This is a genomic window from Nocardia sp. NPDC058114 (genome assembly GCF_042884695.1).
Lineage (GTDB): Bacteria > Actinomycetota > Actinomycetes > Mycobacteriales > Mycobacteriaceae > Nocardia.
The window spans coordinates 1,482,659-1,579,099 of record NZ_JBHVTK010000001.1; the positions used below are offsets into that span (position 1 = coordinate 1,482,659).

At 65.3% G+C, this 96,441-nt stretch carries 90 protein-coding genes and 7 pseudogenes; 52 read left to right on the forward strand and 45 right to left on the reverse strand.

Translation table 11 applies throughout. The features are described 5' to 3' along the window. Positions 1 to 91: 91 nt before the first annotated feature. From ACFVVI_RS06840 to ACFVVI_RS06850, 3 genes are all read right to left on the reverse strand, one after another. Complete coding sequence (locus ACFVVI_RS06840) at positions 92 to 955, reverse strand: Acg family FMN-binding oxidoreductase (RefSeq protein WP_387443814.1); 864 nt, start codon at positions 953 to 955, stop codon at positions 92 to 94. A gap of 73 nt (positions 956 to 1,028) precedes the next feature. Beyond that, positions 1,029 to 1,949 (reverse strand): universal stress protein, encoded by a 921-nt coding sequence (locus ACFVVI_RS06845; RefSeq protein WP_378987226.1) that lies wholly within the window; start codon positions 1,947 to 1,949, stop codon positions 1,029 to 1,031. Positions 1,950 to 2,069: 120 nt separating this feature from the next. Beyond that, on the reverse strand, positions 2,070 to 2,420 hold the full coding sequence (locus tag ACFVVI_RS06850) for an SDR family NAD(P)-dependent oxidoreductase (RefSeq protein WP_387443817.1): 351 nt from the start codon (positions 2,418 to 2,420) through the stop codon (positions 2,070 to 2,072). Between the two features lie 192 nt (positions 2,421 to 2,612). Between ACFVVI_RS06850 and ACFVVI_RS06855 the strand changes: the two genes are divergently transcribed. Both ACFVVI_RS06855 and ACFVVI_RS06860 read left to right on the forward strand, forming a co-directional pair. Continuing rightward, complete coding sequence (locus ACFVVI_RS06855; protein ID WP_387443819.1) at positions 2,613 to 3,611, forward strand: Acg family FMN-binding oxidoreductase; 999 nt, start codon at positions 2,613 to 2,615, stop codon at positions 3,609 to 3,611. Then, a complete protein-coding gene (locus tag ACFVVI_RS06860; RefSeq protein ID WP_387443821.1) occupies positions 3,589 to 4,596 on the forward strand; it encodes an Acg family FMN-binding oxidoreductase in 1,008 nt (335 codons plus the stop codon). Before ACFVVI_RS06855 ends, ACFVVI_RS06860 begins: the two co-directional genes overlap by 23 nt. 48 nt (positions 4,597 to 4,644) lie before the next feature. On the opposite strand, the gene ACFVVI_RS06865 is transcribed toward ACFVVI_RS06860, so the two are convergent. Then, positions 4,645 to 5,244 (reverse strand): helix-turn-helix domain-containing protein, encoded by a 600-nt coding sequence (locus tag ACFVVI_RS06865; protein WP_387444485.1) that lies wholly within the window; start codon positions 5,242 to 5,244, stop codon positions 4,645 to 4,647. Here ACFVVI_RS06865 and ACFVVI_RS06870 point away from each other — a divergent pair. The 3 genes from ACFVVI_RS06870 (at position 5,195) to ACFVVI_RS06880 (ending at position 7,440) form a co-directional block, all read left to right on the forward strand. Then, positions 5,195 to 5,323 (forward strand): hypothetical protein, encoded by a 129-nt coding sequence (locus tag ACFVVI_RS06870; RefSeq protein WP_387444499.1) that lies wholly within the window; start codon positions 5,195 to 5,197, stop codon positions 5,321 to 5,323. The two genes, ACFVVI_RS06865 and ACFVVI_RS06870, sit on opposite strands and share 50 nt — an antisense overlap. A 210-nt stretch (positions 5,324 to 5,533) precedes the next feature. Continuing rightward, positions 5,534 to 6,856 carry a wax ester/triacylglycerol synthase family O-acyltransferase gene (locus ACFVVI_RS06875; RefSeq protein ID WP_387443823.1) on the forward strand — a complete coding sequence of 441 codons (1,323 nt, stop codon included), beginning with the start codon at positions 5,534 to 5,536 and terminating at the stop codon, positions 6,854 to 6,856. Between the two features lie 5 nt (positions 6,857 to 6,861). Further along, positions 6,862 to 7,440 carry a hypothetical protein gene (locus tag ACFVVI_RS06880; protein ID WP_378987211.1) on the forward strand — a complete coding sequence of 193 codons (579 nt, stop codon included), beginning with the start codon at positions 6,862 to 6,864 and terminating at the stop codon, positions 7,438 to 7,440. 207 nt (positions 7,441 to 7,647) lie between these two features. On the opposite strand, the gene ACFVVI_RS06885 is transcribed toward ACFVVI_RS06880, so the two are convergent. Beyond that, on the reverse strand, positions 7,648 to 7,983 hold the full coding sequence (locus tag ACFVVI_RS06885) for a hypothetical protein (RefSeq protein WP_387443826.1): 336 nt from the start codon (positions 7,981 to 7,983) through the stop codon (positions 7,648 to 7,650). A 732-nt stretch (positions 7,984 to 8,715) separates the two neighbouring features. Next, the gene (locus ACFVVI_RS06890) at positions 8,716 to 9,405 is read right to left on the reverse strand and encodes a TetR/AcrR family transcriptional regulator (protein WP_378987205.1); all 690 of its coding nucleotides are present in this window, start codon (positions 9,403 to 9,405) and stop codon (positions 8,716 to 8,718) included. 99 nt (positions 9,406 to 9,504) lie between these two features. Here ACFVVI_RS06890 and ACFVVI_RS06895 point away from each other — a divergent pair, with 99 nt between their 5' ends. Both ACFVVI_RS06895 and ACFVVI_RS06900 read left to right on the forward strand, forming a co-directional pair. Beyond that, positions 9,505 to 10,419 carry an SDR family oxidoreductase gene (locus ACFVVI_RS06895; RefSeq protein ID WP_387443829.1) on the forward strand — a complete coding sequence of 305 codons (915 nt, stop codon included), beginning with the start codon at positions 9,505 to 9,507 and terminating at the stop codon, positions 10,417 to 10,419. Positions 10,420 to 10,458: 39 nt separating this feature from the next. Then, entirely contained in the window at positions 10,459 to 11,121 is a 663-nt protein-coding gene (locus ACFVVI_RS06900; protein ID WP_387443831.1) for an epimerase, read from the forward strand. 202 nt (positions 11,122 to 11,323) lie between these two features. Here the strand turns inward: ACFVVI_RS06900 and ACFVVI_RS06905 are convergent, their stop codons facing one another. Next, on the reverse strand, positions 11,324 to 11,566 hold the full coding sequence (locus ACFVVI_RS06905) for a nuclear transport factor 2 family protein (RefSeq protein WP_387443834.1): 243 nt from the start codon (positions 11,564 to 11,566) through the stop codon (positions 11,324 to 11,326). A gap of 288 nt (positions 11,567 to 11,854) precedes the next feature. On the opposite strand from ACFVVI_RS06905, the gene ACFVVI_RS06910 reads away from it, so the two are divergent. Continuing rightward, on the forward strand, positions 11,855 to 12,130 hold the full coding sequence (locus ACFVVI_RS06910) for a GlsB/YeaQ/YmgE family stress response membrane protein (RefSeq protein WP_378988442.1): 276 nt from the start codon (positions 11,855 to 11,857) through the stop codon (positions 12,128 to 12,130). Between the two features lie 180 nt (positions 12,131 to 12,310). On the opposite strand, the gene ACFVVI_RS06915 is transcribed toward ACFVVI_RS06910, so the two are convergent. Then, positions 12,311 to 12,883, reverse strand: coding sequence for a TetR/AcrR family transcriptional regulator (locus ACFVVI_RS06915; protein ID WP_387443837.1), 573 nt, complete (start codon positions 12,881 to 12,883; stop codon positions 12,311 to 12,313). 89 nt (positions 12,884 to 12,972) lie between these two features. On the opposite strand from ACFVVI_RS06915, the gene ACFVVI_RS06920 reads away from it, so the two are divergent. Next, positions 12,973 to 13,806, forward strand: a complete 834-nt coding sequence (locus ACFVVI_RS06920) for an oxidoreductase (RefSeq protein ID WP_387443840.1) — start codon at positions 12,973 to 12,975, stop codon at positions 13,804 to 13,806. 68 nt (positions 13,807 to 13,874) lie between these two features. On the opposite strand, the gene ACFVVI_RS06925 is transcribed toward ACFVVI_RS06920, so the two are convergent. After that, positions 13,875 to 14,264 carry a hypothetical protein gene (locus ACFVVI_RS06925; protein WP_387443842.1) on the reverse strand — a complete coding sequence of 130 codons (390 nt, stop codon included), beginning with the start codon at positions 14,262 to 14,264 and terminating at the stop codon, positions 13,875 to 13,877. 284 nt (positions 14,265 to 14,548) lie between these two features. Next, complete coding sequence (locus tag ACFVVI_RS06930; protein WP_387443844.1) at positions 14,549 to 14,722, reverse strand: hypothetical protein; 174 nt, start codon at positions 14,720 to 14,722, stop codon at positions 14,549 to 14,551. A gap of 220 nt (positions 14,723 to 14,942) precedes the next feature. Here ACFVVI_RS06930 and ACFVVI_RS06935 point away from each other — a divergent pair, with 220 nt between their 5' ends. Next, the gene (locus ACFVVI_RS06935) at positions 14,943 to 15,800 is read left to right on the forward strand and encodes a GNAT family N-acetyltransferase (protein WP_387443846.1); all 858 of its coding nucleotides are present in this window, start codon (positions 14,943 to 14,945) and stop codon (positions 15,798 to 15,800) included. 190 nt (positions 15,801 to 15,990) lie between these two features. Beyond that, positions 15,991 to 16,362, forward strand: a pseudogene (locus ACFVVI_RS06940) (short-chain dehydrogenase); the annotation flags it as partial. A gap of 1,292 nt (positions 16,363 to 17,654) precedes the next feature. On the opposite strand, the gene ACFVVI_RS06945 reads toward ACFVVI_RS06940, so the two are convergent. Next, complete coding sequence (locus ACFVVI_RS06945; RefSeq protein ID WP_387443848.1) at positions 17,655 to 18,578, reverse strand: LysR substrate-binding domain-containing protein; 924 nt, start codon at positions 18,576 to 18,578, stop codon at positions 17,655 to 17,657. 173 nt (positions 18,579 to 18,751) lie between these two features. Between ACFVVI_RS06945 and ACFVVI_RS06950 the strand changes: the two genes are divergently transcribed. The 15 genes from ACFVVI_RS06950 (at position 18,752) to ACFVVI_RS07020 (ending at position 32,610) form a co-directional block, all read left to right on the forward strand. Beyond that, a complete protein-coding gene (locus ACFVVI_RS06950) occupies positions 18,752 to 19,660 on the forward strand; it encodes a DMT family transporter (RefSeq protein WP_387443851.1) in 909 nt (302 codons plus the stop codon). Then, entirely contained in the window at positions 19,638 to 20,018 is a 381-nt protein-coding gene (locus tag ACFVVI_RS06955) for an ectoine synthase (RefSeq protein ID WP_387443854.1), read from the forward strand. The genes ACFVVI_RS06950 and ACFVVI_RS06955 overlap by 23 nt, the downstream gene beginning before the upstream one ends. A 272-nt stretch (positions 20,019 to 20,290) precedes the next feature. Next, positions 20,291 to 21,160 carry a hypothetical protein gene (locus ACFVVI_RS06960; RefSeq protein WP_387443857.1) on the forward strand — a complete coding sequence of 290 codons (870 nt, stop codon included), beginning with the start codon at positions 20,291 to 20,293 and terminating at the stop codon, positions 21,158 to 21,160. After that, positions 21,157 to 22,899: an AMP-binding protein gene (locus ACFVVI_RS06965; RefSeq protein ID WP_387443860.1), complete on the forward strand. Its 1,743-nt coding sequence runs from the start codon at positions 21,157 to 21,159 to the stop codon at positions 22,897 to 22,899. Before ACFVVI_RS06960 ends, ACFVVI_RS06965 begins: the two co-directional genes overlap by 4 nt. A 16-nt stretch (positions 22,900 to 22,915) precedes the next feature. After that, positions 22,916 to 24,337: a class I adenylate-forming enzyme family protein gene (locus ACFVVI_RS06970; RefSeq protein WP_387444488.1), complete on the forward strand. Its 1,422-nt coding sequence runs from the start codon at positions 22,916 to 22,918 to the stop codon at positions 24,335 to 24,337. Continuing rightward, positions 24,334 to 25,512: a hypothetical protein gene (locus ACFVVI_RS06975; RefSeq protein ID WP_387443863.1), complete on the forward strand. Its 1,179-nt coding sequence runs from the start codon at positions 24,334 to 24,336 to the stop codon at positions 25,510 to 25,512. The genes ACFVVI_RS06970 and ACFVVI_RS06975 overlap by 4 nt, the downstream gene beginning before the upstream one ends. After that, positions 25,509 to 25,787, forward strand: a complete 279-nt coding sequence (locus ACFVVI_RS06980; protein ID WP_387443865.1) for an acyl carrier protein — start codon at positions 25,509 to 25,511, stop codon at positions 25,785 to 25,787. Before ACFVVI_RS06975 ends, ACFVVI_RS06980 begins: the two co-directional genes overlap by 4 nt. Then, complete coding sequence (locus tag ACFVVI_RS06985) at positions 25,774 to 26,922, forward strand: acyl-CoA dehydrogenase family protein (protein WP_387443868.1); 1,149 nt, start codon at positions 25,774 to 25,776, stop codon at positions 26,920 to 26,922. The genes ACFVVI_RS06980 and ACFVVI_RS06985 overlap by 14 nt, the downstream gene beginning before the upstream one ends. Before the next feature lie 513 nt (positions 26,923 to 27,435). Beyond that, complete coding sequence (locus ACFVVI_RS06990; RefSeq protein ID WP_387443871.1) at positions 27,436 to 28,212, forward strand: enoyl-CoA hydratase/isomerase family protein; 777 nt, start codon at positions 27,436 to 27,438, stop codon at positions 28,210 to 28,212. Beyond that, complete coding sequence (locus ACFVVI_RS06995) at positions 28,209 to 28,694, forward strand: GNAT family N-acetyltransferase (RefSeq protein WP_387443874.1); 486 nt, start codon at positions 28,209 to 28,211, stop codon at positions 28,692 to 28,694. Before ACFVVI_RS06990 ends, ACFVVI_RS06995 begins: the two co-directional genes overlap by 4 nt. 97 nt (positions 28,695 to 28,791) lie before the next feature. Then, a complete protein-coding gene (locus tag ACFVVI_RS07000; RefSeq protein ID WP_387443876.1) occupies positions 28,792 to 29,295 on the forward strand; it encodes a flavin reductase family protein in 504 nt (167 codons plus the stop codon). Positions 29,296 to 29,538: 243 nt separating this feature from the next. After that, positions 29,539 to 30,234 carry a glycosyltransferase gene (locus ACFVVI_RS07005; protein WP_387443879.1) on the forward strand — a complete coding sequence of 232 codons (696 nt, stop codon included), beginning with the start codon at positions 29,539 to 29,541 and terminating at the stop codon, positions 30,232 to 30,234. A 62-nt stretch (positions 30,235 to 30,296) separates the two neighbouring features. Beyond that, the gene (locus ACFVVI_RS07010; RefSeq protein WP_387444491.1) at positions 30,297 to 31,265 is read left to right on the forward strand and encodes an acyl-CoA dehydrogenase; all 969 of its coding nucleotides are present in this window, start codon (positions 30,297 to 30,299) and stop codon (positions 31,263 to 31,265) included. Beyond that, a complete protein-coding gene (locus ACFVVI_RS07015; protein ID WP_387443882.1) occupies positions 31,247 to 31,999 on the forward strand; it encodes a PIG-L deacetylase family protein in 753 nt (250 codons plus the stop codon). Before ACFVVI_RS07010 ends, ACFVVI_RS07015 begins: the two co-directional genes overlap by 19 nt. Further along, positions 31,996 to 32,610 (forward strand): class I SAM-dependent DNA methyltransferase, encoded by a 615-nt coding sequence (locus tag ACFVVI_RS07020; protein ID WP_387443884.1) that lies wholly within the window; start codon positions 31,996 to 31,998, stop codon positions 32,608 to 32,610. Before ACFVVI_RS07015 ends, ACFVVI_RS07020 begins: the two co-directional genes overlap by 4 nt. 227 nt (positions 32,611 to 32,837) lie before the next feature. On the opposite strand, the gene ACFVVI_RS07025 is transcribed toward ACFVVI_RS07020, so the two are convergent. The 3 genes and pseudogenes from ACFVVI_RS07025 to ACFVVI_RS07035 all read right to left on the reverse strand — a co-directional run. After that, complete coding sequence (locus tag ACFVVI_RS07025) at positions 32,838 to 33,074, reverse strand: hypothetical protein (RefSeq protein WP_387443886.1); 237 nt, start codon at positions 33,072 to 33,074, stop codon at positions 32,838 to 32,840. A gap of 411 nt (positions 33,075 to 33,485) precedes the next feature. After that, positions 33,486 to 33,740, reverse strand: coding sequence for a hypothetical protein (locus ACFVVI_RS07030; RefSeq protein ID WP_387443888.1), 255 nt, complete (start codon positions 33,738 to 33,740; stop codon positions 33,486 to 33,488). A 78-nt stretch (positions 33,741 to 33,818) separates the two neighbouring features. Beyond that, positions 33,819 to 34,202, reverse strand: a pseudogene (locus ACFVVI_RS07035) (flavin monoamine oxidase family protein); the annotation flags it as partial. A 150-nt stretch (positions 34,203 to 34,352) separates the two neighbouring features. Here ACFVVI_RS07035 and ACFVVI_RS07040 point away from each other — a divergent pair. After that, on the forward strand, positions 34,353 to 34,778 hold the full coding sequence (locus ACFVVI_RS07040; RefSeq protein WP_387443891.1) for a hypothetical protein: 426 nt from the start codon (positions 34,353 to 34,355) through the stop codon (positions 34,776 to 34,778). Between the two features lie 632 nt (positions 34,779 to 35,410). Here ACFVVI_RS07040 and ACFVVI_RS07045 read toward each other — a convergent pair. Further along, complete coding sequence (locus ACFVVI_RS07045; RefSeq protein ID WP_387443893.1) at positions 35,411 to 35,875, reverse strand: hypothetical protein; 465 nt, start codon at positions 35,873 to 35,875, stop codon at positions 35,411 to 35,413. A 240-nt stretch (positions 35,876 to 36,115) separates the two neighbouring features. Beyond that, complete coding sequence (locus tag ACFVVI_RS07050) at positions 36,116 to 36,658, reverse strand: hypothetical protein (RefSeq protein ID WP_387443896.1); 543 nt, start codon at positions 36,656 to 36,658, stop codon at positions 36,116 to 36,118. Between the two features lie 329 nt (positions 36,659 to 36,987). On the opposite strand from ACFVVI_RS07050, the gene ACFVVI_RS07055 reads away from it, so the two are divergent. Beyond that, positions 36,988 to 37,341: a dihydrofolate reductase family protein gene (locus ACFVVI_RS07055; protein WP_387443900.1), complete on the forward strand. Its 354-nt coding sequence runs from the start codon at positions 36,988 to 36,990 to the stop codon at positions 37,339 to 37,341. Between the two features lie 1,236 nt (positions 37,342 to 38,577). Here the strand turns inward: ACFVVI_RS07055 and ACFVVI_RS07060 are convergent. From ACFVVI_RS07060 to ACFVVI_RS07075, 4 genes are all read right to left on the reverse strand, one after another. Next, positions 38,578 to 39,381, reverse strand: coding sequence for a SigB/SigF/SigG family RNA polymerase sigma factor (locus tag ACFVVI_RS07060; RefSeq protein ID WP_387443903.1), 804 nt, complete (start codon positions 39,379 to 39,381; stop codon positions 38,578 to 38,580). A 47-nt stretch (positions 39,382 to 39,428) separates the two neighbouring features. Further along, the gene (locus ACFVVI_RS07065; protein ID WP_387443905.1) at positions 39,429 to 39,629 is read right to left on the reverse strand and encodes a hypothetical protein; all 201 of its coding nucleotides are present in this window, start codon (positions 39,627 to 39,629) and stop codon (positions 39,429 to 39,431) included. 409 nt (positions 39,630 to 40,038) lie between these two features. Further along, complete coding sequence (locus ACFVVI_RS07070) at positions 40,039 to 40,170, reverse strand: hypothetical protein (RefSeq protein ID WP_387443908.1); 132 nt, start codon at positions 40,168 to 40,170, stop codon at positions 40,039 to 40,041. Positions 40,171 to 40,338: 168 nt separating this feature from the next. Next, complete coding sequence (locus ACFVVI_RS07075; RefSeq protein WP_387443911.1) at positions 40,339 to 40,710, reverse strand: cold-shock protein; 372 nt, start codon at positions 40,708 to 40,710, stop codon at positions 40,339 to 40,341. Between the two features lie 16 nt (positions 40,711 to 40,726). Here ACFVVI_RS07075 and ACFVVI_RS07080 point away from each other — a divergent pair, with 16 nt between their 5' ends. Further along, a complete protein-coding gene (locus tag ACFVVI_RS07080; protein WP_387443913.1) occupies positions 40,727 to 40,879 on the forward strand; it encodes a hypothetical protein in 153 nt (50 codons plus the stop codon). A gap of 479 nt (positions 40,880 to 41,358) precedes the next feature. Here the strand turns inward: ACFVVI_RS07080 and ACFVVI_RS07085 are convergent, their stop codons facing one another. After that, positions 41,359 to 41,805 (reverse strand): Hsp20/alpha crystallin family protein, encoded by a 447-nt coding sequence (locus ACFVVI_RS07085; RefSeq protein WP_387443915.1) that lies wholly within the window; start codon positions 41,803 to 41,805, stop codon positions 41,359 to 41,361. Between the two features lie 112 nt (positions 41,806 to 41,917). On the opposite strand from ACFVVI_RS07085, the gene ACFVVI_RS07090 reads away from it, so the two are divergent. The 5 genes from ACFVVI_RS07090 to phoU all read left to right on the forward strand — a co-directional run bounded on the left by ACFVVI_RS07090 (position 41,918) and on the right by phoU (position 45,572). Beyond that, positions 41,918 to 42,265, forward strand: a complete 348-nt coding sequence (locus ACFVVI_RS07090; protein ID WP_387443918.1) for a MerR family transcriptional regulator — start codon at positions 41,918 to 41,920, stop codon at positions 42,263 to 42,265. A 341-nt stretch (positions 42,266 to 42,606) separates the two neighbouring features. After that, a complete protein-coding gene (locus ACFVVI_RS07095) occupies positions 42,607 to 43,056 on the forward strand; it encodes an STAS domain-containing protein (protein ID WP_387443921.1) in 450 nt (149 codons plus the stop codon). Between the two features lie 101 nt (positions 43,057 to 43,157). After that, on the forward strand, positions 43,158 to 43,292 hold the full coding sequence (locus ACFVVI_RS07100; RefSeq protein WP_387443924.1) for a hypothetical protein: 135 nt from the start codon (positions 43,158 to 43,160) through the stop codon (positions 43,290 to 43,292). A gap of 298 nt (positions 43,293 to 43,590) precedes the next feature. Then, positions 43,591 to 44,787, forward strand: coding sequence for a zinc-dependent alcohol dehydrogenase (locus ACFVVI_RS07105; protein ID WP_387443926.1), 1,197 nt, complete (start codon positions 43,591 to 43,593; stop codon positions 44,785 to 44,787). Positions 44,788 to 44,897: 110 nt separating this feature from the next. Further along, positions 44,898 to 45,572 carry a phosphate signaling complex protein PhoU gene (gene phoU / locus ACFVVI_RS07110; RefSeq protein ID WP_387443929.1) on the forward strand — a complete coding sequence of 225 codons (675 nt, stop codon included), beginning with the start codon at positions 44,898 to 44,900 and terminating at the stop codon, positions 45,570 to 45,572. 250 nt (positions 45,573 to 45,822) lie between these two features. Here phoU and ACFVVI_RS07115 read toward each other — a convergent pair whose 3' ends face one another. Next, positions 45,823 to 46,155 (reverse strand): hypothetical protein, encoded by a 333-nt coding sequence (locus ACFVVI_RS07115; RefSeq protein WP_387443932.1) that lies wholly within the window; start codon positions 46,153 to 46,155, stop codon positions 45,823 to 45,825. Positions 46,156 to 46,462: 307 nt separating this feature from the next. Between ACFVVI_RS07115 and ACFVVI_RS07120 the strand changes: the two genes are divergently transcribed. Continuing rightward, the gene (locus ACFVVI_RS07120; protein ID WP_387443935.1) at positions 46,463 to 46,738 is read left to right on the forward strand and encodes a GlsB/YeaQ/YmgE family stress response membrane protein; all 276 of its coding nucleotides are present in this window, start codon (positions 46,463 to 46,465) and stop codon (positions 46,736 to 46,738) included. A gap of 318 nt (positions 46,739 to 47,056) precedes the next feature. On the opposite strand, the gene ACFVVI_RS07125 is transcribed toward ACFVVI_RS07120, so the two are convergent. The 5 genes and pseudogenes from ACFVVI_RS07125 to ACFVVI_RS07145 form a co-directional block, all read right to left on the reverse strand. Beyond that, positions 47,057 to 48,409, reverse strand: a complete 1,353-nt coding sequence (locus ACFVVI_RS07125) for an APC family permease (RefSeq protein ID WP_387443938.1) — start codon at positions 48,407 to 48,409, stop codon at positions 47,057 to 47,059. A 67-nt stretch (positions 48,410 to 48,476) separates the two neighbouring features. Then, positions 48,477 to 50,269: pseudogene (locus ACFVVI_RS07130) on the reverse strand (thiamine pyrophosphate-requiring protein). Between the two features lie 51 nt (positions 50,270 to 50,320). Beyond that, the gene (locus ACFVVI_RS07135) at positions 50,321 to 50,470 is read right to left on the reverse strand and encodes a hypothetical protein (RefSeq protein ID WP_387443941.1); all 150 of its coding nucleotides are present in this window, start codon (positions 50,468 to 50,470) and stop codon (positions 50,321 to 50,323) included. A 103-nt stretch (positions 50,471 to 50,573) separates the two neighbouring features. Continuing rightward, entirely contained in the window at positions 50,574 to 50,753 is a 180-nt protein-coding gene (locus ACFVVI_RS07140) for a hypothetical protein (protein ID WP_301906298.1), read from the reverse strand. Positions 50,754 to 51,231: 478 nt separating this feature from the next. Further along, positions 51,232 to 51,480, reverse strand: a pseudogene (locus ACFVVI_RS07145) (Rieske 2Fe-2S domain-containing protein); the annotation flags it as partial. 5 nt (positions 51,481 to 51,485) lie between these two features. Between ACFVVI_RS07145 and ACFVVI_RS07150 the strand changes: the two are divergent. Then, complete coding sequence (locus ACFVVI_RS07150; RefSeq protein ID WP_387443943.1) at positions 51,486 to 51,626, forward strand: hypothetical protein; 141 nt, start codon at positions 51,486 to 51,488, stop codon at positions 51,624 to 51,626. Positions 51,627 to 51,723: 97 nt separating this feature from the next. Here the strand turns inward: ACFVVI_RS07150 and ACFVVI_RS07155 are convergent, their stop codons facing one another. Beyond that, positions 51,724 to 52,437, reverse strand: coding sequence for a PAS and ANTAR domain-containing protein (locus tag ACFVVI_RS07155; RefSeq protein ID WP_387443946.1), 714 nt, complete (start codon positions 52,435 to 52,437; stop codon positions 51,724 to 51,726). Positions 52,438 to 52,645: 208 nt separating this feature from the next. Here ACFVVI_RS07155 and ACFVVI_RS07160 point away from each other — a divergent pair, with 208 nt between their 5' ends. The 3 genes from ACFVVI_RS07160 to ACFVVI_RS07170 all read left to right on the forward strand — a co-directional run bounded on the left by ACFVVI_RS07160 (position 52,646) and on the right by ACFVVI_RS07170 (position 54,738). Continuing rightward, the gene (locus ACFVVI_RS07160) at positions 52,646 to 53,485 is read left to right on the forward strand and encodes an SDR family oxidoreductase (RefSeq protein WP_387443949.1); all 840 of its coding nucleotides are present in this window, start codon (positions 52,646 to 52,648) and stop codon (positions 53,483 to 53,485) included. 142 nt (positions 53,486 to 53,627) lie between these two features. Continuing rightward, on the forward strand, positions 53,628 to 54,104 hold the full coding sequence (locus ACFVVI_RS07165) for a CinA family protein (protein WP_387443952.1): 477 nt from the start codon (positions 53,628 to 53,630) through the stop codon (positions 54,102 to 54,104). Positions 54,105 to 54,582: 478 nt separating this feature from the next. Beyond that, positions 54,583 to 54,738, forward strand: coding sequence for a DUF6131 family protein (locus ACFVVI_RS07170; RefSeq protein WP_387443955.1), 156 nt, complete (start codon positions 54,583 to 54,585; stop codon positions 54,736 to 54,738). A 243-nt stretch (positions 54,739 to 54,981) separates the two neighbouring features. Here ACFVVI_RS07170 and ACFVVI_RS07175 read toward each other — a convergent pair whose 3' ends face one another. Then, the gene (locus tag ACFVVI_RS07175; protein ID WP_387443958.1) at positions 54,982 to 55,347 is read right to left on the reverse strand and encodes a VOC family protein; all 366 of its coding nucleotides are present in this window, start codon (positions 55,345 to 55,347) and stop codon (positions 54,982 to 54,984) included. Positions 55,348 to 55,655: 308 nt separating this feature from the next. Here ACFVVI_RS07175 and ACFVVI_RS07180 point away from each other — a divergent pair, with 308 nt between their 5' ends. Both ACFVVI_RS07180 and ACFVVI_RS07185 read left to right on the forward strand, forming a co-directional pair. Further along, positions 55,656 to 57,119, forward strand: coding sequence for an aminotransferase class I/II-fold pyridoxal phosphate-dependent enzyme (locus ACFVVI_RS07180; protein ID WP_387443961.1), 1,464 nt, complete (start codon positions 55,656 to 55,658; stop codon positions 57,117 to 57,119). A gap of 292 nt (positions 57,120 to 57,411) precedes the next feature. Next, on the forward strand, positions 57,412 to 57,741 hold the full coding sequence (locus tag ACFVVI_RS07185) for a hypothetical protein (RefSeq protein WP_387443963.1): 330 nt from the start codon (positions 57,412 to 57,414) through the stop codon (positions 57,739 to 57,741). Between the two features lie 504 nt (positions 57,742 to 58,245). On the opposite strand, the gene ACFVVI_RS07190 is transcribed toward ACFVVI_RS07185, so the two are convergent. Beyond that, positions 58,246 to 58,422 carry a hypothetical protein gene (locus ACFVVI_RS07190; protein WP_387443966.1) on the reverse strand — a complete coding sequence of 59 codons (177 nt, stop codon included), beginning with the start codon at positions 58,420 to 58,422 and terminating at the stop codon, positions 58,246 to 58,248. Between the two features lie 700 nt (positions 58,423 to 59,122). Next, the gene (locus ACFVVI_RS07195) at positions 59,123 to 59,725 is read right to left on the reverse strand and encodes a TetR/AcrR family transcriptional regulator (protein ID WP_378987169.1); all 603 of its coding nucleotides are present in this window, start codon (positions 59,723 to 59,725) and stop codon (positions 59,123 to 59,125) included. A 61-nt stretch (positions 59,726 to 59,786) separates the two neighbouring features. On the opposite strand from ACFVVI_RS07195, the gene ACFVVI_RS07200 reads away from it, so the two are divergent. Both ACFVVI_RS07200 and ACFVVI_RS07205 read left to right on the forward strand, forming a co-directional pair. Beyond that, entirely contained in the window at positions 59,787 to 61,133 is a 1,347-nt protein-coding gene (locus tag ACFVVI_RS07200; protein ID WP_378987166.1) for a flavin monoamine oxidase family protein, read from the forward strand. Between the two features lie 132 nt (positions 61,134 to 61,265). After that, a complete protein-coding gene (locus tag ACFVVI_RS07205; protein WP_387443969.1) occupies positions 61,266 to 62,624 on the forward strand; it encodes a flavin monoamine oxidase family protein in 1,359 nt (452 codons plus the stop codon). Positions 62,625 to 62,970: 346 nt separating this feature from the next. Here ACFVVI_RS07205 and ACFVVI_RS07210 read toward each other — a convergent pair whose 3' ends face one another. From ACFVVI_RS07210 to ACFVVI_RS07230, 5 genes are all read right to left on the reverse strand, one after another. Beyond that, positions 62,971 to 63,228, reverse strand: coding sequence for a hypothetical protein (locus tag ACFVVI_RS07210; RefSeq protein WP_378987163.1), 258 nt, complete (start codon positions 63,226 to 63,228; stop codon positions 62,971 to 62,973). 185 nt (positions 63,229 to 63,413) lie between these two features. Then, a complete protein-coding gene (locus ACFVVI_RS07215) occupies positions 63,414 to 64,205 on the reverse strand; it encodes an ABC transporter permease (RefSeq protein WP_387443972.1) in 792 nt (263 codons plus the stop codon). Next, entirely contained in the window at positions 64,202 to 65,014 is an 813-nt protein-coding gene (locus tag ACFVVI_RS07220; protein WP_378987156.1) for an ABC transporter permease, read from the reverse strand. Before ACFVVI_RS07220 ends, ACFVVI_RS07215 begins: the two co-directional genes overlap by 4 nt. After that, a complete protein-coding gene (locus tag ACFVVI_RS07225) occupies positions 65,011 to 65,961 on the reverse strand; it encodes an ATP-binding cassette domain-containing protein (RefSeq protein ID WP_378987153.1) in 951 nt (316 codons plus the stop codon). Before ACFVVI_RS07225 ends, ACFVVI_RS07220 begins: the two co-directional genes overlap by 4 nt. Before the next feature lie 86 nt (positions 65,962 to 66,047). Continuing rightward, positions 66,048 to 66,725 (reverse strand): TetR/AcrR family transcriptional regulator, encoded by a 678-nt coding sequence (locus ACFVVI_RS07230; protein WP_387443975.1) that lies wholly within the window; start codon positions 66,723 to 66,725, stop codon positions 66,048 to 66,050. Between ACFVVI_RS07230 and ACFVVI_RS07235 the strand changes: the two genes are divergently transcribed. After that, on the forward strand, positions 66,718 to 68,439 hold the full coding sequence (locus ACFVVI_RS07235; protein ID WP_387443977.1) for an ABC transporter ATP-binding protein: 1,722 nt from the start codon (positions 66,718 to 66,720) through the stop codon (positions 68,437 to 68,439). The genes ACFVVI_RS07230 and ACFVVI_RS07235 overlap by 8 nt on opposite strands. 313 nt (positions 68,440 to 68,752) lie before the next feature. Here ACFVVI_RS07235 and ACFVVI_RS07240 read toward each other — a convergent pair. Both ACFVVI_RS07240 and ACFVVI_RS07245 read right to left on the reverse strand, forming a co-directional pair. After that, positions 68,753 to 74,404, reverse strand: a pseudogene (locus tag ACFVVI_RS07240) (amino acid adenylation domain-containing protein); the annotation flags it as partial. Between the two features lie 74 nt (positions 74,405 to 74,478). Then, positions 74,479 to 75,420, reverse strand: coding sequence for a methionyl-tRNA formyltransferase (locus ACFVVI_RS07245; protein WP_387443978.1), 942 nt, complete (start codon positions 75,418 to 75,420; stop codon positions 74,479 to 74,481). A gap of 182 nt (positions 75,421 to 75,602) precedes the next feature. Here ACFVVI_RS07245 and ACFVVI_RS07250 point away from each other — a divergent pair. Beyond that, positions 75,603 to 75,782 (forward strand): annotated as a pseudogene (locus ACFVVI_RS07250) (methylenetetrahydrofolate reductase); the annotation flags it as partial. Positions 75,783 to 76,077: 295 nt separating this feature from the next. On the opposite strand, the gene ACFVVI_RS07255 reads toward ACFVVI_RS07250, so the two are convergent. The 3 genes from ACFVVI_RS07255 to ACFVVI_RS07265 form a co-directional block, all read right to left on the reverse strand. Further along, positions 76,078 to 78,366 (reverse strand): S8 family serine peptidase, encoded by a 2,289-nt coding sequence (locus ACFVVI_RS07255; protein ID WP_387443980.1) that lies wholly within the window; start codon positions 78,364 to 78,366, stop codon positions 76,078 to 76,080. 479 nt (positions 78,367 to 78,845) lie between these two features. Next, a complete protein-coding gene (locus ACFVVI_RS07260) occupies positions 78,846 to 80,900 on the reverse strand; it encodes a DNA/RNA non-specific endonuclease (RefSeq protein ID WP_387443982.1) in 2,055 nt (684 codons plus the stop codon). Between the two features lie 836 nt (positions 80,901 to 81,736). After that, positions 81,737 to 81,898, reverse strand: coding sequence for a hypothetical protein (locus ACFVVI_RS07265; protein WP_387443984.1), 162 nt, complete (start codon positions 81,896 to 81,898; stop codon positions 81,737 to 81,739). A 289-nt stretch (positions 81,899 to 82,187) separates the two neighbouring features. Here ACFVVI_RS07265 and ACFVVI_RS07270 point away from each other — a divergent pair, with 289 nt between their 5' ends. Further along, positions 82,188 to 83,222: a trypsin-like peptidase domain-containing protein gene (locus ACFVVI_RS07270; protein ID WP_387443986.1), complete on the forward strand. Its 1,035-nt coding sequence runs from the start codon at positions 82,188 to 82,190 to the stop codon at positions 83,220 to 83,222. 14 nt (positions 83,223 to 83,236) lie between these two features. Here the strand turns inward: ACFVVI_RS07270 and ACFVVI_RS07275 are convergent, their stop codons facing one another. Further along, a complete protein-coding gene (locus tag ACFVVI_RS07275; protein ID WP_387443988.1) occupies positions 83,237 to 86,779 on the reverse strand; it encodes a hypothetical protein in 3,543 nt (1,180 codons plus the stop codon). Positions 86,780 to 87,154: 375 nt separating this feature from the next. Between ACFVVI_RS07275 and ACFVVI_RS07280 the strand changes: the two genes are divergently transcribed. Further along, a complete protein-coding gene (locus ACFVVI_RS07280; RefSeq protein ID WP_387443990.1) occupies positions 87,155 to 88,720 on the forward strand; it encodes a DUF6777 domain-containing protein in 1,566 nt (521 codons plus the stop codon). A 91-nt stretch (positions 88,721 to 88,811) separates the two neighbouring features. Here ACFVVI_RS07280 and ACFVVI_RS07285 read toward each other — a convergent pair whose 3' ends face one another. Continuing rightward, a complete protein-coding gene (locus tag ACFVVI_RS07285; protein WP_387443992.1) occupies positions 88,812 to 89,372 on the reverse strand; it encodes a hypothetical protein in 561 nt (186 codons plus the stop codon). 77 nt (positions 89,373 to 89,449) lie between these two features. On the opposite strand from ACFVVI_RS07285, the gene ACFVVI_RS07290 reads away from it, so the two are divergent. From ACFVVI_RS07290 to ACFVVI_RS07300, 3 genes are read left to right on the forward strand one after another with little or no spacing between them, the layout of a single operon-like run. After that, positions 89,450 to 89,770 carry a hypothetical protein gene (locus tag ACFVVI_RS07290; RefSeq protein WP_387443994.1) on the forward strand — a complete coding sequence of 107 codons (321 nt, stop codon included), beginning with the start codon at positions 89,450 to 89,452 and terminating at the stop codon, positions 89,768 to 89,770. Positions 89,771 to 89,782: 12 nt separating this feature from the next. After that, a complete protein-coding gene (locus tag ACFVVI_RS07295) occupies positions 89,783 to 91,036 on the forward strand; it encodes an effector-associated domain EAD1-containing protein (protein WP_387443995.1) in 1,254 nt (417 codons plus the stop codon). Positions 91,037 to 91,062: 26 nt separating this feature from the next. Next, positions 91,063 to 92,907 (forward strand): FG-GAP repeat domain-containing protein, encoded by a 1,845-nt coding sequence (locus ACFVVI_RS07300; protein WP_387443998.1) that lies wholly within the window; start codon positions 91,063 to 91,065, stop codon positions 92,905 to 92,907. A 275-nt stretch (positions 92,908 to 93,182) separates the two neighbouring features. Here the strand turns inward: ACFVVI_RS07300 and ACFVVI_RS07305 are convergent, their stop codons facing one another. Beyond that, positions 93,183 to 93,464 carry a tetratricopeptide repeat protein gene (locus tag ACFVVI_RS07305; protein WP_387443999.1) on the reverse strand — a complete coding sequence of 94 codons (282 nt, stop codon included), beginning with the start codon at positions 93,462 to 93,464 and terminating at the stop codon, positions 93,183 to 93,185. A gap of 305 nt (positions 93,465 to 93,769) precedes the next feature. Between ACFVVI_RS07305 and ACFVVI_RS07310 the strand changes: the two genes are divergently transcribed. Next, positions 93,770 to 93,976 carry a hypothetical protein gene (locus ACFVVI_RS07310; protein ID WP_387444001.1) on the forward strand — a complete coding sequence of 69 codons (207 nt, stop codon included), beginning with the start codon at positions 93,770 to 93,772 and terminating at the stop codon, positions 93,974 to 93,976. 126 nt (positions 93,977 to 94,102) lie between these two features. Here ACFVVI_RS07310 and ACFVVI_RS07315 read toward each other — a convergent pair whose 3' ends face one another. Next, positions 94,103 to 94,666 carry a heme-binding protein gene (locus ACFVVI_RS07315; RefSeq protein ID WP_387444003.1) on the reverse strand — a complete coding sequence of 188 codons (564 nt, stop codon included), beginning with the start codon at positions 94,664 to 94,666 and terminating at the stop codon, positions 94,103 to 94,105. A 409-nt stretch (positions 94,667 to 95,075) separates the two neighbouring features. Between ACFVVI_RS07315 and ACFVVI_RS07320 the strand changes: the two are divergent. Next, a pseudogene (locus tag ACFVVI_RS07320) lies at positions 95,076 to 96,064 on the forward strand (IS481 family transposase); the annotation flags it as partial. Positions 96,065 to 96,441 lie beyond the last annotated feature (377 nt).

The following is a 96,441-nucleotide window of genomic DNA, read 5'->3' on the forward strand; positions in this document are numbered from 1 at the left end:
CTCCGCGGAGTGGGCGGTGGTTGCTGGTCGTCGGGAGCGGTCCCGATCCGTATGACGACCTGCGGAATGCCGGGATGGCCGATCAGGCTGCTCAGTAGCCGCCGTCCCGCGGTGAGCTCGGTGATGTGGGTGAGCGCGCAGCTCGACATCCCCGACGCGGTGCATTCGAGCAGCACCGCCGACGCGCCTCCCCGGTGTGCAGCCACGTCGGCGGTGTCTCCTCCGTCGCTGTCAGCACGACCAGGCGGGCGTGATCGCGCAGTTCGCCGCGTCTGGCCGAGGGGCCCGGCTTCGGAAAGGCCCGGGCGACACCCACTCTGGCCTGCTCGGAGGCCGAGACCAGCGCCGAGGGCGGCACCCCCTCCGGTGTGCTGGGATGACCCGACCACCAGTGGAGTTCGCCCTGATAATCCATGTCGTAGCGGCGCAGGGCCGCGGACTGCTCGGAGGCGACCGACAGGCGCTCGCGGGCGTCCTCGTCGAGGACATCGAGGGTGACCTCGTGCGGCGAGACCAGATCGTCGAGGGCCAGCCGGACCGATCCCCACCCGATGGGTTCGGCCATCGGCAGCCGGTCGGTGTAGCGGCGGGTGATCGCGTCGGCGCGGCGGAAGACGCCCATCGGCGGGTCCGGCCACGGCTGGAACTCGAGGGTTGCCAGCAGCTTCGGCCGGGTCGGGTCGGGCAGCCGCAGGGTGTCGGTGCGCCAGCCCTTCGCGGCGAACGCGGTCCGCACGTGGTGCAGTGCCGCACCGCAGCTGATCACCGCTTGACGCGCATGCGGATCGGCGGCGGTGAGCTGACGGTCGTGGTCACGGAACAGGTGCAGCCGGGTGCCGTCGAACACCCACCGCCACGGCTGGGTGTTGTGGACCGACGGTGCGCGGCACCCGAGGCGGATCGCCGCTCGGATCATGGGATGGTCGGGGACTGCGGTGGCTCGTTCATCGCTCATACCAGCAAGTCTCGTCCTTGCCAGGTATTTGCCGAGACGGTCTTTGCGCCCGTTCGATGGGGACCTAATGCCCTCATCGCCCGGGTCGGTCGTGGTGCACGACCATGACGGGGCACTCGGCGTGCTGCACCAGCCAGTTGCTGGTCGAACCGAGCAGCAGACCACGGAACCCGCCCCGCCCTCGGCTGCCGACGACCAGGAGCTGCGCGGTTCGCGACCATTCGGCCAGCCGTTCGCGCGGTCCGTACACCTCGACCTCACGGCGCACGACGACATCGGGGAATCGCTCGGTCCAACCGGCGAGCCGTTCGGCCAGCAGTGCCGCTTCGGCGGTCTCGAAGTCGGCGATCGGCACCGATAGGTAACTGGCACCACCGAATTCGCCGCCCGAGAGATCACTCCAGCCGTGCACGGCGACCAGTTCGGCTCCGCGCAGCGACGCTTCGGCGAACGCGGCGCCGATGGCGGGCTCGCCGACATGACTGCCGTCGACACCGACCACAACCGGTCCGGTCCGGCTGTCCGGGTCGGGGCCGCGCACGATGACGACCGCGCCCTGCGCGTGGGAAGTCACCGCGAGCAGCGTCGACCCCAGGTGGGCGATCGAGCCCGCCCACGGCGCGACCCCGAGGACGACCAGATGCGCGTGCGCCGACGCCGCGATGAGCGTCCGGGCCGGATTGCCGTTGGCGAGCTCGGTGGTGACGGTGATCGCCGGGGCGATGGCGTGCGCCTGCTCGCGAGCCTCGGTCAGTACGCGTTCGGCGGCGAGCCGGATGTCTTGCATCGTGGCGTAGATGAACGCGTCGTAGGCGCTGCGCGGGGTGCGGTCGGCGATCGGCGCGGTGCAGTGGACGATGTGCAGCGCGCGTTCGCGGGCGGCGGCAGTGCGGGCTGCCCAGCGCACGGCGGCGGCGGATCCGTCCGATCCGTCGATTCCGACGACCACCGCGGCGGACGACACCAGGTGCGGGTTCTCGCTGTACTGAGTCATGGTCGGCCTTTCTGGCTGGTGGGCTGATCGCAGGCCGACGCTACGGACTCGGCGCGTGCGCCCGCGGTGTCCACGCCGGTGCGGTGTGCTGAAATCGACCGGGAAAACCGGGTGCGCCGGTCAGGCGGGCAGCACGAGTGCGGCCCGGTGCGTACCGAGCCAGGCGCCGGCGAGGTTCACGTCGAGGACGTGGCGGAACTGTGCCGGTGATTCCGACTCCACACCGCCGAAGTCGAGAATGCCCGCGTTGTTCACCAGCACCGCCAACGGCCCGAACGTCGCTTCGGCGTCGTCGAGCACGCGCCGCCACTGGTTCTCATCGGTGACGTCGAGATGGCGGAACACCGCCTGGGAGCCGAGTTCGGCCGCGGTGGAGCTGCCGTCCCGGTCGAGTATGTCGGCGACGACGACCCCGGCGCCGGACTTGACGAGGGTGTGCGCGACGACGCTGCGTCCATGCAGATCGAACACGATGATCGAACCTTCCTGTGGGGGTACGGCTCCTTCTCAGCCTGCTCGCCGCGGCCACGCCCAGGAAGTGCTGCATGGCAGGCCGAGGGGTGACCTGAAGTCCTTCCGAACGGGGTCGTCGTGCCCTTATCCGTGCCTCGCGCTGCTGCGATCGTGGGGAGGACGGATCGTTTCGACGAAGGACGGACACCCATGGAACGCGGACTGCCTGACGACAACACCGTGAAGGCGGCGCTGGTGCTGTCCGGGCGCGCCCCGTCCGTGCACAATGTGCAGCCCTGGCGCTGGCGCGTCGCCGACCACAGCATTCACCTCTATCTCGACACCGGCCGCGCGCTGCCCGCGACCGATCCCGACTACCGCGACATCGTGATCAGCTGCGGTGCGGCCCTGCATCACCTGTCGGTGGCGCTGACGGCGATGGGTTGGGCACCGGTGATCCGCCGGATCCCCGACCCCGCCGCACCGGATCACCTGGCGGCCTTGACCCTGGTACCGCACCGGCCCACCGCGCTCGACATCGAGCTGAGCAAGGCCATCACCGTCCGGCGGACCGATCGGCGCCATTACACCTCGTGGCCGGTCCCGCCCGGCTACCTCGGTTTGTTCACCGAGCGGGCCGCAGTCCTGGGTGCGGTGGTGCGCCGGATCGGCGACCGGGAACGGGTGAAGGCCGCTGCCCGGCAGGCGGACAGAATTCACGCCGCCGACGAGTCCTATCGGTTCGAACTCGCGATGTGGTCGGGCAGGCACAGCAGCGCCGACGGCGTCCCCGCCCGCAATGTGCCGCCCGGCGGGCCTGCCGATGACTTCCCGCCCCGGGCGTACGCCGCCGCCGAATTCACCGATCCGGCAGGCGGACCCGATCACGCCGAGTTGCTGGTGATCGGGACCGGTGCCGACGATCGGTTGTCGCGGTTGCGCGCGGGGGAGGCGATCAGCAGCGTGTTGCTGACGGCGACCGGAATCGGACTCGCTACCTGCCTGCTCACCGAACCGCTCGAGGTCGCCGCCGAGCGCGCGGAGATCCGCAACGACCTGCTGTCCGACACCATCTATCCGCAGGCGTTCCTGCGCGTCGGATGGGCGCCGGACAGCGCCGACCTCCCTCCCGAAACGCCACGGCGACGGATCGAGGACCTGATGATCGGAGAGGATGAGGTATCCGATGACCAGCAGCTCCAGCCCTGACATCGACACTGTCCGTACCGTTTTCGGCCACGCCTCGCGCGCGCCGTCGCTGCACAACAGTCAACCGTGGCGCTGGCGGTGGGACGGCACCACCGCGGCGCTGTCCGTCGACCCCGAGCGGCTGCTCCCCGCGACCGACATGTTCAACCGCGAAGGCGTGCTCGGGGCCGGGGTGATGCTGAATCACGCCGAAGTCGCGTGGGGTGCGGCGGGGTGGCAGACCCGGGTGACCACGTTCCCTGACCCGGCCGTCCGCAGCCACCTCGCCTCGCTCGAACCCGTGTGCCCGCACGACCCCACCGAACCGGAACAACTACTCGGCGACGCGATCGAACGGCGCTATAGCGACCGGATGCCGATGTCGGAGCCGTCGGGTTGGCAGACCACGTCCCAGATTCTGGAGTTCATCGCCGGCCGATCCAGCACGACCACAACCTTTCTCGACCCGGCCGCGTCGGCCGCACTGCACCAGATCTCGGCGATGACCGCCGGATTCCGTCGCTACGACCCCAAGTACCAAGCAGAGCTGAGCTGGTGGACCGCGGGCCCCGACGCGGGCCGAGCCGGCCTGCCCGCCGCCGTGCTGCCGACCACCCTCGACCGATCCCGCATACCGATCGGGCGCGAATTCCCGGCCGGGACAGCGGGTCCGGCCGGAGACGGCGATGATGAGGCGATGGTCGCGGTGCTGTCCACCACCGGAGATGCGGCGACCGACCTGCTCGACTGTGGACGCGCGCTCTCGGCCGTGCTGCTCGAGTGCACGGCACAGGGCCTCTCGACCTGCGCCATCTCCCACGTCGTGGAAATTCCATCGGCCAGAGCCAAGGTGGCCGAACTTGTCGGACAGCGCTACCCACAGGTGCTGGTGCGAATCGGCCGTGCGCGCACGGAACCGCCACCGCGTACCCCTCGCCGGCCCCTCGACAGTTTTCTCGAAATCAGCCTCGCCGACGACCCCTCAGACGCCCGCCGGCCAGGCTGACCAGTTCCGATGACGGGAATAGGGCCTGATTCGAAGGGACTTTATCCTCTATTTGCCCGTCGATTGCGGATGGTGGGATCGGGGCCCGTGAAACGCTCTGCCCCAAGGATGTGAGGTTCTCAGGTGACAACTGAAGTTCTCCGATATCGCCCCCGAACTCTCATGGCGACGAGCGAGCTGTATGTCATCGCCCGGCTCGACTTCGGTGACGCCGCGGCCGATCTCTACAGCAGCGAGGTCTATTGCGACCACGCCGACGACGGCGCGATCTCCGCCCGCACCACCGCGAGCTGGTCGCGGTCCCTGCCCCTCGCGCCGAACATGCCGACCGACCTGGATGGACTCGACCGAACGCTGGCCACGGCCGGCTACTACCGCACCGGCGACTGGCGCGTGCGGGTCACGGCCAGCGGCGCCGTGCGCTACTTCGCCGACGCCACCTCCCGACATCGAGGAGCAGATGACCGGCATCTTGATCATCACCCGCAGCCGCGGCTCGATTTCGGCAGGCCGCTGCGGTAGAACTGCACGCCCGTGATCAGCGCTCGCACCAGCCCGGCATCGCGAGCGGTCGCTGAAGTAGCGGTACACCGTGCCGATGCTGACCCCGGCCGCCACCGCGATCCGGTTGGTCGAGGTCTCGGCGATCCCGCGCTCCCCGAACAGCTCCGGCGCGGCGTCGAGAATCTGGTTCCCGGTCGCCTTGGCTCGATCCTGCGTGGGCTGACGGCGAGGACGAGGAGGCACGCGGTACTCCTTACCGTTCACGACACTCCAGCCGCAGCACAGCGTATGTGACGGGCCGCAGGGCAGAGCCGTTCGGCAGTCGGTGATGGACCATCTGCTCTTACCGTCCCCGACCGCCCGGCGTGAGGATTGATGTAGGTCCCCGCCGCGGTGACCGGCCCACCCAATCGTCTACTTCGAGGTCGATCTGATGACTGAGCTGCATCCTCTGGATTCGGGGTTCATGGAGTTGGAGGACACCGACCGGCACATCAGCCTCGGCATCGGTGCCGTCGCGATTATGGCGGGACCGGTGCCGACCCGCGCGGAGTTCGACGCCATCCTCACCGACGCGCTCGACCGCAACGAACGTCTCCGGCAGCGAGTCCGCACTTCGCCGCTGGAGCTGAAGGCCGCGGTGTGGGAGGACGACCCCGATTTCGCACTGGCTCACCACCGCCGGTGGACGGCCCTGCCTCAACCGTGTGACGAAGCGATGCTGCGCGAGCTCGTCGCCACCGAACTGGCGGAGCGGTTCGACCGCGATCATCCGCTGTGGCAATGCGTGGTCATCGAGCATGTGGCCGGCGGACACTGGGCCTTGCTGCTCAAAGCCCACCACAGCATGGTCGACGGCGTTTCGGGGATCGCGTTGTTCGAACGGCTCTGTGATCCGGCGCCGGGTGGTGACCGGAAACCTGTGACGGCACAGCGCAGTTCGCGAACCGGCCGCGTGGCCGGCACTCTCCGGTTGCCGTTGACGGTGCCTCGGCTCGCCTTCTCGATGGTGCGCGGTCTGGTCCCGGTCGTCACCGCGGCGCTCACCCCGACGGCATCGTCGTCGCTGAACGGTCCCATCGGCAGGCAGCGGCGATTCGCGGTCGCCAGGGCGTCGCTGACCGAAGCTCGCGAGATCGGCGGGGTCTTCGGCGTCACAGTCAACGATGTGGTGCTGGCCGCTATCGCGTCGGCCTATCGGGCGGTGCTGTCCCTGCGCGGTGAGGAGCCGACAGCCGGAAAGTTGCGGGTGCTGGTTCCGGTGTCCGTCCGGCCGCCCGGCGCCGAAGACATCGCCGACAACCGTGTCTCGGTGATGATCCCCTTCCTGCCGATCGAGCTCACCGATCCCGTCGAACGGCTCGCCACCGTGCACGAACGCGTCGCTCGGCACCGCGCGAAAGGCGAGGCCGAGGCGGAGAAATCGGTGCTGGCGATGGCTGAATGGCTACCCCACGCGGTCGTGGCACGAGCTTTCCAGCTGGCCGGGCACTTCCCGCAGCGCAGCGTCGCCGCCCTGGCGACCAATGTCGTCGGCCCGCGCCGGGTGCTGTCATTGCGGGGACGCGAGGTGCTGGAAATCCTGCCCTGCATCCCCATCGCGATGCGCCTGCGCACAACGATCGCCATCCTCAGCTATCACGATCAGCTCGTCTTCGGGATCACCGGCGACTACGACACCACCCCCGATATCGACGCGATCAGCGCGGGCATCGAGCAGGGGATAGCCGAATTGCTGGCCCGGGCAAGGGCGTGATCGCGATGACGTCGTCGACATTCCGGACCGACGCGGTGTTCTCGCGCGTGGCGCGCTGGTGGCGGTGCCGCCCGTGGAACACCAACTCGCTGATGCGATGGCCGGATCGGCTGGGCGCCGCGGTGCGGTTGCTCGCAGTCGTCGTCGTGCTGGCCGCGGTGCCGGTGGCCGGTGCGGTCGGCAGCGTCGCCTACTCCGACGACGCCGCGCGGATCCGCGTCGAGCACGCGCAAACGACTGCCGTCGAGGCACTGGTGCTGGACCGGCCCGAATACACTTCACTACATATCCGGCAGGCCGAGGTGACCTGGACCGGTGCCTCAGGGCCGGTCGTGGCCACCGTGCCGGTCAGTCGCACGGTCGACAAGGGTGATCGAATCTCGGTGTGGCTGAACCGATCCGGCGACCCGGTGGACGCACCGAGGCCACCGATCGCCGCGGTCATGAACGCGATCGGTGTCACCGTGCTGATCATGGCCGGTGCCGGGCTGGCTGCGTGGTGCTCGATCACCTGCGCGGAATGGTTCGCGACCCGGCGTCATTTCGCGGCTTTGGACCGCCAGATGCCGCAACTGGACCGGTGAACGAGCACCCTTGCGGCACAGTCGATCCCAGAGCTCAGCGGGCGCTTCAACCTGCGTGCGAACGCACCGCCACGCTCGGCGAGCGCCCAGGGATTCCCGGACTCGACCACCGGCCTTCGCTCAGGGCGACGACGTGGTCAGCGGCCATGATCGTGTGCAGACGATGCGTCGCGACGATAACGGTCCGCTGACCCGGCATATGTTCGATCATGGCGGCGGCTTGTTGTTGAACTTCCACGAACCGTAGCTCGACAAGCAGAGGGTGGTCTCCTTGCGGGTGTTGAGGTAGGACGTTGTGTGGCGCGGGCAGCTGTCGTCACTGTGGTAGCCGGGGTTGATCTGAAGGACTCTGTCGACCAAGTCGTCATCCGGCTGCGAATCGCACGGCACAACCTTGTAACTCTCCTCGTAGGCACCGGATTCGAGGAAGACGCAGTCCCCGACTTTCGCGTTCTCGATGGCGTCAGCAGGATAGCTGGTGGGAGCGCAGGCCACGGTCATCACTGTCAGTGCGATCCCCATGACACCCCAGAGCCGTGTCATCAATGTGTGAATTCCCCTCATCACTCGGCAAGGATGGAATCGTATGTCGCGCATCGCCAGCCTGGTCCACGATCGGATCGACCAGCGCACGAACAAGCGCACTGCGGCGAACCCGAAGGCCCACTGACTGTTCCCGGGCCCGCGCGCAGGCCAACCGCTCCGGCCCGGAACGTTCGGCCGGCAATCTTCCATCGGCCGGCGTCCCTGCCATCCCGGCCGCGTCTCGGCCCTGCGGCAATTCCTCCTGCAAGCACCGGCACCGGGCGTCGCCGACACTCTCGGACTCCACTACACCACCCCGCTCACCGCCACCGCGAACACGCCGTCGACTCCTGGAAGGCGCCACGGACCGAACACCGATGGAAAGCGCTGGTGGACTCGAGCTATGCGCTGCGCGCTGTGGGTGCGTCGAGCTAGCCGTTCAGCTCGAGACGAGCGTCCTGCCCTACCTGGATCGAGCGCGCAGACCGGGCCACCGCGAAGGCCTCGTGGCGACGGTGTAGGCCAAACAGGTCGTACGCGGGCTTATCGCAGACCTCGGTGGGATCGAGACTGCCCGGGCCGCCCGTCTGGTCATCACCACGGGTAAGCAGAAGGGCCGCCACCCCTCACCGGCCACGGTTCTGCGGATCCCGCGAGACCGCGACCAGAAGGCCGCGGTGGCCGCCGGATCCGAGGCGGGCGGCGCGGGCTGACTGCCGCGATCCTGGGTGAGCCGCCGGCCGGTCGACGCTACGGGCGAAACAGGTCGGTGGGCCGATCGTGCTGCCGGACGATCAGACCGGAGATCGCGACTGCGGCGGTTCGGCGCACGACATCGATGAAGTTCACCCGCATCGCCGCCAGCGCGGGATCGGAAGCGTAAGCGGCGGTCATCGCGTCGGAAGGGTGACTGCACGGCCAGGCGGCCATGGCCATCAGCAGAGTCGTCTCGATCAGCGTGCCCGCCCCGGTATCGCCAAGCTCGGGCACCTGCCTGCAGATCAGGGCTCGGAGCGCGCTCAGCGATCGCTGGGCGGCATGTTTGTGGCCGATGGCCAGGTCGGTGGAGATGTTGCGTTCGAGAACGGCGCCCTGGGCGCTGAGCAGATCGCACAGCACCGGCCGGGCGGCCAGCGACGTGGCGAGCAGCGTGGCGAGCTCGTCGCCACGCTCGGTCACCGACCCGGTACCCGAACCCACCGTGCGATCGAGTTCGCCGATCCACTCCTGTAATTCGGTGTCGAGCAGTTCGAGCAGGATGGCTTCGCGGGACTCGAAGTAGCGCAGCACGTTGACCTTGGCCAGGCAGGTGCGGCGGCTCAGTTCGTTGAGGCTGAGCTTGGCCACCGGTGTCTCGCGCAGCATCGCGGCCGCGGTGTCCAGGATCTGGCGCCGGCGCTGGGTGCGCTGTTCGTCGGTGCGGGCTCGCTGGAAAGTCACCACCCAAGACTAAAGTACCGCCGGTTCGTTGACAACAAACCGGTGGTACTTTACCGTGGGCCCCACACAAGATACCGGCAGTACTTAAAGGAGTTCACGATGTATCAGGTCCCCGACCAGCACGGAAAGCTCGCCGTCGTCACCGGCGCGAACAGCGGCACCGGCAAAGAAGCCGCCAAACGTCTCGCCGGAGCCGGTGCCGAGGTCATCCTGGCGGTACGCACTCCCGCCAAGGGCCATCAGGCCGCCGCCGAGATCCGGGCCGCTCACCCCGATGCCCAAGTCCAGGTTCACCGGCTGGACCTGGCCGACCTGTCGTCGGTGCGGTCGTTCACCGCCGCGCTGAGCGCCGACGGCCGCCCCCTGGATCTGCTGCTCAACAACGCCGGGGTGATGAACGTGCCCCAGCGTACCGAAACCGCGGACGGCTTCGAGCTCCAGCTGGGCAGCAACTTCCTCGGTCCGTTCGCCGTGACCACCGGCCTGCTGCCGCTGCTGCTCGACGCACCCGCACCCCGGGTCGCCACGATGAGCAGCGGAACCGCCAACCGCGCGAAGATCGATTTCGAGGACTTGCAGTCGGTGCGCGCCTACAGCCCGACCCGCGCCTATGCCCAGTCCAAGCTGGCGGACATGCTGATGATGGTGCACCTGGCCGAACTCGCCGAACAACGCGGCTGGAACCTGGTCTCGGCCGGCGCGCACCCCGGCTACACCCGCACCAACCTGATGACCTCCGGTCCCACCCTCAACGGCGGCCGCCCCGGCCTGCTCGAGACGATCGCCTACAAGATCGTGCCCTCCCAGGCCCCGGAACAGGGCGCCGAGCCGCTGCTCTACGCCGCGACGAGCCCCGACGCGGTCTCCGGCGGCTACTACGGACCCCGATGGGCGATGGTCGGCCCGACCAAGCCCGTCGCGCTGCCGCGACCCGGCCGCGACCGAACGACCGCTGCCCGGCTGTGGGCCCAAGCCGAAAACCTCACCGGTGCGGCGATTCCCGGCCCTCGCTGACATCCACGCACGATCCCGACACACTCGAGGAGTCAGAACATGAAAGTGGCGATCTTCGGCGCGAGCGGCCTGATCGGCGACGGGTTCCTCCAGGAAAGCCTGCGCGCCCACGACGTCACCGAGGTCCTCACGATCGGGCGCACCCCATCGGGGCTCACACACCCGAAACTGCGCCACCTCACCCACAGCGACTTCACCGGCCTCGGCAACGAACTCGCCGACATCGACGCCTGCTTCTGGGCCCTGGGCGTCTCCGCGAGCCTGGTCGACGCCGCAGAGTACGAACGAATCACCTACGGCTACACCAGCATCGCAGCCCAGTACATCGCTGCCACCCGCCCCGAGGCCACCTTCGTCTACGTCTCCGGCGGTGGGACCGACAGCACAGAACAGGGCCGGAGCCGGTGGGCCCGGGTCAAAGGCCGCACCGAGAACCTGATCATCACGACCTTCCCCAAGGGATACGCCCTACGGCCAGGATTCGTCCTGCCCGCACACCACAAGCGTTCCAACACCACGGCCTACCGCTGGGGCGCGACCGCCATCACCCCGCTGATCCCGTTGCTACGGCGACTCGGGCCGGCACCGGCCCTGATCACCGACACCGGACAGCTCGGCCGAACCGCGCTCCACCTCGCCCGCCACGGCTGGCCCGACCACGTCCTGGAAAACCGGGCCATCACCGCAGCACCACACCCATGACCGGACCGTTCAGCACCTGCTCACCGAAGGAATCCGGGACAGCTGAACACGACTTCGAGCACCACTGAAAACGACTTCGAACATCGACAGTCGACGCCACTTATCGCTGCGAGTCACACCGCCAGGCGTCGTTCAGAACACAGTCCTGTCTAGCAGCCCTGCCACGCCGTGATTTGTCGGGCGTCCGGCGAGCAGCGGCGAATCAGTCGGCGCGTTCACGCCTGCCGACCTCGAATCGGCTGATCAGGCCGTCCTGGGTGGTGAAGCGCCAGGCAGTGCGCATCGCTCCCCAGCGGTCGTTGGTGTAGTCGGCGACGAATTCGGCCGGGCTGGCGACCGATTCGACCTGCATCCGGCCGTTGGTGGAGAAGACCTCCGAATCCGTCCACTGGGTGAGGTCCCGGTCGTTGCCGTCGTCGCTCATCGTTGCGTCGGCGGTCAACATCCCGAAGCAGGCGTACGAGTGTCGGCGCTTTCGAACTGAGAGGCATGACACAACCTCGAATTCCCTTTTCCGGCAGCATCAAATAGGCGAGTGGTCCGCTCGACTCCACGGTCGGCGAGGCCGTGGAGCTACCAGGCGCAAAACGGCCATGCCAGTTGCCACGGCGTTTCCGGCCAACGACTCGCGGGACTGCCGCTTCGGCTGATTGGCTGCGCTATGCCGGGGTATGCCGCGATCGGACGAGCGCACCGGATGCTCGTCAGCACATTCAGACGATGGGAGCAGGCCATGCTCGGTCTAGGTATTCTCGGATGGATCATCATCGGCGGACTCGCCGGATGGATCGCCAGCAAAATCATGAAAACCGATGCCCAGCAAGGAATCCTGCTCAACATCGTTGTCGGTGTCATCGGCGGTCTGCTCGGGGGATTCCTGCTCGAACTGCTCGGGGTGGACGTCGAAGGTGGCGGACTGTGGTTCAGCTTCTTCACCTGCATCGCCGGCGCGGTCGTTCTGTTGTTCCTCGTCAAGCTGGTCACCGGCCGCCGTGGAGCCTCGCGATAGCCTTGCCCGGCTCCGATATCGGACGCGCGGCCCGAAGCCTTTGGCTTCGGGCCGTTTTCGGATGTCGTGGGGCGCGCATTCGACCTGAACGATCGGCGTCGCGGTCTCGAGGCGCACGCGGTGGCGGGAGGGTCAGTGACTAGAACGCGCCCAGCCCAGGGTCGCGACACTCCGGGCTGATCAACCAACCGTTCGGGTGTGGGCACTCAGGCCGGGTAAGACCAGCATGAGCCAGCGTTCGCGCGCGGCGGGGGACCGGTCGATCGGAGCAGTGGAGAACAGCAGGTAGATGTCGGCGACGGTGACATCGGGGTGGACATTGCCGTCGGCTTGCCCGGCGCGGATGAGCGTGGCCAGTGCGGCGCCGGCGCGCTGTTCGTCGGTCTGTACCCGGAGATCGGCGCCGAGGGTCTGTGCCGCTGCTTTGGCAGCGTGATTGATGGCCGAGACCTCCACGACCCGTCGCAAGAACGCCGTGATCTCGTGCGTGGCGTCCGCGCCGCCCGCGACACGATCGCACGCCGCTTCGGCGTCATCGGCGACCTGGGCCACATATTCGGCCACGATGGCGGTGACCAGGTCTGCCTTGGTCGGGAAATGACGGTAGAGGGTGCCGACGGCAACCCCGGCCGCAGTCGCGATCTCGTTCATCCCCACGTCGGGTCCGTGCGTGGTGATCTGTTCACGGGCGGCGGACACGATCTTGCCGCGGTTGCGGATCGCGTCGGCGCGCTGCGGTCTGGCCTCGGTCATGAACTTCTCCCACAGGGTCCTTGCGTGAAGATGAATACTCGTTCACGATAGAACATGAATTGTTGTTCACCTTACCGACAGGAGACGACATGACCGACAAGATCGCCCTCGTCACCGGAGCCTCCTCCGGTATCGGCGAAGCTACTGCCCGCAAACTCGCCACCCTCGGCTACACCGTCTACGGCGCCGCCCGCCGCACCGACCGGTTACAGAAACTGGCCGCCGACGGGATCCGCCCGCTGGCCATGGACGTCACCGACGACGCCTCTGTGCGCGCCGGTATCGAACTCGTCGTGGCCGAGACCGGGCGCATCGACGTGCTGGTCAACAACGCCGGATACGGCTCCTACGGTGCGGTCGAGGACGTGCCACTCGACGAGGCCCGCTACCAGTTCGAGGTCAACGTCTTCGGCGCCGCGCGCCTGGCCCAGTTGGCCCTGCCGTACATGCGTGAACAGCGCAGCGGCACCATCGTCAACATCACCTCCATGGGTGGCAAGATCTACACCCCGCTCGGCGGCTGGTACCACGGCACCAAATTCGCTCTCGAAGGGCTCAGCGACTGCCTGCGGCTCGAGGCCAAGCCCTTCGGCGTCGACGTGGTCGTCATCGAACCCGGCGGTATCCGTACCGAGTGGGGCGGCATCGCCGCCGACCACTTGCGCAAGGTCTCGGGTGACGGCCCCTACTCGGCCCAGGCTGAAGCGGTGGCCGCCTCATTGGGCCCGCAGGCCACCGTCGCCCGCCTTGGTTCCCCGCCGGAGGTGATCGCGGACGCGATCGGCAAGGCCGTCACCGCCCGACGACCCAAGACCCGCTACCAGGTCGGGTTCGGTTCCCGACCACTGATCTTCCTGAAATGGTTGCTGCCCGACCGTGCCTTCGACGCACTTATCAAGCGCGCCACCGGTATCCGACACTGAATGCGAGCCGTCGCCGAGATCGTGGCCGGTGACAGCGCCACTTGGTACGGTCAGGAACCGGTCCTTCTTCACTTTCCTCCGCTGGCAGATTGATCGTCGAACTGTTCCACAGCCTTCGACAATTCGGCGCGAAGACGGTCTGCTGTCGCTTCGTCCCCAGCATCGCTGGCGGTGGTGATGTCCTGAGGCGAGCTTGGAAACGCCCCACAGAAACCCCACACTTTGACCGGAATCAACGCGAATTCATGCGAAACGCTGAGAAGTGCCGTTTCGCGAAAGCTCCTGGTACTGAGCACTATCGGGCAGTCGGGGACCTGGACTGTGTCGATGATCTGCGTGATCTGCTGGCGTGCGTTCTCTCCGTCCATGACCCGGCGCGTCTGGATGCGGTCGCTACCCAGCTCAACGGGCGACCACGTAAAACGCTCGGCTGGTAAACCCCAGCCGAGCGGTTGCAACTACTCGCGGCCTGAACAACTGACCACGTGTTGCGACGACCCCTAGAAATCGCCGATCGACCTGCGGTCGAATTGGGGCAACCTGGCAGATCGGGGCTGGGATGGCGCAAACCCGTCGCCGTTCTGCTGCTCGAACACCGAGGTTGCGGCAGCGTCACCCGCTACACCACCTAGTGCTCCGCTGTCGCGGCAGTGAGCGCGCCGTTGGGCGATATCGACCATGATGGGCTGACAGCTCAAGGGATCTGCCCGCAGGCTTCGGACCGCGGGCACTCCGTACGCCATTAGGTGAACAGAAAATCCGTCACCGGATGGGCGGTGCCCGCCACACGCCGCTCGCGATACTGCCCGATCAACCCGTCGAGCCGCTCCAGGTGCGCACGCGTTGCGGCCTGCCGCTTTACCGTAGGTAGTACCCGTAGTTGAAGGGAGTGGTCGAGGTCGTTGTGCAGGCTCACCTGCCATGCTCCCGCACCGGCTTGCGGTGGCTGGTTCGCCCTGAACCCGGGTCCGAAACGGCGACTTGGATGTAGCTTCTCGATCGGGAAGCCACGTTCCCGATGTCGCTCGGGGATGCCTCGAAAGTGAATACAGAATCCATGATGTTGCCTGTCGGGAGCGCCTCCGATGGTGGCGCTCGCGCCAATATGTGGCGAGCTCGCAGCTACCGTGGAGGCTATGCCAACTGCTGTGCACCCCGCAGATCTCGTCATCACCCGGGCCACGCCGGACGAGTGGGCCACCGTCGTCGAGTGGGCCGCGGCCGAAGGATGGAATCCGGGGGAGGCTGATCGCGGCGCGTTCTTCGCCCAGGATCCGCACGGATTCTTCCTCGGGCGGGTCGACGGGGAGCCCGCCACGGCGATCTCGGTGGTGAACTACGGCGACACCTATGCCTTCCTCGGCTTCTACCTGGTCCGACCCGATCTGCGCGGACGTGGCTTCGGGATTGCCACGTGGCGAAAGGGGCTCGCCCACGCGGGTGCCCGTGTGGTCGGGCTCGACGGGGTCGTGGACCAGCAGAACAACTATCGCCGCAGCGGATTCGAACTCGCCTATCGTAGTGCGCGTTTCGGCGGTGTCGCGACCATGCCCGCACCGGACGGGACCGTTCGCGTCCTGCTGCCCGATGAGGTGGGTGATGTGCTCGCCTACGATGCGCGTTGCGTTCCCGCGGCCCGGCCCATGTTTCTGGCGCGTTGGCTGACCGAGCCGACACACCGCACCTTCCTGCGGATCGTCGACGCGACCCTCACTGGATTCTGTACTGTCCGCCCCGCCCGCGACGGTTGGCGGGTCGGCCCGCTGTTCGCCGACACGGTCGACGACGCGCGCCAATTGCTCGCTGCGTGCGCGCGAGCCTCGAACGGCGCGTCACTGGCGGTTGATGTGCCACTGGGTAACGAACCGGCGGTGCTACTGGCCGAGACGGCAGGCCTCACACCCACGTTCGAGACCGCGCGCATGTACACCGGTGGCGTCCGAAACCATCTCCAGGACAGGGTTTTCGGTGTCACTTCCCTCGAACTCGGGTGAGGCCACAGGAAACATCCTGATCTACGCGAGGCCGTCCGCGCGCCTGTGTGGCGCGCCGCAACGGCGATTTCTAGGGGTCGTCGCAACACGTAGTCAGTTGTTCAGGCCGCGAGTAGTTTATGCAAACGCTCGGCTGGGGTTTCCCAGCCGAGCGTTTTGCATGGTCGCCCGCTGAGCTGGCGCCTCCAAGCACGCGGTCATCGGGTTGACCGAATCGGTGCGTGACGAACTCACGGGCACCGGTGTGACCGTGACTGCGGTCCTGCCGTCGGTCGTGCGCACCGATCTGGTCGCCGGTGTGCAGCTCGGCGGGGTGCTGCCAACCGTTAAGCCCGAACGCATCGCCGAAGCCATGGTCGCGTCTTGTCGCCACGGGCGCACCCTGGTCGCGGTGCCGGGTTGGATGCGCGTCTACGAATTGGCCGCCGCGGTCTTGCCCGACCGGGTTGCGGCGGTCGTGCGCGGTCACCTCACCCGCGACCGGGTGCTGCACAGCCTCGGCACCGGCGCCCGTGCCGACTACGACGCCCGCGTACGCCGCGACGTCGACACTGCTCTCTGACCTGACAAGGAAGTCAGCAATGACGCTGCGACACACACTCATCGGCGCGCTGAGCACCGCCCTGCTCGTCTGCCCCGGCCTGCTCACCGTGCTCCCCGCGCGAGCGGGGATGAGCCCGTCGACCGGACGTTCAGCGGCTGCCTCCACAGAAACCCCACAGGTTTTGACCGGAATTAATGGGAATTCATGCGATTCGTTGAGAAGAGTCGTTTCTCGGAAACCCTTGGTACTGAGTACTATTCGGAACTGATGAGTAGGTTCTGGACAACTGGAACCCGCCCCAGGTGGTCGCAGGTTCAAATCCTGTGAGTCTGGTAGGCCAGCACTTCTGTCTGGGTCCGGGCTGTTGTCCAGTTCTGCAACGCTGTTGAGCGTCACCAGTTCGAACCTGCTGGTGTGAGGTCGGCGACGCCTCGCGCGGGTGGGCGACGAAGATCTGTGCGGTTGCGGGCAGTGCGTCGGCGCCCGGAAGCGAGGACTCGTCGGCTGCGGCCCGAGCGGTCCGGTCGTTGTCGGCGGTCAGCTGGTCGGGCGTCTCGCACAACCGAGATCCGGGCGGCCTCTCGCCGATGCATTTTGCAGACGAAGAAGGCCCCGATCAAATGATCGAGGCCTTCTTTGCGTGTCCGGAGGGCGATTCGACCACTACGCACACCAACTAACCCAGCAGACGTCGTTGGTGGTGGGCTGACGCATGCGGTGGGGGAGGCCTTAGACGGTTGGTTCCCATGACGGTGGCCGTGCCGATACGCTGTGAACGCCAACCATTAGCTTGTATCAAGCCTGTGCGCGGCCGATTACCCAATCACGAACGCTCCGAGCTGGTTACTGGCGAGCTCGGGGCGTTCGGCGCTGTGCGGCCGGAATAGGCCGGTACATGGAGCAGGTCGGCGGATCGAATGCAGGGGCCAGTCGACGGGGCCAGACGGCCGATAAGTACTCCTTACTGGCGGTCAGGTCGGCGCAGTCATGGGGCGACAGCACTTGCGCCAGGGCAGGGTTTGTTCTTGCATCGGCAATCATGTTCGGAACTTTGTGGTCGCCCTCTGCCGCACTGATCGCCGACGTGGTCAATGGCGCGGGCGGATCGCTGGGGGCGCTGGCCTTCCCTGTCGCTGCCGAGCTAGTTGCACTGGCGTGCGCTTGGCGTTCCGGCCGAAGAGCGTGAACATCGCCATCGGCCAGGTCCGGTTTCCGGCGAAGATCGCCGGGAGGTGGCGATCGCGCCGTCGGTGGTGGGACAGCCCGAGCGGCTCGCGCCAACTCGTCGGCCGGCTGTTTCCCGGCTCATGTCAGCTTTCATGCTGGTTCGAGGAGATGTGCAGAGCGTGGGGTGACCGTTGCTCGAGCAGGCGGAGCGCGTGTGCCACGGGCGGCTGGTTTTCGCTACCGGCTCGTACGCACGCGAGTACCCAGCGAAGAGCAGTCGACGGGTTTGCCAGCGCAACTCGCGTCACACCGGTGGTGTTCATCGGTGCCATCCTGGGATACAGGCACACGCCCATGCCCGCTTGCACGAGTGCGAGCACGGCATTCCAGTCATCGGCCCGATGCCGGAATCGAGGGGCGAATCCGCGGAGTGCGCAGGATGCTTCGATCAGGTCACGGTGGTCGCCATGGGGCTCGATCCAGGTTTCTCGGCTGAAATCTTCGAGTGGGATGGGTTGTTTTTGAGCCAGGTGATGGCCTGCGGGGATGATCAGATCCTGGGGATCGTTCAGCAGCACGGTCTGCTGGAATCGAGGGTCGTCGCGGGCGGGATTCTGAGGGGCGACGATGATCGCGACGTCAGCGCTGTGGTGAAGAAGGCGTTCGAGGCTCTCGGTGGTATCGGCTTCGGCGACGGTAACCGTCAGGGCTGGGTGATCGGCGGTCAGGGCCGCGGCGACCGGTGCGGCCAGTGCCGGTATCGCGGTCGCGAAGCTGCACAGGCCGAGTTCTCCGGTGAGTTCGGTTTCGGATGAGCTCAGTTCTGCCTTGGTCCTTTCCCATTCGGTAGTCACGCGGTGAGCGAACCCGAGAAGGGTTCGGGCAGCGGCGGTCAGGCGCACGGTTCGGCCATCGCGCTCGAGAAGGGGCGAACCGATGTCGGTGGCGAGGATTTTGATCTGCTGGGAGACCGCAGACGGAGTGAGGTGCATCACACGCGCAGCCTCGGAGACTGATCCATGGAGTTCGACAGCGCGAAGTACCTGTAAGCGGCTGGGATCGATCATGTAGTTGATTCTTCAACACTGTTGAAGGAAATGCTCGCTTGACCGTGGCTCCGCGAGCGTGGACGAATGGAGTAGTGACTTCACCGCAGCAATTCGGAGCCGACACGGCCGGGCAGTCCGGCGTGGTGGCTTCGCTGCGGCGAATACCACCTACGGTTTTGGTGCTCTGCAGCGTGGCGAGCGTCCAGTTCGGTCAGGCGTTGGGCAAGGGTCTGTTCGGCACTGTTTCGCCGGAGGGTGTTGTCACTCTGCGGTTGGCGATTTCGGCAGTTCTGGTGTGGGCGTTCGTTCGTCCGACGCTGCCGCGGTCAAGGCGTGAGATCGCCTTGACCGTGTCGTTCGGTACGGCCATCGCGGGGATGAACGTGGTCTACCTCGCGCTGGAACATCTGCCTGTCGGCGTGGCGGCCACGATTCAACTGTGCGGTCCGCTGGGGGTGGCGTTGTTGTTGTCGCGGCGCGCCATCGATGCCGGCTGGTCGATTCTGGCGGGTTTGGGGCTGGCTCTGTTCGCGGTCCCGACGCTGCTGGGAGGCGAGGCGCTGTCGTTGCCGGGTCTGCTGCTCGCTGTGGTCTCCGCGGTATCGATGGGCATCTACGTCCTGCTCAGCAAGAAGGCGGGTTCGGCGTCGATGGACGGCCGGTTCCTTGCACTGGCGCTGGTGTGGGCGTCGGCGATGTGGGCGCCCTTCGGGATCGCTGCCGACGGCGGGTCGCTGCTCACGCCGTCGATACTCGCCGTGGGTGCGATCGTGGCGGTGCTGTCCGCTGCGGTTCCGTATTCGCTGGAACTTGTCGCTTTGCGGCGGATGAGTCCGCGGGTGGTGGGCACGTTGCAGAGCTTGGAACCGGCGGTAGGGGCTTGCGCCGGGCTCATCGTGTTGGGTGAGTGGCTGACGATCACCCAGCTCATCGCTATCGCATGTGTCACTGCCGCTTCGATTGCCTCGGTCACCACCGCCGCTCGCCGACGACCAGCAGAACGCAAGTTACCCGAGTCACCTGACCGAGTGGATTTCGGGTCGTGTGAGAGTTCGAATTCTAGGAGGGGAAACAAGTATGTTGGTCAAAAACCTCGATGAGATCATCGGTACGGAAGCCGATGTCAACGGCGAGGCTTGGGAAAGTCGTCGACTTCTGCTCGCCGACGACGGTCTGGGCTACTCCTTCTCTGACACTGTCATGAAGGAGGGGGCTCATCTGACCATGCACTACAAGAATCACGTCGAGACCGTTTATTGCATCTCAGGCGAGGCTCAGGTGACAAACGAGGAAACCGGCCAGACCTACCGTATCAAGCCAGGGATGATGTACGTCGTGAACGAAAACGAACGTCACACATTCACGGCAATTACCGAATTCCGGGACATCTGCATCTTCACTCCGCCCCTGACGGGCAACGAAACCCACGATTCCGATGGGTCGTATCCGGCCACCTAGGGCCGTTCCTGTGCCTGCGATTCGAGCGTCAGCATCGATGCCGATGCTCTCGCGGGACCAATGCTCCGCTATTCGAGCACGGTGAGCGCGAAGAGTTCAATGGGGCCGGTATCGCCTAGTTCGAAACTCTGGATAAATCTGCTCGACCATTGCGTATTTCATTCGGCAGGGAAACCGTAGCTGCTTTCTTTGCTGGTGCAATTTTACTGGCGTGGGGACGAATTGTTTTCGCGCGCCGTCTAGAAATGCCAATCGCTATCCTGGGGGTGGTTATGACCGTCTTTGCTGATCGATTTCCGAGTTTGAATACGTCGGCAGATGAGATCGTGAACGAATTGCTCACCGTGGCGCCGTACGACTACGACTGTGTGGTCGGCAACGTCGCCGCCCTGCTCGGCCTGCATCGTTATGACCCCGATCGGGTTCTCGGCAGCGCGTTCTGTGCCGGGCCGGCCCCTGACGCGCAGGGGGTGCCTTCCTTCGGTCACCTCGGCGCTCGCCAGCTCGAACGAGCGGTCCACACAGGGTCTCTGCGTTATCGAGAGTTCGACGCTGATGGGGATCTCGTGCCGTCCATCCCTTACATGGCCATCGGGGACGCGTTCGATATGGCGTGGACCCCCTATCGCGGCCGCAAACACATCGAGCACGGGTTCCTTGTACTCGGTGCAGATCTGGCTTTCGACGCCTACCGCACCATCACCGAATTCGGTGAGGCGGTTCCCACGGCAATCACCGGCCGCGATCTACGGGCCGTCTCGGTGCAGCGGCGGATGAACCTTCTAATCGGTGACGTCGCAGCCGATTTCATCGCTGACCCGGTCGCTTACCGCGATCATGACGCCGCCTCCCGATACAGTCGGCTGCTGCACAAGCAGATGCTGTCGCTAGAGCAGCTGGCGCTCGACACCTGGCTGGTGGCCCGTGCGCGTCGGGTCAATGCGCGCTACCGCAATTCTTACGACGGCCGACTCGGAGAGGAGCTGTCTTCCTCTGGGGAGGCATGGACCAGAGCGTCCGAACTGGTGTATATGGCGCTGCGGCGATCTCGTCGCGGGCGGCCTGTTCCCCTCACCTACGTCGATGCGATCGACGCCGCGCTGGCCATCGATACCGACGTTGCCGGGCGGTGGTCGCAATGACGACGGCAATCGACGAGCTGCTGGCCGGGCTCGCGTCCTTTGATACGCGACCAGCGATCGAGTCGCCGGACCGGTTGATCGACTACGCCGAGCTCATTGATGAGGTCGACGCGCTTGCTGATCGGCTCCGCCTCGAAGCCGGTGCTGTTGCCGGGAGCCGGGTATTGATTTCCACCCACCATTCGGCGGGCACGGTGATCGCGATGTTGGCCTGCGCGCGTGCACATTTGACCTATGTTCCGGTCCCGTCCGAGATACCGGCGGCGAGACTGGCCCATATCCGCGATGTCGTTCAACCGGTCGCACACCTTGAAGACAGCGCGCACGCTCTGGTGGTCGAGAAGCTGGAGCGGTCGGGCAGTTACGGGATCCCGCGCAATGCGCGGATGCCGGCGGTGGTGCCGTTGGCGGTTCTGCACACCTCGGGGTCGACGGGTACCCCGAAGTCGGTGCTGATCGCCCACGAGAATCTCGACCACTTCCTGCGGTGGTGCCAGGCCGCGTTGCCTCTCGACGGCGGCGACCGGGTAGCGCTGTTGTCGCCGCTGCATTTCGATCTGTGCACCCACGACATCTTCCACGGCCTCGGATCGGGCGCGACGCTGGTCCTTCCGTCGGATTTCACCCGGACCAGCCCGCAGGCGGCGAGTGCGTTCATCGATTCAACAGCCACCACCAGCGCGTATATGGTCCCGACCTTTTTGGAACGGGTGGCGCAGTCGGCCCTGCGGAGCGGAACGGATGCGCGGAGCATTCGCAGAGTCATGTTCGCCGGGGAAAGGCTGACCAATCGGGGGCGGCGCCTGGTGGAAAAGGCATATCCGGATGCGGAGCTGCACAACCTGTACGGCCCAATCGAGACCAATGTCATCACAGCCGTGAGACTCGATCGCGACCATAGACACAACAGCTCCGAGGTGGGGTCCGCCCTGCCCGGCGTGACCTTGCGGGTACGGCCTCCCGGAGGAACGCTCGCCGAAAGCGGACGCGGCGAGTTGGTGGCCGCCGGAACGGCGGTGACGCCTGGATACCTCGACTCCCACCAGAATGCTCAGCGACTTTTCGACGCCGAGGGTCAGCGGTGGTACCGCACCGGAGACGAGGCGACCCTGTCCGGGGGATCAGTGTATCTGCACGGGCGTATGGACAACATGGTGAAGATCCGTGGCCAACGCGTCGAATTGGAGGAAATCGAGACGACCATCGACGGACTGCACACGGTCGAGAAGGCCGCAGTGATCGTGGGAACGTCCGGTGACAGCGTCGACGCCTACATCGAGGTCGCTACCTCAGCGAGCGCAGCCGAACCCGGGCAGATCCAGGTTCAGATCGTGGAATACTGCAGGAAGCTGCTGCCGTCGGTAGCGGTCCCCGGTTCGGTCCGCGTCCTGCCGGAGATGCCGGTGACCGCGACAGGAAAAGTCGATCGGCAAGCGTTGAAGGCGCTACGGGCACAATCGACGCCGCACCTGCCAGAAGGTTCCGCGCGGCCGTCGCGGACGACGAGTCCCGCGCAGTTGATCGCCCACCATCTGGCACAACACCTCGGCAGCGCACCGGCGGAGCTCAAAGCCCTTCGTGCGTTACGCGATCATCCCCGCTTCAACTCGATGGTCGCTGCCCAATGCATCGAGGCCGTGGAAGACCACCTCGGTCGGGCCGCCGACTACGACAAATTCACCGATAAGTCCTTGGAGACAATCGCATCGATGGGAGAGCTCTTTGCCCACCACGACTGACACACAGCCGTTCGGGGTGTTCAGCAACCTGCTGCGTCGTGCACCGGCGACGTTCGGAATCCGCGACGAGCAGGGGCGGTGGAGCGCACAGGACATCGACCGCCGGGCCGGTGTGGTCGAAGCCGCGCTGACCGAGGCCGCGGTCGGACCGGGCGACCGAGTGATCGCCGTTATTGGACGCACGGCGCGAGATGTCGCGACTCTGATCGGGATCCAGCGCAGAGGAGCGATTGTCGTCCCCGCTGACGAGGCTATGCCGCTTCGCCGCCGCCAAGCCATTGCCCAGGACTGTGGCGCACGATTCGAGGTCTCCGCCCGCGAAGCTGATCTCGAGATCACGACGCTGCCCGTGGCCTCTCCGGACGAAGGCGGTACACATACCGATTTCGCCGGCAGCCTACTGATCTACACCTCCGGCAGCTCCGGGACACCCAAAGGCATTCTGTGCCCGACGGACTCGATCGCGTTTGCGGTGCACGCGATCTCGGCTTGTCTGCAGTACCGGCCCCGCGATGTCATCGCGCAACCGCTGCCGCTGACCTTCGACTACGGCCTCTATCAGGTGTGGCTGGCGATGACAGCGGGCGCAACAGTGCGGCTCTACCCAGAGGGCGCGGCCGGGCCTTCGCTGATCGGGCGATTAGAACGCGATGATGTGACAGTCCTACCGAGCATGCCGGTGTTGTCGGAATCCCTGGTCCGGGTCGCCGATCGCCGCGGACGTCACCTGGCGGGACTGCGGCTGATCACCTCGACCGGTGGGGCCTGCTCACCTGCTCAGGTCGCCGGGCTACGACGACTGGCCCCGCATGCGCACGTCGTGCCCATGTACGGGCTCACCGAGTGCAAACGTGCGACCATCTCGAGTCTGGATCCCAACCAGGTCGATGACACATCGAGTGGTGTTGCACTGCCGGGCACCGACATTCGCATACATGCCGCTGGCGAAGATCTCCCGCCGGACAGGGTAGGGGAGATTCACGTCGGCGGCCCGCACGTCATGGCGGGCTACTGGCCCCTTACCGATCCGGTGCTCAACGAGCGATTCTACCGAGATGCGCTCGGTACCGCCTGGGTAGCAACAGGCGACTCGGGATTCCTCGACCAAGCAGGCAACCTACACGTCGAGGGCCGACTCGACGACGGCTTCAAGGCCAACGGGTACCGCACCAGCGCTACGGAGGTCGAAACCGCGCTACGTGCGATCGACGGCGTCGATGAAGGGTGTGTTCTTCCCCCGAAAGGCGATACGCCCTATACGGCAGCCTATGCCGGTGCCTTGCCGGAGAACGAGGTTCGTGCGCGGCTCGTCGACCTGCTCGAGATAGCCAAGCACCCCACAGTCTTGGTCGCCTTGCCGGAGATACCACTCAACGCCAACGGAAAAATCGACAAGCGGGCGGTCGCCCTACTGCTGGAAGGCGGGCAACATCGGTGAACACCGACGCGAGCAAGTACGTCTACGAGTTGGCCGTCGTCTCCGACGCGATCGCCGCGCTACGCGATCAGCTACCGGGTGGATCGATGCTGTTGTACTCGATGAAAGCCAACCCGCACCCACGCATCGTCGAGCATGCCGCACGAGAGCAAACCGGGCTGGAAGTGAGTTCCGAAGGCGAGCTCGCCATCGCCGTCGCCACCCGCCGCCGTCGTGAACACGATGTCGAGATCGTTTGCACGGGACCGGGAAAGTCCACCGCGTATCTTGAGGCGGCCGCCTCGGCACGGGCGATCATCAGCATCGAAACCGCCACCGAGATCCAGCGGATGCGCGAACTCGGAATCCGCGGCCAAAACATCCTCGTGCGCATCAACGCCAGCTCGGCCGGCCAGCGCGCTGGGCTGCAGATGACCGGAACACCTTCACAGTTCGGCATCGACGAGGAGCAGGCCGAAACGGTCGTACGGGAGGTCATCGACGCCGGGCACAACTTCCGCGGCGTGCACCTGTACATGGGCAGCAACATTGTCAGTGAGGACGATCTAGTCGGCCAATTCAAAATCTCCACCCGCATCGCCGAGAAATTCGCGGACTTCGCCTCCGGGGAGTTCCTCGCCGATCTCGGGGGCGGGTTCGGGCATCCGTTCGCGGTTGCGGGGGAGCGCCCCCGATGGCCGGGGCTACGCTCTCGGCTCGAAGCGATGACCGAGACGCTGCGTGCCCGATCGGCCAAGGTGACCTTCGAATCCGGTCGCTACATCGCCGGCGGATGCGGCCAGTTGAACGCGGTCGTGCTCGACGTCAAGCGGTCGAAGGGCCAGAAATTCGTGGTCCTGTCCTCCGGCGTCAATCATCTCGGCGGACTCTCCGGCCTGCGCCGACTGCCGCAGGCGCACATCGACATCGCCACGGACGGGTTGGCCGAAGTCCCCGAGCCCGAGCGAATCGTCGGCCCGCTGTGCACCCCGGTCGACATCCTCAACAAGCAATCGCCGACCGAACTATCCGTGGGCGACACCGTCACCATCCCCAACGTCGGGGCATACGGGCTGAGCGCCTCGCTCGCGAATTTTCTCGGTCACCCGTATCCGGCCGAAGAGGTCCGGCTCGACGGACGACTCATCACCACCACCTACTCCCAGGTGGTCCACAAGGAGGTAGCACCCGCATGAGCCCGACCAACGACACCATGCCCAGCACCGACAGCATCGCTCCCGTAGTCATCGACGCTGTCCGCGCGGAGGTGCCCTCCCTTCCGGTCGACGTATCACCCGACGCCCAGCTGGCCACCTACGGGCTCAACTCGATGAAGGTCGTCGAGGTTCTGTTCGCCCTCGAGGACGCCTTCGGTATCGCCATCGATGAGGACGACATCGGCGAGGAAACCTTCGAGTCGGTCGGGTCGATCGTGAGCTTTCTGACCGAGGAGAAGCATGTTGCTCAGTGACGAATGCCGCGACATCCTGATCGACGCCGTCGACCAGGCCGAACACGAGGCACGATTCCCGAGCAAAGCGCTCGCGATCGCCCGCGAAACCGGACTGCTCTCCGTCCGCCTCGACACCGACGACCCAGACCACAACCCCCGCGACATTCGCCCCCTCGTCGAGTCGGTGTACGAAGCCGGCCGTGTCTCTGCTGCGCTCGGAACGATCGTGAGCATGCACCTGCAGCAAGCACACGTGATCGCACTGCACGGCACTGACAAGCTCAAAGCAACCCTGAGATCAGCGCTGGCGAGCGGTGAGCACTACATCGGATCGGTCACCACTGAGCGCAATTCCGGTGGCGCGCTACGGGAGTCCGATTCGGTGATCACCCGCCGAGGTGATCTGGTGGATCTGGACCGTGATGCCCCGATTGTCACTGGTGGCGAGGTGTGCGACTCGTTCCTGGTGAAGGTATCCGAGCCCGACGGGCGACCGTCGCTGGTCCACGTTCCCCGAGAAGACGCTCGGGTCGACATCGGCGGCTCGTCATGGGATCCGATGGGGATGCGCGAAAGCGCGTCGGTGGCGCTCCGTCTGCGCAGCACCGTCCCCGACTGGCGGGTGGTGGGACGTGCGGGAGAATTCGACCGAATCGTCAGTGACTCCTTCGGCGTTTTCGCCCACATCGGCTGGGCTGCTGCATGGCTCGGCACGGCCACCGAATGTGGAAACCGTCTGGTCCGCGCGATCAGGGAAACCCCGCGACTGCGCGGCAAGATCACCGACAGCGATGTCATGCTCACTCGGCTATCGTCCGTCCACAGCGCCCTCGATGTGGTCCGCCGGGCGCTGGAGGCGCTCGTCGCCGACTACGCGAATGAACGATCCGGCAACGAGTTCGCGATTCGTACCAACGAACTCAAACTGATCGCCTCGACCCACTGCTTCGACGCCGTCGACACGATGGTCGAAATCGGTGGCCTGCCACTGGGCTACATGCGTAACCCGCAGACCAGGATCGAGCGGGCCTTCCGCGACCTGCGCAGCGCGAGCCTGAACTTTTCGAATGATCGGCTCTCGGTAAGTAACGGCAAGCTGATCTTGCGGGCGGGCTTCGGCCGATCCCCTTTCGGCGAGTCGCAGCGGCAGTGACGCCCACAGTCGTACGGGTCACGGTGGCACAACGCCGTGCAGCCGACAGTGAGTCGAGCGCCGCGGTCCGGCGAATATTGCGCCGACATGCCGAGTTTCACGGGATCTCAGATCGTGACGAGGTGCTCAATCAAACGAGCGGAGCCCCGTACTGCACCTTGTCTGGGGCGCACGTTTCGCTCTCTCACGACGAAGATTGGTTGGCAGCGGCGACCAGTACTGCACCGATCGGTGTCGATGTTCAGCGGGCCATCGATGTCTCACCGCGCTTCATCCGCCGCCTCGGCTGCGTCTCGACAACCGACGCCGCCGCGTCATGGTGCGTCCGCGAGGCCATCGCGAAGGTGCGAGGCAAAGGACTCGCGGACGCGCCGTGGCGGTACGACCTGCACACCAACCAACGACACGGCCGGTTCCACGAAGTGTTCTGGCTGTGCATACCGCTTCGCAACACCACGTTCCTGGCCGCGGCGAGTACTCGACCGTGTGCCCTGTTGCTTCAGGAGGTGCCTCATGACGACATCCGCTCCGGCGGCACGCATATCCCCGGACCTGATCACCAGCGAGATCCGCGACCGTATTGCCTGGATCCTCTTTGACGGGACACGCGCCTTCGACGGTGCGTTCTGGTCTGGATTGTCGGCCGAACTCCACAAGGTCGGCGTCCTCGACATCGATTGCATGGCCCTATACGGCGGCACCAACTTCGCGGTCGGCAACAACCTGGCCTGGCTGTCGGCAGCAGTCGGTCGTGCGGCCCGCCGCAGTGGCCCCGATGCTGCGCTTGTCGAGGCGAGCGGATCGATGCGCGAGGCGGCACGGACGCTGAACAACTACCCGGTAGTGACCGTCGCAGTACTGGCCGGCGATGTCATCGGAGCAGGTGCCGAACTTGCCGCACTCACCGATCTGAGGGCGGCGACCGGCCCGCTGGTTCTGGCGCTGCCCGAACCGCAGCTCGGTGTGGTCCCCGACATCGCTCCGCCGGCTCTGCTGGAGACCGTGCTGGGCGCGAGTCTGACCCGGCGACTACTAGTCAGCGGAGAATCGGTGCCTCTCGATTCCACGGAAGCCGACGCATTCATCGACCACTGGTGTGACGGTGTTCAAGCAGTCCAAATCGAACTCTGCGAGCGCTCCTCCTGCTTCCCACGGGATGCCGTTCTGCGCGCACTGCGCCGCGCGGCGTGGCGCAACGACCAGTTGGCCTCGGCTGCGGCAATGAACGCGGAGCTGATCGGTCCAGCTGGCTTCCGGGCCTCGCTCGAGCGCTACGCGGAGTCGAAGTGAGCGCGGACCTGGTGGTGCGCCACCCCCTTATGTCCGACGCGCTCGACATGTACCGCCTCATTTATCAAAGCCCGGGCTTGGACGCCAACTCGTCGTATCTTTACGCCCTGCTGTGCAGGGATTTCGCCCGCACTTCCGCAGTAGCTACCGAAGGCGACACCCTCGTCGGGGTGCTGACCGGCTACATCCGACCAGGCAGTCCAAATACCTACTTCGCGTGGCAGACCGCTATCGCCCCAGAAGCAACTCGCGCCGACATTGCGGTGCGGATGTATGACCTCGTACTGGCCGACGCCGTCGACGGGGCGATCGAAGCACTCGAGATGTCGGTCGATGCGAGCAACCGCGCGATCAAACTGCTGATTTCCCGCCTCGCCAAACGCTACGACGCGACTCGGTCATCCGAACCGTTGTTCTCCTCAGAGGACCTCGGCGGTGGGCACTATCCCGAAATCTTGCATGTACTCAACCTGCGCCATTGACGTTTCCAGAGAACCACACCCTCGGTCTATTCGGAAAGGTCTGGACGTATGAAGGGCAATGACGATCTCCGGGCACCTACTCAAGGAGAATTTCTGAATGATCAACCTGGATGAACTGATTTCCGATCCAGCGCAGTTGCGCCAGGCCTTTCAGTGCTTCCCGTCCGGAGTAGCGGCGATATGCGCAACAGTAGATGGAGAACCGGCCGGTATGGCCGCTAGCACTTTCACCGCAGTATCGATAAGACCGCCTCTGGTATCGGTGTGTATCCAGGACTCCTCGTCCACATGGCCACGACTGCGACAGTGCCCGCGATTGGGTCTGAGCATCCTGGCCGAAGGACACGATGGGGCCTGCCTGAGCTTGTCTCGCAAGAATGAGGACCGATTCAGGGGAGTGGAATGGGAGTCGTGTCCAGATGGCAGTGTTTTCATTCACGATTCGGCCCTGTGGCTCGATTGTGAATTCTACGAGGAGGTCCCAGCAGGAGACCACGCGATCGTTCTGCTGAGAATTCAGAGGCTACGCCCCAACCCGGGCGTCGCACCCTTGGTGTACCACGGCAGTCGTTTTCGGCGGCTCGATCTTGTGGCGTCGTGACTACCACGCGGCGCCTGCACGAGCCGAACAGCGTCGGTGTTGACTCCCGCCTGCGGGTCAGGTGGTGGAGGAGAGGCCAAGGTCGGTCACCTTGTAGGAGACGGTGACGGGGACGGTTGGCGTCACGGTGCAGGCAGGCGCCTTTCGACGCAGGTTGAGACGCCTCGTGGCTGTTTGCCCTCTGTAAAGGCGGGTAGGCGTACCTCATGAATCAGTCGTTGGTGACGATGTGCCGTGCAGGTCATGATCGGTGAGATCGACAGGGTCGTCGTGGTGGTTCCGGCCCGGAACGAGGAACGGCTGCTTCCTCGATGTCTTGCGGCTATGGACCGTGCCGTGAGTCGCTTGGATGTTCCGGTTCGTGTCCAGCTCGTGCTCGATGCCTGCACCGATGGCTCAGCGAAGGTCGTTTCGACAGTCGAGGTACTGACGGTCAGCGAGCGCAACGTCGGGGCCGCGCGGCGGCGAGGCTTCGAGCACGCGGGTGCGGAGTGTGATGCCAGAACCTGGTTTGCGACCACCGACGCCGACTCCGAGGTCGAAGAATCCTGGTTGTCCGCCCAGCTCGAATACGCGCGAAGGGGTTTCGAGGTGGTGGCGGGCATGGTGGCGGTGCGACAATGGGACGGGCACTCGGCGCAGACGCGACGGATGTACGAGCGTCAGTACCGCAGCCACGGGCCGGACGGTCACGGTCATCTCCATGGCGCCGCGCTCGGTTTCCGGGCCGACGCGTACTGGGGAATCGGCGGTTTCCGCGCGCTGCGCACCGGCGAGGACGTGGATCTGGTCGTTCGGATGCTGGCCGGCGGGGCCCGGATCGCTTGGGCAGAGGACGTGCGAGTGACCACCTCTGCCCGGCGAAGAGGTCGGGCCCCACACGGATTCGCCGAGCATCTACGCACGCTGGGACGTGACGAGCCGCAGGAGGTCTCGTGACCTCCGTGGACGGTCCAGTCGTCAACGCACACGTGGCAGCCGCGCCGCGGATCACGGCGGCGATGAATTCGCTCGCGAGCTCGGGACGGTTGGATCTCCCGTTGCCGGGCTCGGGACGAACTCTCGAGCGATGGTGTGCCATGGCCGAAATAGCCTATGAGGACACAGTTCTCGGCCGACTGGCGGAGGCTCACGCCGACGCCGTAGCGATCATCGCTGAGCTCGGTGATGGTCGCGTGGATGCCACGGGCAGTCCGGTGGCAGCGCCCGGCGAGATCTGGGGCGTATGGGCCGCGGAAGCGCCTTCCGCTGTGCTGCGAGCGCGCGAGGTCTCCGGTGGTTGGCTGCTGGACGGGCGCAAGCTGTGGTGCTCAGGGGCGAGCATATGCACGCACGCGCTGGTCACGGCCCTCGCGGGCGAGCAGAGAGCCTTGTTCGCGGTGCCGCTCGACCGTGCAGTCGCCCACCCGGTTCCCGGAACCTGGTCTGCGGTCGGGATGAGCGAATCCGACTCCGGTGCTGTGGATTTCGACAACGCCCCAGCGAGGATGCTCGGAATCCCGGGCGAGTACCTGAGCCGTCCCGGATTCTGGCACGGTGCCATCGGCGTCGCCGCATGCTGGTACGGGAGCGCGTGCGCGGTCGCCGAAGCGCTGCATCGGTACGCGGCCGCCGGACATGCAGACGATCACGCGCTTGCCCACCTCGGCGCGGTCACCGCGGCGTTGTCCGCCGGTCGCGCCAGCCTCTCTGTCGCCGCCCATACGGTCGATGCCGATCCACGTGATGCTGCCGGGATGGGTCGAGTCCGCGCCCGCAGCGTGCGTGCGGTGATCGAACAGGCTGCGACCGAGACCTTGGACAGGGTCGGGCGCGCGCTCGGCGCGGGGCCGCTGTGCGGCGACAGCGTCCATGCTCGCCGTGTCGCCGACCTGACCGTGTACCTGCGCCAGAGCCATGCTGAACGTGATCTGGCCGCCCTCGGCCGTGACCAGGCGGAAAAGGAGTTCTCATGGTTGCCCAGCCGCTGATCGACACGGGATGTCCCGGAGCAAGCGAGGGTGTCTGGGCGAGGTGGCGGGCGAGCCGGCCCGAACTTCGGATCGACGACTGGCGGCACCTCGTCGTCGTCGCGCCGCATCCCGACGACGAGGTACTCGGAGCGGGCGGGCTCATCGCGCGGCTGCGGTCTGCCGACATCCCGGTCACGCTGATCGCGGTCACCGATGGTGAAGCCTCGCATCCGGGCTCACCCACCCATACCCCTGGTGAGCTGGCAGCGCTGCGAATCCAGGAATCGCACAACGCAGCCTACGAACTCGCCATCGGAGCGCCGATGCGGCTCGGTATGTCCGATGGCGGTATCGCGGAGCAGGAGGCGGAGCTCACCGATCTGCTCACCTACGTCCTGGCCCGCCTCGGTGGGCCAGGAGTGCGGTGCGCGGCCACCTGGCGCCACGACGGTCACCCCGACCACGAAGCGGTCGGCCGCGCGGCCGCCGCTGCCTGTGCGAACACCGTCACCGCGCTGGTCGAGTACCCGGTGTGGATGTGGCACTGGGGCAATCCGGAGCATCCGAGAGTGAGCCCGGAGAGCGCCTTCGCGTTGCCGCTGTTGCCGTCGGCGGTCGCGGCCAAGGCACGGGCGATGGCGCAACATCGCACCCAGATCCGCCCGCTGTCGGGTCATCCGGCTGACCGTCCTGTCCTGCCCGCGCATGTCCTTCAGCGGTTCACCACACCGGACGAGGTCTTCTTCCAGTGAACGAAAAGCCCATGCCGCCGGGCTATTTCGATCGGATGTATGCCCACGACGAGGACCCATGGCGCTTCACCACCCGCTGGTACGAGCGGCGCAAACGCGCGTTGACGACCGCTATGTTGCCGCGGGCGCACTACCGAAGGGGGTTCGAACCCGGATGCTCCATCGGTGTGCTCACCGAGGAGCTCGCCGAGCGCTGCGATCACCTGGTAAGTACCGATATCGCAGAGCGCGCCCTCGTCGCCGCGCGGTCGCGCCTCGTCGGCGCACCGGTGGAGTTCCGGCTGTGGGGCCTGGGTCAGCCTTGGCAGACAGAGATTTTCGACCTCATTGTGTTGAGCGAAGTCTGCTACTACCTCGATACAACGGGTCTGCGGGACGTCTTCGAGCAAGTCGTGGCGCACCTCGAGCCAGGGGGCACACTGCTGTGCGTGCACTGGCGCCACGTCGTGGAGGACTACCCGCTGACCGGCGACGAAGTCCACGCACTTGCCCAGCAGACCGTAGGCCTGTCGGCCTCGGCTCATTACCACGACGAAGACTTGCTCATCGACGTGTTCGCGGCGTCGATGCGAGTTCCCCCTTCGGTGGCCGAGGTCGAGGGCCTCGTCTGAGGTTCTGAGGGGCACTGCAGCGCAGATGAGCTCCGCCGTACACGGATTCGCCCACGGCGCTCTCGGGGCAATGGACGCAGTCGGTGGTTGGCCACCCTCATTGCCATTCGATCCGACAGTGAGCTTTCCCCAGCTGTCCGATGGCGGTGGTGACGAATGAACAGCTGTCGTCACGTCGGCGCCGTACGCGGATGGACGGGGGAGCAAGAACGCCGATGGGGCGGACACTATGCGCGCAGTTCGCTGACGACCTCGGTGTCGCGCAACGCCTCGGCGACCACCTCCAACCGCCACTGTGCTTGCAAGGACAGCCCAGCAGCGCAGGTGCACAGCCGACGTAGCCCGGGATCCTGCAAGCGAACAACGAGGCGGTTGTCCGGCGAAATATTCGCGACACCGGATTCGGTGTCGCTGGCTTTCGTGGTCTGCTGGCTGGGTTGCTGCGGTGGGGTCGAAAACTGCACGGCGGCTCCTGGTGTGTGCATCCTCACGGCGCGTCGCAGCGCCGCCCGAGAGGCAGCGTACGAGTGTCGGCGCTGCCGATTTGAGAGTCACGGCATGACCCAGCCTCGAATTCCCCTTTCCCGCAGTATCAAACAGGTGAGCACGCTGTTCGGTTCCTCTTCCTGCGGAGCTGCGCCCGGCGGGGCGGACAGGCCCAGGACGGCCATACCGGTTTCGCGATTGCTGTTAGGGCGGCGACTCGAGGCGGGCTGCAGTTCTCGCAGGAACTGAATCGTCTCGAACAAGTGCCTCGTCCTTCGACCCGATCACGGCCTCGACGGTTGTGCGGTCGACCAAGTATATGGCGGCATCCTAAAGCGCCCGGCCGACAAGGGGATTGGATACCACTTCAGGGTGCTGCTGCAGCCGAATCACGGGTGGCCCCCCGGCTGCGGATCGATGGGATCCCAGTCGGGGAGCGGAGTGGCACCGGCGTCGTGCCGAGCCTGCAGGACAGCGCCGCCCAGCTCGTCGTATTCAGCGGCTCGATCATCGAGGTTGTCGCGACCGAGGAAGCCATCGTCAATTCGATGGTCGCGGCCACGACCGTGGTGGTGTGCGACGGCGTCACCGCCCACGCCCTGGACCACCAGCTGCTGTGGCCGCGCTCGCGGGCTGAAGCGCACCGACCAGGAACGCCCCTGTCGGTCGAATATGCCACCGGTAGGGGCTGTAGAGGCGCAGACCTCGATTTCGCAACCAGCTCAGGCGAGTTCGGCAAGAACTTCCGTGGCCGCGCGGACACCGGACCGGATCGCACCGTCCATGTAGCCATTCCAGATTTCGGACGTCTCCGCACCCGCCCAGTGGATCCGGCCGATCGGGGCGGCCAGTGCGGCGCCGTACTGGGTCCAGACACCGGCGCCCAGGCGGCCGCCGTAACAACCACGAGTGAACTCCTCGGCCGACCAGTCCTGCTCCACGAGGTCGAACGGGTGCGCGGCCTGCGGACCGAAGTAGCGCACCAGCGCGGAGACGACCAGGTCGCGGCGCTCGGCGGCGGTTAGCAGGATAGCTTTGCGGGCATGTTTGCCTTCGAAGAAGCCGACCAGTACGCCGCAGGATCCGTCGGCCGGTAACCTCGGCAGTTTGGGAAAGCGGTTCTTAGACATCGCAATCCACCTGCGTCCGAGAACTGCCTCCACGACACGCGGGATATTGCCTCTTTGGCGACGTCTCGATTCGCGGCCGACCCGACTGGCCGACAACTCAACATTCAGGATTGAGGAGTGTCTTCAATGGCGAACGACGAAACCTTCGAGGCCGGATCCGTCGCTCCGGTCGGTGCCGAACGCTCCGCGGGTGTTGTGCGGATCGTTCGGGGAATCGCTGGTCTCAGGGTTCTGTTGGGTCTGGTTCTACTCATCTTTCTCATCGGTGGGTTCTCGCCCGGCACGGGAGCCGCGACGGCGATCCTGGTCGTCTTGGGTGTCGCGTTCGTGGTGCACGGTGCTATCAGCTGGATCCTGGCGAAGTCGGCTAGCGATTCGATCGCGATCATTTCGATCTGTGTCGACTCGTTCGTCGTCGTCGCGGGTCTGACCGCACTATTGCTGGCCTGGGAGAAACTGAGTCTCGCGGGCGCAATGGTTCTGCTCGGCGGCATCGTATTCGCGGCTCTCGACGCTCTCGTCCTCGCGGTGGTCCGCACCTGGCCCAATTAACCATCTCTGTAGTGTGGGGATCGCGCGCCGTGAGCGGCATTGGCATCCCGTCGTCGGGGCGAGGGGCGGTGGCGTCTGCCTCGGCTAGCTAGCACCACATACTGCGGTTGCGGGCTCCGTGGATCCACCGGTAGGTCGGTAGAGGGCGCAGTCGCCGATTCCGTAGCTGTTTTGAGGCGGACTTTGGGAGGGCGTCACTTCCGCGAGTTCCGCATGGTGGCACCAACCTTGATTCTGTACAGATGTCGCTGCGACGCCGATTCGAAGCAGCCCTACCCGATCGCGATGTTCTCAACGAACAAACTTGCGGCCATGAGCGAGGGCTCCACTGCGCGTTCGCGCCATCGGTCAGGCCCCGAGGCTGTCCGAACGGTCGTTCCCGTAGTCGGCCCGAACTTGCTCATTGCGCTGCAGCTCTTTCGGCAGCGCGCGCCCGGCCTATACGGATCGGGCACAAGTCTATCGGTAGGTCTCATGGGCCGGGAAGAAGGGGCACCCGCGCTGAACCCGCAGCGGCCTACTAATCGTCGTGAAGAACGTCATTCACCGGTACCGGCAGCCACAACACCGTGCGACTACGCGCCATAGGTACACGGCGACGGCGTAACGCTTCTCGAGTCGGTCTAGCGGTACTAAATGACGCTGGTCAGGCCATCCGACCCGCTGAGTGTGATGGCAGATATCGGCTGCTGGTCGACCTTGAATCTCACCTTCCCGCCCTTGGATGTCCCGATACCATCTCCGACAGGTTTGGCGTCCAGGCCCTGTGAAGCTGATTCCCCGACTACGCAACCGGCCTGTGTGACCGCGACGAAATTGTCGGCTCCTCGCCGGAACTCACCCTCAGCGTTGGTGACCAGAATGTAGACCTCAACATAGGTGCCCTTTGGCGTGTCCGCAACGGCAACCGGGGTGATCTCATCGAATACCCTTATGTCGGCCCTGCCAGCGCCATCGACGACATCGTTGGACATCCTCCCGAGCTGCACGACCTGGGGCTCTGTCGGATCGCTGAATCGGGTCCCGCCATCGGAGCACCCCGAGATTGCAACAATAGCGACAGCGGCAAGGCTGGCAGCCAATAGTAACTTGATCACTTCACGGCCTCCGGCAGCGTGCGGTTCTTGAGCCCTGATCCATCAGACACCTGATGGTACGGGTTCAATCCCGCAGATATCGGCCGCGAACAGTCAGCCTGACCGGCCACCACGGATTCTCGCCTGAGTCACTCGCGATCCTTACCAGGATCGCAGAATGGCTGCGCTGGAACGAGTTTGATTTCGGACCGCAGTCGTGATCGATGCGGCACAGGGACAACGTGCGCTGAGAGGGCAGCGTTAGCGGGGCCCGGAGGACATCGCGGTGATCAGGCGAGCCAGAGCGACAGCGGATTCGCCCGCAGTACTGATCGAGGCCCACGAGGTCGGCCTCGCAGCGACGGTGCGGGCGACGCGATGTAAATCGCGTGCCAGCGGGCGGAGCTGGGCTTCGATACCTGGGATATTGGGGCCCAGTCGTGGCAGTGCCGGGTCCGGCGCTAGGGCGAGCGGATCGGGTATCACGGCAGGGTGGTGAGTTGGCACCGACTCGGCAATCGCCTCGGCGAGATCAGCGGACAGCATCTGGCAGCGTGCGGCCAGGACTGGGTATGCCGGCGGTACATGTAGCGCGTGATCGGTGATGGCTCGAGCCGCGGTCGCGATCGCGATGACCGCGTCGCGGCAATACATCAGAGTCACGACCGGCGAGGCGGTTTCGGCGACCGTAGCCAGGTGCTCGCGAGTACGGCATAGCGCGGCAACGACTCCGCCTGGATCGAAGCAGCCCAGATCGGGCAGCGGCTGGGTCTCGGGAGTCGGATTCGAAGAATCGCAGCGCATGTCGGCGAGAGTAAACCGCGTGACAGGTCGCCAGATGCCGACATGCCGCTCTAAGTTGCGCGAGAGGTGGCCCTGGGTGCGCCGGTCGCTGACGGCATATCGACCGCCGAGATCAACAGGTTCTTGTCGATGAGCGAGGTTCCATGGGTGGCGACCAAGAGTTCGCGCCGAGGTCGGTATTGCCCTAACCGATTCGCAGGACGCTGACTGCCGGGCCAACCGCGTTCGGAACGCCTTCGCACTGACTGTGGGCGCAGACGCGCTACTGCTGGGTCGGTTGAACTACGAAGGAATGGCCGCGGCCTGGCCGAATATGGGTGGTAATCCCTATGCCGACCACGTCAATGCCATCACCAAATTACGTCGTCGCGTCCGAACCTGTGGATACCACCGCATGCGGTCCCGCCGTGATTATCGGTCGCGACGAGTTGATCGGCGCCGTCACCGACCTCAAGAGCCAGGACGATAAGAACATCCTCATCTGGGGCGCCGGCCAACTCACCGACGTCCTCAGTGCGGCGGGGCTGCTCGACGAATATCAGATCTCGATCGTCCCGGTCATCAAGGGTGACGGAGAATCGCTGTTCCGGCAGGCGAGCGCCGCCACCTTGGAACTGACCGACTCGAAGACCTTCGGTATCGGCGCGGTCCTGCTGACATACCGCCCTGTTCATCAGAACTGACAAATCGCTATCCGATCATCCGGAGGAAACCATGAACAACGAAGTCGCGCAATACATCAACAACGCGCTGCCGTGGCAAGTCGGCGTATGTGAACAGCTGCGAACCGTGATCCATATCGAGGTGGCGCGATGGCTGTCTGCTCGTTCGCTCCGATGGCTACCGTGCCCAATGGGATGGGCGCAAGCATTGGCCTGCTGTGCGTGGTCTCAGTGGTATTGCGGAAGCCGCGGTGCTGTCGCCACGACCGTCGGAACGGCGGAGAGCGGGTCCCATCGGTCAGTGGCGGCTGGGACGCTGCGGCCATGTAGGTGAGCGGGCGCGGACAAGCGCCCCACAGAAACCCCACACTTCTGACCGGAATCAATGGGAACTGATACGAATCGATGAGAACGGTCGGTTCGCGAAAATACTTGGTGCTGAGCACTATTGGGTGCTTATGGGTAGCGTCCGGACAACTGGAACGCGCGCCAGGTGGTCGCAGGTTCGAATCCTGTCATGCCTGAAGGGGCAACCCATTTGAGATGGGTCAGCGCTGTTGTCGACCAGCATGCTGAACGGGAGCGCTCCTGATCGTCCCGCCCGAAGCTGTGTAAGCGCTCGGGTTGTTCGTCGCGGCGGCGTGTGGAGGCGGTATGAGGTTTCATCCTCTGTCCACGCCGTGGGATCGACATCTGTTGTTGCGGGGTTCGGCTATGGCGGCCTGTTCGCGAGGTTGGTGAGGAGATGCAGCAATGCGCGAGCCGCGGCGGGTGTGAGGTCGGGCGGATTTGTCGAAAGGATGACTTCGAGCTCTGCCGGTTGAGTGCTGGCGTCCCGGCGGGTGGCGTGCGTCGGTGGAGAGTTCTGGGGCCGGTCCGGTTTCTGCATTGGGTCCACCTTCGGAAGTGTCCTCGCGGACAGACGTCAGGAGCACGAGCAGGGCAGAGTCAGCCCCCTTCGGCCTTTCCTAGCGAAGTCGATCCACCATGCGCCCGATCACAGCCCATCCATATCTACGGCGACCACCACAGCAGGCTCGGGCGCTGGCCGCCCCCGACCAGCATTTGAGCCTGCCTTTTCGCTGAAGGGCCGTCGCAGGGTTGTGAGCGCTACGGAAACCGGTCCTTCACCCAGGATTCGACGGCCCGACCTGTGCGGATGGCCTCGCCCGGTCGGTCGGGCCAAGCGGCAATCCGAGGAGCGGTTGAAGGTAGCCGGGCTGCGAAGAGCGCAGACAGGCAGGCGAAGGTGAGAATTCAGGCCGCGACCACAGCGCGGTCATCGGTGGTCTGCGCGCGCAGATCACCCAGCAGTCTGCTGAGCATGCGAGACACGCTCATCTGGGAGACACCGAGGCGTTCGGCGATCTCACCTTGGGTGAGTGTGTCGTAGAACCGCCAGATCAACAGTTGCTGATCCTCGGCCGACAACTGCGCCAGCAAGGGTGCGACGGTGATCGTGTCCTCGGTCAGTTCGAAGCGGAGGTCTTCGTCGCCGAAGGTCTCGGCGATCGTCATGCCGGGATCGCCGTCGGTCTCCCGGGCGGGGGTGTCGAGGCTGCGCGTCTGGAACGCGTTGGCCGCCACCAGGGTCCGGGTGATATCGGTGACCGGGACGTCGAGTTCGGTGGCGAGTTCTTGGGCGGTGGGGGAGCGTTGGAGTCGACGGGTCAACTCGTCGGTCGTCACCCGGACTTTGCCCTGTAGCTCCTTTTCGCGACGCGGTACGTGTAACGGCCAGATGTGGTCGCGGAAGTGTCTGCGCACTTCACCCATGATGGTGGGGACCGCGAAACCCAGGAACGGCGATCCGGTGGTCAAGTCGTAGCGGTCGACTGCCATGACCACGCCCAGCCGCGCGGTCTGGAGCAGATCCTCGAACACTTCACCGCGACCGGCGTATTTGCGAGCGATGTGCTCGGCGAGCGGGAGACAGACCTCGATGATCTGATCGCGCAGCGCAGCGTGATCGGGGCTGTGGGGGTCGGTCAGCGCCAGGTGCGCGAACAAGGGTTCGGCGTTTTCGTAGGTAGGGAGGGCGGCGGTGGTGGTGGTGGGCATGGGAGATCAGCTCCTGGCGTTCGTAAAGCTCAACGGGGGGAGGTGAGTTAGATACCGTCGAGGCCCAGCATTTTGGAGGACATCGTCATCGCCGCACCGAGGCTGAGGGCGCCGGCGAAGGCGACGGTCAGCGTCCCGGTCAGGGCGGTCAGATTCAGCAGAAAGAACACACAGGTCGCCAACACGAGAGTGGTGCTGGTCAGATCCATGCTCGGCGTACTCGGAACCCGATTACGTGAGTTGGTCATGAGAGAAGGGTTCACCGTCGAGCAGGCGAATAAACCGGAAGCGGTCGCCGATGTTGGATACGCGGCAGTTTCAGCCTTCGGGGTTGAGACGCCTACCTCAGAGGAAGATGGTTCACATCTGACCCGAGACGATGGCGTACTACCTCGTTTCGAGAGGGTGAAGATGGGCCGGTGCGAAGAGCCAAAGCTGCGCGGATAACGCGTTTGCCAGCGCGATTAGGCCAGCCCGGTCAGGGGCCGGGGCAGCGCGCCGCGCGTTCACAGGCGGTCGTTATTCGAAGGGCGAGCGCGCTCTCGTTGGAGCAGGGGTCAGGCTGTTCGCTGTGATGGCCGCAGGGACGTAGCGGCGGGCATGACTGGTGCGGGCTGGTCGGCGGACTACGGCGGTGGCGCAGTTCCCACCAGTAGCTCAGCGCCACTGTGCCCAGGCCGCTGTGACCACGGCGCACGACAGCCCGGTCACGCCCTCGATGACGGCCAGTGCGGTGCTCATGCCCGCCTCCGGTATGAGGACGGTGTGGGCATGGGTGCGGGTCTTCACCGGGGGTCTTGCGGGTCCGCGGTGGGACGCCATCCGTGATTTCGGTCCACCAGGCATCGAGGGGGCTGGGCTCGGGCCAGCAGATGGCGACAGAATCGGTGGAGTCCACGGTGGGGGCGATGTGTTGGGACATGGGGTGCCCCTGGCAGGGCATGGCCGGGGTTTGGTTCAGGCTGCGTGGCGGTGGCATCGGATCCGTGACCGCGGTCGGAAACATGCTTTCGTGTCGGGGGTCGTCCGGTCGTAGGTCAGTACTCGGGTGGCTTCGGGGCCGCGGCCGGTGTCGGTATTGGTGAACACGACCCGTTGGCCGGGGTGCAGGATTTTGTAGCCGGGGGTTTCGATGGCGGTGTAGTCGCAGAACACCGGCTGACCGGCGTCGTCGGGGTACAGGAACCCGAGGCCCTTCTGTGTGTCGAACCAGTCGACCTGCCCCGGTGCCCATGCCGGGGCCGGGCCACCACGATGGATCGTGTCGGGGGTGGAGTCGGTGGTGAGTGGGTCAGTAGGCCAGCAGTGAGGGGTCGTCATCGTCGGCATAGGGGGTGCTCCATGCTTGCTCGAAACGGTCGGCTGGGTCAGCGGAGTCGAGTCCGGCCGGCCCGGGTGCATCTGGCTGCACGGCGTCAAAGTCTGGGCCCAGGTCGAGGTCGGCATCGTCGGCGAAGGTGTCCTGCTCGACGCGGTCGGCCTCGGACGCAGTCGGTAATACGGTCTTGCCGGTCCTCCTCGAAACAGGCTGGTGTGGGATGGAATCGGTGGCCGGGCAGCTGCCCGGCCACCGGGACCGAAGGGAAACTTGTCAGCTCACTGGAAGAGTCGATGTCAGGAATCTGTCGATTGCGCATCACCTCGCTTCGCGAACCTGGGATCGGTACAGGGGTAGCGCAGCCGCGCCGTCGCCACGGAGGGCTGCGCTGAGTCGGTGCCCACCACGGCGCCATCGGCCGGGTGGGCAGCGGGTAGGCCCGCGTTCGTATTCGCCGTAGCGCCCGGTACCGGTCGGGCTTGTCACCGTCGGGGCGGGCAGGCGGTCGCGGTGGTGGGGTGATCCCGGCGAAGACGGCCTCGATCTCGGCGATCGGGTCGGCGTAGTCGGGATCCAGCGCCGCCAGCTCGGCGTCGTCGCACCAGCGAGCTGTCGTGGTGTCGGTGATCGAGGCAGGCATCGTCGACCTCCCGCCGCGCTCAGGCGTCGATGGCTTGGCGTTCTTGGTCGTGGCGGGCGATGTCGATCTTGCGGGGCTTGGCCTTCTCTGCCACCGGGATGACCAGGCGCAGCACCCCGTCGCGGTAGTCGGCGCGGATGGCATCGGTGTCGAGGTTCTCGCCTAAAAACAGTTGCCGACTGAATACGCCACGAATGCGTTCGGCCGCGATCATCGACCTACTCGACTCGAGATCCGGTCGTGACGCGCGCACGGTCACCACGTTGCGCTCGACATCCAAATCCAGCGATTTCGCGTCGATGCCCGGAAGGTCGAGTTCGACGAAGAACTCGTCACCGTCGCGCCAGGCGTCCATCGGCATCGCCGCCGGCCGGGCCGGTGTTCCGAACATCTGCTGGGTCAGACGATCCAGATCCCGGATCGGATCGGTACGCATCAGCATGGTCGACACCTCCACCACTCCCATCTTGGTAGATTCTCAGCCAGATAACTTGTGTCATCTGACATAGATATTGTTTAGCACTCAAATCAGGAGAGTGCAAGTGGTTGCTATCAGATAATCTGGGTGCAGACACGGAATGCGAGGTGAGGAACAGTTGGATCCACAACACGAGCCCCTGCCGGCGGCCGGGCGGGGGGTGTACGCGATCTCGGTGGCCGCGGAGCTGGCCGGGATCGGCGTTCAGACCTTGCGCCTGTATGAACAGCACGGCCTGCTTACGCCTGTTCGCAGTGCCGGAGGCACTCGTCGCTACAGCGGTGCCGACCTCACCCGCCTGGCGCGCATCAGTGCCCTCACCGGCGAGGGTGTCAACCTGGCCGCGGTGGCTCGCATCCTCGAACTCGAAGACACCGTCGCACGGCTGCGCGAACAACTCGACACCGCCTTGCAGGCACCGCATCCATCAATTGCCGAGCGGGCCTGACGGGCCGTTTCCGGGCGCAACCAAAGGCATTGGTACACCAGCGCGGTCGGCGACCGGCTCACCGATTTCGGTGGTACGTGGGTCGGCACGATCGACTCCTGGGCCGGGATCTGCGAGGCCGCCGACGGTGAGGTCGAGATCGCGACCTCACCGTCCCTGCTGGTGTTCGGCAGACGGTCGTTTTCGAACGGGCCAGTGCTCGGCGATGGCACCGACTGCGTCACGGAGGTGGCGGAAACCGCGGTGCCGTGCTGAGATGGGTTATCGGCTGGTGTTGAACTGCCAGGATCGGCTGTGCAATGTCGAAGCGTGCTGATGCTTCGAAGATGCGAGGGCTTTCGATGCAGCCTCCCCATTACCGCGGTGACCTGTTCCCTCCCGTCGCCGGTGAACCCGCAGACCTCTGCGAACGACTACACGCCAACCTCGTCCTGCGCGCCGACGCCGCGATACTGCACGTCTACGGCGAAGCCGACGCCTACACCCAGCCTCGATGGCGCCGCATACTCGACATCGCCATCACCGAAGCCGCCGACAGCGGCCACCTCGTCATCAACCTGAGCTCGACCCGGTTCATCGGCTGCCGACCGATCCTGGACCTGGCCGACCGTGCCCAGCAGGGTCTGACTCGCGGCGTACAGGTCAGCGTGTTCAACCCGTTCCCCAACGTCGTCGACCGCGTCGTCACGGTCGCGGGGCTGACCGAGTGGCTACCCGTTCACACCACGCTGGACCAAGCCCTGTCGGCCGCACCCGCCCGCGTGGTCGTGTCGGTGCTCGGTTCGCGTTGACGCTCCTCGAACGTGCCGCTGAATCCTGCAGGAATTCAACGCATTCGAGGTAGCAGCTCATGTATCACGATCTCGACCCCCGACTCAGCGAACCCCGGGAAATGGACACTTCACCGGCGCGCTGGCCCGACCCGAGCCCGCTGCAAGCCTGGTGGAAGGACATCATGGCCGGCGGACTGCCCGTACAGCCTACTCGAATCCCCGGGCAGCAGGCACGACGGCTGCGCACGGCCTGAACACACCCGCCGAATGGGGACGGGACCGCAACCGCAGGTTTGCCGGGGGTTAGCCTGATCTTGTGGGTCTGGTGGTGCCAGCACCGATGCTGGCCAAACCCGGACGGCCCCCGCGGCCGCCAGACGGCTGGTACGTGGAAAGCACCAACTGACTGAAATTTCCCGCATACCCCACCGGGCATCACTCAATCCGGGCGAACCGGGTCGTGGGTCCTGATTGGTCTCGCGAAGACCGGGTAGGCGCCACCTATCGAAGGTTTCGACATCGAGCGTTCGCAGACGACCAGGAGAGGCAGTAATGAAGGCCGTCACTTGGCAAGGCAAACGGAAAGTCGCCGTGGACACGGTGCCCGATCCCGAAATCGAGGCCCCCACCGACGCCATCATCCGCGTCACCTCCACCGCGATCTGCGGCTCGGATCTGCATCTGTACGAGGTACTGGGCGCCTACATGAGCGAAGGCGACATACTCGGACACGAACCGATCGGCATCGTCGAGGAAGTCGGGTCGGCGATCACCGATCTCGCTGTCGGCGATCGCATCGTGGTCCCGTTTCAGATCAGTTGTGGTCGCTGTTATATGTGTGACCACGGTCTGATGACTCAGTGCGAGACAACTCAAGTGCGCGACCAAGGCAGCGGTGCGGCACTGTTCGGCTACTCCAAGCTCTACGGTCAGGTCCCGGGCGGTCAGGCAGAATACCTGCGAATACCGCACGCGGACTTCACCCACATCAAAGTCCCCTCGGGGTCCGACGACACCCGATTTCTCTACCTGTCCGACGTGCTGCCCACCGCATGGCAGGCCGTCGAGTACGCCCAGGTGACCGAGGGCGGCTCGCTCACTGTGCTGGGTCTGGGCCCGATCGGCGATATGGCCTGCCGGATCGCCGCGCAGCGCGGCCTGAAGATCTTCGGTGTCGACCGAGTGCCCGAACGGCTCGCTCGCGCAGCAAGTTTCGGAGTCGAGACCATCGATCTGGATGCTGCCGACGGTAAGGTCGCCGACATCATCCGCGACGCCACACAGGGGCGCGGCACTGACGCGGTGATCGATGCGGTCGGTATGGAAGCCCACGGTTCCCCGATTGCGGCCACCGCGCAATGGTCGGCGTCGCTCTTACCGGACGCATTGGCGGAAAAGCTGATGAACACCGCGGGTGTGGACCGGTTGGCGGCGCTGCAGCTGGCTGTCGACATCGTCCGGCGGGGTGGCACGATATCGCTGGTCGGTGTCTATGGCGGCATGCTCGATCCACTACCGATGCGAGTCCTGTTCGACAAACAGATCCAGCTCCGTATGGGTCAGGCCAATGTCAAGCGATGGGCAGACCAGATCATGCCGCTGCTGACCAAAGACGACCCGCTCGGGGTGGAAAGTTTCGCCACCCACCGGCTTCCGCTCGCGTCCGCGCCCGAGGCGTACGAGATGTTCCAGCACAAGACCGACGGGGCCGTCAAAATAGTCCTCGACCCCGCCGCTCAGCTGAGCTGAGTGGAGGAGTTTTTGCGCCATACACCGGTGTCGTCAGCTAATGGCGCGGTCGTTGAACGGCTGCGGACAAGATCTGGGTGCCACGCGAGCTGAAGGGCAATAATGAGGTCATGCGGACGCGCTTCCATGAGGACCTCGAGCAGCTCGCACACCAGCTACACACGATGTGTCTGCATGATCGTGCGGCTATCGCGGCCGCGACAGGCGGATTGCTTCACGCCGATCTGGAACAGTGCGAGCGGGCCATCGAGATCTGTCAGGAACTCGACATTCTGCGTGATCAATGCGAACACACCACCATGGCGCTATTGGCATTGCAGTCTCCGGTGGCCGGCGAGCTCCGCAAAGTCGTCACCGCGATCCAGCTGGTCACCAACCTGCACAGAATGGGCGCCCTGACCGAGCACATCGCCGACATCGCGCGCCGTCGCCATCCCGAGCACGCGGTCCCCGCATCCATGGTCCCGATCATGGCTCGCATGGGCGCGGCGGCAGTAGCGATGGCGACGGCGGCCGCCGCGGTCCTGGCCTCCGGCGATCCCGACGACGCCGCCCAAATCGAAGCACAGGACGACACGATGGACCGGTTGCACCGCGAACTGCTGGCCGCGGTACTCGACGGCGATGAGCACGCCAGCAAGGCGATGGTTGTAGACGTGACATTGCTGGGCCGCTACTACGAGCGATTCGCCGACCACACCGTGGAAGTCGGCCGCCGAACGATCTTCATGGCCACCGGCTCGACGCCCGAGGAGTGGGCCGCTGCCCAACCCCACGGCCGGTAAGACCGCTGATCGGACCGGGCAGAACTAGGCGCGATCGAAGCTTCGGCCGGGACCCACCGCATTCAGCAGAGCGTCGATGCGGTTCGAGTCGGACAGCGGTCACGCTCGTCGACCTGAAACGGACGCAGGACAAGCCTTAACCGGCGTCGTTGCACCAGGCCCGTGGCGCGATCGAGATCGAGCCGCTCGATGATGGCTGCGGCGATCGCTGCGTCGAACGCATCCTCGCGGTCATGAGGAGGCGGTGGGATCAATGCCCGCGAGGATCTGTCAGCGCCAGTCCTTCCTTGGCTTTGATCCGCCGATGCTCGAGCAACAGCCACGCGATCCCGGCTCCAGCCAGCGTCACTGCGGCGATGGCGCCGATGGTGGCCCAGCCGGAGAAGCCATAGCCGGTCGCGGTCAGGCACAGTCCCAGCGCGATGATTCCCATCGCGCACAGGATGATACCGGGGAAGTTATAGCCGTCTTCGAGGCCCTCGCCAGCGTGACTGCGGGTGGTGCGAGCATGGTCGGGAAACTCACCACCGGACACTTCGGAGCGCTTTTCTACGGGGCCATGGCGCTGATTCGAAGACGTCATCACTGTTCCCTCCGGTTAGTCGAATTGGTCTGGCGATACCCGATGCGCCGAGACTCAATCTGCGGCCGGACGGGCTTCGGTGTGTTGGCCGGTTTCTCAGACCGTTCGGTTCCTCCGTCGGCTGTAGGAGCGCCCTGTGTGACGCCTAGACACAGGGACGGCCATGGCAGTTTCGACTGTGCTTGCTCGGGCGACGACACGGAGGTGACTGCCGCTTCGTCTGATTGGCTGTGCGAAGCCGGGGTATGTCGCGATGGGATGAGCACGCCGGGTGCTCGTCAACACATTGAGATGATGGGAGAAGGCCATGCTCGGTCTCGGTATTCTCGGATGGATCATCATCGGCGGACTCGCCGGATGGATCGCCAGCAAGATCATGAAAACCGATGCCCAGCAAGGGATCCTGCTCAACATCGTCGTCGGCGTCGTCGGCGGCCTGCTCGGTGGATTCCTGCTCAAACTGCTCGGGGTGGATGTCGAAGGCGGTGGACTGTGGTTCAGCTTCTTCACCTGCATCGCCGGCGCGGTCATTCTGTTGTTCCTCGTCAATTTGGTCAGCGGCCGCCGTGGAGTATCGCGATAGCCTCGCCCCCACCCCGATATCGGACGCGCGGCCCGAAGCCTCTGAGCTTCGGGCCGTTTTCGCACGTCGTTCGGCGCATCCCGCCCAACGATCGGCAACGCAATCTGCAGCAGCGCGCGAGCTTGACAGAGGGCGGTGAAGGTTGTCGCGCCTGCCCCGAAGAACGACAGGCAGACAGGTCAGTCAGGTGGTTCCTGCGGGTCTTCTGGCTCGCTCACCTCTGGGGCTACTTCACGTGTTGCCATCCCACCCTGGCGACCCTGATCGGTAGGGCCGGGTCTCCCACCTTTCGGCTCGTCGGCTTCGTCATCGGTGTCGTCAGTTCTCGGCATGAGAATCCTCCTTGGTCGTGGTTTCGCCGTATCCGTTTCGGTCTGCCTCGATCACATCGTTTCGGCGGGCCCGGATCGCGTTCACCAGGGCGAGTACGGCTCCGAAGGCGAGCACGAGTCCGCGCACCCACACCTCACCGTCGATCCGGGTGAACAGAAATAGGCACGAGGCCAAGCCCAGCCACGGAAAAATGACCGGAATTCGGAAGTGGTCGGATTCGCCGGTGTCTCGCCGCAAGACCAGCACTGCCGCGTTGACGCCGACGAAGACGAACAACAGCAACAGCACCAATGTGGCGGCCAACGAGTCGACTTCCCCGGTCGACGCCAGGATCAGCGACACCGCCGACGTCGCGAGAATCGCTACCCACGGTGTGCGCCTGCTCGCCAAGATACGGCCCAAAACCGGCGGCAGCAGCCCGTCGTTGGACATCCCATAGGCCAGCCGTGACGACATGATGCCGGTGAGCAGCGCGCCGTTGGCGACGGCGACCAAGGCGATCACGCTGAACAGCCAGTCGGGGATGTCACCGGCGGCGCGAACCACCTCGAGCAGCGGACCACTGGACTGGGCCAACTGATCGGTGGGTACGCAAGCACTGGCGACCACACCGACCAGCACGTACACCACCCCCGCGGTGAACAATGCCCCGAACAGCGCGGTGGGGTAGGACCGCCGCGGATTTTTGACCTCCTCGGCCAAGTTCACGGAGGTCTCGAACCCGACGAACGAGTAGAACGCCAGCACCGAACCCGCCAGCACCGCACCGATGGCACCGTGGTCGGCGGTGCCCACCTGGGTGAGCCTGCTTAGATCCGCATCACCGCGCAGCATCAGCCAGGCACCCAAGGCAATGATCAGCAGCAGACCGCCGACTTCCACCAGAGTGGCCACCACATTCGCACCGAGAGACTCCTTGATGCCGCGGATATTGAGTGCGGCGAGCAGCGCCAGGAAGACGACTACGACTGTGAGGGTCGGCAACGAGATCAATGATTGCAAGTAGTCTCCGGCGAACGCCCTGGCCAGCGCGCCCACCGAGACGATCCCCGCGGCGAGCATGCAGAAACCGACGAACGAACCAGCTGCGGGACCGAACGCGATGGTGACGTAGTGGGCCGATCCGCCGGCTCGCGGGTACTTGGTGGCCAGCTCGGCGTAGGAGCCCGCGGTGAGCGCGGCCAGCACCAGTGCAGTCAACAGCGGCAGCCAGACCGCGCCACCGGACTCACGCGCGACCGATCCGACCAACACATAGACGCCTGCGCCGAGCACGTCGCCGAGGATGAAGAAGTACAGCAGCGGGGTGGTGACCGCCCGCTTCAGCGAGTCAGGCATAGCAGGGCCATACCCTGTTGTTCCTAACCCAAGCAGGTGGATGAAACGGTGGCGTGCGAGCTGTTGGTCAAGGCCGGAATTCCTGAGCTTTGCTTTTCACGCCCTGGACCAGCAGGTGCCATGCGCCCGGATCGCCCGCGAGTACGGCGCGACCCATGTCCTTGATCTGCTCGGTGGTGGCGTGGGGCGGGATGGGCGGCACCTCGGGATCGCAGCGGATGTCGAGCAGTATCGGGCGGTCCGCGGCCAGCGCGCGATCCCAGGCTGGCCCGATGTTCTCGGAGTTGTCGACGGTGATCGCCTCGATGCCCGTGCACCGAGCGATATCGGCGTAGGAGACATCCGGAAGTGTCTGCGACTCTTCGAATTTCGGTGCGCCGCCCATGCCGCGCAACTCCCAGGTGACCTGGTTGAGGTCATTGTTGTGGAAGACGCAGACAATCAGTCGTCGATCGGCCCACAGGTGCTGGTAGCGGTGGATCGTGATCAGCTCGTTGAGGCCGTTCATCTGCATCTCATCTGCATCGCGCCGTCGCCGACCAGCGCGATCACCGGGCGGTCGGGGTGCGCGAACTTAGCGCCGATGGCATAGGGCACCGCGGCGCCCATGCTGGCCAGCGTGCCCGACAACGAGCCGCGCATGGTGGCGCGCATACGTAGGCAGCGGGCGTACCAATTGGTGGACGAGCCCGAATCCGCGGTGATGACCGCGTTGTCGGGAACGCGCTGCGACAGTTCCCACACCACCCGCATCGGGTTGGCCGGGTCCGCGCCGAGCATGCTTTGGCGTTCCAGCGTCTGCCACCAGTGCCGCACGTTCTGTTCAACGGTGTCGCGCCAGGAGCGGTCGTCTTGGCGCTTCAGCAGCGGGAGCATCACGCGCAGTGTGGCTTTCGCTTCACCGACGAGGTTCACCTCGGTGGGGTAGCGCATGCCGATCGATGCGCCGTCCACGTCGATCTGCACGGCTCGGGCTTGGTCCAGTTCGGGTAGGAACTGGCTGTAGGGGAAGTTCGAGCCGACGATCAGCGGGGTGTCGCAGTCGCGCATCAGCTCATAGCTCGCGCGGGTGCCGAGCAGGCCGATCGAGCCGGTAACGAAGGGTAGGTCATCGGCGAGCATGTCCTTGCCCAGCAGTGCCTTGGCGATGCCCGCACCGGTCAGCTCGGCGACCTCAAGCACCTCCTCGGCCGCACCGCGTGCGCCTTGGCCGATGAGCACGGCGAGCTTGGTTCCGGCGTTGATCACCTCTGCCGCTCGCTCTATCTCCGAGAGCGCCGGGAGCGAGGTGGTCGATGAAATGCTCGGTGGGCTCGACGGCACCTCTTTGAAGGCATGCGTGGGCGGCTCGTAGGGCTCTTCTTGCAGGTCGGCCGGAATGATCACCGCGGTCGGCGCGCGGCACGTCAGGGCGGTGCGGATGGCACGATCGAGCGCGTTGGGTAGTTGGTTGGCGACATTGACTTCGACAAGGTAGTCCGAAGCCACGTCCTTGAACAGTGACTGCAGGTCGACCTCTTGCTGGTAGCTGCCGCCCATCGCGCTGCGGGCGGTCTGGCCGACGATGGCGACTACCGGTACATGATCGAGCTTGGCGTCGTAGAGGCCGTTGAGGAGGTGAATCGCGCCTGGCCCCGAGGTGGCCATGCACACGCCGACGGTGCCGCTGAATTTCGCGTAGCCGGTGGCCTGGAAGGCCGACATCTCCTCGTGTCTGCTCTGCACGAACCGCGGCGAGTTCTCGGCTCGTCCGAAGGCGGCGACCAGGCCGTTGATGCCGTCACCGGGGTAGGCGAAGACCTGCCCGACACCCCATTCCCGCAGCCGCGCAAGGACGTAATCCGCTACCTGCATCGACATGGTTTTCCCTTCCGGGCCGAGCTGGTCGGTGGGCCAGGTGCCGGTCCTTCTTCACTTCCCGCTGTCGGCAGATCGATCGTCGGAATGCTGCAAAGCCTTCGACAGTTCGGTGCGAAGCCGGTCTGCGGTTGCTTCGTCTCCTGCGTCGCTGGCGGTGGTGATGTCCTGTCGCAATTGGGCGATGATGTCCTGAGAGACCATGGATCCTCCTCCTTCGCCATGAAAAAATCTTGGTGGCCGTGGTCGGGCCGCCACTGTGGTCCTACCGCGCAAATCAGTTCTCAAACAGCGCGTGCTCGCGGAATCAGAATCCGATGAGCCCTGAGGCGAGGTCCATGGTGTCGATGATCTGTGTGACCTGCTGGCGTGCGTTGGGGCATTGGTCGCGGGTGACTGTGTCGATCGCGTCGCGGTGGTCGGCGACTGCGATGTTGATCGCGCCGTTGCGTAGTGCCCAGGTGTGGACGACACCGTTGAACCTCACGCGAGCAATCGCACTGCCCTGCTGGCGCCAGCTAGCGAGATCGGCCCACATCGTCTCGCACAACCGTGCACCGGCGACTGGATCGATGACCGGTGCCCCGGTAGAGGCGGAAACCCCAGTGAAGCCTTGCGACTCGGTAGTCGTTACGCAGGCGATAACACCCGCCGATACGACAGCGCCCAGCAACGCGACGCGGCCCATGTGGTGGACGCGGCGGCGCGTTCGTCTCATGAACACTGGGCTCTCTTTCGATCGGGAACGTGGCGGGTTTCATTGTTCGAATGCCCGCGTTTTCGGGTTCGAATCAAGACATCGGCTGAAAACAATTGCCGTGACCGCGATTACAGGGCAGTCGCTCCGCAGGCGTTGACGAAGCCGCCGAACGATGGTTGCGCGTGGATTTGTCGGCGTCTATCGGAATCGGGATCAGCGGGAATGACGGCGACCCACCTCTCACGAGGCTTGTTTCGAGAGCGAATCAGCGGGGGAGCGGCGCGGTCGCGGGGCCCTCGAGCACCGTGCCATCTGGTGTGAAGCGGGAGCCGTGGAGCGGGCAGTCCCAGGTCTTTTCGGCATCGTTCCAGTTCAGGATGCCTCGCAGGTGGGTGCACACCGCCGACACGGCGTGGGTCTCACCGCCGACGGTGCACCGCGCTGGTGGCCGGGCCAGTGGTTGCGGCACTGTCGAACGAAGACCGCCAGTTGTTGGTGAGGCGGTTCTACGACCAGTTGATGCAAACCGAGATCGGTCGAATACTCGGCCTCTCGCAGATGAGCGTTTCCCGGATGCTCAGCAGGTTGCTCGAGGAGCTGTACCGACAGGTCAACGGCCTACCGGCCGGTCCGGCAGCCGATGAACTACAGCCCCGGTGACGCCCATCGCGTCGACATCGTGCAGATACCCGTCGCGGCCGTTCGAAACGAATCGCCATGCTGCACGACCGACGGCAACCTCAGGCGGGCTGCGTGCTCAGGTATCGCTGTTCGGGTCGATGCGTTCGTGGCCGGTCAACAGTAGGTGGTCGAAGGTTGTGATCGTTGCCGGTGGGGGAGACGGAAGTAGCGTCAGATCCGCGATGGCCTGGGCGGCGATGTCGCGCAGTTTGAGGTTGCTTTCCTGCGAGCGCCAGACCAGTACTTTGAACGCTTGGGTTGCATCGATGCTGTACACGTACATCAGCACGCCTTTGGCCTGTTCTATCACTGCTCGCGTGGCAACGATATCGGTCACTCTTTCGGTCACCTCGGCGGTGGCGCCGGCGAGTGCGGCGGCATCGACGGTATCGGTCAGATCCAGGTAGTAGCCGGTGGTGCCGACGGTTTCGCCGTCGTTGTTGAGGACTCGGTCGGCCAGCACCATCACCGCGTGGATGTTTCCGCTGGTGTCGATGAAGCGGTGGCGGCTCGAAAACGGTTCGCCTTCGGCGATAGTGCGTGTGATCAGTCCGGCGACGACATCGCGGTCTTCGGGATGTTTGTGTGAGAGCAGCAGTTCGGTGGTCGGCACGATCTCGCCGGGAGCATAGCCGTGCATGCGGTACACCTCGGGCGACCACTCCCACCGTTGGGTGGTGAACCAGAAGGTGAAGGTGCCGACACCTGCGGGTCGGTACGCGCGGGCGAACCGCTCGACGTCGTCGTCCTGCTGGCTCGCGCGCTCGGGGTCCAGGTCAGGTTCGGTCACCGACTGATCATTTCACCTCGATGGCTCGACAACCAGGAGCTCACACGTGGTGTGCGGTGATGTCGGTATTGAACGAATCGACAGTGGATCCCATCGGCGTCTCGACTGTGCCTGCCTGCGACGGCAGAGCTGAGCTGATCGTTGTTTGCACCGCGAATATCGCGGTAGTCAGCAGAGACAGCTGGTCGCCGAGCGAAAGGATTCGATCATGGGCTTTCCCGAACAGCAGCAAGACGTGCCCGGTATTCAGGCACGGATGTCGCCTGTCCCCGATTGTGGGGAGAAGACCTACCGCGGCTCGGGGAAGCTGACGGGCAAGGCGGCGGTGGTCACCGGCGCCGACAGCGGGATCGGCAGAGCTGTGGCGATCGCGTTCGCCCGTGAGGGCGCTGACGTGTTGATCTCGTATCTGGACGAGGATCAAGATGCCCAGGAGGTCGCCGACTTGGTGATCGAGGCGGGTCGGCGGGCAGTCCTGGTTCCCGGTGATCTTTCGGACCCGGCGCACTGTCGTGCGGTCATCGAAAGAGCTGTCTTTGAATTCGGCGCGATCGATGTCTTGGTGAGCAACGCGGCGTATCAGATGACGCACACGGATCTGGCTGAAATCACTGATGAGGAATTCGCCTATACCTTCGCGTTGAATGTGGGCGCGTACTTCCATCTGGTCCAGGCCGCGGTGCCGCACATGGGCCCCGGCTCCTCGATCATCGGCAGTTCGTCGGTGAACTCCGATATGCCCAATCCAACCTTGGCGCCGTATGCGGCGACCAAGGCGGCGATCTCGAATCTTTCGGCCAGCTTGGCGCAACTGCTGGGCGGCAAGGGCATCCGGGTGAACAGCGTGGCGCCCGGCCCGATCTGGACGCCTTTGATTCCCTCCACCATGCCACCGGAAAAGGTCGGCAAGTTCGGCGACGACACACCTTTGGGCCGGGCGGGCCAGCCTGCCGAACTCGCAGCGGCTTATGTCCTGCTCGCGGGCGACGACGGTAGCTACATCTCCGGTGCCAGGCTAGCGGTGACGGGGGGTAGACCGATTCTGTGAGGTTATCCCGCCAGGCATGGACCGAAGCGCGGGATCGCGCAAGCACAAACCAGCTCACCGACACCGCGCTGAAGATTGCTCGGCGTTCAGTGGTCGGGCAAACGTCGTCGAAGCACGGTCGATCGACGCGGGAGAAGAGCGAATGACGAACGAAATCAAGGCGGCAGCAGATCAGCTCGCTGAGGTTGCCAAACGAGGTGGAGTGACAATCGCTACCGCCGAATCGTTGACCGCAGGCAACGTCGCTACCGCGCTGGGCGCCGCAGCCGATGCTGCGGTGTGGTATCGCGGTGGGGTCGTCGCCTATGCCGCAGATGTCAAACGGTGTGTGCTCGGGGTTCCCGATGTGCCGGTGGTGTCCAAGGCTGCGGCGAGAGCGATGGCCGAGGGTGTGCGGTCGCTGATGGACGCCGATATCGCAGTCGCCACCACCGGTGTCGGCGGCCCTGATCCGCAGGACGGCGAGGCTGCCGGTTCAGTGTGGTTCTGTGTGGTCTCGCGCAGCGATGCGCGGGCGAGTCACCGGCAGTACGACTGTGATCCGGCGCAAGTTGTCGCTCGTTCGGTGCAGTATGCGATCGAGATGCTGCTGTCGATGGCGAAAGTCGTTCACTCATGAGGCGCTCACACTGAACCACCTTCGAAAAAGGTGTCGCGAGCCGGAGCTGCGCCGTCAGCGGTGCGAGGAAGGTGTCATGGCGCTCGGGAGTCGTTCTAGATCTCAGATGGTGACGGAGTGCGCGAGCCTTCGGGTGCAACAACAGCACCGTCACGATCGATGACAGCGGGGCGATGTGTGTTGAGATGGAAGGCAACGGTTGTTCTCGACTATGCAGCACCAGCTGCGCGATTCGAGCCTGCGCCTTCGCCCCGAGAATGCGACGTTTCTGTTGGCCTGCGACCTTATTCGTGTCAACTATCGGTGTCCGAACTGCCCGGTGGTGTTTCTCCACCCAATACGAGCTCGAAGCAGTTCACCGACCACCGTGCGGTGTCCGTCGGCTACCAGGCATCGTCTTCCGAATGTTGGGGTATGCGTGTTTAATGGAGTTACCTGACAGCGTTCTTGCTCAGGTTATGTGAAATGAGGTACGACCATGATCGTGCTCGGGTTGATATTGTTGTTAATTGGCTTCCTGACCGGGATCTCGATCCTCTGGACGATCGGAATCGTCCTTATCGTTATCGGAGCGATCCTCTTCCTGCTCGGTACAACGGGGCGCGCGGTCGGCGGCCGGAAGTATTGGTACTAGTTCGAGACCAACACCAACTCAGCGGTGTGTGCGGGCACTCGGCGATTGTGCCGCGAGTCCGCGATGTCGTATGCGGCAACAATCGCCGACACGTGCCTTGTGTGACGCTGTCGTCCCGGCTGGCCAGCCGTCGCCGACCCAGGTTTCCTGATCAAGATCACGTCGCATATCCATGCGCTCGCCGCAACGGCACGGGGATGTCCCTATGGGATTCGTCAAACCGTGCAGTGACCGGTCGGAGCCTCAACGGAAGTATTGGACCAGGCAGAATTCGTGCTCCTCGGGATCGCGCATGATCATGACGACTCCTTCGTCGTAGTCGTGCCGCTCGCCGGACCAGCGGCCGCCCAAGTTCTGAACCTGACGGCAACCGGCTTCGATATCGGCAACTTCGATGTCGAGGTGGATGCGGACCTTTCCGATCTTGGGCTCGGCCACTCGTTGGAAGGTCAATCGCGGTCTGCTGTCGAAGCGGGAACCGACGGTTGCCCATCCCGGATCATCGCCGTGTTCGGCTGTGGCGGGGATGCTCAGGATCGCGCTCCAAAACGATGCCAGTCGTGTGGGGTTCGCGCAGTCGATCGTGATCCCGACCCATCGATTTTCCATGCCTACCAGCATGAACGAATCGGGTTCTCAGTGCGCGTCAAGCCGGAATCGGTGCGGGAGATCGGTAGGGCTACTCGATTTTGAGCATCGCGTAGAGCACCAGCGTCGGCCGATCGGTTTTGGCCGTCAGAACCACCCCTTGTCGGCGACCGCGGCTGAGCCTGCCGTGCTCGTTTCGAGTGGGTCGGTACGGGCACTGCCGGAGCATGGTGGTCAGTCGGCCCGATGTCCGGGCCGACTATGGGCACTGTTGGCGATGGTGCGGTCACTGCCCGAACCGTCGGAAGCGTGGATAGGAGGCCGATCTGATGGACCACACCACCGCCCCGCTGCTCGCCGCGGTCGCCGAGTACCACAATCTCGGTCGCTACGGGTTCACCCCGCCCGGACATCGCCAGGGCCGCGGCATCGACAGTCGTGTGTTGAGCGCGCTGGGTGCCGACGCTTTCCGCAGTGACATCCTCGCCTCGCCCGGGCTCGACGACCGGCTCGCACGGGGAGGGGTTCTGGCTGAGGCCGAGGAACTCATGGCCGATGCGGTGGGTGCCGATAGCGCCTTCTTCTCGACCTGCGGCAGTTCCCTGTCGGTGAAGGCAGCGATGATGGCCGTCGCTGGTGGCGACGACGGTGGGCTGCTGGTGGCCAGAGATTCGCACAAATCGATCGTGGCCGGGTTGATCTTCTCCGGTGTGCGCCCGCATTGGATCACCCCTCGCTGGGATGCCGAACGGCACTTCTCCCATCCGCCGTCGCCGGCACAGGTAGAACAGGCGTGGCGCGAAAACCCCGACGCTGCGGGAGTTTTGATCGTGAGCCCCAGCCCCTACGGCACCTGTGCCGACATTCGGGGCATCGCGCAGGTGTGTCACGCGCGTGGCAAGCCGCTGATCGTCGACGAGGCGTGGGGCGCACACCTGCCTTTCCATCCCGACCTTCCGACCTGGGCGATGGACGTCGGTGCCGATATCTGTGTGGTGAGCGTGCACAAGATGGGCATGGGCTTCGAACAAGGTTCGGTGTTTCATCTGCAGGGCGATCTGGTCGATCCGGTGCGCCTGCGCGGTTGCGCCGATCTGCTGATGACTACCAGCCCCAACGTGTTGATCTATGCCGCGCTCGACGGATGGCGCAGGCAGATGGTCGAATTCGGCCACGACTTACTCGGCGAGGCACTGGCCTCGGCGCGCAGAGTGCGCGCCGAACTCGCTGAGATCGCCGGGATCGTTGTGATGCACGACGAACTCCTCGGTGTCGAGGCCTCCCACGACCTCGATCTGCTCCAGGTTCTCGTCGATGTCGCGGCCACAGGCACCACCGGCTACGCCGCGGCGGACTGGCTGCGCGAGCACCGCCACCTCGACGTGGGCCTGAGCGATCACCGGCGGGTGCTGGCAACCATTTCTCCGGCCGATGACACATCCACTATTGACGCGCTCGTCGACGGTCTCGCCCTGTGGCGAGCCGGGCTCGACCATCCCGGTCCAGTACAGGTCCGGTTGCCCTCACCAGAGCAGCTGCAACTGGAGACGGTGATGCTGCCGCGTGACGCGTTCTTCGCACCCGCCGAGGCAGTTCCCGCGGATTGCGCGGCAGGCCGGATCTCGGCCGAGCAGCTCACCCCGTACCCGCCGGGTATTCCTGCGATCATTCCGGGCGAACGAATCGACGCCGCAGTCGTGGACTACCTGTGTACCGGTGTCGCCGCGGGAATGAATGTGCCCGATGCCGGCGATCCGCAGCTGCGCACTTTTCGTGTAGTCCGCGCGAGTTGATCAGCACCGAAAGGATTCACGATTGCCGCTTCTCTGCAAGCTCTCGCTCTGATCTGCAACGCGCTTCCTCGCGACAGGCTCAGAGAGCTTTTGGTAGGGGGTGAGCAACCGGATGCTCCGTACTCGAGCGTTGGCGGGATCGGCTTTGAGCGAGGCCGGAGCGATGCCGCAGTCGACAACGGAGCGCTCTCGTTCGAGTCGCGCTCCCGGAGACGTCAGATTTGGTGACGCGCAGCGATCAGCGGGCGTGCCGCTGCGCCGCCGAACTGCGTTGACGGAGCACACTGGGCAGATGGGAGTGCTGTGGATCTCGACCGGGTCAGGAGCAATTCGCGCCGAGGAAGTGGCCGAAGTCGCGGTCGCCAAGGCTAGTCGTGTAATCGGTGGACGAATCGGCCGCGACCAGTTCGCGGTGGTCCTTCGTTCCTTTCGTGGATCACAAACCTCTGGCAAGACGGTCTCTCGCACTGTGTGGAACCACACCGATGAAAGCGCGGCTGCTGTGGTCGCGCGCCGGTTGATCGAGCACCTAATTGTCCGTGCCGACTCGGCAGGCACATTGCAGGTCCTCGGCTCTGGTGAGATCGAGTTCGACAGGGTCGAGCGCGAAGCCGCCGATTGACCCCCTCGACCGCAGCAAGACGCGCCTGAATCGGATACCACAGAATTGCGGCGGAGGGCTGTCGCCGGGACTTCGGCACTTATGCAGCGCGAGGACACGCCAGTCGGTCCTCAGCCCTCGTCCGACGCATGTGGCGAGTCGCGCGCGATTGGAGGGATCGTGCACGCACAATCGAGCAGTGCTTGCGTGGCTGAGGAATAGCTACAAGGCAGCCGATCGCTCTATCGATCGGGTCGGACTTTCCCGTCGATCTTTGTTGCGCTGTGTGGCGGGCTGGTCGTCGCGGTCACCGCTGACCGGGTCCTGCGTTCAGGACTGAAGGGGCAGTCCATCTGAGATGGGTCAGCGCTGTTGTCGACCAGCATGTTGACTGCGGGTGCTCCTGATAGTACTGGCCGAAGCTGGGGGCGCTCGGGTTTTTCGTCGGGACGGGGCGTGGAGGGCGGTATGAGGTCTCGCCTTCGGTCTACGCCGTGGATCGTCATCTGTTGTCGCGGGGTTCGGCTATAGCGGCGTGGTCGTGAAGTTGGTGAGGAGATGCATCAATGCTCGAGCCGCGGCAGGTGTGAGGTCGGGCGGATTCGTCGGGACGATGACTTCGAGCTCTGCCTGTTCCGTGCTGGCGTCCCGGTGGGTGGCGTGCGTCGGTGAAGAGTTCTGGGGCCGGTCCGGTTTCTGCATGGGGTCCCACCTTCGGCAGTGGTGGCCTGGTCAGGGTCGCCTGCGGTGACTCGATCGGCTGATGGCCTCCGCGGTAGGGAGGCCCCATGATCCGCTGATGTCGTCGGTTTCTCAAGGATCTCTTAGATTGACCCGTCTTGAACCCCCACGGGCTCCTGCCTGCGGTTTTGCGACTTACCCGACTCGGCTGGCCTCAGTGGCACACGGCCATATGTGCTGGTCAGAGGGGTAATGCGATGAAAAAAATTGTGTCCGGAGGGCGATTCGACCACTACGCACACCAACTAACCCAGCAGACGTCGTTGGTGGTGGGCTGACGCATGCGGTGGGGAGGCCTTAGACGGTTGGTTCCCATGACGGTGGCCGTGCCGATACGCTGTGAACGCCAACCATTAGCTTGTATCAAGCCTGTGCGCGGCCGATTACCCAATCACGAACGCCCCGCACTCGTCACCGCCGATTCCAGCCGGTCAATGCGCCGCGCATTCCCTGAATCGTCGTTACCGAGCGTCCAAGTCGTCATGCCTTGGTAGCCGGCGGCACAAGCCGCTGGTTGTAGCGGTACATGGATGTCGCGGCAGCCAAGGGTTGGGACGGGCGCACTAGCTTGAAGGAGTCGTGGCATTCGGCACGCTCGATGTCGGCACAGGGAGACCGCCCGGCCTTGGTAGCGAAGGTCAGTCTGGTTTTCGTACGGTCTTCAGTGGCGTGCGGCGCCGATGATCAGCCCGCCGAGCAGGGCGCGCGCCAGCTCTGCCGCTCGCGCGCGACTGAGGGTGAGATCGGCGGATTCGGCGATCGTGAGCGACATTTCGGTGAGGGCGCCGTAGAAGGCGCTGGCAAGCAGTTCGGGCGGGTGCGGGTGGATATGGCCGGCATCGAGCAGGCGTTGGGCGCCTTCGATGACGAGCCCGATGAGGTGGCGCTGGTCGACTTCACGCCAGCGTCGCCAGCCCAGCGCGATGGGGCCCTGCAGCAGCACGATGTGGCGATACGCGGGTTCGGTGCAGATATCGAGGAAGGTTTCCATCGCGCGCTCGATGCGTTCCACTGGATCGGTCGAGGAGTCCAATGCGGCTCGGATGCGTTGTGCCGCTTGTTGTTCCAGGTCATCGACGACCGCCTCGAACAGCCCCTTCTTGCCATCGAAGTGGTGATAGAGCGCGCCGCGGGTGAGGCCGGCGGCCCGCACCAGCTCCTCTGCCGACAGATCGGTGTACTCCCGTTCGGCGAACAGGCGAGCCCCGGTCTCGAGCAGCGTCTGCCGAGTGTTCTCGACGTGCTTGTCACGCAAAGACTCCATGCGCTATGTTTAGCACATACAGTGTGTATGTCAGATTCGCCGTGAATCGAGGATGTGGCTTATGGACAAGTCGGTGGACGTCGTGATCGTCGGCGCCGGAGCTGCGGGCTTGGTCGCCGCCCGTGACCTGGTGGGCAGTGGATCTGAGGTGCTGGTGCTTGAGGCGCGGGACCGGGTGGGTGGCCGTCTGCTCAACGCCGAGCTGCCCGGTGGCTCGCCGATCGAGGTCGGTGGGCAGTGGGTCGGTCCGACCCAGCATCACGTGATGGCGCTGATCGGGGAGCTGGGCCTGCGGACCTACCCCACCCACACCGTCGGGCGTCACATCGCCGAGCTGGGTCGATCCCGTTCCGAGTACACCGGCCGTATCCCGCGGGTGAACCCGCTGGCGCTTCTCGACATCGCCCAGACGCAGCTGCGGCTGGACCGGTTGGCGCGCAAGGTCGCCCGCGCCGCGCCGTGGGGGTATGAGCTGGCAGAGTCCCTGGACGCGCAGACCTTCGACACCTGGCTGCGTAACCACGCCCACACCGCCGACGGGCGAGCCTTCTTCCGATTGATCACCGAGGCCGTGTTCTCCGCGGGCCCGGAGGACATGTCGGCGCTGTGGGCGAACTTCTACATCGGCGCCGCGGGCGGACTCGACGCGCTGATCAACGTCGCCCAGGGCGCCCAGCAGGACCGGATCGTGGGCGGTACCCAGACCATCGCGCTGGCCATGGCCCAGGAACTCGGGGACCGGATCGTCCTCAACAGTCCGGTGACCGAAATCGATTGGGACGACACCGGAGTGCGAGTCCGCGCCGACGGCGTGACGGTGCGTGCGCGCCGTGCCGTGATCGCGGTGCCGCCGCCACTGGCCGCCCGGATCCGGTTCGCCCCGGGTCTGCCCGGTGATCGGGACCAGCTCGTGCAGCGGATGCCGATGGGCCGGGTGATCAAGGTCAATGTCGCCTACGACGAGCCGTTCTGGCGGGCCGAGGGCTGGTCCGGCCAGGCCAACAGCGACCGGCGAGCCCTGGGCACCGTCTTCGACAACACCCCCTTCGGCGGTGGCCTCGGCGTTCTCGTCGGATTCCTCGAGGGCCGCCACGCCGACACCAGCGCCCGGCTGGCCTCGGCCGACCGCCGCGCGCTGGTGCTCGAGGATCTGGCCGGGTACTTCGGCCCGCGGGCGCGTAAACCCATCGACTACATCGAAAAGGACTGGGCCGAAGAGGAATACAGCCGCGGCTGCTACGGCGCGTTCACCACGCCCGGCACGCTGACCCGCTTCGGACCCGCACTGCGCCGCCCGATCGGCCCGCTGCACTGGGCAGGCACCGAAACCGCCACGCGCTGGCCCGGTTACATCGACGGTGCCACCGAGTCCGGCCACCGCGTCGCCGAAGAGATCCGCAGCGCCTGACCGTCGCTGCGGCGAACAAATGACAGCCATCGCCGATTGTTGCTCGCGCACACAGGCCATTACGGCACAGGTGCACTGCGATTGATTCAGTTGTTGACAGGGCGGTCTCGTCCGCCCGGAAAGGCAGACATGATGCACGAGGACTCCACGCGTACTGAGGGCCCCTCCGGTTCGGCTCAGACCACAACGGTGGCTGTGGTCGGGGCAGGGTTGGCGGGACTGACAGCGGCGCGCGCTCTGCACCGGGCAGGTGTCGATGTGCTCGTGCTCGAGGCCGCCGACCGGTTGGGCGGGCGGGCGATGAGCGAAACCACCGCGCTGGGGTCACGCGTGGATCTGGGCGGGCAATGGATCGGCCACCACCATCACCGCATCGCCGCGCTGGCCCGCGAGCTCGGTGCCACCCAGTTCCGCATGCACACCACGCCGCTGCCGACCATCCTCGACGGTGCTCGCCGTGTACCGCTGGGCGCGCCGTCGATGCTGGCGACCGTAGGCCTTCTTCTCGGCCTGGAAGCGTTGTCGCACATCCATCCGCCCCAGCGGTGGGACACCACGACGGTCGCGGACTGGTTGGCCAAGGTGCCCGGGCGCACGCCACGACGACTCCTGGAACTGGCCGCCCTGACCTCGTGGACCGCGGACCTCGACCGGTTGTCGGTGCAGGCGATGATGACGTTGATCCGCCTGCAGGGCGGACTGCGGACCATGCTGTCGACCACCGGTGGCGCGCAGGAGGATCTGCTGGTCGAAGGTGTCGGTACCCTCGTCGATCGCCTTGCCGACGACCTGAGCTCCCGTGTTCGTCTCGGGCACCGGGTCGCCTCGATCGTGGCGGGCGCCGACGGCGTCACCCTCGCTACTACCGAGGGGACGATCCACGCCACCAAAATCGTGGTGACAATTCCGCCACCGTTGCTGGACCGCATCAGGTTCCAGCCGTCCCTGCCGCCCGATCGGGTCGCCGGTGCTACCCGCACCTACATGGGATCGGTCTACAAAGCGATCGCGGTCTTCGACCGGCCGTTCTGGCGAGACCGAGGCACGAATGCGCAGATCATGGTCCTCGGTGCTCCCGGGATCGCGGTGTTCGACACCAGCCCACCCGACGGTCCCGGCCACCTGTGCATGCTGGTAGCCGGCCCGCACGCACGCGCACTCGATCAGCTCGGCGCCGCCTCTCGGCGCGAAACCCTCCTCGGTCCCCTGATTTCCCAGCTCGGCACCGAGGTCCTCGAGCCGGTGAGCTGGCACGAGAAGGCATGGCATCTCGACGACAACGTCGGCGGCGGCTACACCGCACTTCCCGAACCGGGCACCGATGCGCTCATGCCACTGCCGTTCACGCCGGTGGGCGACATCCATTGGGCCGGTACCGAAACCGCAGTCGATCACCCGGGCTACCTCGACGGTGCCATCGAATCCGGCACCCGCGTAGCCCACGAAGTCCTCGACGCCCTCGCGCAGCGAGACCAGCTCACGCCGCGATAGCGAAACCGACGGCAAGCATCCTTCCTCAGCGAGACGACTGAGTGGCGAGTCGGGAGTGGCCGTCGCAAGGATGAATCGGCGATTGTCGAGGTGCTGGGACTCGATGATCAGTCGAGCGCACTTGGAAGGCGTAGTAGGGGAGTGCCTGCCGTGTGGATCAGCCAAGCTCGCGAATTCGGCAACGCGAATCGGGTGTGGCGAGCGACCACGGTGTTGCGGGATCCACCGAAGAACAACGTGACCCGTCGTGGGTTCGGCAGAGTCGTCGCCGACATGAGCCGGCCTCGTCGACATGGCCGCAGTGTCGGTCGTGCGGCACCACCATCTTCAACGAGCTGCTAGCGAGTCAAAACCGGAACCTGCTGTGGCGCATCAGCTTCGGCGAAACATGGACGCGATACGCACCCGCATCGTCCACACCACCGCAGCGATCCGGGCGTTCATCACCGGGTTCGCTGATGCGATACGGAGCCAGGACCCGCACGCGAACCGTCCTGGCCACCGGGTGAATGTCAGCGATGCGGCGCATCGGCAACGCAGGCAGATATGCGATGTGCGCTCGATCTGTACAGGATTCGTTCTGCCGTTTCTTCCTGAAGCCCATTCCCAGAACGAATGGTGATCGAGGCGATCGTCGCGACAGTCGCGGCACACACATGTGGCGGCTACGACGTGGCTGTCGACGGGGTTGTGGTCCTCAGCGGAGGCCAGGGAGAGCCCATGTGTTCCGGGCGTCGCCGGCACGACAGGCAAGGCGACGCGGGTCGAGTGGGGGCCTCGGCGCGTGGTTCAGCGTCGGCGGTATCCGCGAATGGCGAGCGTGCCGAAAACCACGGTCAGCGCCACTGTCCACGCCAGCGCGCGCCACATGGGCGCGGCGACCGGTCCGGATGCCGCCAGCCCGCGCATCACCTCGACCACCGACGACACCGGATTAGCGGCGGCGACGGGCTGAATCCACGAGGGCAGATCCTGGCGGGGGACGAATCCGGTCGACAGGAACGAAGCCACCAGCAGGATCGCGTTGAGCGCTGAACCCACCGCCTCCCCGGATTTGGCGTGGACGGCGATCGCCACCATCATCCAGGCGACCCCGGTACCGAAGATCAGCGGCAGCACGAGGAAGCCGATGACGCCGAGCGTGCCGCCGGTGAAACGGAATCCGAGCAGATAGCCGACTCCGATCACCGCGAGCAGGGTGATCAGGTTGCGCACCGCATCCCCGGCGATGCGCCCGATCAGCGGGGCCGCTCGAGCGATCGGCATCGCCCGTAGCCTGCGGTCGAATCCTGATTGCAGATCGTCGTACGTCGTCATGGCGGTGCCGAGCCCGGCGAACGCGATACCCATCACGGCGAACAGCGGCAGGCTGAAGTTGACGTAGTCGGCCCGGCTTCCGCCGGGAACGACCAGCGAGCCGAACGACATCGTCATCAGCACCAGCAGGATCAGGGGAAAGAATGTCGCCATCATCAGCAGGACGGGGTTGCGCAGCGTCACCCGGATAGCCCGGATGGTGAGTGCCCACCCGTCGATGAGCACATGCGGGCGGGGTCCCGTCGGCGTGCGGGTTTTGTTCACAATGACCTCCGATATGCCCTGGCCGCGAGCGCGACACACACGACGAACCCGCCGCTCAACCACAGCAGAGCGGTCGTGACGGGCCCGGCGAGGGCTGCCTGCGGGTCGGCCAGCGCCCGCAGCGCGTCTGCGGTGCAACTGAGCGGCTGATTGGCGACGAACGGCTGCAACCAGTCCGGGAACGCCTCGGTCGGTGTGAAAGCGTTCGACACGAGCAGGAACGGGAAGAAGATGACATTGGTGATGACCTGGACCGAGTCCACCTTGCCTGCCGCGAAACCGATCGCGATGAACCCGGTGCACACCACCGCAGCGAAAAACAGTGCGACGAGCACGAATCCGATCGATGCGAGTACACCACCACCGAGGTGGAAGCCCATGACGGCACCGGCGGGCAGCAGGACCGCGATCGTCAGCAGCGCACGGGTCAGCTCCGCGCCGACAAGTCCCAGTACCGGGGCGATCGGTGAGACCGCCATGGAGCGGAGCCTGCGGATCATGCCGCCGGTCACGTCCTCGACCGACAGAATGGCCGCCGACATGGCCGTGAACAGCATCGCCTGCAGAATAACCGCGGGCAGCATGTACTGGCCGTAATCACTGCCGATCCGGCGCTCGACCACGGTGCCGAACACGACGTAGAACATCGTGGCGAAGACCAACGGCAGCACCACGGCGCCGATGACAGAGGCGGGGCGTCTGCTCATCAGCCGCAGGTGGCGACCGGCCAGGATCGCGGTGTCGGCTGGCATCGACGGATATGGACGGGTCACCGTGGCAACGGTTTTCGATGTGGCGGTGGTCGTCACGGGGTCTCCTCGGGCTCGCCCGAGACGCTGGGGTGACCGGTCAGGCGGAAGAACACGTCATCGAGAGTGGGGCGGCGCAGGGCGATGTCGTCGACGGCGATCTCGGCCGCATCAAGCTTGCGCACGACATCGACCAGCGTCGCGGCACCCGACGCGGCGACTGCGACGCCGTCGCTCAGCTCGGCGAGCCCGGTCATGTCCGCCAGCGCGGCAGCGATCCGGGGGCGGTCGCCCTCGGCCGCCGTGACGTGGCAGACCGAACCTCCGGCTTGGTCCTTGAGCTCGTCGGCGGTGCCGTCCGCGATGACACGGCCGTGGTCGACCACCACGATCCGGTCGGCCAGTTCGTCTGCCTCGTCCAGGTATTGGGTGGTGAGCAGGATGGTCATGCCGTCGTCGCGCAGGTCCCGGACCACGTCCCACAGCACCGCGCGGCTGCGCGGGTCGAGACCGGTGGTCGGTTCGTCGAGGAAGAGTACTTCCGGTTGGCCGATCAACGATGCCGCGAGGTCGAGCCGTCGCCGCATGCCGCCGGAGAAGGTACCGCTGCGCCGATCGGCGGCCTCGGTGAGATCGAAGCGGACCAGTAGTTCCTCTGCGCGCTCGGCAGCCCGCCGGCGTCCCAGTTTCAGCAGGCGCCCGAACAGGACCAGGTTCTCGCGCGCGGTCAGGTTCTCGTCCAGGGCGACGAACTGCCCGGTCAGGCCGATCACCGACCGGACCGCGCCCGCGTCGGCCACCACATCGTGACCGGCGACTCGCGCGTGACCCGCGTCGGGAACCAGCAGGGTGGTGAGTACATCGATTGTTGTCGTTTTACCCGCCCCGTTCGGTCCGAGCACCCCAGCGATCGTGCCCCGTTCCACCGCGAAACCGAGCCCATCCAGCGCGGTCACCCCGCCGAACCGTTTGACGAGGCCCTCCGCCTCGACCGCATAGTCAACCATGGGAGTTAACTTAACCTAACCTAACTAGAAATAGGTAGGCTGCACCGGTATGCGGCAATCGGACCAACGAGGTGGGGTGGCGGTGGTTACGTCGGCGAGCCAATCGCCTTGCGCAGACTCGTCAGCGCCTGTGTCTGTGCGTGCATGCGACTGGCTGACCCACGGTTGACGTGGTCGACGGCGGCATACAGCAGTGCCCACATCATGTTCAGGATCCACGAGGCGTCGAGCGCCGCGTCGATCGAGCGGTCGTCGCGCCCCCGTTCTATCGCCGCGATCGCGTCGTCGTCGGACAGGCACGACGTGGTCTCGTCGTACACGCCGGATGTGAAGAAGATGACCGTGAGGACATCGCTGAGTTCGAAGTACGCCTGGCACAGCCGCAGGACGGCGTCGAGCCCTGTCCCGTCTGCCAGGCGCGCACGCTTCGCAGCGTCGGCCACGGCCTGCTCGGTGAGCCGCCCGACGGCGGTGATCAGGTCGGATCGTTCGGGAAAGTAGCGGTGCAGCGTCGTACGCCCGACGCGCGCCTTCTCGGCGACTTCCGTCAGCGACGCGTTGGGCGATTTCGCGAACGCCGCCACTGCCGCGTCGAGAATCGCGCGACGGGTGCGTTCGCGGGCACTGGTCTCTTCGACATCCACGGGTGCAGCATAAGCGAGATCCATCCTGGATATTTGCTTTACTAAAATGGAACAATGCTGTTCCATTGAGGGGGTGACGACGATTGCACCTCCGACTGATACCGCTCCAGCGATGACCATGTCGAACCTGGGTGTCCTGATCGGCTATGCCCGACCGCACACACGCACCCTGCTGATCGGACTCGTCCTCGCCCTCGGCAGTTCTGCGACGGTGATGGCGACGCCGATGGTGACCAAGTCGATCCTCGACGCACTCGGCACGGGCGCGTCGATCATGGGCCCGACCGGTGCTCTGTTGGTGCTGCTCGTCATCGGCGCCGCACTCGGGTGGGGTTACTGGATTCTGCTCGGGACTGTCGCCGAGAACATCGTCTTCGACGCACGCACGATGCTCGTAGGACGACTGCTCGGGGCGACGGTTCCGTCGGTGCAGGCGCGTCCCACAGGCGAGTTGGTCACGCGCGTCACGGCAGACACCTTGCTGCTGAAGGAGGCCGCGTCGTCGGCGGTGATCGGCATCATCAACGCCACCTTCCTGACGGTGGGCACCGTGATCTTCATGGGTGTGCTCGACATGATGCTGCTCGGTGTCACTGTGCTGGCGATCGTTGTCGTCGGCATCCTGTTCGGGACGCTCATGCCGCGAATTGCCAAGGCGGACGCGCAAACTCAGGAATCGCTCGGCCGCCTCGGCGGAGTGCTGGAAGGTAGCCTGCGTTCGGTGCGCACGGTCAAGGCGGCACGCGCCGAGCACCGCATCGCCACCTTGATCGGCGCCGACGCGAGCAACGCCCGGACACACGCGATCGAGTCGGTGCGCGTCTCGGCAACGGCATGGACCGTCGCGTGGACCGGCGTGCAGGGCGCCATCATCGCGATTCTGGCCATCGGCGCCTGGCGCGTCGACAACGGTTCGCTGACCGTCTCGACGCTGATCGCGTTCCTGCTGTACGCGTTCACGTTGATGGGACCGATCCAGGAACTGACCACGCACATCACGGCGATGCAGTCGGGTATTGCGGCCGCCATGCGTATCCGGGAGATGGAGACGCTGCACTCCGAAGCGGACGTGGCGCACGAGCCCGCGTCGGCGACGACCACCGAGCCCGACGCCGCCGTGCGCTTCGATGCCGTCACGGTCCGCTATGCACCTGATGCGCCGCACGCGTTGAAGGGATTGACGCTGCGGATTCCCGCGACCGGCCATACCGCCATCGTGGGACCGTCCGGCGCGGGCAAGACCACGGTGTTCTCGGCGATCCTGCGATTCGTCGAACCCGACACCGGGACGATCTCGGTGGGCGGTGTGGCCTACCGGAACCTGACGATGCGGGAAGTTCGCGCGCGTATCGCCTACGTCGAGCAGGAATCCCCTTTGGTGCCGGGCACCTTGGGTGACAACCTGCTGTTCCTGCGGCACAGTGCCACCGACGACGAGGTGGCCGAGGTTCTTCGCATTCTCCGGCTCGACTCGGTCGTCGCGGCCCAGCCGAATGGTCTGGACACCCACGTTCGCGACACCGACCTTTCGGGTGGGCAGCGGCAACGGATCGCGATGGCGCGCGCGATGCTCGGTGACGCCGACGTGCTGCTGCTCGACGAAGCGACGTCGCAGATCGACACCCTGACCGAGGCGGCGATCGTCGAAGCTATCGCCGTGCGGGCGCGCACCCATGCCGTCGTCACGATTGCTCACCGGTTGTCGACCGTGCGGCACGCCGATCGGATCGTCGTGATGGAAGAGGGCAGCGTACGGGCGGTCGGGACGCACGAAGAGTTGATGCGCGCCGACGACCTCTACGCGCGGATGGTCCGTGCCGGTGGATTCGCTTAGGCGCACAGTCTTCCGCGGCGGCGTCGACCACGGCCCGGCCTCCTGCGCCTAGCGGACCTCGGACGGGTCGGCGACCGGGGTCGGGAGCAGACCTGCGGTGATGAAACCGTCGACGTAGCGCTGGAGGACAGCGGCATCGATGGCCGGGCAACGCACACCCGATTGCGCGAGTACCGCTCGGGTGCCGGTGTCGTCGACGATCAGGGCGTCGCCGCCGCCGTTGAGGTAGTTGTCGGCGACGAGCGCGGCGCGCATGAGGTCGGCGTGCTGCGTGATCTGGCCGGCCAATCGCTCGGCGGCATCGGGCCACCGACACGGTGTCGACCGGAAAACCGCTGCGGCGCAGGGTGTTCAGGATGTCTCCGACATTGGTGGGCGCGCTGTTGACCAGATGGTAGATCTCGGTGTTGGGCCGTCGTCCGGTGGCGAGAGTGACCAGCGCCCGTGCCACGTAGTCGACCGGGGCCAAGGTGACGTCGGCGGATTCGATGTCGGGTGCGACCCCGAGGTGAGCGGCCGACCGGATGAGCGTCCAGAACGCGTCATCGGCACTGTTCGCGCCGGTGCTGATCGATCCGGCGACCAGGCCGGGGCGGTGCACCGCGACCGGCAATCCGCGTTCGGCTGCCGCGAGGACCAGCTGCTCGGCCACCCATTTGGTGGCCAGGTACCCATTGCGCGGCACCTGGTCGGCGGTGATCGCGGTGCTCTCGGTGACGATTCCGGTGTGCCTGACACCGACCGCGGCCGACACGGTGGACACGAAATGCAGGGCCTTCACCCGGGTGTCGACCGCCAGCCGCAGGATCTCGACGGTTCCGGCGATATTGGCAGGGCGAAGGGCGGCATAGGATTCCAGATGATTCACGCGGGCGCCGTTGTGGTAGATCACCTCGATCCGCGCGGCCAGCTCGGCCCAGGTATCGGCGGCGAGCCCGAAGCGCGGCGCGGCGAGGTCGCCCGGCACCGGCACGACCCGGTCCGCGAGGCCCTCGGTCCCGAGTCCGTATCGCTGAAGCGTCGTTGCGAGGCGGCGGAGCACGTCGTCGGTGTCCTGGGCGCGGACCAGGCACCAGGCGCGCGAGTCGGTGCGGTCGAGCAGTTCGCGCAACAGATGGATACCGACGAAACCGGTGGCACCGGTCAGAAGCACATCGTCGGCCGAGATCGGTGGCGCCGCAAACGCTTCCGGCACTGTGATCGTGGGGTCGAGGCGCGCGTCGTCGATCAGCATGTCGGTCCAGTGCCCGGCGGCCGCCGCACCGGACTCCGCTGTCACGGCCGCCGTCACCGCCCGCGGCGTCGGCGCTTCGAACAGCATGCGGGGGTCGGCGTCGATGCCGAGGCGGTTCCGCAGTTCCGATCGGAGGGTGAAGACCAGCAGTGAGGTGCCGCCGAGATCGAAGAAGCTGTCGTCGATCGCGACCGAATCTCGTTCCAGCACATCGGCGAACACCTGGGCCACGGCGAGCTCGCGCACGGTCGCCGGCTCACCGCCACCGGCCGCGGCAGCGTCGCTGTCCCGCTCCGGACGCTCGGGCAGAGCGAGCCCGGCCGCGACGGAGCCGGACAACTGCGCGACAGTCGCGTCGGGATGTGCGGCGATCGCTGTCAGGATCTCGAGGAACCGCGCCGCGAACCCGGCCACCGTCGCCGCGTCGTAGAGGTCGGTGGCGTCGCGCAGGCTCGCCGTCAGTCCGCCCGTGCCCGACTGCTCACGCAGCGTCAAGGCCAGGTCGAAATGCGTTGTTTCCCAGGGGATATCGAGGGCGTTCACGGTCAGCCCGCCGAGATCGAGCGTGGGCGAAGGGGGCAGGTTCTCGTAGGAGAACACGGCCTCGAACAGTGGGTGTCTGGTGCTGTCGCGCGGCGGATTCACCGCTTCGACGATGTGATCGAAGGGAACGTCGGCGTTGTCGAGCCCGGCGAGCGCGACCTCCCTGGCGCGCGCTAGCAGCATGGTGAAATGCTCTCGCGGATCGAGGGTCAGGCGCAGTGGCAGGGTGTTCACGAACATGCCGACCAAGCGGTCGAGGGCAGGGTGGCCACGACCCGCGACGGGGGTCCCGACCGTCACGTCCGCGATCCCGGCCAGGTCACCGAGCAGCACGGCGAACGCCGCGTAACCGGCCATGAAGGGCGTCGCGTTGTGCCGGTGAGCCAGCTCGGTCAGTGCCGCGCCGATGTCGGCGCCGATCTCGAAGTCGATCACCGCGCCGGTTCCGCCCGGCCTGCCGGAGCCGGGAACACGGACTCGATCGGTCGGTAGCGGCAGCCGATCGGGCGCGCCGTCCAGCGCCTGCACCCAGTGGGCGAGCTGACGAGCGGCGGTGGACCGCGGATCGTGTCGATCACCGAGGCGTCGATGCTGCCACAGCGTGTAATCGGCGTACTGCAGCGGCAGCGGCTCCCACTGCGGTGGCCGTCCGGCCGCCCGCGCGGTGTACGCCACGGACAGGTCGGCCACGAGCGGACCGTGCGACCAGCCGTCGGCGGCGATGTGATGGGCGACCAGCGCCAGCACGTGGTCGTCGGGACCGAGATTCCACAGCGCCAGCCGGATCGGCGCGTCGGTGGTGACGTCGAAGGGCGCGGCGACCGCCACCGCGAGTTCGGCGTCCAGCCCGGCCCGGTCGAGTGCGTCCGCGATCAGCGGTGCATCGCCCAGCGCCGCGTCTACGGTGAGGATGCGCACCTGCGGCCCGGCGCTGCCGGCGGGATACACCGTGCGCAGCACCTCGTGCCGGTCCACCACATCTCGCACAGCGGCATCGAGCGCCGCCACATCGAGAGATCCCGTCAGGCGCAACGCGATCGGCAAGTGGTACGCCGAGGAATCCCGGTAGAGCTGATTGAGCAGCCACATCCGCAGCTGTGCCGGGGCAGGCGCCAGGTGTTCGGGCCGGGGCACCGGCAGCGGTGCGTCCTCGGCCTGGTCCTCGGCATCCTCGACCCGCAGCGCCAGCGCCGCGACGGTCGGTGCGTCGAAGACGGTGCGGACACCGATGCCGAGGCGCGCCGCGAGTGTGGTCGCGGTGAGCGAGGTCCCGCCGAGTTCGAAGAAGTCGCTCTCGGCCCCGGCGACCTCGACCGCGAGTACCTCGGCGAAAGCCGCCGCCACCGTCCGCTCGGTATCCGTCGAGACGGGCCGGGAACCGTCGTGACCGAACACAGGCGCGGGCAGGCGACGGGTGTCGAGTTTGCCGTTGGGGGTCAGCGGCAAGGTGTCGAGTACCAGGTAGGCGCTCGGCCGCAGATACGCGGGCAGCCGCTCGGCGATCTGGAGCCGCACCCGCTCCACCTCGAGTGGGCCGTCCGGCACCAGGTAGGCCACCAGATGGGTGCCCCGGGAGTCCTGATGTGCGGTGACGGCGGCACGGCCGACACCGGGGAGGCCGGTGAGCGTGGTCTCGATCTCGCCCGGCTCGATGCGGTGACCGCGCACCTTGATCTGGAAGTCGCTGCGGCCGTGGTAGATCAGTTCCGGCTCGGCATCGGCGGTGAGCGTCACCAGGTCGCCGGTGCGGTACACCCGTCCGCCGGGCGGGCCGAACGGATCGGCGACGAATCGGGCCGCGGTCAACGAGTGCCGTCCGTGGTAGCCGCGGGCCAGGGCCGGGCCGCCGAGATAGAGCTCGCCGATGACGCCGGGTGGCACCGGACGCAACCGGGCATCCAGCACCAGCGCGTGAAATCCGCGCAGGGGCGCGCCGATCGTCACCGGCCGGTCCGGCGTCAGCTCCGCGATGGTCGCGATATCGGTGGCCTCGGTGGGGCCGTACCCGTTGCGCATCAACCGGGTTCGCGACCAGGCCGAGACCAGATCGGGTCTGATCGCCTCCCCGCCCACGCCGAGGACACGCAGGTCGGGCAGGGTTTCGGGGTCGAGGGTGGCCAGCACCGCCGGGGTGATGATGGCGTTGGTCACCCGCTCGCGCCGCATGAGTTCGGCCAGGTCCGGTCCGGCCATCACATAGCGCGGGGCCACCACCAGCGTCGCCGCACCGGCCAGTCCGCACAGGATCTCGCCGACCGCCATGTCGAAACCGGGGGAGGCGTGGTGCAGGGTGCGGGCTCCGGGGCGCAACGCATACCGGTCGCGGCGCTCGGCGGCCAGGTTCGCGAGTCCACCGTGGGTCACCAGCACGCCCTTGGGGACACCGGTGGAACCGGAGGTGTAGATGAGGTAGGCGGGGTGCGCGGGCCGGGCGGAGACCGGCTGCCGCAGCTCCGCATCCGGCGCCGCGTCAGGGTCGGCGATCGTCCAGTGCACCGAGTCGGGCAGATCGGTCGGGTGCTCGATGCCGGTGACGCCGAGGGTGGCGCCACAGTCGCCGAGGATGTGGGCGATGCGCTCGGCCGGGTATCCCAGGTCGATCGGCACGAAGCCCGCCCCGGTCTTCGCGATCGCCCAGATCGCGCCGACCGAGGCGGCGCACCGTTCCATGACCATCGCGACCAAGGTCTCGGGGCCGGCGCCCGCGGCCTGCAGCGCACCGGCGAGGCGGTCGGTCCACGCGTCGAATTCCCGGTAGGTCCAGCGCTTCTCGCCGTAGACGACGGCGATGCCGTCCGGGTTCGCCGCGACGGCGGCGGCGATCAGCTCACCCAGTGTGGCCGGTGCACCCGCCGTCGGCCCGCACCAGGGGACGAGCAGGTTCGCCTCGGCGGCGGTGAGGACCGGCAACCGGTCGATCGGAACATCGTCGTCAGCGGCGGCGAACGCCGTCAGGAAGCTGACGAACCGGTCCAGCTGCGTGGTGACCTCGGCCTCGGTGTAGCGGTGACGGTTGGCTTCGAACTCGATCCGCGAGCCGGAACCGGTCACCGGATACACGTTGAGCGCGAGATCCTCGACCGGCCCGGTGGACAGCAGTTCGATGACCCCGCGCGCCGGACCGAGCATCAGCTCGGTGTGGAAGTTCATGATGTTGACCGCCGGTCCGAAACTCAGCGACTCGGCTCGGCGCCCACTGTCGCGGACCATCTCGGCACCGCGATAGCGCTGGTGGCGCAGTGCCCCGCTCAGCTCGGCACGCGCGCCAGCGATGGCGGTGCCGACAGTGTCGCCCGAGCAGCTCAGCGGCACGATATTCGATGTCATGGCGCCGCACGCACGCAACGCGGCGGTGGTGCGCGCAGTGACCGGCAGGCTCAGCGCCACCGAGTCGGTGGCGGTCAGCCTGCCGAGGAACGCGGCGAACGCCGCCACCAGCACGGGCGCGATGCCGGGGAAGTCGGCTCGCGTCCGCAGTCGCTCGACCAGCGATGCCGGCAGCTCGGCGCGGGCGTGGATCGGCAGCGGATCGGGAGAACCGGGTCGCGTCGCGAGGGTGACGGGGGCAGGCAGCCCGGCGAGCTGCTCGCGCCAGTATTCGCGGTCGGTTCCGTAGCGCCGCGAGCCCAGGTAGCTCTCCTCCGCGGCGGTGAGCACAGCCGTCGAATCGACTGCGGCCGAGGGTAGTTCGGTTCCCTCCAGGAGGGCCGTGTAGTGACCGCTCAGCAGGTGCTGCATGCGGACGGCGCCGAACCCGTCGAGCGCCAGGTGATGGGCACGGGTGCAGAGCAGGTGACGCTGCGAGCTCAGTCGCAGGACCGTGGTCACGATGGGTGGATCGGCGATCAGATCGAACGGCGCGCACTGATCGGCCCGCATCCAGGCTCGGGCGGCGGCCTCCGGGTCGGATTCCCCGCTGCAGTCGACCACGGCGATGTGATCGTCGATGCCGTCGTCGTGCACCTGTCCCGGTTGCCCGTCGACGATGGTGAAGCGCACATAGGCGCCCAGATCGCGCGCGGCCAGGTGGGCCGCGCGGCGGTATGCCGCGAGGTCGAGCGGTCCGCGCAGGTCGACGTACTGGGCGATGGTGAGCGGCACCGGTCCGAGCAATTGCTGAGCGAACCACACCTCGCGTTGTGCGGCGGTGAGCGGGCGGACAGCAGGGATCGAACCGTGGGGAATCATGGTGCCTCAGAAGCTGGGAGAGAAGGTGGAAGACAGCGCCCGTGCCGTCGGCCGGGCGCTGCGGAACCGGGAACTCAGGCGGGGGTGTCGGTGAGATAGCCACCGCGAGCGAAGAATTCGGCACCGTCGTGTTCGGTGCCGGCCGCGCTACGGACGCGGGTGATCACCAGCGCGTGGTTGCCACCCCGGTGTGGCTGGGCACCACACACGACCGCGCCGCCACCTTCCTGGACGATCACTCGGCCCGCGGTGCCGCCGTAGCGTGCCTCGGAGATCACCGCGTCGAGAATCTCGACGCGTTCACCGCGGTAGTAGGAGTAGGCGCGCGGATACGGCGCGGACAGCGCCCGCACGAACCGCTCCGAATCGGCCGCGTCCAGCGACCAGTCGACCTGGCTGTCACGATCGGACCGCTTGTGGAAGTAGGTGCGCTCGGCCTTGTTCTGCGGCGTCCACACCGCGGTGCCCTTCTCGAGCGCCACGAGTGCCTCGTGCACCGCCCCGGGAATCAACTCCATGCCGGCGAGAACGAGCTCGGTGCCGGTGGCGCCGGGCGGGATCGGCAGCCGCTTCTGGACCAGGATGTCGCCGGTGTCGAGTTGGGCGTCCATGCGGTGCACCGTGAGGCCGAATTCCTCGGCGCCGCTGATCAGGGCCCACAGCACCGGCGAGAACCCGGTGAATTTCGGCAGCAGCGAATCGTGCAGGTTCAAGGTGCCGTGGGGAGGCATGTTGTACAGCTCCGCGGGCATCCAGGTGTACCAGCTGTTGACAACGATCACATCGGGTTCGGTCTGCTTGACCAGCGCGATGGTCTCGGCGTCGGCACGTTCGGTGAGGTGCACCGGAATGCCGTGTTCCCTGGCCAGTTCCTCGACCGAATCGTTCCAGATCGCCTTGTAGGCGGATTCCGCGGCCGGGTGGGTGACCGCGAGGACCACCTCGTGCTCCGAGTCGATCAGAGCCTGCAGGGTCTTGCGACCCCAGGTTTGGAAACCGAACGACACGATGCGCATGGAACTACCTACCTTCGTCTATGTGTAGGCTTACCTTACATAGATCGGGGTATGTTTGTGTGCGCGGCCGCGACGGCTCTTCCCTGGTGTATCAAGCCCGTGCCTGCACTTGTCTTTGCTCGACGTGCTGGACCTCGATGGACCTGGGTCTGGTGAAGTGCTCAGCAGTGACTCGGCGGCAGGAGGAGAATCGCGCCGCCGTGCGTAGCGAAGGCATCGAGATCGCCACCTAGATGGCGCTACGTCTGATCAGCGAGGGCGCGCCCTGTCTGCACTTCATCACGCTGAACTTCGCCAAGGCGACCAGCGAGGTGCTCACGAACCTCGGCTACGGCGTGACGGCGGCCCCGGTCGGCGCCTAGCCCATCGTCGGGCGCCTGCTCAACGATGCCGGCAAGCAGATGCTCACCGATACCTCGGGCCAATGCGTGGCCGAAACCGTGCTCACCTATGGCTTTCGCGATACTCGGACATGGACCACGACCGGACAGACCATCGCCGATGCACTACTGGCCGATCCCGACTGGTCTGCTCACCTGCGCGCCGACCGAACCGGCGGGCTGCGTGCCCGTCGGCCAGTTCTCGCGGAACGGCGGCGACATCGACCAGCACAGCCTGCACACTGGGAACGCGTCCGAGCGCTCGCCGACCTAGGAATTAGCCAGCTGCCGCGCCGAGGATCGCCAGCGCGTAGGGCTGGGGTCCCTGCGGGACGTTCGAGCCGATGACGTCGATCGTCCACGTACCGACTGTGGGTGAACCGGCTTCGACGACCTCGACGTTGTTGATCGAGTCCATCGTGAATCCGGGGCCCTGCCCGCCGTTTCCGACTCTGGGTGTTCCGTCCGGGCCCCGGACAACGAGATTGAGGTTGTTGACCAACGTCTCGCCGGGAAAGTCGCTGTAGGCGAGCACGATCCGCAACGGAACAGCTGCCGAGGTTACCTCGATTTCGAGGGTGTGGAGTTGTCCCGTCGAGACCTTCCTGCCTTGGCGAACCAGCAGCGTGGACGGTGCTGTCGGGGCAACGACCCCAGTCACGTCGACGCATCCGAAGCCCTGGTGGTTGTCGGCCACGGTGGTTGCGGGCGCTGTGCCCGGCAGGCGACGAGCACCGGCGATCACGACGGCCTTGAGGAGGGCGCCCGACGGCGTTGTGATGGCGTGGTCGCGGCGAAGGTGCTGGCGCAGGAGCGCGAGCGCGCCCGCGGTCAGTGGCGTGGCCATGCTTGTGCCGCCCATGTAAAAGTACTTTGAAGAGCCGGGGAATGGCTTCCAGCCTGTTGCGGTGGGGCTGAGCATCGTCGACTTCGTCGACAGGATCCATGTGCCCGGGGCGACGACGTCGGGTTTGATGCGTCCGTCCGCGGTCGGACCACGGCTGGAGAACGCGACTACCTGATTCGGGTCGTCGGCCATCGGAGCGCTCTTGTACGGCGGTGCCGGGTAGTCGCCTGGCCACCAGGTGCCGTAGCGCTCGCTGTCGAAGGAGCGTCGCAGGTTCTCACTCGCTCCGACGGTCAGGCAGTTCTTCGCGGTGCCGGGCGAGGTGACCGAGCCTAGGTTGATCTCGCCGTCGCCGTCGGAGTCGCTCCCGTCGTTACCCGCGGCGAACAGGATGGCAAACGACGGGTGCTCCCACATGAACTTGTCCACGGCGCGGCATTGGTCGTCGTAGACCCCGGGGTCGCCTCCGCCCCACGAATTGGTGTGGATGCGTGCGCCTTTGTTGAACGCGGGTGTGAACAGGTCGGCGAGGTCCACCGGAATTCCCGCGAGCAGGTAGCGACCGTACTTCGCGACGAACGCGGGGTTCTTCCAGTCCAAGGCTTGCTCGACGGCCTGGAACACCAACTTCGCTTTGGTGGCCAGACCGCGGATCGCCGGTTGCCCCGGCACCGCCGTACTCGCGACGCCGTCGCCGAGCACTGATCCTGTGACGTGGGTGCCGTGGCCGGAGTCGAGGTCGGCCGCTCCGTCATCGCCGCCGGCGTTGTTGATGTAGGGAGCGAACTCCGAGGTGATCGGAAAGCTCATGATTGCTGTGACACGGCCGGCGAAATCGGGGTGCACGGGTGAGGTGGTGCCGGTGTCGAACCCGGTGTCGCACACCGCGATCGTCTCGCCATCACCGTCGAGGGTGGAAACCCCGCCCAGCGTTGCCGCGGTTCCGCGCATGATTGTCGCGGCGACGTCGTTGCTGATCCGATTGATCGGCCGGTTGCGCACCATGCGCACACCGTGGACAGCTGACAGGGCGGCCAATTGCTTGCGCCGAGCGGCATCTGTGCCTTCGGGTGCCTCGACGATGAGCGTGGCCGGGCCGTCGCCGATGATCTTGAGTCCGAGGGTGCGGATCTTCGCCTTGGCGGCGCGTGCGGTGGCCGGTGTGAAGAACTCGACCGTGAGGACGTCGGGGAGCAACTTCGTTCGGGGCAGTGCGGGTTCGGTGGTCACGTCCAGGCGTGCGCGGTCGGGCAGGTGACCAGCCCAGCGCACGTGCGACAACGCGGCGATCGCCGCGATCTGCTCGGCCGTCGCGCGCACGACGAGGGTGAAACCAGCACGGGCATCGACGATCGATCCACCTGCTTGCTCGACGTCTGCGCGCCATTGCGGCTTGATCGGCCCGACGAACTGGACGAGGTAGTGGTGCGGTCCGGCGTCCAGGCGCCGGGTGCGCTGGTAGGCGGGATGAGCCGAAGGCCTTGCTGCGCCGGTGATTCGAGGCAGGTTGGTGTCGATCGCGTCTGTCGCGGTCGGTCCGAGTGGAATCTCGTATTGCGCGGTGATGTCCTCGACGAGGTAGCGCTGGCTCAACTCTCGAGCTTCGGCCTCATTGACCTGCACCAACGCGAACGCGTCGTAGTTAGCTGTCACGGTGTGGTCCCGTGCGAGCGCGGCTTGCTCAGATTTGCTCGCGATCACTTTGAGCGTGCGGTCCATGTCCGACTCCCTCCACGAATGTTGTGTCCGAACCTAAATGACGCTCCCGCTACGCCGCTTCCCCGCTGGAACAGCTCGGCTGGGAACTCTGGCGCGGCCGGTTCGCGCTCCCGCGGCCTGAGGCCCTGCCAACTCAAAGCCCGTTTGCTCATCTCGTCCACTTGGGGTGAGGCCGAATCCTCTGTCCGGCAAGGTCACCTCGATGATGGTCCTAGTGCCTGCTGTGCGCACGAGTACCCGCCTACTCGGATCCTGTGCAACCGCGCCAACGCTGTCCGCGCCGTAGTTCTGATGACCGAGGATTCGGTTGCCTCGTCTCCCCAACCCAACACCCTTCCGCAGAATGCGGGGCCTCGAACACAACAATCCCTACGGCCTCGTCGGTGTGGTGGAGATCGGGTGTGCCCGCTGTCAGCCGTCCTCGTCGGTCGACAGCAGCGACGGCAGGCGGCCGGTTGACGGTGCGGATGGACCCGGCATCAGACGAATTGGATTTGATGAACGTTGTCGAGATCGGTGTCCGGACTTTCCGGTTCGCGGAACGGGTCCAACGCGGTGAGGTCACCGAACGACAGCCCTGCCTTCTGCTCGATCCACTCGATCCGACGCTGGGTGGTCTTGTGCTGACCGAAGACGAACTCCTGCTCGGAGAGGAACTCGCCTTGCGACAGGCTGTAGCCGGTCGCGGTAAGTGCCCCGGTGGTGTCGTGGATGAAGACGATCACTTTCCAGAACGCGACAGGAATTCGCACGTCGAACTTGATCGGGTCGTCGTCGTGGAGGAAGGGGCCGGTGATCACAGAGATCCTCATCTGGTCTCGCCGTGCGTTCTGCAGGGCGTAGTTCTCGAGGTCGAGCCAGACTCCGGCGTTGAAGGTTTGCATTTGCGGGACAGCGTTGGTCACGTGCATGGAGTCGTTGTTGGCGCGTGCGGCGACGGTTTCCGCACCCCAGACCGGGTCTTCGCGTCGAGTCATGTGGCCGCGGGAGAACTTGGGTGCCAGCCCGTAGCACTCCTTGCTGATCTGGGCGTGGTTGGGGATGCGCGGGTCGCGCCGCCACTGCGTCCGATCGGCCCTGGCTCGTTGCTTGCCGTCGATGTTGACCGCACTGTAGAGGCACATGCGCCGTGTTCTGCTCATCACGACCGAAAAGTGTTCGTAGTTCAGCACAGTGCCGTCGTGACCGTTGTCATCGAAGATGAGGACATCGTCGCGATCGTTGACCTCCGGCAGCGTGACTGGCGCATCCGAGCCCAGGAATGTTTCCGAGAATCCGCTGCGGCCGAGGTAATCTGCGGCGACTCCCTCGATGACGAGGTCCTCGGTCGAAAGCCCGGGAGCAGGGGCAGCGGACGTCGTGGGCGCTGCAACAGATACCGCAGAGGTGTTGTCCGCGTAGGGATCTCCGATCTCGACGGTAATCCGCAAAGGCACGACAGCACTGAACCGCGTCGGCCCGCCGGCGGGCGGTGTGGCACTGTCGAATGTGCCGACACCGACAGTGTCCACGGTGACCGCGGGAGTCGCCGGTCTTACCGGCCTGCCCAGCACTGCGGCCAGGCGCTGTTTGACCACCGGAGAAGCGACAGCGAAGTTGGCTTCGAGGAAGCGTCCGGCGAAGTGCAGCCCGACCGCTTCGCCGGTGGTCAACGACACCACGACCGACCCGGAGTTGCCGCCCAGCGTGGTGCAGTCGTGCAGGATCACCGGTCCTTGCTTACGGGTCAGCCGCCCCGGCGCCAGGCGTTTCTTGTCGTAGAGGTTGCCGTAGATCTGTTCCATGAGCGCTTGATCGGGTATCCGGCTGTCGCGTGCGGGGTACCCGATCACCGCGCAGAAGTCGTCCACCACCGGGTCTTGGGACATCGGTATCGGCGCGGGTGTGCCCGGACCGGTTTGATCCACCCGCAACAGCGCGATGTCGGGGCCGGCGTCGTCTTCGATGTGCAGGATCTCGGTCATCGCGAAGGTCAGGTCTTCGGGGCGGTTCGCTTCTTCGAGAAAGTCGATGGAGGCGGTCATCGGTCCGAAAAGGCCTTGACGGAACACGAATTGGCCACCGGCGGCGCGCCCGAATTCTTGGGCGACGTGGCGGTTGGTGACGATCACGTTCGGTGCCAGGAGCCATCCGGTGCCCAGCCATGAGGCGTCGTGGCCGGTGACCTCGATCCTGCCGACGGCGCGTGCGGCGCGGATCAGGGTCTCAGAAGCCGCGCTCAGACGGGTCCGCCAGACCTCGCTGTCGGGATCGGTGAAGCTCAGCTGTGCGGCGTCACGATGGATGGTCAGCACGGGGCGGCCTGTTCGCACGACAATCGTCTCGGTGTGGAAGCCCACCCCGCCGAACTCCTCCGCCGGGCTCGACGACGGTGTGCCGTCGAGTGTTTCGCGGGTGTCGGGAACCGCCGCCAGTTCGGTCTCAGAGGTGACGGCGCGGGTCTCGGCTAGTTCGGCACGCAGCTCAACGTCGCTGTCTTCGATAGTGGCGTTGTGGAGCGCGAGCCGAGCTTGGACACCCTCAGAAATATCCATAGCGAGACAGTATTACGAGGGTGGGTGGTCTTGCTCGGTTCGGCAAAATTGCCCTGGGAAAGGCAAAGCGCTGCAGTGGGTTCCGTTGGCCGCATCCCCGAATCTCAGTGGCCTGAGGCGACGTTCTCGTCGGTGCAGAACGGAGACTAAAAGCAAGCCTGAGGTGCACACGCCATCGTAGCTCCTGACTCTGCCACGTACCGGGGTCGCGAAGATCGCTGATGGACATCGATTTCGCCGCCCAGTGAGAGCCAGGGCCTCTCCTGTCGAATTGACCGTGGCTCGGTTGCCCCATATGCAGTCCGTCGACTCGTGATGGAGCGAAATTGCGCGATGTTGCCCGGGTTACGCGCAGTGCTGCCGAGTCGTTCACGGTATCCGGTAGCGCGTACGCGTTCCTCAGACAGCGAGGTCTGGTGTAGCCGGATCTCAGCGTGAGTGCCGGTCAGCTGAGCGGGCAGTTCACACGCTGCCTTCGTCACCTGGTCAGGCGACGGCTCGGGGGCACCGTCCTGGTCCCAGTCGCGGCAGTAGGGGCACCACGGACGCAGCCTGTGATGCAACCAGACCGAGTACATGAAGGCTGCCCAGAGCGCATCGAGGGCAACGACACCACTCGCAGCAGACCGACGAATGGACAACGAACACCGGCACGCTGATCATCGCCACGACCAGCAGCACCCGAGGGGTCGTGCTCACCCAGTGTCGCAGCCACAGCAACCGCTGTTGGCGTTCAGCGCGTCGGCCGGCATCGGCAGGGACCTCCCGCATGCAGTGCACGCACAGCCGCTGGAAGTCGTTGTGTATCAGTCCGATAAGCAGAACGGCGTTCCCGATCAGGATCGTGAGCTCGATGAGGGTGCCTGGTAGTCGAAATAGGTGGTGACATGCGCTGCCGCGACTGCTGCGAGCGCGCACAGCATCAGGTGCGCGAGTGTGGTGAGGAGTCGGCTGAACCGGGACTCGTCGTTGTTGAAGGCGTTGTCCGTGATCGCCACGTCAGATGCGTCCTTCATAGTTCGGGCAGCGGGGCAGCTGGCGAGATTGCGCCGGAGCAACCAGCTGAGCTGTTGTCGGGATCGAAGGCCGGGTACTGACGTCATCTGGCGGTGTTCGCTGACCACGGGGTCACGGCGGATAGTCGGTGAAGCGTTCACTGCTGCCGCGGCTTGGTGTGCCAGCGAATTCCGATGTCGTACGGCTTCAAGGACGGGGGCACCCATGATCCTCCTACACTGCGAATACCCAATGCGCACAAACCCGCTCACCGACTGAAAGCCACGTCCTGTGACCGATCTGCTCGACACCCTGCCCTTCGATTGGACTCGCCCGGAAGCCCAGGAGCTACTCGACATCCTCGCCCGTAGCTACTACCGAGACCCTGAGGTCGAGCGGCTGGTGCTACAGGTCGGCATATCGCCCGCTGACCTCAATTGGTCCCAGCCGATGGTCGGTGTCTGGCATGACCTGCTCAACCTCGCACGCAACCAGAACCGTCTGCGGGATCTGGTCGACGCGGCGGCCAAGGACCGCCCAGCTATCGCCGGACGTATCGGCGAACTCGTGCGTCCCGCCCCCATCGTCGAAGCCCCTGCCGCAGCCGATTCCCGGCCGCATTGGTACGGATCAGACGATCCCAAATATCTCGAAGCTCAGATCTTCGACAAACCGACCCTGTTGGACGTGGCGTTCATGGCGCGAGGAGCGGCCGTCGCGGCCGCGGTGTGTCGGCTGCTGGTGACCATGCAATCCGGACGCTACTACGGCACGGCCTTCCGCATCGGCGCTGACCTACTGCTGACCAACCACCATGTGCTCTACGACATCAAACGCGACTCCGCTCCGCCTGCGAGGGAGGTGCAGGCGTGGTTCCACTATGAGTTGGGTGCCGACAACCAGCTCCGCGAACCGCTGATCTTTCAGGGTCGAGTCGAGACCATCGTCGGTGAGCCACGTGATGACTGGGCGGTGATCCGCACCGATTCGGCGTTGCCCGACGATATCCCCGTGATCGGGCTCACCGCATCGGCTTCTGTGGTGGAGGATGATCGCGTCAACATCATCCAGCACCCCAGCGGTGGCCTGAAGAAGATCGGCATCCACCACAATCTGGTCCGCCATGTCGATGACCGAGTGGTGCAGTACTGGACCGACACCGAACCGGGTTCCTCCGGCGCTCCGGTGTTCGACAACGACTGGAATCTCGTTGCGCTGCACCGTGCCGGTGCCGGGTCGACCGAACTCGCACGGGGCAAGAACTTCGGCACCACCATCGGGCGCGTGGTCTCAGGACTGCAGAGCGCCGGCATCGATCTGGTCTGAGGGCGGCCTTCCGCTCACCCGAACTGCCGGTGAATATTGCCCGCCACGCCAGGCGGGCAATCGGGTCGACGAGCCAGTGCGAGGCTGCGAAGGCCCGGGGTCGCTGTCTCGATCGTGATGAATGCCTCGGCGATCGCAGCCCGGTTCGCGACCGAGACTGTTGGCCACAGGTCCTCGAGGCGGGTGAGGAACTGTGCGTCGGCGCGGGCCAGCACGATGAGAAGATGCGCGAGCGGACGTTGAGATCGGCTGGCGATACGTCCGACATCGACGCTCACCAGGAGTTGGGCCACCTCGTCCTCGACTGCGCCCACGCCCAAGTGCGGCAGTCCCAGTGCCGTCAATGACTGTTTGTAGGTGCCGAACAGTGCCGGCAAGTGGCGGCGCTGGCGCTGAGCAACTGCCTCTGGCAGGAGTCGGTGGACGGTGGCGCGCAAGGCGGCCAGGATCGCTGAGGCCATTTCCGGTGTGAGAGCACCGGCAGGACCATGCCCGGCGCGGTCGATATCGATCAGCAGTGTCAGCAGGGCTTCGGCGGTCTGCGGGTCTTCGCCCGCGTCGAGCGAGCGCTCGAGGCGGCCGAACAGCTGCTCAGCGTGCGATCGGTTCAGCACGATCTGGCTGCGCAAATCGTGGAGTTTGCCCGCCACGATGCGTACGGAGTTTGTGTGCGGTGAGTTCAGAAGTCCCACCAGCCAGGCGGCGGCATCGTCGCCGATTGATGCCGCCGGCCAGTGCATCAGCGCGGTGCTGACCGCCGTCATCGCCGCCGATGCGACGTTGGTGCTTCTATCGTGGGCGTACTCCACGATCCGCGTCCAGGTACTGGGGTCGTAGCCGCAGACCAGCCCGTCAAGGCGAGCCCGACTGGTTCGACTGGCCGGGTCGGCACCAGATACCAGGGTGCGCAAGTCCGCGGCGAGTTCAGCGAGGACCGCCGGTGTGTGCGCGGTGATGTTGAGGAAGGTGTCGTAGGCGCTGGTGACGGCCGAAGCGTCGCCGCCCTGATCACGGAACGCGACCAGGGCGCGCAACCGATCCGACAGTAAATCATCCTGGGTGCCGCAGGCTTTCACCGCCGAGGGCCATACCTTGCGTGGCATCGTGTCGATCCATTGCGACAGCACCCGCGTCACCGCGAGCCGTTCTGCACGATCGAACGAGTCCGCGGTGTGGTTGACGACAGCGCAGGCGACGCCGACCGCGGTCGTGGTGGGAGTGCGACCGAGAGCTGTCACCGTGCGCAGCGCCAGTTCCCGGTGTGTGTCGGCGATGTATTTTGCGACGTTGACGCAGCGGTCGCCCGCCACGCGCGCAACCTCGCCCGCGGTCGCATACCGCAATACCTCGCCCGCGGTGCCGGGATCGGTACACAGGTGCGCCACCAGACGCACCTGGCATGAGTCCCACCGGGCCAACAGTTCGGCAGTCAAGATGTCGTGCCAGGTGAACCAGCCGAGGCGGGTTCGGAAATCAGGGAGGTGCTGGCATCTGATCAGCAGCGCGGTCAGGTCGTCGACGGAACCTTCCGGGCAGGCACATCGGGCAGCGGCGACGATCAGGTCGATATCGCGCGCAGCAGGTCCCATTTCTGTGATTGCCCGCAGCACGACCCGTTGCGCGGACGGGGGCAGCATTTCGTAGCGGTCGATCAACGCCGTCGCGGTCGCGTTGTCAACGCCCTCGGCCACCACTGCCGCAATGAACGCCCTCGATGTCGAGGAGAGCACAGCCGTGGCTACGTCGGTGCGCGGGCACAGGGCGTCCAGCACCTGTCCGATCCCAGTAGGTCTTTCCTGCGCCGTGATCTGTGCGATCAGTTGGGCTGCCCCGGTCACTACCCCGGACAGTTGCGGCCCCTGAGCGCGTTCGATCCGGACGATCAGCACCTCGAGAGCGGCGCGGTGGCACGCCGCAGGTGCGTTGGCGAGCACGGTGGCATTGGCGTCGATGACAGCGCCGGCATCGGCGGGGACGTCCGCGGCGATGCGCAAAACCTGCTGTGGCGATCGGCGTGCGAACGCACCCGCCAGTTGGGCTTTGACTCCTTCGACTTCGGACAAGGGGATCGCGGCACGGACATCGTCGAAGCGGTTGTCGTCCATGGCCAGCATGGGCAAGTGCCGGGCGATCGGCCAATACGCTGGGACCAGTGAGCCGTCGAGGCCAGTGCGCAGCCGGGCGAAATCAGCGGCGGTCCCGATCCGGCGCAGGTGGCGGGCCACCGCGTACTCGCCGAAGGTCTGATGGAAGAAGCTGTAACGGTCAGCGGCGGTGACTACCGCGCCGTCGCTGAGCAGCAGGTCAAAGGCGCCCTCGTCGGTATTGAGCCGCCCGGATACCGAGGTGGCGAAGCGTTGTTCGCTCTCGAGCCACGTTTCTTCGGCGAGTGCGTTCGCGGCCGCGACTTGGCGTCGTGCGTTGGCGCTGCGTGCGCCTCGGCCGTGGCGATCGGCGGCGATCCGCTTGGTCCAGTAGTCGTCGTAGAGGGCGGTGACGGTGAGATCGTCAGGGATTGCGCCAGATTCGGCATACACCTCGCAGGCCATGGCCAGACGAAGAGGGGTGGCCAGGACTTGTGATGCACCCGGTTCGGCCAGGCTCGCAATGAAGTGTGTGCCGGCGTCGTCGGTGATCTCGGCGCGTGAGCAGACGAAGGCGCAGGCCCATGCTGTGATTTCCTCGCCGGTGAGCAACGGCATCACATATTGCGATTCGGCGATCCCGCGGGCGGTACGCAGATAGTTCGTCCACTCGTGATCGCGGCATGTCCACACCAGGTGCCCGAGTCCGGCGATCCTGCGAAGAAGCCCGGCGATGGCGTCGGCGTTGCGTTCGCGCACAACCAGGTCCACTGTGTCGACGAGAACGTGCACGTCGCCTGCAGAGGCGATGTTTCTCAGCAGGTCGGTCAGCGGTGGTGCGTCCGGCTGGTCGAGCGCTGCGGCTCCGAATGCCTGATCGATGTCGGCCACGGTATTCAACGCCGCCGTGGACGACACCCGGTTGCAGGGAACCAGAATTGCTTGCCCCGTGGCCTGTTCAATGACCGCGTCGAAGATCTGGCCGAGCAGCACGCTCTTGCCGAGCCCTCCCTCTCCGATCAGAACGAGAGTGTCGACCTCGGTGACATCGCGGTGCAGTGAGCGCGTCAGTTGCTGCGCGCGTTGCATGGTGGGCATAACTTCAGGATCGAGTTCGAGGCGCTCGCGCATGGCTGTGCGCATCAACCCCGCGCTCACAGACGCACCTGTGCCACCAAGCGGCGCCGCTGGTGTCCGGGCGAGGTCCTGTAGAACCGTGAAGCCTGTGGTGCCAGGGTCTGCGGCGATCGTCTCGATCAGTGTCCGCAGTCGCTGTGTGGCCGCGGCGTTTCGGCAGATCCGCGGCCACACATCGACCATCGCGCCGGTGAGGTCTATCTCGTGCAACGCGAGGCCGGCGGCCCGCAGTAATCGGTCAGGCGGTGATTTGGGAAAGGCCACGCACAGGGCATTGAGAAGATCTTTCGTGGCAGGGTCTTGCTCGTCGAAGCGGAAGCGGTCCAGCAGCGACATCCCCCGACCCCCACGAGTACGACTCCGGCAACACAGTCCAACCTACCGCGAGCGCTGAGTACCGCGCACTGGCGATCCTGTCGATGGATGGGCTGGGACCAATGGATCTCCGCCGGGGATATAGCTGCGCTTTCGTCGATTCGACGACTCGAGGCTCCCGCAGGTGCGCTTACGCGAAACCGTCGAGCATCCCCAGGGGTTGACTCCGGTCCGGCCGAAGAGCGGTGCATCGATCGAAGTGACCAAGCGGCAGCTTGTTTCGAGGATCGGCGCGATGAGCCGCGGGGTCACTGGCGCCACCTGATTCTCTTTCGTCAGCCGTGGCGGCGGTTATGCTTGCCGAGCCTGGGGTCCACGAACACGAGGTTTGCGCGAATGTCGTTGCTCGACCGATGCCCGTTCGACCCCGCCGACCCCGAAGCGCAGAACTTGCTCGACGCACTAGGGCATCTGTATCCCCTTGCGACACAAGCGCAACGACCGATTTCCCGCGCAGGCATCCGCCTTCAGGACATCGCACTCAATGACGCGATGACCGACGTGTGGCCGCGCGTACTCCGCGCCGCCGCCAATCAGGGCAGGTTGCGCGCATTGGTGAGCGGTATCGCTGCCGATCCCAACAGCGCCGGTCACGAGATCTTCGCGCGACTGGCCCAGACCCCGGTCGAGGCGAGCACGCGATCGCCGCTGCCGGTTCCCGCAGTACGGCCGCAAAAGAACACAGCCCGACTCCTTGGCCTGGTGACTGCGGTGCTAGCGGTGGTGGCATTGGTGGCGATCGGTGTGGTGATTCTTGCGCCCAACCAGCAGTCGGGCGGCGAGATCGTGCTGGAAGGCTACGACTCCCTCGGCGCACTGCCGTTCATGCCAGCTGGCCCACAGCCAACGCAGCCAGTTCCACATCCGTCGAGCGCAGCACTGCCAGTGCACAATTCTGGTGCGGGCGCGGTGCCCTTCGACGGCGCGGAGCCGGGGGCGTACGCAGGCGAGCGTGATGTGACGATCTCGCGTCGTGACGATCTCGCGGGGCACCTCGAAGGGCACCCGGAAACCGCTGCGGCACTGGTGGAAGTGCTCAACAAGGACCCGGCAGTCACCCGCAGCGGCTCGCTCACCGTGGCCGGACTCGGCGCCTATCTGCGCGCGCTGACTCCGGTCGTTCTCCGATTCGACATCAGGGTCACCGATCACGGGCTCGACGGACACACGCCCGTCCCACGCCAGGCCGTCCTGCAGTCCGGTACCGCCGTCCTCGTCGATGGCCTCGGGGTGCCTAGAATCCGGCTGGCCGGTGGGTCTCCGCTGATCGCGATGCAGAACGTTTCCGGGACGCCGCAGTATCTCGGTGTGAAGTGGAACGGGTTCGACGAGAAGGCAATTGCCGCCATGCGGCCGACCGGCACCCTGTTGACCGTGCTGGTGTTGATCGATCTCCGCACCGGTGTTGCCTTCGACCGTCCCGTCGGTTCGATCGGTGACCGCGACACCGAGCGCACCGCAGGGTCGGTCGAATCGAGTACCTCACCTGTGGTGACCACAGCGCCGCCGACTACGTCATTGTCCTCGACAGCCACGACCTCGACAGACAGCCGACCGCTGGACCTGTCCGGACCGTGGACAATGCGATCGCTGGGCAGCGACATCGCCGGCGCTGTCAGTCACACGGCAGAGGGGTTCGCTTTCCGAAACGAGGAAGTCGCAGGCGCTGTGCGCGCGACACTTGACTGTGTGCTGATCGGGAAGCTCGGCGGAGCTGCCACCATGAACTGCCGAAACACCGTGACGGGGAATGGAGATACTCTCGGCACGGATTCGACCTACAGCGGCACGCTCACAGCCATCAGTTGGCAGGGCCGCTCGATGTTCCGATTCGACGGCGTGATCACCGCACCCATTCACCCGTCGCTGGGACAGTACGAGGTCAGTCTCTTTCCTGGATAGTCGCCGGGGTCCTGATGTCGGCAATCTGCGTAGGCAACAGCTCGGGTCGTCAACCACACGAGGCGTTGGCGTCGGTCACGCTGCTGCAGGGCTACTGCCCCCGGCACAAACCGCACAGGTCGATGCGCACAAGCAGCGCTCGTAACCGTCCGGCCACTGCCGAGGAATTCTGTGGGCCAACAGGTTCGAGTGCCTCGTGGTTCGGAGACTCACCATCCGCAGCGATCTGAAGAACACTCTCCCCAACAGCGGAGGACCAGTCGTCCTGGTCGAGCGCGACGACGGCGGCAACGCCGTCGTCGCGACAGGAGCTACGGATTTCGCGCTTGGATGGAATGTCCTTGCCTGTGGATGCGGCGATGTCGCGCTGCATCATTGGGTGCTGGCACGCGGTGGGGATGAAGTTCTCATCGGGTGAGAGCTCGAGCTTGTTCTGTACCTGCAATGCGTCCGCACACAGGGATTGCACAATGTGTTGACCGCGGTGACGGCAGCGCGTGGCGATCCGATCCGGGTGGGTTGGTACGGGTTCTGGCAGACAGCGCAGCTGAGCGGAGCTGTCGGTGCCCGTCGCGAAGTCCGCACCGGTGACGAGGACACCTGCGGAGCTGAGTGTCGTTGCAATACCAAAGAGACCGGGCGTTCTTGACACTGTCGCCGGATCGGCAGCAAGCTGATCGCTAATTCGACACGGTGCGTACGGAACTGCGGTCGGCGAGGGAGCTGGAAATGGACCGCTGGGCGCTGGGTGCTGTGGTGCCATGTGTATCTGATCGAGACGCCTCGCGTTGCGGGGTTTTGCCGCCCACCGTCGATATCGACGGTCCGGCCCACAACCTCGTGCGCCTTGTCGATCGGGACGCGGTGCAGTACTGGACCGACACAGAAGGCGGGTCGTTGGGGTCGCCGGTGTTCGACAACCAGTGGCAGCTTGTGGCGTTGCACCACGGCCAGACATCGAACAGCGCCGATCCGCAGGGGTTCAATCAGGGAACGCGCGTCTCGCGCGCAGTGGAGGGCTTGGCCGCCGCGGGTATCGGCTGGCCGTAGGAGAGGATGAGGATGTCGTTTCTCGATCGGCGCCCGTTCGATGTCAACGATCCGCAGGCCCAGGAGCTGCTCGCGGCCCTGGGGAACGGGTATCCACTGGCTCAGGACGCGTATCGGCTCCTGTCACACACCGGAATTGCGAAGCAGGACATCTACTTCGGACAGCCGATGGCCGACGTGTGGCTATCGATCTGCGAGACGGCCACCAATCGAGGACTCCTGCGCAGACTCGTCGACGAGGCAGCCAAGGATCATCGTGTCCCGGGCTACGAGATCTTTCGCGCGCTGACGGCTACCCCGATATCAGACATGCCGTCGGGTTCCGATCCGACACAACGTCGACCCGGCACCCCGCCGGAGACATCAGCAAGACCGAAGCCGCCAGCTTCCGTGCGGGCGATGTTCACGAGATTTCGTATCCCGCTGGCGCTGCTCGTCTTGATGGCTGTCGTCGTGTCCGTCGGAGCGTACAAGATCATCGGCAACGAAGGCGGCGATGCGAGAGGTTCGATCCCCGCCAGTGCGGTCTCACTCAAGGTGTACGGCCTCGGTCAAAGCGCTGGGAAATTGACTTATATCTTCCCGCCCGAAGCCGGGGAAAAGGCGGCCGAATTCGCGGAGCTGGTACGCAACGACGTCCAGTATCAGGATCATGACAGTCTGCGTGAGTACGGTTGGTATGCGGGATACGTCCGCGTGGCAGTAGAGGTCACGAACTCCAGTTCCGAAGAAGTAGATATTCTGGCTGTCAGACCAGCGCATCGAGTTCGGTCTCCGATAAAACTGGGCACTGCGATCTGGATACCGCCCTCAGGAGCTGGACCGGAAGACAATTCGATGTGGTTCGGGCTCGATTACTCCGAGCCGATCGCTCGCTCCGGTGGCGGTTCCGAAGGAAATATCAACGATCCGGCCTTCTTCGAGTCGCGACTTCTGGGCATCATGCCGGGAGAGCGCAAAGTGCTCATGACCTACTTCTATGCCGACTCGGCGTCTGTTTCTTTCGACATCGAAGTCGAGTATCGACTGGCCGGCGCCGAGAGCTCGGTAACCGAAACCATCAGCAACCACGGCCATCTATTTCAGGTCACGGCATGGGCGTGTCCCCAATGGCTTCGCCGCCATAACGTCGCTGCTGACATCGCCGCGGATGTCGGGAAACTTCGCTACAGCTCTGTCCTGAAGAAGATCGCAGCGAAAAGTGGACAAGGCTGGGAAATGCAGGAGGTCCCTGCCGATGACTACGCGGTGGCCTGCGGAAATTGACAGGATTTCAGGCAAGGAGTGTACGCGTGCTCGCGTCAGCAAAAATTCGTCTACTGGCGGCACTGGTGCTGGTAGCGTCGGTCGCGCCGGTAGCCGCCTCGAACGTCCAGGTCATTGAACCCTCGACGTTCGCCTATGCGACCGCCACCGAGTTGGTCGTGGTCCGTGGAGTCCGCGAACCGATTCGCGAGAAGATCTCGTTCTCTCAAAGCTACGGCGGGATCGTCTGGACCCAGGACGGACGATATGCCACGATTCTGACCAATGACAAACCCGGTGTCGAACTACGATCGGAAAAACGAACGCTCGTTGTCATCGACTCTCACAGCGGAAATACGCGACGACTTCCATGTCCTCTTTGTGTAGGGCTGGCCGCGATCGGAAACGATCTGATAATGGCCAGTCAGCTGACTAAAGACTACAGTACGCATGGTTTCGGGATCCTGCGTTTCGCTCTATCGAACAACAGACCTGCTGTCGAACTGGCCACCGCTGTCCGTGGAGATGTAAAAGGTGAAATGAATGGCAATATCAAGGAGGCGTTTGTCCTCGCTGGAACTCCCGGCGGTGCGCTGGTAGGCGCGTTTGCCGAGCAATGCGAGAATCGGTTTCTGCTGTTGCGCTCGGATGGGTCGTTCGATCGAATAGGAAAACGGAAGATCCCAGGCTACGGAGGCGGTTCCGGCTGTTCTTATAGTGACGGACCCGCGGCAATCAAAGACGCGTCCACCGGTTCGCCGGTGTTCGCTGTCGCGTTGATCGTCGGCAGCGTTCAGAACGACTGCGCCGCACGTCATGAAGTCCTGCTGCTGTCACTGGACGGGAAGGAGGCTGTGAACACGGATTTGTCGGCACTAGATCCGCCGGGATATCGGCGTGGTGTCGACACCCAAGTTGTCGTCTCGGACCTGTGGTGGGACGAGTCCGGAAATCTGCATGCGGTGATGTTGGCTGGTGTGTGCGATGGAACCGAAAGTATGACAACACTTCCCACTGAATGGGTTCTCAAAGAGACCCGATGGGTGCAGGTTTCACGCGAGGGAATAGTAGCGAAGCGGGAACTGAACGACAGCGTGAATCTCGTCGTTGCCCTACATGACAAGGTGAATCTCGTCGGTACTCTGTTCGCCGAATATCATTCAGGTCGGCACAAGATTGCAGACGACGTTGTCGCTATCGAAGTTCCGCAGCCACATCCGCACGCGAGCTCAAGTACAAGTTCCGAGCGCCTGCCCGTCACGATAAAAGACATCTGCCCGTCTGGAACCTGTCTGGGTATCCGCGAGGGCGACATCGACGCGGACGGCAAAGTGGACAAAATCGGGCTGGTATTGGATAAATCCAGTCGCTCCGATTCGCTCGAACTCTACGGTCAACTCGGCAACGGTCGCTTCGTCAGCGGTGTCGTGGATACCGGAACTGGATCAGGGTGGGGTTGGCTCGGAATCAGTGATATCGACGGCGACGGCCGAGGCGACATCGTGGTCGACATCGGTGGAGTGATCGCGATAAAACTCGTCAACGGCAAGTTCGAAGCGATCAAAGATTACCAGAAGGGAATGCTGCTGCTGCATGCCGAAAACCCGGATCGGGAATACAACAGGTTCGAATTCGGGGGCTTCACCTGTGAGCGTGTTGATGGTCATCTGCGGCTGACAAGATTTCGACTGACTGTGTATGACGATTCAGCAAATGCGGCTACCGGCCAAGAGGAGGTTTTCGAAGCTGGTTCCGATGGTGTCATGAATCGCCTTTCGGCCCGACAGCTCAAATTTGATGTCGAACCCTTTACCGGTGTGCCGCACTTACCGGAGGAATTTGAAGAAAAAGTCGGTGCGCATTGCCCAGGGCTGAGCCGGTATCGGAACTGACGCCGCCGCCACTTCTTCCCGGTCCGCCGCACGATTTCCGTCAGGATCTTTGTTGTGGTGTAGGCAAGCCGGTACCGACGGATCTGTCCATATCGCCTGCATCGCAGCAGGTTTCGACGCGTCCTAGACGATCTGCAAACTAGCGGCGATGGCATCAGCCTGGCTGAGCCGCGGGAGTCGGAGCTCATCGCGGCCAGCGCTGAGATGGTCGAGACTCTTGCCCTTCGTATGCGCCGGTACCCGAGCGGCGAACCGGCTCAACGACTACCTGCGTTTCATGTGCTTGTTTCGGTAGCGCGGCGGCGCCAGATGTCGGCTTCTGTGAGTTCTCCGCGTTGTGCGAGGAGGTCTCCGAGGTTGTTCATGGCGTCGGTGTTGCCGGCATCGATGGCGCGGTGATACCAGGTTTCGGCATCTGTAAGTTCCCCGCGCCGGTGCAGCACCCACCCGAGATTGTTCATTCCGCCAGCGTGCCCGGCGTCGGCGGCGCGGTGGTACCAGGTTTCGGCTCCAGCGAGATCACCACGCCTTTCGAGCAGGGACCCGAGGTTGTTCATGGCGTTGGGGAAGCCCGCCTCGGTGCTGCGTCGGCACCAGAGTTCGGCTTCGTCGAGTTCGCCGCGCTGAGACAGCAGCCACCCGGCGCCGCGGCGAAACTTCGTTCAATACGGTAGGCCGGTCGGAAAGGGTGTCCGCGTGTCACCGGCACCGACGAGCTAGCTGTCGGAGTAGTCGGCAAGAGCTATCTCGAAACGGTCACCCTCCGATAGGTGCGACACTGACGATCCCAGTGCGCGTGTGCGAGGCCTGTGCGCCGGTGCGGTTGGCCACGGAAGGAAATCTCGCGTTGCTTCGGCCCCGCATGGAAATCGACCTCAGCCCCGTCGATGTCGAACACAGCGTGATCCGGTGGCGGATGTACAGCCGCGTCGGCACGCGGCTGCTGCAGTGGACCCTGCTGCCTGTCATTGCCATCATCATGCACCGACGGGCGAAGGCCGGCCCGCGTAACCTCGCACAGCGCCCCGGCGCCGACCGCGGCAGGCCTCAGGTCGGTTGTTCGCTGTGAGACGACCGATCCGCGCCCGACCCCGCCAACCAGGCCTTCTCGGTCGTGTCGCTGCGGTCGCGCTCTTCGGGGCGTTCGCGAGATCTCGCCGTGCACCCACCCACGGCCAGTTGATCGTCGACCCGTTTACCTCAACCGGGCGACCGCGGCCGCAGCGATCTTGTGATCGGTGATCGAGGAGGACGTCCCGGATACGCCGAAGGTGCCGGAGATCGTGCCTCCGATCCGGATGATCACCCCTCCGCCGTTGGGTACCAGCGAGTGCGCACCCGACTGCTTCGGGCCGCCCAGCAGCGATTGCCCTTGTTGAGCGGCTCCGGAGAAGTGCACGGTGTCGAATCCCAGGGCACGGGCAGCGTCGGCCTTGCGGTTGGCAGCATCGATCGACGACGTGGGTGCGCCGTCCATGCGAGCGAACCCCACTAACCTGCCCTCGGTGTCCACGACCGCCATCGAGACAGGTTGGCCCAGCTGTGCCGCGGTATCGCGGGCCGACGCGATTATAGCGTCGGCCTGATCCAGCGAGATACTCATGCCTTCCATCTTCCCTGTGTTTTCGCTGCGGAGATCGAATACCTTCTTGCCGCAGGCCTGTTTGGGGTCGCCGGGGCAGTGGGCAGGAAAGACAAGGCTGTTTCTTGCCTGGTCGGGTACGAGCACGAAAGTCACGCTGACCATTGGCAATGACACGTCCCTGCGACATCCTCGCCGTAGTGGTGATCGGTTCGTGCGAGTCCACCCAAGCGTTCGGCGTCGGTCAGTTGGGGTTGGCCGGAGCGGGGAGAGCGGACCGCGGGTGGAGTGCCCGCGCCGACACCGTTGGCCGCGGCATAGCGACCGATACGTACTCCTAGTCGGCGGTGAGCCCGAGGTGGGCGAGGGCGGACCGGTGCGGTTACCGGTGCTGGTAGTCGCTCGATCAGGCCATCCGATTTCGCGGTAGTGGCGAGCGGGACTTCGTCATCGAAGCGGACAACGTTGTGGGTATCGACTAGGTGTACTGACCACGGACGTTGGTGACGGCGTGGCGAGCTGACATGACGAAGACCTCCGAGTGAAGTGCGAGCGGTCTAGGAACGCATCCACTCCGGAGGTCTTCGTGTCCCACCGTAACGCCCCACTGACCGAACTGGGCCGGTTACGGCTGGCCGGGTGCGTCGTCGACGACGGCTGGCCACTACGCCGCGCCGCCGAACGATTCCAAGTCTCGGCGACCACCGCGAAACGCTGGGCCGATCGCTACCGGGCAGCCGGCCATGCCGGCATGAGCGACCGGTCCAGCCGCCCGCGCCACAGCCCGAACCGCACTCCCACCCGTACCGAGCGCCGTATCATCAAGATCCGGCTGCAACGCCGCTGGGAACCGGCCCGCATCGCCTACCTGCTCGGCTTACATCCCTCGACCGTGCACCGCGTCCTGGCCCGCTACCGGATCGCTCGGCTTCGATGGCTCGACCGCGCGACCTCCGCACCCGTGCGCCGCTACGAACACGACGCTCCCGGGCGACCTGATCCACGTCGACATCAAGAAACTCGGCAACATCCCCGACGGCTGCGGACCACTGCGTCCTCGGCCGCCGCGCAGGATCACGCAACCGCACCAGCCCACCCGGAAAAGTGTTGCGCCGCAATGGTGCCAGCCATGTCGGCTGCAGCTACCTGCACAACGCCGTCGATGACCACTCCCGCCTGGCCTGCAGCTAAATACTGCCCGACGAACGCAAGGAAACCGCTGTCGCGTTCTGGGGGCGGGCACGAAAGTACTTCGCCGCCAGGGGAATTACCATCAAGGGTGTCCTCGCCGACAACGGATCCTGTTACAGGTCGCAGCTCTGGCGATCCGAGCTGGCCTCCACCGGCGCCACCCACAAACGCACCCGGCCTTACCGGCCGCCAACCAATGGCAAGATCAAACGGTTCAACCGCACCCTGCTCGAGGAATGGGCTAACGCACGTCCCTGCCGGTCCGAAGCCGAACGCCGCGCCGCTTTCACCGACTGGCTGCATACCTACAATCACCATCGGGGCCACACAGCACTCGGCGGACATCCGCCAGCCAGCCGCTTTCCCAACCTTTCAGGTCAGTACACCTATACTCCATCGTCGCCGCCCCGGGCAGCGGTCCGGGGAAAGGGAGGCTGGAACTGTTGCGCCACGCCGCCTCGAACGCGACGGCTACCGGATGGTGGTCCTTCGTGGGAACGTTTGTGCAGTCGGATAGTCAGTCCGGTTCGCATGCAAAAAGCCCTGCGTCACTTGGCATTGCGCTGAATATGGGTTCCATTTCGGATCAGATTGCGGCTAGGCGCGGCTCCGGTGTGCGCGATGCGCGAACGCCTAGGATGGGCCCTGCCCCGCGACGTGGCGGCGGCGCATGGGTGCACGGGGAAGGCTCGCCTCGAATGGTTGACCGTTCGAGGCGAGCCGCATCGCCTCACGAACGCTGAGGGCTTTAGTGATTACCG

Coding starts and splice junctions, on each gene's coding strand:
- ACFVVI_RS06875 (WP_387443823.1), top strand. CDS start 5,534: ATGACTGAGCTGCATCCTCTGGATTCGGGGTTCATGGAGTTGGAGGAC.
- ACFVVI_RS07295 (WP_387443995.1), top strand. CDS start 89,783: ATGTCGTTTCTCGATCGGCGCCCGTTCGATGTCAACGATCCGCAGGCC.
- ACFVVI_RS07200 (WP_378987166.1), top strand. CDS start 59,787: ATGGACAAGTCGGTGGACGTCGTGATCGTCGGCGCCGGAGCTGCGGGC.
- ACFVVI_RS06955 (WP_387443854.1), top strand. CDS start 19,638: ATGTTGGTCAAAAACCTCGATGAGATCATCGGTACGGAAGCCGATGTC.
- ACFVVI_RS06910 (WP_378988442.1), top strand. CDS start 11,855: ATGCTCGGTCTAGGTATTCTCGGATGGATCATCATCGGCGGACTCGCC.
- ACFVVI_RS07095 (WP_387443921.1), top strand. CDS start 42,607: ATGCAGCCTCCCCATTACCGCGGTGACCTGTTCCCTCCCGTCGCCGGT.
- ACFVVI_RS07305 (WP_387443999.1), bottom strand. CDS start 93,464: ATGAACAACCTCGGGTCCCTGCTCGAAAGGCGTGGTGATCTCGCTGGA.
- ACFVVI_RS06860 (WP_387443821.1), top strand. CDS start 3,589: ATGACCAGCAGCTCCAGCCCTGACATCGACACTGTCCGTACCGTTTTC.
- ACFVVI_RS07165 (WP_387443952.1), top strand. CDS start 53,628: ATGACGAACGAAATCAAGGCGGCAGCAGATCAGCTCGCTGAGGTTGCC.
- ACFVVI_RS07090 (WP_387443918.1), top strand. CDS start 41,918: ATGCGAGGTGAGGAACAGTTGGATCCACAACACGAGCCCCTGCCGGCG.
- ACFVVI_RS07230 (WP_387443975.1), bottom strand. CDS start 66,725: ATGGTCATCGCTGGAGCGGTATCAGTCGGAGGTGCAATCGTCGTCACC.
- ACFVVI_RS07225 (WP_378987153.1), bottom strand. CDS start 65,961: ATGGTTGACTATGCGGTCGAGGCGGAGGGCCTCGTCAAACGGTTCGGC.
- ACFVVI_RS07100 (WP_387443924.1), top strand. CDS start 43,158: ATGGACACTTCACCGGCGCGCTGGCCCGACCCGAGCCCGCTGCAAGCC.
- ACFVVI_RS06840 (WP_387443814.1), bottom strand. CDS start 955: ATGAGCGATGAACGAGCCACCGCAGTCCCCGACCATCCCATGATCCGA.
- ACFVVI_RS06980 (WP_387443865.1), top strand. CDS start 25,509: ATGAGCCCGACCAACGACACCATGCCCAGCACCGACAGCATCGCTCCC.
- ACFVVI_RS07005 (WP_387443879.1), top strand. CDS start 29,539: ATGATCGGTGAGATCGACAGGGTCGTCGTGGTGGTTCCGGCCCGGAAC.
- ACFVVI_RS07245 (WP_387443978.1), bottom strand. CDS start 75,420: ATGCGCATCGTGTCGTTCGGTTTCCAAACCTGGGGTCGCAAGACCCTG.
- ACFVVI_RS06990 (WP_387443871.1), top strand. CDS start 27,436: ATGACGACATCCGCTCCGGCGGCACGCATATCCCCGGACCTGATCACC.
- ACFVVI_RS07000 (WP_387443876.1), top strand. CDS start 28,792: ATGATCAACCTGGATGAACTGATTTCCGATCCAGCGCAGTTGCGCCAG.
- phoU (WP_387443929.1), top strand. CDS start 44,898: ATGCGGACGCGCTTCCATGAGGACCTCGAGCAGCTCGCACACCAGCTA.
- ACFVVI_RS06885 (WP_387443826.1), bottom strand. CDS start 7,983: ATGACACGGCTCTGGGGTGTCATGGGGATCGCACTGACAGTGATGACC.
- ACFVVI_RS06845 (WP_378987226.1), bottom strand. CDS start 1,949: ATGACTCAGTACAGCGAGAACCCGCACCTGGTGTCGTCCGCCGCGGTG.
- ACFVVI_RS07260 (WP_387443982.1), bottom strand. CDS start 80,900: ATGGATATTTCTGAGGGTGTCCAAGCTCGGCTCGCGCTCCACAACGCC.
- ACFVVI_RS07120 (WP_387443935.1), top strand. CDS start 46,463: ATGCTCGGTCTCGGTATTCTCGGATGGATCATCATCGGCGGACTCGCC.
- ACFVVI_RS07255 (WP_387443980.1), bottom strand. CDS start 78,366: ATGGACCGCACGCTCAAAGTGATCGCGAGCAAATCTGAGCAAGCCGCG.
- ACFVVI_RS06880 (WP_378987211.1), top strand. CDS start 6,862: ATGACGTCGTCGACATTCCGGACCGACGCGGTGTTCTCGCGCGTGGCG.
- ACFVVI_RS06985 (WP_387443868.1), top strand. CDS start 25,774: ATGTTGCTCAGTGACGAATGCCGCGACATCCTGATCGACGCCGTCGAC.
- ACFVVI_RS07160 (WP_387443949.1), top strand. CDS start 52,646: ATGGGCTTTCCCGAACAGCAGCAAGACGTGCCCGGTATTCAGGCACGG.
- ACFVVI_RS07190 (WP_387443966.1), bottom strand. CDS start 58,422: ATGCAGAAACCGGACCGGCCCCAGAACTCTTCACCGACGCACGCCACC.
- ACFVVI_RS07085 (WP_387443915.1), bottom strand. CDS start 41,805: ATGGGAGTGGTGGAGGTGTCGACCATGCTGATGCGTACCGATCCGATC.
- ACFVVI_RS06935 (WP_387443846.1), top strand. CDS start 14,943: ATGCCAACTGCTGTGCACCCCGCAGATCTCGTCATCACCCGGGCCACG.
- ACFVVI_RS06960 (WP_387443857.1), top strand. CDS start 20,291: ATGACCGTCTTTGCTGATCGATTTCCGAGTTTGAATACGTCGGCAGAT.
- ACFVVI_RS07170 (WP_387443955.1), top strand. CDS start 54,583: ATGATCGTGCTCGGGTTGATATTGTTGTTAATTGGCTTCCTGACCGGG.
- ACFVVI_RS07195 (WP_378987169.1), bottom strand. CDS start 59,725: ATGGAGTCTTTGCGTGACAAGCACGTCGAGAACACTCGGCAGACGCTG.
- ACFVVI_RS07125 (WP_387443938.1), bottom strand. CDS start 48,409: ATGCCTGACTCGCTGAAGCGGGCGGTCACCACCCCGCTGCTGTACTTC.
- ACFVVI_RS07290 (WP_387443994.1), top strand. CDS start 89,450: ATGGACCGCTGGGCGCTGGGTGCTGTGGTGCCATGTGTATCTGATCGA.
- ACFVVI_RS07180 (WP_387443961.1), top strand. CDS start 55,656: ATGGACCACACCACCGCCCCGCTGCTCGCCGCGGTCGCCGAGTACCAC.
- ACFVVI_RS07105 (WP_387443926.1), top strand. CDS start 43,591: ATGAAGGCCGTCACTTGGCAAGGCAAACGGAAAGTCGCCGTGGACACG.
- ACFVVI_RS06870 (WP_387444499.1), top strand. CDS start 5,195: ATGCTGACCCCGGCCGCCACCGCGATCCGGTTGGTCGAGGTCTCGGCG.
- ACFVVI_RS06900 (WP_387443831.1), top strand. CDS start 10,459: ATGAAAGTGGCGATCTTCGGCGCGAGCGGCCTGATCGGCGACGGGTTC.
- ACFVVI_RS06855 (WP_387443819.1), top strand. CDS start 2,613: ATGGAACGCGGACTGCCTGACGACAACACCGTGAAGGCGGCGCTGGTG.
- ACFVVI_RS07275 (WP_387443988.1), bottom strand. CDS start 86,779: ATGTCGCTGCTGGACCGCTTCCGCTTCGACGAGCAAGACCCTGCCACG.
- ACFVVI_RS06920 (WP_387443840.1), top strand. CDS start 12,973: ATGACCGACAAGATCGCCCTCGTCACCGGAGCCTCCTCCGGTATCGGC.
- ACFVVI_RS07050 (WP_387443896.1), bottom strand. CDS start 36,658: ATGCGCTGCGATTCTTCGAATCCGACTCCCGAGACCCAGCCGCTGCCC.
- ACFVVI_RS07175 (WP_387443958.1), bottom strand. CDS start 55,347: ATGGAAAATCGATGGGTCGGGATCACGATCGACTGCGCGAACCCCACA.
- ACFVVI_RS06965 (WP_387443860.1), top strand. CDS start 21,157: ATGACGACGGCAATCGACGAGCTGCTGGCCGGGCTCGCGTCCTTTGAT.
- ACFVVI_RS07010 (WP_387444491.1), top strand. CDS start 30,297: ATGAATTCGCTCGCGAGCTCGGGACGGTTGGATCTCCCGTTGCCGGGC.
- ACFVVI_RS07280 (WP_387443990.1), top strand. CDS start 87,155: ATGTCGTTGCTCGACCGATGCCCGTTCGACCCCGCCGACCCCGAAGCG.
- ACFVVI_RS06905 (WP_387443834.1), bottom strand. CDS start 11,566: ATGTTGACCGCCGACGCAACGATGAGCGACGACGGCAACGACCGGGAC.
- ACFVVI_RS07065 (WP_387443905.1), bottom strand. CDS start 39,629: ATGACCAACTCACGTAATCGGGTTCCGAGTACGCCGAGCATGGATCTG.
- ACFVVI_RS06915 (WP_387443837.1), bottom strand. CDS start 12,883: ATGACCGAGGCCAGACCGCAGCGCGCCGACGCGATCCGCAACCGCGGC.
- ACFVVI_RS07055 (WP_387443900.1), top strand. CDS start 36,988: ATGCCGACCACGTCAATGCCATCACCAAATTACGTCGTCGCGTCCGAA.
- ACFVVI_RS06895 (WP_387443829.1), top strand. CDS start 9,505: ATGTATCAGGTCCCCGACCAGCACGGAAAGCTCGCCGTCGTCACCGGC.
- ACFVVI_RS07150 (WP_387443943.1), top strand. CDS start 51,486: ATGCAAACCGAGATCGGTCGAATACTCGGCCTCTCGCAGATGAGCGTT.
- ACFVVI_RS07015 (WP_387443882.1), top strand. CDS start 31,247: ATGGTTGCCCAGCCGCTGATCGACACGGGATGTCCCGGAGCAAGCGAG.
- ACFVVI_RS07185 (WP_387443963.1), top strand. CDS start 57,412: ATGGGAGTGCTGTGGATCTCGACCGGGTCAGGAGCAATTCGCGCCGAG.
- ACFVVI_RS07205 (WP_387443969.1), top strand. CDS start 61,266: ATGCACGAGGACTCCACGCGTACTGAGGGCCCCTCCGGTTCGGCTCAG.
- ACFVVI_RS07060 (WP_387443903.1), bottom strand. CDS start 39,381: ATGCCCACCACCACCACCGCCGCCCTCCCTACCTACGAAAACGCCGAA.
- ACFVVI_RS06945 (WP_387443848.1), bottom strand. CDS start 18,578: ATGATCGATCCCAGCCGCTTACAGGTACTTCGCGCTGTCGAACTCCAT.
- ACFVVI_RS07310 (WP_387444001.1), top strand. CDS start 93,770: ATGGAAATCGACCTCAGCCCCGTCGATGTCGAACACAGCGTGATCCGG.
- ACFVVI_RS07210 (WP_378987163.1), bottom strand. CDS start 63,228: ATGGGCTTCAGGAAGAAACGGCAGAACGAATCCTGTACAGATCGAGCG.
- ACFVVI_RS07235 (WP_387443977.1), top strand. CDS start 66,718: ATGACCATGTCGAACCTGGGTGTCCTGATCGGCTATGCCCGACCGCAC.
- ACFVVI_RS07135 (WP_387443941.1), bottom strand. CDS start 50,470: ATGGTCTCTCAGGACATCATCGCCCAATTGCGACAGGACATCACCACC.
- ACFVVI_RS07075 (WP_387443911.1), bottom strand. CDS start 40,710: ATGCCGACGATGACGACCCCTCACTGCTGGCCTACTGACCCACTCACC.
- ACFVVI_RS07040 (WP_387443891.1), top strand. CDS start 34,353: ATGGCGAACGACGAAACCTTCGAGGCCGGATCCGTCGCTCCGGTCGGT.
- ACFVVI_RS07115 (WP_387443932.1), bottom strand. CDS start 46,155: ATGACGTCTTCGAATCAGCGCCATGGCCCCGTAGAAAAGCGCTCCGAA.